The sequence below is a fragment of the Labrys sp. HAY1-8F genome (assembly GCF_056754975.1).
Genome location: NZ_JBPGWZ010000001.1, coordinates 973,762 through 1,089,104 on the forward strand (window position 1 = coordinate 973,762; position 115,343 = coordinate 1,089,104).

Consider the following 115,343-nt stretch of genomic DNA (forward strand, 5'->3'; position numbering starts at 1 on the left):
TCCTTGATGAGATTGTTGAAGCCGGGCGTACCCTTGGCGTTCTGGAGGCGGTTGATGACAGCATAGCCGCCATTGTCGCAGACGATCAGAATGATCTTGTGGCCGCTCAGGACGGTCGAATAGACGTCCGAGTTCATCATCATGTAGGTGCCGTCGCCGATCATGACGATGGGCGTGCGTGTCGGATCGGCCATTGCGGCGCCCCAGCCCGCGGCGATCTCGTAGCCCATGCAGGAAAAGCCGAATTCGCAATCGAAGGTATTGGGATCCTTGACGCGCCAGTTCTTCATGACTTCGCCGGGCAATCCGCCGGCAGCGGTGATGAGCAGGTCCCTTGCGCCGGCCTTGGCATTCACCACGCCCACGACCTGGGCATAGGTCGGGATAGGATCATTGGTGGGTTTCTGGAAGCCGTCGAGCATGTCGTTCCATGTGGCGAATTCGGACACGCCCTTTGCCGTCCAGGCCTCCGGCGCCTTCCAGTCATCGAGCGCAGCTTCCAGTTCCTCGACGGTTTCGAGGGCGTCGCCCACCACCGCCAATGCGCGATGCTTGGTGGCATCCCAGCGCGCCGCGTTGATGGAGATGAACTTCGCCGCCGGGGAGAAGGCGGTCCACGAGCCGGTGGTGAAATCCATCAGCCGCGTGCCGACGGCGACGATGACATCGGCCTCACTGGCAAGCGCATTGGCGGATGTCGAGCCGACAATGCCGAGCGGCCCGACATGGGCGGGATGGTCATGCGTCACCGCCCCCTTGCCGGCAATGGTCTCGGCCAATGGAATGCCGCGCTTCTGCGCGAAATCAGCCAGGGCCTTTTCCGCGCCCGAATAGCGAACCCCACCACCGGAAATGATCAGGGGGCGCTTGGCCTGTCGCAGCATATTGACCGCCTCGCCGAGACGATCGCGATCGGGCCGGGCCCTCGGTATCCGGTGCATGACCGGCTCGAAGAACGCTTCCGGATAATCCCACGCCATCTCCTGCACGTCCTGCGGAAGCGCGATGAAAGCGGGCCCGCAATCGGCCGGATCCAGGAGCACGCCGACCGCCTGCGGCAGCGAGGAGATGATCTGCTCGGGATGCACGATGCGATCCCAATAGCGCGTCACCGCCTTGAAGGCGTCGTTGACGTTGATGGTCGGATCGCCGAAATGCTCCACCTGCTGCATGACCGGATCAGGTCGCCTGTTGATGAAGGTATCCCCTGAGAGCAGCAGCACGGGCAGGCGATTGGAATGGGCAACGCCGGCGGCCGTGACCATGTTCAGGGCGCCGGGCCCGATCGAGGTCGCCGCAACCATGATCTGGCGCCGGCGCTTGGCCTTGGCAAAGCCGATGGCGGCGAGCGCCATCGACTGCTCGTTCTGGCCTCGCCAGGTCGGCAGCGTGTCCTTGACGGCTTCCAGCGCCTCCGAAAGACAAGTGACGTTTCCATGCCCGAAGATAGCGAAAACGCCGGGAAAAAGAGGCACCTTCGCGCCATCCACGACTGTGAACTGGTTGCACAGGTAGCGCACCAGGGCCTGGGCCATGGTGAGACGAATGGTGGCGGACATCGTGTTCCTCCCTCGAAATTGCGATTTTTATACTGCTTACGAAATGATTATTGACAAAGCAAGATAATTGCAATCACCATTGCATCATTAGTCGAACAAGACGCAAAAGGCCGGTCTCTCACGGGCCAGCCCCGGTCCCGTGGCGGGCCGTGAGATGATCGAGACAGCCAGTCGTCAGAATTGGTCGGAGGAAACGATGCCGCATATACTCGTCGCGGGCAAACTGCATCCGAGCGGGATCACCCTTTTGCGGTCTGCAGCCGGCGTGACGTTCGACTATGTGGAAGAGGTCTCGGAGGCCAGCTATGCCCCTCTCATCTCGGCTGCGGACGGGTTGATCATTCGCACGCAGCCTCTCTCGGCCGCCACGGTCGCACATGCCGCCAGGCTCAGGATCGTTTCCCGGCACGGCGTCGGCTACGACGCCGTCGATCTGGCGTCATTGAACAGCAAGGGCATCGCTCTTTCGATCGTCGGCGACGTGAATTCGATATCGGTGGCCGAACACGCGATGATGTTGATGCTTGCTTGCGCCAAGCAGTTGCTGCGGGCGGATCGTTCCGTGCGGGAGGCCGGCTGGGCCTGGCGCAACCGGCTCGAGGCCACTGAACTTTTCGGCAAACGTCTCCTCATCATGGGGTTTGGCCGCACGGGGCGGCAACTTGCCAAGCTTGCCGCCGTCTTCGGCATGGAAGTGCGGGCATTCGACCCCTATCTCCAAAGTCTGGGCTGGCCTAAAGGCGCGGTTGCCTGCGTGAGCGACCTGAGGGCGGGGCTGGCTTGGGCTGACGCCATATCCGTGCACGTACCGAGAGGAGAACGCCCGGCAATCGGCGCGGACGAACTGGCGCTCATGAAACCGTCGGCAATCCTGGTCAACACGGCGCGAGGCGGCGTCGTCGACGAGGCTGCGCTGCTCGACGCGCTTCGCACGGGAAGGATCTCGGCCGCGGGTCTCGATGTCTTCGACGATGAGCCTCCCCTCGCCGATCATCCTCTGTTTGGGCTCGATCAGGTGATCCTGACACCGCATATCGCCGGCCTAACGGCCGAATGCGCCGAGCGGATGGCCATCTCATCGGTCCAGAATGTGCTGGATTTCTTTTCCGGCGCGATCGATCCCGCACTCGTCGTCAACAGAGAACATCTCAATGCCAGCTCATAAAAGGCAGCTCAGGATCGGCCTCATCGGCACGGGCTTCATGGGCAAAACCCACGTGTTCGGATTTACCGCCGCGCAGCGCGTCTTCGACCTTCCCTATGAACTCGTGCTGCATACTGTGGCGGATCGCACCGACGATCTGGCTGCCGAAGCAGCGCGGACGCTCGGCTTTGCGAAGTCATCCAGCAACTGGAGATCCCTCGTCGCCGATCCCGACATCGACGTGGTCGACATCACCGCCCCCAACGCTCTGCACAAGGAAATGGCGCTTGCCGCGCTGGCGGCCGGCAAGCACGTCTATTGCGAAAAACCTCTCGCGACCACCGCCGTGGATACGGCCCAAATGGCGCAAGCCGCGCAAGAGGCCGGCGTCTGTACCCAGGTCGGCTTCAATTATCTGTGCAACCCTCTGTTTTCACTCGCCCACGATATGATCCGCGGTGGCGAACTCGGCGAGATCCGCAGCTATCGGGGTATTCACGCCGAGGACTATATGGCCGATGCCGAAAGCCCCTTCACGTTCCGGCATGATCCGGCCGGCGGCGGGGCATTGGCGGATCTGGGCAGCCATGCCTTGGCGACGGCGGAGTTCCTCCTCGGGCCGATCGAACGCGTCCAGGGCGACAGCGCCACCGTGATCGCCAGCCGGCCTGATGGCAAGGGCGGGCGACGGCAGGTTGAGGTCGACGATTTAAGCAGAGCCTTCCTTCGGTTCGCCAATGGGGCTTCCGGCAGCCTGGAGGCAAGCTGGATCGCCACGGGCCGCAAGATGCAGCACGATTTCGAGGTCTATGGCACCAAGGGAGCGCTGGTGTTCACGCAAGAGCGCTTCAACGAGCTGAATTTCTACGATGCCGCAGACAAGCAGGGTCGGCGGGGTTTTCGCCGCATAGAGGCGGGCCCCGACCACACTCCTTACGGGTTGTTCTGCGTTGCCCCTGGCCATCAATTGGGCTTCAACGACCTCAAGGCCATCGAGATCGCCGGCTTCGTCAACGCCATCGCCGGCAGGCATCCCGAACCCTTTGGCTTCAGGTCGGGCCAGCGCATTCAGCAACTCGTGGAAGCAATCCAGAGGTCTGCCACCGAAGGCCGGTGGGTCGATACCGGCCCATGATCTTCGACGGAAAATGATCTTGGACGGAAAATGAACTTGGACGGAAAATGAACTCCGGCGGCAGTTCGAAGCCATATCGAGTTGACGGCAAAGCAAAAAACCCGACGCCAACAAGCGCCGGGTGAGATGGTCGTTAGGAGTATCATCCACGTGTACAGGACGCGGAGTTACGCCGGTCAGCGTATCGCGAATATCGGGCCGAACAACATATACGAAGGTTTACGGCTCTCCAGCCCATGAACCTCGCAGCTGTGCAAATATGTTTTGGCCGCGCTCTGTGATCACTCCCGGTCGGGAGATAGGACGCGATCTTTGATCGACCCTCACGGTAGCGTTATGGCTTGGTCCCATTCGCTTCCAGCAACATAGATCCCGGCGAGTTCCTCCATAGCCGCTTGGTCGGCGAGGTCGAAGCGCCCCGCGACCGGGCTGTCGAGATCCAGCACCCCCAAGATCCGGTCCCCCCGCATGAGGGGCACGACGAGTTCGGATCGGGAAGCCTCGTCGCAAGCGATGTGCCCCGCAAAAGCGTGCACATCCTCGACCAGAACCGATAGGCCGCGTTCGACGGCACTTCCGCAGACGCCGCGCCCGACGGCGATGCGCACACAGGCAGGCTTACCCTGGAATGGACCGACCACCAGCTCCCTTTCGGAGCGCAGGAAATAAAAGCCGGCCCAGTTGAGCTGAGGCACCATCTGAAAGATCAGGGCCGAGGTGTTGGCGGCATTTGCAATCGCGTCGCGCTCTCCATGCAGAAGGGCACGGAGCTGCGCGGCGAGATCATGATAGAAGTCCGACTTGTTGTCGCCTTGAATAGCCGTTGCCTGAAAGCTCATATCGATCGTTTCCCATATGTGCTAGTGAATCTGCCGGCCTGAGAGCGTGCGCCCCTACGGCCGAGCGAGGCCCGACCGACTTCTGATCACCGATACCGCAACAAAGGCAGGACGCCAGCGCCAAGCCTGCAAACGAGGTGATTCAAATAATTAATTGACAAAATCTATAGATTATAAATTCTTAATGACGCAACAAAGGGATCGAAATGTCTGGCTTGAAGATTGTCGGAATATCCGGAAGCGTGAGGCGGCCGTCCCGGACGACTGCCCTCGTCCAGAACATCCTGGACGGACTGGGGGATCTCGGTGCCGTTACCCTGCTGGAACTTGTCGACGAAGCACCGCATCTGTTCTCTTCGTTGACGGCTGCAACCCTCTCGGATCGTGCCGCCACGGTTGTCCAACGCGTAGAAAATGCAGACCTGCTGGTGGTCGGCTCGCCCGTCTATCGCGCTTCCTACACCGGCGCCCTCAAGCATCTTTTCGATCTCGTCGATTATCGGGCCCTGCGCGGCACGCCGGTCGTCCTCACCGCCACCGGCGGTACTCCTTTGCACGGCCTGATGACCGAGCACCAACTTCGACCGCTATTCGGCTTTTTCGGTGCCCGCACGATCTCGACCGCCGTCTACGCACTCGATGCCGACTTCGATGACTACGAGCTTACCAGCCAGGCCGTGCAGGAGCGGATCGATCGGGCTGTGGTCGAAGCCCGGCAACAACTCACCCTACCCGCGCCCGCCTCGCGCCCTGCCCCGATCCGTCTTTCGGTCAATGCCTGAACCTCTCCGCCCCTCCCAGATCCAGGATAAGCCAATGTCGTCCAACCCTTTGCCACGCGAGCGTGAACCACTGAAATTTGCCTATTGGGTTCCCAATGTGTCTGGCGGACTCGTGATCAGCAATATCGAGCAGCGCACGAGCTGGGACATCGATTACAATCGCAAGCTTGCCCAGATCGCCGAAAACAACGGCTTCGACTACGCGCTCAGCCAGATTCGCTTCACGGCGGGCTACGGCGCCGACAACCAGCACGAGCCCGTGACCTTCAGCCAGGCCCTGATCGCCTCGACCGAGCGCCTGAAGGTGATTGTAGCTCTCCTGCCGGGGCCGTGGAATCCGGCCGTCGCCGCCAAGCAGATTGCGACGATCAACAATATCTATGGCGGCCGCGTCGCGGTGAACGTGGTGAGCGGCTGGTTCCGAGGCGAGTTCACGGCCATAGGCGAACCCTGGCTTGACCATGACGAACGCTATCGCCGTTCGGAAGAATTCATCCGCGCCTTGCGCGGAATCTGGACCCAGGAGAACTTCACTTTCCGGGGCGATTTCTACCGTTTCACCGACTACAATCTCAAGCCCAAGCCGATCGATCCCCAGCCGGAAATCTTCCAGGGCGGCTCCTCGCGGGCGGCTCGTGATATGGCGGCCAGGGTCTCCGACTGGTATTTTACCAACGGCAACACGCCCGCCGAAATCAAGAAGCAGGTTGACGACATTCGCGCCAAGGCGGCCGCGAATGGCCATTCCGTCAAGGTCGGCGTCAACGCCTTCGCCATTGCCAGACAGACGGAGGAGGAAGCCAAATCCGTCCTGGCCGAAATCATCGCCAAGGCCAATCCTGATGCCGTGCACGGCTTCGCCCATGAGGTGAAAAACGCCGGCAAGGCCTCGCCCGAAGGCGAAGGCAATTGGGCCAAGTCCTCCTTCGAGGACCTCGTGCAGTATAATGACGGCTTCCGTTCCAATCTGATCGGCACGCCGCAACAGATCGCCGAGCGCGTCATCGCCCTCAAGGATGCGGGCGCTGACCTTATTCTCCTGGGCTTCCTGCACTTCCAGGAAGAGGTGGAATATTTCGGCAGGCACATCATCCCGCTGGTGCGTGAGCTGGAAGCCGAGCGGTCGCTGGCTGTCGCGGCCGAATAGTTCATCAGCCCGCGGCTGGCAGCCTCTCCTTCGGCGGCGTCACGACGCTCGCGCAGGTAAGCCTGCTTGTCCGCCCCCCTGAGATATTTGCCATCATCGGGCTTAACGGCGCAGGCAGGAATTCGCACATCAACGTCATCTATAGGCGGGACAGCAGCCGTAGACGTGACCTTGCGCCTGCACATTACGAAACTTGAAGATAGGAAGCCTATCCTCGACATCTGCCGCTACCTGTTCCATCGGCGGGACAATGCCTCCCAATCCTGAGAGCAGAAGAACGAAATGCTTGCCGGGATGCATCTCAGAAGAACCATGAGCAGCGCTTCCCCTCCAGCCCCGTTTTCGATGCCTCGTTGCAATTCCAGTATCCTCGTCTGATCGCAAAACGCTTCAGGCTCGATTTGCCGTGGAGCGATTGACGGGCCATTCTCCGACATCCCGTTGGACATCCGAGGTCTCCCCTTCATGCCGATCCTGATTCTCCGCCTCGTCACCGCATGGGCCAGCGTCGCCGCTTTCCATTTCCTGGCGGACCCGCTTTTGGGTCACCTCGACACGCCACTTGTCGCAGTGGCGGTCTTCCTGTGGCTCCTGGCTGTGATCATGTGGACCGCCTTCGGCGTCGTGCACGAGGCGGAGGTGCTGGCACATCGTCTCGGCGAGCCCTACGGCACATTGATCCTAACGCTCGCGATCGTCATCATCGAGGTCGCGCTGATCTCCGCCGTGATGCTGGGCGCCAAAGGAGCCCCGACCCTCGGGCGCGACACGATGTTCGCGGTGCTGATGATCGTTCTCAACGGGGTAGTCGGGCTTGGTCTTCTACTCGGGGGCATGAAGCATTTCGCCCAGCGCTACAATCTGAAGGGCGCGGCATCCTATCTTGCGATCATCATTCCGCTGGCCGTCATCCCCCTGATCTTGCCGAATTTCACCACCTCCGTCAGCGACGGCTCCCTGACGCGCTTCCAGGCGATCAGTTTCTCGATCTTCACGCTCATGCTCTATGGCGCCTTCCTGGTGCTTCAGACCGGCCGCCACGCCGAGTTCTACCGCGAGCCGTCTGCGGAAACCGCTCCAGTACAAGAGGAGGACACGGGGATCGAGGAGGCAGCCGACGACGGCCCGATCGTGCCCCATCTTCTCCTGCTTTTGCTGAACATCCTGCCGATCGTTCTGCTGGCGAAAAGCCTGGCAAAAGTGCTCGACTTCGGCATCGCCCGCCTGGGCGCCCCGACAGCGCTCGGCGGCATTCTGATCGCCATGATCGTGTTTACACCCGAATGCATCACGGCTTTGCGGGCCATTACGGCCAATCAGCTACAGCGGGCCATCAATCTATGTCTCGGTGCGGCGGCCTCGACTCTGGGCCTCACCGTGCCGGCCATCCTCGTGATCGGTCTCCTGACCGGACAGAATGTGGTGCTCGGGCTTTCAGCGACCAACATGATATTGCTGGCGATGACGCTGGTGCTTTCGACGCTCACCTTCACAGGCACCAGAACGACGATGCTTGAGGGCGCGGTGCATCTTGGCGTGTTCTTCGTCTTCCTGGTTCTGGTCTTCAGCCCGTAAGAGGCATGGCCCGCCTGTCTCTTGCACAAGCCGACCCGCCAACGGCCAGGCGATGGCGAGCATATCTGCAGTCGTGGCGGAAGCGCTCCTCTTCTGTCATGACGAAATAAGGCCTCCAGGCGCCTGTCCATCTCACGGATGATAGCTTCTCCCCTGTCCGGCTCTCCGACGAGCCTGGCGACCTGGCGGATCTGTCCGCGCACGCCCTCGAGACCCTGCAGGACATCGGACTCAGCGACATTCATGCCCACACGATGCAGCAGCAGAAGTTCATCCGTACACGTGTTGATGGAGACGACGCGTTTGGGTGGTGGAGACGCAGACACCGGAGTCTCGGCGCTGGCTTGTCCGATACCAGACATCGCGAGGACCAGGCAGGCCACCAGAAGGTGGGCGCTGCTCTGGTCGAGACCCCGAGATCGGGGCATCAAAACGCCCGCACCCGAACACCGCCATAGACCCCGAGGCCCGGCTGAAGAAAACCAATTGGTTCCTGATAGCGACGGTCGAACAGGTTATCGACGCGCGTGTAGAGATTGATCTTGTCGTTCAGATCATAGTCGGCGGCGAGGTTCACCGTCGTGTAGCTGGGAGTTCGCATGCGTCGGATCGAGAAATCACGGTTACCATCGACCCAGGAACCGACGAAGAGCAACGTGGCGGAGAGGTGGAGCTGGTCGATCGGCGACCAGTTCGCCTGCAGGCTGACCTTGTGCCGCGGTCGCCTCAGCAATTCCTGGTTCTCGTCCTCGTCCTTGGCGATGGTGAAGGTGTAGTCCGCCCTCAGATCGAGCTGATCGTTCACCTTCCAGGCGATGAAGGACTCGTTGCCATGCGTTTCGGCCCTGCCGATGTTGATATTGGTGGTGAAATCGGCATTGGCCATGATGAGGTTCTTGATCTTGTTGTAAAAATACATCGATCCAACCCGAACCTCGCCATCGAACAAGGGCTGTTCGAAACCGACATCATAGCCGGTGCTCTCTTCCGGCTTGAGGTCGGGATTGGCGTAGAAACCAAAGGCTGGAAAACTCTGATAGAGCTGGCTCAAGGTCGGTGCCTTGAAGCCCGTGCCGACGCTGGCCTTCAGTTGGGTTCCGGTCTGATCGAAGGTGTAGGTCGGGGCGATGCGATAGGTGAAGTGACCGCCGAAACTATCGTAATGGTCATAGCGAATGTTGGACGCCACGGTGAAGCCCTTGAAGAGGTTTGCTTCCACCTGGGCATAGGCTGCGTTGTCGACATCCGAAGCCTTGAGATTTCCCAGATCCAGGCTGAAGCGCTCGTGCTCGACGCCGAGCAGCACCTTGTAATTGTCGCTGAGGGCAATCTCCTGCCTCAGGTCAAACTTCAGCCGTTCGCCGGTTGCCGCGCTCGGCGCCGTGAAGGTCACCGGCGGATAGACGTTCCGGCTCCATAGATTGCTGTAGGAAACGCCGAATATGGTTCGGTAGCGATTATCGAGCGAATGCCAGATACCCTCGGCACGCGTGAACAATTGATGGTTCGACAGCCAGGTGCGTGAAGGGTTGGGCGCGCAAAAGCACGCTCCATAGCCGTCGCTGGTGAAACCGAGCTTGGAGTTGGTGTAGCGGGCAATGACGTTGACGGAGAAATTATCCGTCAGATCGGCACCGACCCGGCCGGAATAGGTGTAATTGTCATAGTAGTTGGGGCGCGCGACGGTGCCGGATACGAGAAGTTCCCAGGGCGTGACCGGTGTGTCCGTCGAACGAAAATGCTCGATACCGAAGGTGTAGTTGAAAATCGAAGCCGAGCCGCTCACTCCCGCGCGTTGATTGAACGTGCCATGTGATCCGCCTTCGACACTGGCCGTCAGCTTGGGGGCGCCTGAGCCTTTCTTCATGGTGATCGAGATGACGCCTCCGATGGCGTCGGCGCCATAGAGTCCGCCTTGCGGTCCACGCAGAATTTCGATGCGCTCAATGTCACCGGTCAGCAATTGGCCAAGATCGGCGGCAGCATTGGGAACGGCAGGATTGGAAACATCGATGCCGTCGATGAGCACCTTGACATGGTTGGAATTGGTTCCGCGCATGAAGATGGAGGTCTGGGTGCCCGGGCCGCCTGACTGCACGAGATTGAGGCCGGGCACGGCGCTCAGTACGTCGTTGACGGTGCGCCGTTGCTGTTTGGCGATGTCATCTGCCGTGATTACCGTGACCGAACTGCCTATCTGACTGGCAGGTGTCAGCGTCAGCGTGGCAGAATTGACATAGACCGGATCCAGTTCGATCGGCTCGGGCGGTGTTCCCGTACTCTGCGCCAGAGCATGCGTCGCCAGAATGCAGGACGTCCCAACGATGCCGGCTGTCAAAACCGCGCGTTGCAGGCGTGAAATAGTCGAGTCCATGAAGACCTCAAGCAGGATAGCCAATGGCCGTCACTGCGATTGAAGTCCCTCCCGCTGTCCCATAAGGACATGTGGATCGACCACCATTGAGGACCCCCGCCCAATGTTACCGCGCGTGACCATTGTGACGGCAGGTCTCCTGGCTCACGGGTCGTCGTACGCCTCGTCGCCTTCCCGGGCCTGATCCCAGTGGCATGTAACGAAGGACTCACCGCCTACAGTTGCGGGGGCAGCCACGGTTCGAAATGATTTCTCACTTCTCCGCGTTCCCTATTATCCCCGAGGGGAACCGTCGACGTGACGCTAGGGTGACAGGGTCGCAACTGTCAAGCACTGGAAATCCCGTCCTGTGCAATCCTGGACGATTTCAGGGAAAGCTTGTGCTCCATCTACCTGGTTTGGATCGTACTCGCCGGCCCTGCTGGAGCCGGCGAGAATCGGGATCGTCGTTGGACCGAGGTGACGAGCGTCTATGACGCCTTTTTCCTTCTGCCCTTGCTTGGGGCGGGAGGCGGCGGTGGCTCGCTCTTGGCTTTCTGGCGCACTTGGCCAAGGCCGAGTTCCCTTGCGAGGCGAGAGCGATGAGCCGAATAGTTTGGTGCAACCATGGGGTAGTCGCTGGGTAGCCGCCACTTTTCCCGATACTGCACCGGCGTCAGGTCATAGGCTGTTCGCAGATGCCGCGTCAGCGATTTGAATTTGCGACCGTCTTCCAAACAGATCAGATGATCCGGGGTGACGGACTTCCTGATCGGAACGGCAGGCGTCAGCGGTCTGTCTGCTTCAACCGGCTTTGGACTATTCAGACCAGTAAGGCTTCCATGCACCGAACGGATCAGATCCGCGAGGGAAGCTGTGGCGACCTGATTGTTGGCTACATAGGCGGAGACGATGTCGGCGGTCAGGTCGAGCAAACTCGTGTCTTCTTCAAGCATGTTCAATCACTTTCTTGTTGTGTTGATATCGAAGTGAGTGACGTTTTTCTTTATGAGCGCAGCATTGTGGACCCGATCGCTGCGCCATCTTGGATTCTCAGGCAATTGTGGGCCAGTGTAAAGGACGCTCCGTAAACAATCGAAGTCCTCGCCACCACTATTTTGAGTTTTCTCGGATTTTGCTGCCACCAGCGGTTCTCTTTGAACAAATCCAGATAAAGGAGGGTCGTCTGAGAGCATTCGATTTACATCGGCCCGTTCTCGAACGAAGATCAATCTCCTCAAGACAGACAACCTGCCGCGCCCATCCGCCAGGGTTCATGCCAGCAACGTTCCTACCTTTGGAGAAGCCCACGGTCGCAACCTCGCGCAAGAGGCACCCTGGCAGAAACGGCGGCGTTCGTGTGCAATGACTTGCATACACTCCCGAAGCGTGGCGTGGTTGGAGCGAGTGTTATGCATCGGATCATCATGCGGCGGCAGCGCAACCGACGGCTTCACATGCCCGCCGGTCGCTCATTCCCTGGGTTCGACCGGATGTGCTGACGGCTTTCCGCGCGACAGGGGGCGTCACCATTTCTTTCCCACCAGATCCCTCCGCGACATTGTCGAACATCACATGCGCTAGCATCGGTTTGAGTTCTGCGTTCTCATTCCTTCATCTGCCTAGCCAGCGATACATTCATGCCGCCGTATTGCGCCTTCCACTTGTAAAATGCTGGCGTCACCGATCCCATGATTCCGGCAGGGCGCCGAGATGGTGACACAGCGGATACTGTATCGTCGGCGAGCATCTCTGTCGTTGTGGCGCTCCCATACAGAATCTGGCCTACACCGCATCCCTTGTTTCAGACGATATGCATGCTCCATCAAAGCTGGGATCAAAGATCCAGGATAATCCAATCTTGATCCCTATCCTGCATTGCTATTGGCCGCACCTTCCAGCATCGATAAAATTCACCGAATGCTACGCCAATCGACTATATTTCCCGCAACACCTTTCGGCCAATAAAGACCGATGAGAATAGCAACCATCCACGACATTTTTCGTTCCAGCGTGCTCGGCATGCCGGAAGCCGATCCCGTCATTGGCCACTGGTTCTACAATCGGTTCCTTCAGATTTTGCGACCACTTCGCGTCGAGGTCGAGCGTGTCTCGATCCTGGCGGATGGCGGCCCCACCCTGCTCGAGGATCTCGCAGCACGGCATGGTTGGCCGCGGGACAAAAGTGGCTGGGCGCATGTCTTTTCCCACCCTGACGTCAGCAACCTGATCATGCCGACACTTGCCCGGCTTCGAGCCTTTGATCTGGTGCTGGGCTTCGAGATGCCTCCCAATCTCATACGTGGTCTGCATGCACACGGACAAAGACTGATCGATATCTCGATTGATCCCATCCGCTTCTGTGAGGATTTGTTCTTGCGAATGCGCAGCAACGATCCCGTGCTCCAGACGTTGCTTGCCGAACAATCCGTTCCGTCAAAACAGATTGCTGCCGGCGCAGCAGACCTTAGAGCCCGAATTCAGCCGCTCCCTGCCCAGCCGGAGGCAATCGTGTTCGCAGGACAAGTTCCCGATGACAGCAGCCTGATTGCCGGGAGCCGCATTCAAAGCGCAACGCCTTTTGCCCATCGATTGAACGAGATCGCTGCCGGACGCCAAATTCTGCTAAAGCCGCATCCCTATGCTCCTGGCAATCCCGATCTTGCGACGCTGCATCGCGCCTTGCCCAGAAGCCGCTTTACGCGCGACAACATCTACGCCTTGATGACGGCTCCCTGGCTTGGGGCAGTCGTCACTCTTTCATCAAGTGTCGCGACAGAAGCCATGTATTTCGACAAGCCCGCCAGCCGGCTGATCGACCCCGATGTGGAGTTTGTCGAACCCGGCGTGGTTGGCCCGTTTCAGCGCATCGATGGCAGGGCTTCGAGCGCTCCCTTCTGGGGGGACCTGCTCGATCAAGCCGTTCAAACGCCAAGTCTTCCTTCCCCAGGTCTCCCGGTGCGTCGTCTATTCGGGGCGAACTGGGGGCTTCCGCCGCCCGCGACGGCCACTGCCCTCTCGCCGCTCTCGCGAGGCGAAGCAACGACGAATATCCAACCCTATTGCGTGTTCGGCTGGAGCGGAACAGAACCGGATGGCGTCTGGAGCGACGGCATATTGGCTGTTCTTCAGGTACCTGCCTGCAATGACGGGACGGCATCGACACTGGTTCTGACACTCAGCGCCTTTGTACCGGATGCGGATCACCCACAGGAACTGGTTATTTCTTCACAACCCGTCGGCCTCACCGAGAAAATTGTATTGGCAAACGCCGAAACGTGCGAATTGCAGATTGCCCTCCCACCGGCTCCGGCAGGTTCGATACTGGAAATTTCGATCGGCATGGACACCGCGATTAGTCCCAACACGCTCGGCATCAATTCGGACGAACGCCGCCTTGGTATAAAGCTGCATCGAATGGAGCTCATCTAAGACCTGCCGTAACATGCCACTGAGTTGTCAGGCGTCGGCTGCTATTTCAGCCGGTGCCACACCAGACTGGGTATTGGTGTCCCGTCCTTTTCAGGCCGTCGCGGTTAGCGGCCTTACGATCGGCATCGAGAAGCGATGCCGCCGTGGATGCACGCCATGGGCGTTTCCAAAATGACGATCGCAACTACAGCGATAGTCCAACCGGACGATGTTCTGCGCGCGGCAAACGCTAGCGTGGCCAATCAATGCTCTTGGCCCCCTATGTCGGCAGCAGAAACAAGAAGTCCCAATTCGCCAACTCAAGAATAAATACAGCGCTGAAATCCGAACAAGCCTTGTGACTGCAAGCAGCAGACTTGCGGCCGGTGTGGTTTCGTATTGTCAGTGGAGGGAGGAACAATGAAGCGTAAAGCAGCCGCAGTCGCTGTTATCGCCGGAATCACACCAATAAATGCAGCCTTGGCCAGTGATCGGGCAGTCGCGACATTTTCCTCGTGACGCTCCTCAATCCCAAGGCACTCTTGTTCACGCTGTCGATCGTACCGCACCTGCGCGACGGCCAGATATGGGCCGCCCTTCCCTATCTTTGCTGGTTGTCGGTACTCATCCCATCGGCAGGCCTCGTCTGGACCATGATCGGCGCCGGGCTCGCCTCGCGCTTCAGATTCATGGCTTCGTCCCGGCTGTTCGCCCGTATAGGGGCACTGGTGCTCTTGCTCTTTGTCACGTCCCTCTTCGTATCTACGGTGGTCAAAGCCTTCGACCAGTGATCCCGCGCGCGCTCTCGCGCACGTGGGCTCGCTATCCCTGGGACTTATGCCCGAACTTCTGTTCCAGGCTCAGATGCCGCACAGCAAAGTGAGCGCCGCTGCCAGCCCCTCATGCCTGCGATGACTCGTGCCCTCGCAGGTTCGGCAGCAACACCGTGAGAATGCCGAGTGCCGGCAGGAAGGCACAGAGCTGGAACACGAAGTCGATGCCGGTCCGGTCCGCTAACGTGCCGAGTGCGGCTGCCCCGATGCCACCGATCCCGAAAATGAAGCCGAAGAACAGGCCCGATACCATGCCCACACGGCCCGGCATCAGCTCCTGCCCATAGACCACGATCGCCGGGAAGGCTGAGGAGATCACGAAGCCGATGATCACGCTCAGCACGGCGGTTGCGGTCAGGCCGACATGCGGCAGCAGCAGGGTGAATGGCAGCACGCCAAGGATCGAAACCCAGATCACGACTTTGCGCCCGAGCCTGTCACCGATCGGCCCGCCGGCAATGGTACCGGATGCGACGGCCGCGAAGAAGACGAACTGATAGATCTGGGCCGTCTGCGTGGCCAAGCCGAATTTGCCCTTGAGATAGAAGATGTAATAGCTCGTGAAGCTGGCGAGATAGATATATTTTGAAAAAAGCAGCGCGATCAGTACGGCCATCGCCCGCGAAACCTGACCGCGTGTCAGTGTCGGATGATGGTCGGGAGCCTTGTGCGATGCCCGCTTTGCGTGACCGTTGAGCTGATACCAATGCCCCAGCGCCGTCAGGATGATGATGCCGGCAAGAGCGGCGAGCGCGAACCAGGCGAGCCCGGCCTGTCCACGAGGCAGCACGAAGAAGGCGGCCGCCAAGGGACCGAGCGCCGATCCGAAATTGCCGCCGACCTGAAACAGCGATTGCGCCAGACCATGGGCGCCGCCGGACGCCAGGCGAGCAATGCGTGACGATTCCGGATGGAAGATCGAGGAGCCGAGGCCGAGCAACATAGCGCCGATCAGCAGCACGCCATAATTGGGTGCGAAGGCGAGCGTCAGCAAACCCGACATCGATGAAGCCATGCCCACAGGCAGGGAATATGGCATGGGCCGGCGATCGGTATAGTAACCGATGAAGGGCTGAAACAGCGATGCCGTGATCTGGTAGATGAAGGTTAGAAAACCGACCTGTGCGAAGCTGAGTTCGAAATTGCCCTGAAGGATCGGATAGACGGCGGGCAGGAGCGCCTGCAGCATGTCATTCAGCAAATGGCAAAAACTTGCCGCCCCCAAGACGGTGAATACCGTCTTTGTCCTTGTCTGCGTTTGGGGGGATGTATGTTGACGCGGTAGAGTTCGGGTAGACACGGGAAAATCCTCGGAGAAAGCCATCGCCGATCGGAACGGAGAGCTTGTGTTCGGCCGATCGGCAGCGTACCGAGTGGCCATGCGGCCTGCCACCAATGTTGGGCCAAAATCCTACGAGAGTGGGCCAACATGCGGGACATTCATATCGACACCGTCGATCACATCCCCCGGCCGATTATCGCGATCGGCCGAGATTATCCGGATGGCTTCATCGTCCCGCCTCACCATCACCGACGCGGGCAGTTGATCTCCGGCGCGTCCGGCGTCGTCGTGCTTGCGACACCGGACGGTACCTGGGTCATGCCTCCGCAACGCGGAATGTGGATTCCACCCGGCACGACCCATCACGTTCGCATGGTCGGCGTGGTCGGCATGCAAAGCCTGTATCTCGAGCCTGACGCGGTTCCGAGCATGCCTGCCTACTGCCAGGTCGTCGGCATTTCGCCGTTCATGCGAAGCCTGATGACCGAGGCGCTCAGCCTACCACTCGAATACGACCTCGATAGCCGCTCCGGCGCACTGATGGAGTTGATACGCCATGAAATGCAGCAAATGCCGGCCCTGCCGCTTTCGCTGAATTACCCCTCGCACGGCCCGCTGGCTCTCCGCTGCCGACGTTTCGTCGAACGACCGAACATTCACGAGCAAATCGACGACTGGAGCACAGCGCTCGGCATGAGCCGGCGCACGTTCACGCGCGTTTTTCGGCTCGAGACGGGTCTCAGTTTCCTGGCCTGGCGCCAGCAGGCCTGTCTATTATTCGCCATGCCCCGTCTGGCGGCGGGCGAGCCCGTCACGACGGTTGCGATCGACCTGGGCTACGAAAACCCGGCCGCATTCACGATCATGTTCAAGCGCGCCTTCGGCAGTCCGCCCCTGACCTATCTTGGGATGCGTACCAGCCGCGCGAACTGAAAAAAGGCCAAGAAACCCTGATATTGCGAAGGCCTCTTGCGAGCCTTGAATGATGATCTTGGAAAACGGCCTCGCACCCTCGGCCAATTTCTATGCTGCTTCACAGTGCCAGGGACCGGTGAATTTCGAACACCGCAATTCCTCGGGAGGAAGCCTCCGGTCGCTCCCGTATGCCGGGAGCGACCTTTGCCATGTATATTCCGATATCGCCCCGTTGGATCAGACCAGCATGGGCAGGAGCTGGTCGATCGACTTCTTGGCGTCACCGTAGAACATGCGCGTGTTCTCCTTGAAGAACAGCGGGTTCTCGATGCCCGAATAGCCGGTACCCTGGCCGCGCTTGGAGACGAAGACGGTCTTGGCCTTCCACACTTCGAGCACCGGCATGCCGGCGATCGGACTGCCCGGATCCTCCTGGGCCGCCGGATTGACGATGTCGTTGGAGCCGATGACGATGACCACGTCGGTGGAGGGGAAGTCCTCGTTGATCTCGTCCATCTCCAGCACGATATCGTACGGCACCTTGGCCTCGGCGAGCAGCACGTTCATGTGGCCAGGTAGCCGGCCCGCCACCGGATGGATGGCAAAGCGCACGTTCTTGCCGGCGGCGCGCAGCTTGCGCGTCAGCTCGCTGACCGACTGCTGGGCCTGGCTGACCGCCATGCCGTAGCCGGGCACGATGATGACGCTCTCGGCATCGTTGAGCGCTGACGCCACGCCGTCGGCATCGATGGCGACCTGCTCGCCCTCGATCTGCATGGTCGATTGCTGTTGGCCGCCGAAGCCGCCGAGAATGACCGACACGAAGGAGCGATTCATCGCCTTGCACATGATGTAGGACAGGATCGCGCCCGACGAGCCCACCAGCGCGCCGGTGACGATCAGGAGGTCGTTGCCCAGCGTGAAGCCGATCGCCGCCGCCGCCCAGCCCGAATAGGAGTTGAGCATCGACACCACCACCGGCATGTCAGCCCCGCCGATGCCCATGATCAGGTGCCAGCCGATGAAACCGGCAGCGAGCGTAATCAACAAAAGCGCCCACAGCCCGGCGCCCATGCAATATGCGATGCCCAGAACCAGGCAGAGCAGCGCTGCCCCGGCATTGAGGGCATGGCCGCCAGGATATTTCTGGGCCTTGCCGTCGATCTTGCCGGCCAGCTTGCCGAAGGCCACGATCGAGCCGGTGAAGGTGACCGCGCCGATGAAGATGCCGAGGAAGACCTCGACCTTCAGCATGGCGATCTCGGCCGAGGTCTTGTGCGCCAGCACCGCCGCAAAGCCCGTGAAGGTCTCTGTCGTACCGGAGGCATGAGCCGCGACCACATCCTGCAGCGTGATCTCGGCATTGATGCCGATGAACACTGCGGCAAGGCCCACGAAGGAGTGCAAGGCAGCCACCAGCTGCGGCATTTCCGTCATCTGCACGCGATTGGCGACATACCAGCCGGCCAGCGCGCCGAAGGTGATCATCACCACCGTCAGATAGAAATGGCCCGAGCCGGCGCCAAACAGGGTGGCGAGCACCGCCAGCGCCATGCCGATGATGCCGTACCAGACGGCGCGCTTGGCGCTCTCCTGCCCCGACAGGCCGCCGAGCGACAGAATGAAGAGAATGGCGGCAACAACATAGATCGCCGTGGTCAATCCGTATTCCATGGCGATCCCCTTACGACTTCTGGAACATGGCGAGCATGCGCCGGGTGACGAGGAAGCCGCCGACGACGTTGATCGAGGCGATCAGTACCGAAATCGCCGAGAGAAGGATCACCCACCACGATCCGAACCCTATTTGCAGCAGTGCGCCCAGGATGACGATGCCGGAGATCGCGTTGGTGACCGCCATCAGGGGCGTGTGCAGCGAGTGACTGACATTCCAGATCACCTGGAAGCCGATGAAGCAGGCCAGCACGAAGACGATGAAATGGCCGAGGAAGCTGGGCGGCGCATAGAGGCCGACGATCAGCATCAGCACGGCGCCGATGCCGAGCAGGGTGAACTGCGAGCGGGTCTGTGCCCTGAAGTCGGCGCGTTCCTTGGCCCGCTTTTCCTCCAAGGTCAGCTCCTTGGCCTTCTCCTTCGGCTTTTGCGCGGCAATGGCCGCGATCTTGGGCGGCGGCGGCGGGAAGGTGATGGCACCATCCCGCGTGACGGTCGCGCCGCGGATCACGTCATCCTCCATATTGTGGTTGATGATGCCGTCCTTGGCAGGTGTCAGGTCGGCGATGAAGTGGCGGACATTGTTGGCGTAGAGCTCGGAAGCCTGCGCGCCCATGCGGCTGGGGAAGTCGGTATAGCCGACGATGGTGACGCCATTCTCGCTGACGATCTTCTCGTTCGGCACGGTCAGGTCGCAATTGCCGCCGCGTTCGGCGGCAAGGTCCACCACGACCGAGCCGTTCTTCATCGCCGCCACCATGTCGGCGGTCCACAGCTTCGGAGCGTCGCGGCCGGGGATCAGGGCCGTGGTGATGACGACATCGACCTCGGGCGCCTGCGCGCGAAACAGCTCGAGTTGTTTGGCCCGGAATTCGGGCGATGAGGGCGCGGCATAGCCACCCGTCGAAGCGCCATCCTGCTGGTCGGAGAAATCGAGGAAGAGGAACTCGCCACCCATCGACTCAATCTGCTCGGCGACTTCAGGCCGAACGTCGAAGGCGCGCACGATCGCCCCGAGCCCGCGGGCTGCGCCGATCGCGGCAAGGCCTGCGACGCCGGCGCCGATCACCAGTACCTTAGCCGGCGGCACCTTGCCGGCGGCAGTGACCTGCCCGGTGAAGAAGCGCCCGAAATTGTTGGCAGCCTCGATTACCGCCCGATAGCCGGCGATATTGGCCATCGAGGACAAGGCGTCCATCTTCTGGGCGCGCGAGATGCGGGGTACCATGTCCATGGCCACCGCGGTGATGCCCTTGTCCTTCGCGTGCTGGAGCAGTTCCTGGTTCTGGCCTGGGTAGAAGAAGGAAATCAGCGTCTGGTCGCTCTTCATGCGCTCCAGTTCCGCATCGCTGGGCTGGCGTACCTTGGCCACCACGTCGACGGCCTCGACGAGATCGGCGGCAGAATTGGCCACCACGACGCCCGCCTTCACATAGTCGGCATCGCCAAAACCGGAAGCAGTTCCAGCGCCGGCCTCGACAAAGACTTCATGGCCTAGCTTGGCAAGGTGCGCCGCGGACGACGGGGTCACCGCAACCCGCGTCTCACCCGCCCATATTTCTTTCAGTGCGCCTATCTTCATTCCACTCCCCTGCGCCAGCACTCCCACCGGCATCCTTCGATGTTCAGTTTTGATGGATCGCCAATATTTAGCTTCGGCTTATGTCGTGGGGTCAAGTCCATGTCGACGACCCATACACACTTTGACCTTATACCAAGCCCCGGAGATGCTGGCGCATCGGGGGTTTGAACACCTGACGATCTCAGACACCAAATCGACGATTTGGCAAAAATCGTTGGACGGAACCAGGAGTTATTGAAAATGCCTCTTGCTATAAGAGTCTTTTAGAGCACCACCCTCGACAACCGATAGGAGCCGTCGAGAAGGCCGCAAAATTATCGGCATAGGCCTGCATCAGCTCGGCCCTCGGCTTGGCAACGTCCAAGATTGGCGGACTTGGTGGCAATTACGGCGATCGCCTCGCCGCCGGCCAAGCACATCGGCGAGAATCCGCACCCACAGCGCGTTGCGGGCTCCATCCCCGATCACCGCCACTTCGCCAGGAGCGGTTCCGGCTTCGGCAAGGCAGGCCGCGATAGGGAGGGAGAGCCTGCTCGCTCCCAGCCAGCACGATCTCGTATGCGTCGACGACGATGATGCGGTCGTTTCTGGCTTTCATTGTTGAGATCACGCAATGAAGCCGTTTCGTGGGCTCTCCGACCTCACGAGTGAGTATCGATTTCTATGTCCGGGCGTCGCCGGAAGATCGCAGGCGGTCGAGAGCGACGGCTCCGATAATGATCAAGCCCTTAATGATGAACTGCCAGATGTCGAAGACACCGATCAGGGTCAGGCCGTTGGAGAGCACGGCGATGATCAGGGCGCCGACCGCATTTCAAGGAAGGCATGCCTCTGGCCTGCGTTCATCCTGCCCCCAACTCAATGCCGTGATCTCAGCAGTTGCAGCAATGTTGCAGCAGCGCCCTGCTCTGCCAGAGCCCCTAGGGATTTGAGATAGGCCGCAACGAAGGCCGAGCTTCGGCGAAGACCCAGGCTGGCAAAAGCCTCGATGTCGAGCACGGCCAGGGGATCGCCACCCTTCAGCCTCTGCCAATCGGCTGTGCCGATGCGCGGTTCGAAAATCTCGAAGGCAACGCCCTGATCATCCACGCCGCCTAGATAGCGGGCAAAGCAGGCAAGCAGGAAGGCCTCGCGGTCGAGCTCGCCACCGCCGGCAAGCAACTGGCCGATCGTCTTGCCGTGGAAGACCACGATTTTGGAGGCGCCGTCGCCGGCCACCCTGAGGAGCTGGTCCTTGATCGCGGGATTGGCGAAACGTTCGATCACCTTGTCGGTGAAGTCTTTCGTCGAATAGCCGGCGGGCGGTTCGACCAGGCGCCGGACGTCTCGCTCCCAGAAGGCGTGGAGAAGGCGGGGAATGTCAGGGTAGCGCATGCCTTCGTCGACTAGGCGGGCACCCATCAGCAAGGATGGATAGCACATCAGCATATGGGCGGCGTTGGAGAGCCTCCCCTTCACCGCGACATAGGCCGGCACCTCATCGCTGAACACCACCCCGGCCAGTTCGAGCTGCGGCCGCCCGGCGCAGAAACGATCCTCCACCACCCAGCTCGTATAGGGTTCACAGGTGGCGGCGACGAAATCGTCGACGCCGATACCGGTGGTGATGCGTCGGCGCTCGTCTTCCGGCACCTGCGGTGCGATGCGGTCGACCATCGAGTTGGGGAAGGCGCCATTCGCCTCGATCCAATCGGCAAGACCGGGATCGAGAGCGCGGGCAAAACCGATCACGGCCAGACGCGAGGTGTCGCCATTGCGTGGGAGATTGTCGCAGGACATCACCGTGAAGGGCGGCAGCCCGGCCTGGCGCCGGCGCGCCAGCGCAGCCACGATATAGCCGAACACTGTCCGGGGCGGTCCGCCCGCCAGATCGTGGCGGATGTCGGGGGTATCGAGACGGAAAGCGCCGCTGGCTTCGTCGATATTGTAGCCGCCTTCGGTGATGGTGAGCGAGACGATGCGGGTCGCGGAATCAGCGAGGCGGGCGAGCACAGCTTCCGGATCCGCCGGAGCATGCAGATAGTCGATCATCGCCCCGACGACCTGCGTTTGCTTCGGCATCGACGAGGTGAGTTGCGTCACCGTGTAGAGATTGTCCTGCCGGCGATAGGCATCGGCCTTGGTGCGGGCAGCGGCACCATCCGTCAGGCCTACGCCGCAGATCGCCCAATCCTCATGTCCGGGATGATGGAGGCAGGCATCGATGGCGACTGCCTGGTGCACCCGATGGAAATTGCCGACCCCGAAATGCACGATCCCGGCCCGCAGCCGGCTTCGGTCGTAGATCGGCCTGGTCACGGTCGGGCCGAATGAGGCAAGTGTCGAAGTATTGAGCGGGAGCATGGGCCTGTACTTTCAGGATTGAAATGGCCTCCTCGGGCAGGAGGAGGCCATCTTGAGCCAGACGACGGTGTCAGTCGTCGTGCTTGGTATTCCATCCCTTATAGTCGCCGACATTTTCGCGGGTAACCAGGGCGGAGGGAATCAAAATAATGGGCTTCTCGGGCTTCTTGCCGTTGACCAAGTCCATTGCCGTCTGCGCCGAGACCTTGGGAATGGCATAGAAATCCTGGCTGGCCGAGGCCTTGATCATGTCCAGGGCCGGATCCTTCAAGGCAGACTCGATGTCGGGCGAGCCGTCGACGGACGTGATGAAGAACTCGCTGCGACCTGCCTGCTTGGCCGCGAGCGCCGTGCCGATAGCCTGCGGATCGTTGATGGTGAAGATCGCATCGATTTTGGGGAAGCGGGTCAGATAGCCCTGCGCCACCGCCATGCCGCCGTCGCGCGATCCCTTGCCGTCCTGGTCGTCCGACAGGATCTTGATGTCGGGATATTTGGCTAGTACCTGCTTGCAGCCCACCACACGGTCGATCACCGAAGAAACCTGCGGCCCGTTCTGAATGACGACATTGCCGGCACCCTTGAGCTTGTCGGCGATATACTGGCAGGAAACACTGCCAGCCATGATATTGTCGGTCATTACTACGGCATCGGCTCCCTCGGCGGCCGTATCGAAGGCGACGACGGGAATACCGGCCGCCTGCGCCTTCTTGATGGCCGGGGTGATCGCGTTGGGATCGCCGGGATTGAGCAGGATGAAGTCGGCACCGGCAGCGATGAAATTATCGATCTGGTTGACCTGCTTGCCGAGGTCGTAGTCGTAGCCGACGGTGGTCACTTGTGCTTTGGGATAGGCCTTCTTGATGATCTGGGTCGCCGTGTTGGCGATGATCACGAAGCCGGGATTGCCGAGCGATCCCACCGATATACCCACCGATCTGACGTCCTTGGCCGAGGCTGGAGCAACCGCACCCATGGCCAAGGCAACGCCGGTCATTGCAAAGCCGGCGAGATAATTCATGGCTTTCACGTTCCCCCCTAATGAGATCGATCTCATTAGAATTTAGCATTTAACATATACAGACTGTTATCAACTCGACTGCCCTGTCAACCTCTTATGTCGATATCGAGCGGACCCGTGCGCTGCGCTGATCGCGGCACCGTCTGCGCCGAACCATGCTACCGAAATGGGCGGCGGGTAAAAGCCATGAACAAGGTAGATTCTCAGCTGCTCACGGACTTGATCGGCGACGCGGAGAACAACACTGCAAGAGGCCCGCCGGCGACGGCACGATAGTGTGCTCTAAGTAATCGCTACCTGGAATCCGGCAGGTAAGGTCTCTGTCGTGCTGCCGGACGATGGTTTGATCTGACAGAACCGGCTGAGGTGATAGGTTGACGCGTAGCGCTCGAGCAAAACTATTTCAACTCAGAGGAGCGAGCCATCGCAGCCAATCCGATGACGGCAACGGCGGAGAAAGCGGCGGGAAAGAAGAACACATTCGGCAGTCCGACCAAGGCGACTCCAAGCCCACCGGTCGCGCCTCCAAGAGCCGTGCTGAGTGCCGCCGACGCTCCCAACAGATGGTTGGACACCTGCCTCTGCCAGCCGCGCGGAATACCGAATGGACACCTATTGAACGCTCTTGTCCGAGTGATGCACGAGGTCGCCACGATGAACGGGACGGCGATCATGAAGAGCCTGCTCCAAAGCATCAAGGACGAAACTCGCGTGTGCCGTCCGGCTTACTCGCCAACCAACGATGCGACGGGCGAAAGCATCGATGACAACGGCCACGCAGCCGAAGCCCCGCCAGGTGGCGTCATAGGTGAAGTCCGAAACCCACAGCATGTTCGGCGCAGGGGCTTTGAACTGGCGGTTCACACGGTCCGATAGGCTGGGCGCCGTCTTGTCCGGGAACGTCGTACGGACCAGCTTTCCTCGAATGATACCCTGCAGGCTCATCGACCGCATAAGTCTGGCGACGGTGCAACCGGCGACGTCAAAGCCCTCCCGCTTCAGTTGCCGCCAGACCTTACGAACACCATAGACGCGCAAAAGTTCTGCTCAAAGACACGACGTATCTCCATCTTCAGGCTGATATCGCTGCGGGCACGGATCGACAGGCGCTCAACGTCCAGTCGCTTGGCTACGTTCTGATAGTAGGTTGAAGGGGCAATCGGCGGCAGCCTGCAGATCGGCTCGCCCCCGAACACCCACGGTGCTCGTCAATGAACGAGATCATCGCTTGAAGGGCGGTCGAGCTCTGCCTGAGCAAAATATGCTGACGCTTTGCGCAAAATCTCGTTGGCCTGGCGAAGCTCGCGATTTTCCCGCTCAAGAGCCTTCATCTTCTCGGCCACATCGCTCGGCAAGCCTGTTCGTTTGACACTGTCGACCTCGGTCTTCTTCACCCATTCATGCAGCGTGGTGGCGAGCAGCCGATCTTGGCCGCGATAGATGAAACGGCAACCCAACGCGACGGATGTTCTGCTTCGTGATCCAGCACCACGCGGATGGCCCGCTCACGGACTTCAGGTGAAAACTTGTTCGTTGTCTTACTCATAGCGGCTCCACTTTCTCAGAAGTTGAAGCCTCCGCCAAACCCGGCGCGGTTCAGCATCTCCGGCGGGTCTGGCTCGATCGGCGTGGTAGGAACCGGGTACCGGGTTTTCGCGCGGTGAAAGCTCAACTTCGCTGCGATCCTACAGATAAATACCGTCGTCACATGCGAGTGTGGCAACCTCGAACTGGAACCTTGCGAGTGCCATACTGTTCTCACCCTATGAGGATTGGTAGGGGAACGGCGATGACCACGGTTCGATTTCTTCGCGAAGACGAAAGCCCTCCGACGGAAAGCCATTGGGTCCTGATTGAATTGACCGGCCCCGTTTGGGTTGTAAACAGCGCCACATACTCGGAGGATGTTGTTCCCTCCGACCCCATTGGGCCGTTTCATACCCGCGGCGATGCAGTCAAAGCCGCAACGAATTTGGCCCAAGAAGTAGGCATCGACGTCGTTTATGTGCGCGGGCCTCAGTTGGAATTGCCCTTGATGAATGAGCACGGGACAAACAAGAGCAATTAGAATTACTTAGACAAAATAAATATTTATTCATATTAAATCCGACAAATAAGGCTTAAGATCTAAACTTGATGATTGGATTGGATAATATGAAAAATAAAAATGATAAGTCTGCACAAAAAAATCAACCGAAGAACAGCGATTTTGCTGTCGCTTCAAGTTCATATTACAAGAAGCGCTCCAACGTTTCGCAAGAAATACAAAGGCATGACAGCGAAGGCGACCGTGAAGAGACCGCCGGCGGTACAAATACCGACGGGACACCGCCTACGCGAACCAGGCTCCAAAAGACCTCCCCCGGATCTCGACGGGTCCAGCGAGCCCGTCTAATTCGCTCGTCCCCATAAGGTGCAATGCTGTTGGAGCGCAGCAGCGGGCAGCGGACGGAAAACAGAGATTTCAGAGTGAGAAACCAAGACCGGGGCAACACCTGTTTGCTTATGAGGGAATGCTGTCTGCAGAGCTTCAAGGTCCTCCTTGTTTAGCGTACCCTTCACGCCTTGTTATGTTGCTCGTCAGGGGCCACATTCATAATCCGAGGGGGCAGATGAAACCAATCCTCATGACACTCACAAAGACAGGCCGCGACGCAACACCGGTTACTGTGAACGTATCCCAGATTTTGAAAATCGAACCTCTCAAGGAGGGGTCGATGATATATCTGGGTGATCAAACGACAGTATCCGTAGCCATAGGGCATGAAGAACTCATTCAAAGGCTACGGGAAGCCATCGCCCATGCGCCGTAGCGAACTGGCAAGATCCCAGCGTTGATCGGCTAGAAACGAAAAGGAGCTTCCCTGGCTCGAAAGCCGTAGAGACGAGTAATATCGAGTCTCAAACACACTGACCTATCGAAGACTTGGCTTTCCTGGGAGCGCGGACGTCCCTGCAACACTCAAGAGAGTGTCGGACGATCCGCTCTTCGATCCGCGATTGCCGTGTTTCCAAGAGCGGACGAGAACGTCCGCGCTCCCAGGAAGAGTCAAGCTCAACGCGACCTGGGATAAGTTCTGGTCGGCGTGCAAGACGAATGTGATTTTGAAAGATCCTGTCAATAGACTGCAGGGGGTGGTCCGTGGCTGGATGATGACCTTGGTCCCTTTGCTTGGATGTCACCCCAGCCAGCGTTCGCACCATTGTCCAAATGAGAGTGAGACAATCACATTGTCATGATGACAGGTACTGAGGAAGCCAGCGGCGCGGCGGGGAACGGCTGCGACGTGGAGCTCTCACCCGGGCCCTCTCATTTTGCCTGAAGCTGACCCAACTCATTGCCGGCTACCGCAAAACAGGAGAACTGAGATGGAAGAACGACGTGAGCTTTACAGAAGCCCTGGCGATGATGTCTGGTACCTCGGTCGCGATCCTTCGGACGGGATGGCCATCATCATTCATCAAGCGAATGGTCCTTCCGGCTCCGCCATTTCATTTATCGCCTTGCGCGACTTCCTCAGAGCTGGCGCAGACGGTCCAGAGCATAGGGCTTTGCTGCGACTCATAGCGACACTTGTGCAAACGCCTCCCTTTGCCGATCGGGGGAATGCGGAACGGTAGGCAGGGGCCTTTCCGCTCACCGGTAACAGACACACTGAAAGGAAAGAACGATGTCCCAAAACCTCTCCGGCCCGGTGGAGCGCATTTGCCGCCTGATGTGCCGCATGGAGGGACATGAGGAATTGGTAGGGTTTGAGGGCGAGCCCATGTGGCAGTCCTTCCGGGAGGACGTGACGCAGATACTTGCTGAGCTTCGCGACGGGGACACATTGCCGAGTGGATTATCCGTCGTTAAGATCGACAAGTGAACATCTCGTATTTTCTGGAATACGAGATGTTAATTCCGGGAATTTCTGGGATCTTTCCGAAGAAAGTTCTAAAAATATTTATCTGACTTGCCATAATCATATTTAAAGTTTATGATAATTTTCATCGATCTTGTTGCCGATCTTTTTCTGCGCTACTGGCGCCGACGATTTTCCTCTCCAAAAATCGATCAAAACTTACTCGCCGGGGCTTTGCACGGTGGGTTATTTATTATGAACGATTGAAAGGAAATCGTTATGAATACCGGAACCGTAAAGTTCTTCAACACGACCAAGGGCTTTGGCTTCATCCAGCTCGATGCTGGAGGCTCCGATGTGTTCGTTCACATTTCTGCCGTCGAACGGGCGGGAATGCACACCATCGTAGAGGGTCAGAAGCTCTCGTTTGATGTCGTGACGGATCGGCGCAATGGAAAAAGTGCAGCTGAGAACCTTCAGGCTGCGTGAGAATATGGCGCGTCTGGTCTTTGACCACGGATGTACTGGCACTGGCCATTGATGCGCGATGAGAAGGCCGGGTTCGCCCGGCCTTTTTGTTATGGTGATTTACGAGAAGATTGCCGAAATGACGACATTGGATTTCACGACGCCCGCAGCGGTATATGTGCAGATACCCGGAGCCTTTCGTTCAATGCGAGGCAGGGCACCCCAGAAATATCGTCGGTTCGAAAGCCTCGCACTTGCCGTTCAGTTCGCGGTCGAGAAGTCGCTGGCAGAACTGCGAACGCTCATGATCGAAACCGATGATGGCGATTACACCGGCGCCGAGATCCAGTCTCTCTACGACCATAATAATTATCCGCTGCGCAAAGCGGCCGACTGAGACGTTTCCGAACAACAGCTGTTCGAGGAACCTTCCAGATCGGCAGGCCTGTTACAGCGCCCTCCTCCGCCTTGTCCTTCTCCATCCTGCTCCGCAGGCCTCTATGGGTTTTCAGCGGAAAGTCTTTCAGGAACAGTGCGTTCATAGTGGCCTCGAAGCCGGCCTGCACTGCCGGTCTGGCTTTCGGCCGAGCACGTCGATGAACTCAATTGGCCGTGGCTTGGCCGGCACCTGTTCGAAGAGATCGCGCACGTTGCGGCAATGCCGACGAACACTTCCACAAACTCAGAATCGGAGAGGCAGACGAACGGTCATGCCCCATGAAGGACCTTTCCACCGAGACTGATCCGCAGATCGTGCATTCCTCCGTCCAGGGGGACACGGGCATAGCCTTTGACGCATCCGAGAGGTGCCCCGTCGAGGACAGCCGCAACAACAACGTTGCAACCCGTATCGGATGGGCTTTCGACACGGATGGTGTATTGGGTGGCGGCAATCTTGACCGTGGCTTCGAAGCCCGGCCAGGCAGCGGGGATGCAGGGATCGATAACAAGGCAGGCACCCTCGCGGCGAATGCCCAGGATGCTTTCCACGCCCGCGCGATACATCCATGCGGCTGAGCCCGTATACCACGTCCACCCCCCTCGTCCCACATGGGGCGGAACGGAATAGACGTCGGCGGCGATGACATAAGGCTCGACCTTGTAGCGCTCGACCTCCTCAGGCGTTCGGGCGTGGTTGATCGGATTGAGGAGCGAAAACAGATCGGCAGCCGCTGTGCCGTCCCCCTGCTTTGCAAAGGCCATGATAGCCCACATGGCGGCATGGCTGTATTGTCCGCCGTTCTCGCGTAAGCCCGGCGGATAGCCCTTTATGTAGCCGGGATCGCGGGAGGTCGTGTCGAAAGGCGGTGTGAAGAGCAGCGCCAGACCATCCTCCCGGCGGATCAGGTGTCTATTGAGCGCGGCCATCGCCTGCACGGCGCGCGCGGGGTCTGCAGCACCCGACAGCACCGCCCAGGACTGGGCGATGGAATCGATCCGGCATTCCTCGCTCTCCTTCGAGCCGAGCCACGTTCCATCATCGAACGTCGCCCGGCGATACCATTCGCCATCCCAGGCGTCGCGCTCGATCGCGGCTTGGACGGAGGCGGCATGCGCCCGCCAACGTGCGGCACGGGCCGGATCGCGACTGTCGGCAAAAGGAGCAAAAAGCGCGATCGCACGCACCAGCAGCCAGCCGAGCCACACGCTCTCGCCCCGGCCGCCTTCGCCGATCCGGTTCATGCCATCGTTCCAGTCGCCGGTTCCCATCAGCGGCAGGCCGTGCTCGCCCGTAAGTTCGAGGCATTGGTCAAGGCCCCGAGCGCAATGCTCGAACAGCGTCTCCTGCTCGTCGGCGATCGAGGGCTGGAAGAAGGCGTCATGCTCGCCCTCGCCGAGCGGCGGCCCCTCCAGGAATGGCACTGTCTCTTCCAGCACTGCAGCGTCGCCGGAAGCAGCGACATAGGTCGCGGTGGCGAAGGCAAGCCACACACGGTCGTCGGAAATGCGCGTGCGCACGCCCTGGCCCGAATGCGGTAGCCACCAATGCTGTACGTCACCCTCGACGAACTGCCGAGAGGCCGCGCGTAGGAGATGGCGGCGGGTCTCTTCGGGAGCCGCAAAGGATAGCGCCATGCCGTCCTGGAGCTGGTCGCGGAAGCCGTAAGCGCCGCTCGCCTGATAGAAAGCCGAGCGGGCTGTGATACGGCATGCGAGCGCCTGGTAGAGCAGCCAGCCGTTCAGCATCAGGTCCATGGTGCGATCCGGCGTCCTGACCTGGATCGAGCCGAGCAGGGTCTGCCAATGTTCGGTCACCGATGCCAGTACCGCGTCGAGATCGGCGTTGCGATAGCGCATGATCAGTTCGCGCGTGTCTTCCACCGAACTGCACTGGCCGACCAGCCACACGATCTCCACTGTCTCGCCCACGCCGACCTCGATGCTCGTGGCGAGCGCCGCGCAGGGGTCCAGGCCGGCTCCCGCCGCACCCGACAGCGCGTGCTCATCCATGAGTGCGGCCGGCGTGCTAGGCTCCCCGCCACGCCCGAGAAACTCACTACGATCCGTTGTCCACGATGTCTGACGCCCGCCGAGATCGGCGAAGGCGATGCGGCCCGGAAAGGCTGTGTTCCAGGGGTTGCGGGCGAAGATGGCGCCGGTGGCCGCATCGATCTCCGTCACGACGAACGGCGCGGAAGCGCCGCGCGATATGCCCAGCACCCATTCCGCATAGGCCGTAACCGACAATCGGCGCGACCGCTCGCAATTGTTGCGCAATGTCAGGCGGGAGATCTTGACCGGGTCGGAAAGCGGCACGAATTGCAGCAGCGCGAGGGCGATCCCGTTCGTCTCATGTTCAAAGCGGCTGTAGCCGAAGCCATGGCGAGCGACATAGGTATCTCCGTCACGGATGGGCTGCGCCGTCGGGCTCCAGAGATCGCCGGTGACTTCGTCGCGCACATAGATCGCCTCGCCTGAGGGGTCTGCAATCGGATCGTTCGACCACCGCGTCAACTGGTTCTCGCGGCTGTTCTCCGCCCAGCTATAGCCCGCTCCGTCCACCGAGACCTGGAAGCCGAAGCTGGCGTTGGCGATCACATTGATCCAGGGCGCGGGCGTGGTGCGGCCGCCATGGAGGATGGTCACATATTCCTGCCCGTCCCTGTCGAAGCCGCCGAGGCCGTTGAAGAATTCGAGTTCGGGTGCTGCTGGCTGTGACAATCCGAGGGGTATAGTCGCCTTTGTCCGCCGGCCATGGGACGGCACGGCTGCTTGGGGCCAAAAGCGCCCGACCTGATCGGCAATTGGCCCGCGACGGGCGTGGAGTACAACTCGGGCCGCCGCATGCAGCAGGGACCGGGCCTCGGCACTCATGAGATCGGTCCGCAGCACATGAACCGAGCCATTCGCGTGGGCATCGCCCAGCCTTGGCCGGGACTGGCTGCTGCGCACGGCCATTTCAATCGCGATGTGTAGATCCTGCATGTACGAGGCGGCATGCTCGTTGACGATAACGAGATCGACGGCGAGGCGCTTCATGCGCCAATACTCATGGGCACGGAGCAACTGTCCGACCTGGGTGATGTCCGCGATATCGTCGATGCGCAGCACGACGATCGGCAGGTCGCCGGAGATTCCAAGCGGCCACAGTCCAGACTGGGGTCCAGCCCCGCGCAGGATCGCTTCCGACGATGCCCGAAAACGCGGATCGGCGTAGAGGATCGGTGCAGCGAGGCGCTGAAAATCGGCCGCCTCCGCCGCCGCGACGCCGAGATGGCGAAGCTGAACCTGTGCCTGGGTCCACGCCAGTGTCTTTGCGCGATCGAACGAGCTGCGATCGTGATGCAGGTCGACGATGTCCAGAAGCTCGGCCCGCGACGATGCAACCACGGTCCAGAAAGCGACCCGCACCACCTTGCCGGGCGGAACGATCACGCGCTGCCTGAGCGAGAAGATCGGATCGAGAACCGTGCCGACCGTGTTCGAGAGCGGCCGATCCTCCTTGAGAGCCGCCGCGTCGGCGATCGTGCGGCCGCGGCCGAGGAAGCGGGCCCGATCGGTCTCATATTGCGGATCGGCAGCAATCTCACCCTCGACCACCGTGAGATGGGCCGCCCAGAGCCGTGGCTCGTCAGGGGACCTCGGCCGGCGCGTCGCCACGAGTGCGCCAAACTCGGCAAGATGCTCGGTCTGAACGAACATCTTGGAAAAGGCCGGGTGAGCGTTGTCGGCGGCGGGCGTCGCCAGCACCATTTCCGCGTAGGAGGTAAGCTCGATCTCACGCGGGCGGCGACCATTGTTGGTCAGGCCTATGCGACGGACTTCGCCATCGTCCTCGGAAGAGACCAGGACGTCCATCGTCGTGGTCAGACTGCCGTCGCGATGGATGAAGTGGGCGTAGTCCTCGCCGAAGATGACTTCTCCGTTTCCGGAACTGTCCCCTATCGGCTGTGCGCCCCCGGTCCAGACCTTTCCGGTCTGGACGTCTTTGAGGAAAATGAACGACCCCCAGTCGTCGCGGGTCGCATCCTCCCGCCATCGCGTCACGGCCATGTCGCGCCAGCGGCTGTAGCCGGCGCCGGTGGTGGTCAGCATCACCGCATAGCGACCGTTCGAGAGCAGATGCGTCATCGGCGGGCCTGCAGCCGAGGCGGCAAGCCGCCGCGCCGAGGCAACTTCGTCGATGGCTGCGACAGGCGGCGCATTCACCTCCTCAGCCCGGGCTTGCGCTATGGCGATCTCGTCCGGGATACGTTCCTGCAACAGGAGTTCGCTGGCCTTTATCATCGGTTCGCGATGGAACCGGGCGCGCATCCGTCCCTCCTGGAGGGTGTTGGCGATGGCGACGATCGTCATGCCCTGATGGTGGGCCATGAAAGCGCGCACGATGGCGACTTTCTCTTCCGCCGGCAGACGGGAGCGGGTGAAGTCGAGCGCTTCATAGAAGCCGTGGCGGCCACGGGCGCCCATCGCAGCGAGCCGGCTATAGTTCGCGCGCGCCGCCTGGGGGTCGATCATAGTCGCCAGTCCCGTCGCGTAGGGCGCGATCACGGCCTGTCCCGCGAGGCCGCGCTTGAGACCCAGGCCCGGCACGCCGAAGTTTGAATACTGGTAGGTGAACTCGAAGTCGCGGGCGTTGTAGGCCGATTCCGATATGCCCCACGGGATGCCGAGGGAGCGCGCATACGCCTGCTGGTACCCTACCACCAGGCGGCTCGTCTGCTCGAGCAGGCTGCCGGCCGGCGCACGCACCACCAGCGACGGCATTAAATATTCGAACATTGATCCGGACCAGGAGATCAATGCCGAACCGCTTCCCACCGGAGTCGCGGTTCGGCCCAGCCGGAACCAGTGCCGTGTGGGAACATCACCCTTGGCGATCGCAAACAGGCTGGCAAGCCGCGCCTCCGAGGCGAGCAGGTCGTAACAACTTGGGTCGAGGCCATTGTCGGCAAGCGAATAGCCGATCGACAGCAGTTTCCGGTCGGGATCGAGAAGGAACGCGAAATCCATCGCGAGCGCCATTTCACGCGCCGTGTCGGCGATCGCTTGCAGGCGCTCCTCGAGGAGGTTCGGCACATCGGCAATCCCGAGACGATCACGGCTCCACTCGATCACGCCTTGCCTCATCGCCTCGATCCAGAACAACAGGTCTGGCGGCCCGCCTTCTCCATTGTCCTTCATCAAAGACATAGCCGTGCGGGCCGAATCGGTGGCCTTTTCGACCAGCCTGTTGAGTGGCGCAGCGATGGACTCGATCGCCCTCGGACTGTTGAGCAGGGCCTCGATCTCATCGAGAATGACGGTGAGTGGTTGCCCGGGCCCTCCTCCTCCGGCGGGCAGGGCGTCGGCCGCCTCGCGCGCCAGGGTGAAGGCGTCCAGCATGCCGGCCCTCACATCCGGCGCCTGTGCGGCGCCCACCCATTCCTCGCAGGCGTTGGCAAGCGCGATCAGGTGACCCGCGAGGTTTCCGCTATCGACCGACGAGACATAGGCCGGCTCGAGAATGCGCAGATTCTGCGTATCATACCAGTTGAAGAAGTGCCCCTTGAACAAGGCGAGCTTGCGCATGGTGTCGAGTGTGGCTTCCAACCGCTCGACGGTTTGCGTAAGCCCGGCCCAGCCGAAATCGCGGGCGGCAACCGCGGAAAGCAGATAGAGCCCGATATTGGTGGGTGACGTACGCCGCGCGAGTACCGGCTTCGGCTCTTCCTGAAAATTATCGGGCGGCAGCATGTTGTCGGACGGTGTGACGAAGGTCTCGAAATAGCGCCAGGTGCGACGCGCAGTGAGGCGCAGATCGGCCGCCTCCGCCTGCGACATGGTAAGCCGGCGCGAGATCGGCGGCGCGCGGCTGATGCGGAACGCAAGTGCCGGCGCTCCGGCCCAGAGCAATGCGAAAGGCAGGACGAGCAGCCAGGAGGCCGGAGCGAGCGTGACGGCGAGTGCCGCCAGAACCAGGCCAAGCGCCACACCGCCCGCCATCCGGCGATAGAAGCCACCCACGCTCAGGCGCGGTGCTGCAGCCGATCTTGCCGCCGTCGTCCACTCCAGAAGATGCTTATGCGTGACGAACAGCCTCGCAAGGGTTCTTGCGATCGCGTCTCCCGTCCGCCAAGCCTGATCGGGCAGGAAGGCGATCGAAAAGAACGCTTGGGCAGCCGCGAGGCGCAGGCCACGATCGAGCATGCCGAGATGATTGCGCAAATGCAGTCCCGAGCGGCGCGGCCATATGGAGAAAGCGCCCGGCAGGAAGGCCGGGATCGCAACGGCCGCGAACACGACCGCAAGTCCGACCGCTGCCGCAGGGATTGGGAACAGCCACGACAGAGCAAAGGCCATCAGCGTGAAGGGCGCCAGCAGCGACCGCCTCAGATTGTCCAGCATCTTCCAGCGCCCCAGGGGCGGCATCGCCCGGTCCCCGGTCGAGGAGCCGAACACCCAGGGCAGAAGCTGCCAGTCGCCCCGGATCCATCGGTGCTGGCGTCTTGCGGCGACGTCGTATCGCGGCGGGACCTCCTCGACGACCTCGATGTCGGAGGCAAGACCGGCGCGAGCGAAAACGCCCTCAAAGAGATCATGGCTCAGCAGCGTGCTGTCCGGCACGCGTCCGGCGAGAGCGGCCTCGAAAGCATCGACGTCGTAAATACCCTTGCCGGTATAGGTGCCCTCGCCGAACAGATCCTGGTAGACGTCCGAGATCGCCGCCGCGTACGGATCGATGCCGGCCGGGCCCGACGACACCCTTTGATAGATGGAGCCCTCATGGTCGAGCGGCAATGCCGGCGTGACACGCGGCTGGAGTATCGCGTAGCCGCTCACGACTCGTCGTTCGCCGTCGTCGAATCTGGGTCTGTTGAGGGGATGGGCGATCTTGCCGACCAAACGGCGCGCGGCATCGCGCGGCAATCTGGTATCGGCATCGAGGGTAATGACGAAGCGCACGCCGTCCGGCACCTGGGGGGGGCGCCCTTCCACGGCCACGAAGCTGGTGTCGGAGGCCCCGCGAAGCAGCCTGTTGAGCTCGTGCAATTTGCCTCGCTTGCGCTCCCATCCCATCCATGTGCTCTCGCCTTCATTGAAGAGGCGGCGACGATGGAGAAGAAGGAACCGGTCGCCTCCCGGTCCCGGACCATAGCGTCGATTGAGTTGCGCGATCGCCTGCGCCGTCACGGCGATGAGTCCCACATCGCTCTCGACGGTCTGCCGATCCGCGTCGAGGCCGTCCGTGAGGAGGGCGAAAGTCAGGTCACCGCCTGAGCCCGCCAGATGATGCACTTCCAGCCGCTCGACTTGTTCCAGGAGATCGGCCTCGCTGGTCAGCAGCGTCGGCACGGCGACGAGTGTTCGCAGCGATTGCGGCACGCCATCGGCGAGTTCGAGGCCCGGCAACGCTGTCGCGCCGAAACACCAGGCAACCACTCGGTTGACCATCGCGATCGCGGCCTCCGTCGCCGGCACGAACCCCACCAAGACGAACAGGGCAAGCCAGCCGGCATCAAGGCCGTAGAGGCCAAGCGCCCATGACGCCAGGGCGAGCAGCACGGCGGTAACGGAAAAGATGGCACCCGCATATCCGCTGATGCCCAGGCGCAGGCCGAAGCGGCTTATCCGCGTTCGTGGAGGCGGCTTGAAGTCGATCGCCCGTTCCAGCGCGCGCCGGCCGTCCCCGATCAGATGGTAGCCGGGATCAGCGAGCCGCCAGCGTTCCTCGGGCTCGACCATGCCCGCGGCTGCCCGCCGCGCTGTCTCCAGCACCTGCCCGGTGATCTCGAGTTCCGTCAATGACGAGCCGCGAGCAAGCTCCTCGATTGCACTCCGGTAGAGATTGCGCGTCGGGAAATCCATCGCGGCGAAATCGCTTCCCGAGCCAAGACGCTCGTCGACGAGACTCACGGTCTCGAACAGGTCCGCCCAATCGATGTCGGAGATCAGCCTCATGCTGGTGATGACATTGCGCACGGTGACGTTGGATGCTCCCAGCCTTTGCTGGGCATGCTGCACCACATCCTCGATCGAGGTGCCCTGCAGGCGGAGCCGCTCCGTGAACCATCCAAGCGCGGGGGTCGTCCTGGGATCCTGATCCCGCAGCCGCTTGGCGAGTTGCGCGGCAAAGATGTCCGACAGGGGCACGAAGGGGCCCATCAGGACATCGAGCTCGGAAGCCGCCTGCCCTATTGCAGGAAGCTTTTCGACCAGGGCGTCGGCGTCCGCCCGCTCCTCGCGTCCGGCAATGATCTGGTCGGCGAGCCGGCGCAGATTCTCTACGAGGACAATGCGCAGCGTGATCGCGACGGCCCACAATTCACCGATCGTCAACGGCTGGACCTGCTGGTAGGCGCGGATGAACCGGCGCAATAGCTCGGGATCGAAATAGCTGTCGGTATGCGCTATGAAGGCCCAGGCTAGCCCGAACACCCGCGGATAGCCCGCGAAAGGCCCGCTCGCCAGCTTCGGCAGTTGCCGATAATAGCCAGGCGGCAGGTCATCCCGGATCTCGCGGATCTGCTCCTCGACTAGATGATAATTGTCGAGAAGCCATTCCGCCGCGGGAACAATACCAAGGCCGCTTTCCACATCCGCGGCGCTTGCCCGGTACGCCTTGAGCAGTGCAGTGGCATTGTCGTTCAATCGTGTCTGTAGAGGCAGAACGGCGGGCGGGCGCCTCGTGACCGTTTGCGCAGCAGCGAGGCTTTGCGCATGCTGCTCGAGCCGCTCGACGCCGAACAGCTCCTCGCGCACCGGTGCGATGGCGCTCCATGGGTGTGGTGGCGCGCGAAGCCCGAACATCCGATGCAACAAAGCGTTCATTCCCTATCCAGTCGCGCTGTCAGCGCCGGCTTCAGCGCATATGAATGGCGAGCTCCATGGCAGCACGCGTATGCACCTCCAAAATCGGTCTCATCCAAAATGACATGCGAGCAAACGCCCGCTAGTCCATCCGTGGCTAGCGCCTGCTATTGTTTCCGTTCAGTTTAGACGATCAATCGCGAATATTTTCGGGACTTTATATCAATATATTGACGGCATTTTTGGAAATATGTTCGATTCTGAATTGAATCGAACGGCGAACTAGCGATAAATTATAAAAATAAAACTACAAAATATCGCCATTTTAGGTTTTATGATCGAGTTTATGGATCAAATTCACATCGAGACTCGCAATTAATTTTTCCGATCCGATGCCCGTGTCCTGAATTTTTCTCTTCGGGCTACCCGAACGAAGAATTATTTGCCCAGCAATGCTCGTAACGCGATCCCTTGTGGGCTCTCACCATCGCGCAGAATGAAGTCGTCAACATCGATCTCGACTGCTTTCCCGCCCGAAGACCGGTTCGGTTCATGCCTGACCAAAGATCGGCCGGATTCGATGTCGTGGACCAGAACCCAGCGATCCCCGTTTGAACTGCTGTAGATCGGCTTCACATCTGTAACCATCATGGATTTCCTTCGTCGTTTTAGATTTCGATAGGGGGGTTCCACGTCACCGGAGAACCTTGCGGTGCAGACGGATTATTCACGTACCGGCGCAAGCCGATAGCCGAGCAGGCCGTGCATGCGCCGGACGAGGTCACCCGCGGGATATGGCTTCGGCAGAAAATCCGTATCGATCTCGCCCGACTCCGCTTGGGCATCCGGCCAGGCGGACCGGACCAGGATCTTCATCGACGGATGGTGATTTACCGCGTAGCGAACAAGAGCCAGCCCACCAGGAGCATGCTCCGCGTCAATGTCACCAATCATCGCATCGAAGTCGCTGCGACTCCGCAAAATGCTCATAGCCTCGCTGGCACTTTCACTTTCGACAATATCGTAGCCTTCATCCAGCAGTTCGTTGGCACTGCTCACACGCGAAGCGAGTTCGTGCTCCACGAGTAGAACCAAGGGAGATGAGGCCAATTGCAAAGGCCTGTCCGAATGCCGACGGCGATGATTCACCGCGGCGATGGTGGTGCTGGTGGGCATATCAAAGCCTGTCGATACGAGGGCCGGGATGGGCCTGTTGCGTGGCGACGGCAGGTAATTTGCCCTGGCTGGTCCCCGCTGCAAAAACCGGTGGCGCAGCACGTGAAGCCCGATTGACCTCACATATGGTGGCACCTCTGGCCACGGAGGCCAGAAAATGCAGCAGTGAAACCTTACACGGATCCACCTCAATATCAAGGTATTTTTCATGAATTTAAAATAAACAAAATAATATATCCTCCCCCCCTTTTAATTTTTGTAATCATAACTACCTAAGTGAAAACGTAAATTGCCTATTTCAAATGTCAATTGGTATGATTATTGCGTTCATTTACGAATATAATTTTGAAATATGATGTAACATAACTAGCGAAACCATCGCACCATTTTGGATTTTAAAGATCGCAGGGCTTTGTGTTTCTGCGCAAGAAATTCAAAATGCGGCTGACAAAGGGCGACAGGAATGGCCAAGGGACAAAAACGCGGCAATCGGGAAACTCGCAAGCCAAAGGCTGCCAAGCCGGCAGCCCCCGCTGCCGCAACTTCATTACTGACGCGAGGAACGCTGACGCCGGTCAGCACTATTCTTCCAAAAAAGAAGTGATAGCATAGCCTGGCGTCGTTCTGTGGTGGGCGTCAATGCAGCCCGCTATTCTCGACATTCTACCACAGAGTTCGAGACACCAAAATGGCGGGCTGGTTGATCCACCCGCGCTGAGGGCTGTCTTCAGGTCGGATCGGCTCCCATCACGAGACCTTCGATATCGTGCTTCTGGCTGATCGGCACCAACTCATCCACGACCCGGCAGACGAGATGTTTTCTCGCAATGTCCGGCAACGCGTCATACCAGTCGCGGGTGACCATCATGTCATGCAGTTCGGCATGTCCAGCCCCTGGTGCATCGACGCCGAGGACCATGACGGGCCGCGCGATGGGCGATTGGTGCTCTGTTCCTCGGTGGACCGTCAGGGCCGACCGACAGGAGACATCGCCACGCTGAGGATATTTGCGGGTCGCACGCTCCTGGAAACGGCTCCAGAGCGACTTGTCCGGAAACATCTCGTGCTTCCATTCGCGGCCGTCGTCATATTGCGTTCCGGGCGCCACTTCGAAAGGCCCCATATCCTCGGTGACGTCGACGCCGGTGAGGTTGAAGGCGAGCGAGGTGATTTTTCGATCGCGATAGGTGTCGACAGGCGAGGGAAAGTCGCGGTGCCAGGGCTGGTACTTTGCACCTTGGAACGGCACGTCGAAGCCGACTTCCACGATCTGGTAATCAGGCCCCAGGACATGGGTGCAGACATCCACCACCCATGGGTGGACGATGAGGTCCACAAAACCGCCAAACGCCTGCGGGTGTATCTCGACATACCAGCGGCGCGGACCGCGACCGACGGCGCCGCCGGGCCTTTGAATGGCTGACCAGAACGCCGTCATCATGTCTTCCCACATGTGGTCAGCCCATTCGGGGCTGAAGGCCCCTTTCAGTCCGATAATGCCGTCCTGGGCAAGTTGCGCCACATGGGAGGCGATGTCGTATTTGTACGAGGGCTGCGCGGTCATGGAGCTATCTCCTCCCAATTTTTCCAACACTACCGCTACTAATAATTATTAGTCAATGGTCGAACTTTATTAGTTCATGTACGATCGAGGTCCGAGCGGGGGACACGTGAATAGCCGGAAGACCACCAAGCGCGTGACGATGATGGACGTGGCGAAGGCGGCCGGTTGCTCGCAGGCGACGGTATCCGTCGTTCTGAACAGCGTCACGGACATCAAGATCTCTCCCGAACTGCGGGAGCGGGTGTTGAATGTTGCCAGCTCCCTTGGCTACGGAATGGGAAGTCCGATCCGGCGGGCGGGTCTCGAAGACCTGCGAGGCGGTTGCATCGGCTTCATTGTGGACCAGTTGGCGACAACGCCGGAAGCGGTCAACGCCATTGAGGGCGCCCGGCACGCGTCCTGGGAAAACGACGTGACCATTCTCGTGGCGCAAACCCAAGGCCGGGCGGAACACGAGCGCAAAGCGCTGGCTCGGCTTCTGCAGGCCGGCGCGCAAGGCATTGTTTATATGTCGATCTTCACACGTCGGGTCTCCTTGGATCACGCCTTTGACACTCTTCCCGTCCCCCTGGTCTTGCTCAATTGCTATACCGACGATGACCGCTTTCCAGCGGTGGTCCCCGATGAGATGACGGGCGGGCGAATGGCGACCAGCTCACTGATCAAGAAAGGGCACAGGCGCATCGGCACAATCGTTGGAGAGAGTTTCATGGAGGCGGCTCAGGATCGGCTCGCCGGCTATAGAGAGGCGCTGGCGGAGGCTGGCCTTCCTTACGACGGCCGGCTGGTCGTCGAGGGGAGCTGGACACCGACATCCGGCTTCGAGGCGACGCAGAAACTCCTGTCGCTCGAGGAGCCACCGACTGCCATTTTCTGCCAGAACGACAAAATGGCCATGGGCTGCTTTACTGCGATCGGCGAGGCCGGATTGCGCATTCCGGATGATCTTTCCGTCGTCGGATATGACGATGACGAGCTGTCACGCCACCTGCGGCCCCAGCTGACCACGCTTGAGCTTCCGCATCGTCCGATGGGCGCCTGGGCCATCGGGCAACTCGCAAACAAGACCACATCGTCGCCTAACCGCATTCACAAGGTCGGATGCACTCTGATCGAGCGGGCGTCATCAGGCAGACCAGCAGTTCGCAAGCCATGACATCGCGCCCGGTCAGCCCAGGCGCGACTGGGGCATGTCGGTCTGCATCATGCCGTAGACTTCATCGGTTGATCCACGACATATCCATTGCCTCAGGGAAGCTACGCCCGCATCCTGGACGTTCGGCGACTTTCAGATCGGGCCCAATCCGACCATCCGCGGGCTCATCGAAACCAAGAGCCCCCTACTCTGCCCGTTCAGGCTCAGACAGCAGCCGCAGAGCACGCGCGAGGTCTTTACACCGTGATGCCTACATCAACGCATCAAGCCCGCCGCCCGAAGCGCATCTTCGATGATTGTCCGTACGCCACGCCGGTCTGTCTCCAATCGAGGCACGGATAGACCACCGTCCGACGGGGCTGGAAGTCTCGCCATCGTCTTTTCCGCGACCGGCGACGGCATGCTTGATGGCGGCACTTCTGTTGCAGCCACGATGGGCTTCGATGGGGTCGAATCGCTCGCCTGCGTCGCGTCGATGCCCCAGAAACGCGCGATCTCGCGCGTGGACGAGATGCCAATATCGAGCATGTAGGGTCCGGGAGTGCCCAAGCCATCTCCGACGGGTGTTCCGTGCCCCATTCCCGCGATCATCCTGATCTCGACGACCGCCTCACCGGAAGCATCGCACCAGACCTGTCTTGCATGGGCACCGGTGGTTTCCGAACGTGCCGGGGTATTTTTCAACCTGTGCACGTCCTGCCATTGAAGGGCGATTGCTTCCGCGTTGGAAGGGGCAACCGTGTGGTCGGCCGTGCCTTGCCAGATCGATATCTTCGGCCACGGTCCACGGTGGTCCGAAGCACGATGGAGGAGCCGCTGCAGATCTTGCGCCGTCGGGCCGCCGTGGCCGCGCATGCGATCGAACGCCTCCGGGACCGTCGCCGCGCTGCCATACGGCAACCCTGCGATGATTGCCCCGCCGGCAAAGACCTCCGGATACGTCGCCAGCATGGTCCCCGCCATTGCGCCGCCGGCTGAAAGCCCGGTGACGAAGATGCGCTGTCGATCGATCCCGTGCGTAAGGACCATCGCCTCGATCATCTGCCAAATCGAGAGCGCTTCACCGGAGTTACGCCTGGTGTCTCCAGGCTCAAACCAGTTGAAACAAAGGTTCGGATTGTTGGTACGCTGTTGCTCGGGAAAAAGCAGGGCAAAGCCGGCGTCGTCGGCAAGCCGAGACCATCCGGAATGATGGTCGTATGCGGAGGCATTTTGGGTGCAGCCATGGAGCACGACGACAAGCGGCGCATTCTCTGGCAAGTCGATCGGAAGGTAGAATTTGCCCTTCAGCGCCCCCGAATTGGAGCCAAAGTCCGTCAGAACCTTGAGGCGGTCTTGCTTTCCATGGTCCAGGGCTTGAACGGAGCGTTGCATGTGCAACGCGCTTAGGCGCGCGATCGTATCGGAGATTTTTCGCAATGTGGCTGTCTCTGTTTTGACGCCCGGAATTGAACGGCAACGGGAACAACGCATCTGCAGCAATATCGTTGCTGCACTGCACAAAAAACTGGATTGGAAATCGTCCATGAACACCAGACGAGAGCTGCCTTTGCTAGCCGGGACGGCAATATGCCGACATCGACCTCCATCGACTCGTTCTTGCCATGTTCCTAGCTTGATTAATCCGATATCACTTTCCTAGGTCATTCGAGCAAATATGACGCACCGGCAGCAATAACGGCGTACTGGAAATAATTCCGGCATTATTCATACAGCGCCATAACAACTCCAGCGCATGAATTGTTCGGGTTCGACAGCAGGAGATGGACCATGGACACGTTATCCGTCGCGATGTGGGCTACGAATCTTGAAGTATCGGCTGTTAGCCTGGAGGCCTGGGTCGGGTTCGTTGAAGCGAAGATGATGGAATTCTCGTCGTCCACACCGCAAATCCTCGCTCTGCCTGAATTCGCCTGTATGCAGTGGCTCAGTTTCTCTCCGCCCGGGCTTACGGTGCCAGATCAGTTGCCCTGGCTCGCCGCGCAAGCCGTGGAAGCGCTTGTCATGTTGCGCCCACTTGCAGCGCGCTACAATGTGGCCCTGCTGCCGGGTACAATGCCGCACGCACTCATCGACGAGAAAGGCAGTACGCGCTACGCGAACCGAGCCTGGCTTTTCCTTCCGGACGGGCGCGAGGTTAGCCAGGACAAGCTCTGCCTTACGCCGAGCGAGATGGACCCGCAGGGCTGGCTGCTGTCGCCTGGAACCGACGTCGAGATTATCGAGTGGGCGGGCTTGCGCATTGCGATACTGATCTGCCTCGATGTGGAATTCACGTCGCTGTGGGCCCGCCTCGGCAAACTCGACCTCGATCTGATTCTCATTCCAGCCAAGACGGGACTGATCTCGGGCTATTACCGCGTGTTCAGCTGTGCCTATGCGCGAGCGACCGAACTTCAGACTGTCGTTTGTGTCGTCGGCGCCGTCGGCACGCCAGGCAGCAACCCGGCAACCGACGTCGTCATGGGCGGCGCTTGCGCTTACGTGCCGTGCGACGGGGCACTCGGCTATACCGGCATTGCAGCGGCGCTCGGGCCGCATGCGGCCGCATCGGGCTTGAGCCCCATCCTCATCGCGCATGATTTGCCGGTCGGCTACTGCCGCAAGATGCGCCACGGGGCTGCCGAGGCAGAGGTGTGGCCCAGTTCATGGTCGGCCGACCATGTTATTATCAACGATCCGGCGGCGTCGTAGCTTTCCGATTCGAAGCGGCCGTCATCTTTTGGCTCTGATCAACGAGTCCTGGGCCTTGCCGCTTCTCCTTCTCTCTCAGCTCCTTCCATCAACGGCTTCTGCTATTGGTTGCAGGGTACGGAACCCCTGATTTGAATCTGCGATTGTAAGTGCTTGATTTTATTGATGTGCAATTTTTCGAGCGAAACGAGGTCGCTAAAACATTGTTTAAGCCATTGCCGGACCGGCCCATCGAGCAGGCGATAGCCGAGTCGGGCTGAAAGCCCGTCAGTTCGGCACGCCCGCCTTCGGATCCGGCGGGAAATAGGCGCTCTTCTGCGCACCATGCAGCAGGTCGATCGCCTTGTTGAGCTGGGTATCGTCCTTCTCGTTGGCGGGCACATAGGCCGAGGAGCCGCCTTCCTCCGACTTGTTGTCGGCATCCGGATTGGCCAGATGGCCCTTGAGACCGGATTCGCCCTTGGTCTGGTCACTGCCCTTGAGGTCGTCGGGCACGTTCTCCTGAACCACGATCTCCGGTTCGATGCCCTTGGCCTGGATCGAGCGGCCGGACGGGGTGTAATAGCGCGCCGTGGTCAGGCGCAGCGCGCCATTGTCCTGCAGCGGAATGATGGTCTGCACCGAGCCCTTGCCGAAGGAGCGCGTACCCAGGATGGTGGCGCGCTTGTGGTCCTGCAGGGCGCCGGCGACGATCTCCGATGCCGAAGCCGAGCCGCCATTGACCAGCACCACGATGGGTTTGCCCTTGGTGAGATCGGGGCCGCTCGCCGTGAAGCGTTGCACGTCGTCGGCCTGGCGTCCCCGCGTCGAAACGACCTCTCCTCGCCCCAGAAAGGCGCCGGAAACGGATACGGCCTGGTCGAGCAGGCCGCCCGGATTGTTACGCAGGTCGATGACAAAACCCTTGAGCTTGTCCGGGCCGATTTCCTTGCTCAGCTTGTCGATGCTTCTCTTCAGGCCGTCGAAGGTCTGCTCGGTGAACTGGCTGATGCGGATATAGCCGATATCATTGCCGAGTTTCTCATCTCTCACCGAAGCGACCTTGACGATGTCGCGCACGAGCTTGACGTCGAAGGGAGCTCCCTTGCCCGCCCGCAGGATCTTCAGCGTGATCGGCGTGTTGACGGCGCCGCGCATCTTGTCGACGGCCTGCTGCATGCCCATGCCCTGCACCGCATCACCATCGAGCGCAGTGATCACGTCACCCGCGAGGATTCCAGCTTTGGAGGCGGGCGAGTCATCGATCGGCGATACAACCTTGAGAGCATTGTCCTCCATGGTGACCTCGATGCCGAGGCCACCGAACTCGCCCTTGGTCTGCTCCTGCATGTCCTGGAAGCTCTTGGCATCCATATAGCTCGAATGCGGATCGAGCGAGGTCAGCATGCCGTTGATGGCCGCTTCCACCAGCTTGCCATCCTCGGGCTGCTCGACATAATCCGAACGCACCCGCTCGAACACGTCGCCGAACAGGTTGAGCTGCTTGTAGCTATCCGCCAGGGACGCCTGGGCACGGCCGACAAAGGAAACAGGGGATTGCGTCAGCGCGACCGTGCCGAGAGCGCCAAGGGCTGCTCCCGTCAACATGAGGGCAAGATTACGCATGGGGGAACTCTTCTGTTGGAAGCCAAGCTTGAGTCCAAACGAACTCGGTGCGCCTTCCATCCCCACTTCACTTTGCCCCGGGTAAGCGCCAGCGAAAATGATACCTCGATTATGGCCGCATTTTGTTGCTCGTTCGGCGCCATCCAACCAATGAGCTGCGTCGCAAACGCGTGCTTGGACAAAAAGGCCATCGGATACGGTATTCGGTCAGCGAGGAATTCGAACCGATTGGCGAGCAGTCGTACCGGATCACAGGCATACCTCGCCTGCCGTTTCCGCATCATGTGAACCATTTCGATCCCAGACTGTCGCTGCGCTGGCAGTCGATTTGAGGCTGGGCACGGCTTGGGTCCGCATCGGAGACATGGCGGACTGTGAGGTGGCCGAGCACCAAGGCCTTCCGACCGCGAAGTGGTTTCTCTGAAACGTGTCTGGTGAAAACGCGTTTGCGTTCCATCCGTGAATTTGCGACACAATCCTGTGAGTTCGCGCTATCGTGTTCCCGGTCATCGGGCGCTACGGTCTTATTTGGCTGCTGCATGATCCTCTTGGTTGGCAACGGTCCCATCTCTCCTGACGCAGTGTCCCTTATCGATCAGGCCAACTTCGTTGTCCGGTTCAACGACTGCCGGTCTTATGGCGAGCTACCGGGCCCTACACATGCCGTAGCCGTCTGCAATACCGGCCGATCCGGCCGCTCGTTGGCGACCTCTGCCAAATGGCGATCCCATCTGGCGATCCGCGAGGCCCGCGAATTTTGGTGCGTGCGCAATCCAGCCAAATTTCTCGAATTAAGGGATTCCATCATAGATCAGTGGCCCGGCCTTGCTGACTTTTGCGACGATCACACATCGAGGTTCGCCGCCTATTCCGCCGCCCTTGGCAAGAATTTTGTCGTTTTTGATCACAATATCCATGATGAAGTCGATCACAATCTGGCGGATTTTGGCCCCCCGCGCTATGTGGTACCGAGCAGCGGAATGCTTGCCCTCCACTATGTTCTCCGACGTTTCCCGGACCTTCCTGTCATTCTCGCCGGCTTTACCCACCAAGGGTGGAAGTGGCATCCTTTTTCTGCAGAAAAGACCCTCGTGGACCACTATATCCGTCTTGGTCGGGTAACTCGCCTTTAAGAGAGCCCAGCCCATGAGCGGCTATGTTCCAAGCTCAACTCGTAGCACTCTTCAGAGAGTGGTTCATCGGGGCCATGGCGGCCCGACGGTCAAGCAGCAACCTACGCACGAAATTCCTGACAGTCCTGCTTGTCGATCCCAATGGTCTCACGAGCCGAGTCCGCGTTGCCTACTAAGCACCCATGCGGAAGAATCCTTGCGAGGCCCGCGGCCTTGTCGCCTCCAGCATGACGTAGTCATGCTTAGCCGCCCCGGCGAACCTCATTCTTGAGTATATATTAGGCATAAAAGACAAAAAGTATCGACAGATAGCTTAATTCCAAATTAAAATTACAATGCATAAAGAATTTTTTGGCCAAATAATCCAACATATCAATTTTTATGCCAAGGTAAAATTGTCAAATCTGAATGAAAAATCAAAAATCATATTACAAAATTGGAATGTACCTGCAAAAATATTGCTGGGCCACTGACAACACGATCCGGTCCATGCAACCAGCTCGCATCAAAGAATAAACTATCTCCTGGTGTCAATGCATAATACTTTGTATCATGCCGATATATCATCTCCCCTTCCAGCACATAAACGAGGAAATTTCCCTTCTTTTGCACCAATTCGAAACCAATACCACAATCTTCCAAGAGAATTATAGACGAATTTAATTGAAAATGACTTGAATCATTCTTGATTTCACCAAGTAGATAACTTGCACGCATCTCAAGTAGATTACGATTTACGGGAGAAGTCGCGTGATCTCGCCTTACGAATATGGCGCTTCGATGCTGTTCGGCGCGCCGCATCAGCGTGGAGAGAGAGACGCCAAGAATTCGAGAGAGGGACTGTATAATTGTCAGCGACGCCGTAATGGTGCCATGCTCGATTTTTGACAGTGTCCCCCCCGATATCCGCGCCGCACGAGCCAAGTCCACGGCCGAAATTCCCTCGCGTTCTCTGCAGGCTCGCAGTTCTCGTCCAATTACAACCGGAAGGCGTTCCTTCTTTCTCCTGATTGACAACCGACCCTCCCGATCGAATGGTGCTGCAAATTCATCCATGGAAGAAGCAATTGGCTCAGGCCGATATAGCCTGGGCCTTTGTCACGCCCATGGATGACGGTGATCAGAACTTTGGTAACGGCGACGCGCATGGCTGTCTAAGCCAGACCGCCGAGAAGAACGACGCCGGCAATTGCGATGAGAGCGCCCGTGGAACGAACCATGAGTTCGCCCCGCCCCTCCCGCAGATTGCCGATTGCAAAGCCCGTTCCCACGCCAATTGCATGCAGCAAAGCCGTTCCAAGCACGAAACCCACGCCATAGGTGAAGCCTCCGACATTTTCTGGCATCTCGGCTCCATGCGCATACCCATGAAAGATCGCAAAAAAGCCGACAAGGGCCATCGCCACGGGTATGGCAGCACGCAATCGCAAAGCAACGATCGCGCCCAGCACCACCACGGACAGACCAATGCCCAGTTCAACGAACGGCAAGGTCACGCCAACAAGCCCCAAGGCGCCGCCGAATGCCATGACGCAGACAAAACTCAGGGGTACGAGCCAGATTGCCCGCCCGCCCAATTGGGCAGCAAACAGGCCGACAGTGACCATGGCTAGGACATGATCCGGTCCACTGACAGGATGAAGGAAACCATGCGCGAGCCCGCTGGTCGCTCCAACACCCGTATGGGCATTGGCCGTGGCTGTCATGGCGCCAACAAGGATCGCGGCAAGCAATGGGGCGGTGCAACGGGATTTCATGGGCATGTCTCCTTTATAAAATCAGTCAACGTCCCCGAGGCGTTATTTTCTCCGGGGCATGGGCGAATGGCCGAATACGGCTTGGCAACACAGTGAGAACAGCCGATCGGAGGCCTTACGAGCCGCAATCGCATCTGCGGCAAGGCAGCGAATGCCCCAGCCGGCCGCATTGGGGAGCGCACTCACACCAATGATCGAGCCGCCCTCGACATGCGAGCTCTGCAGGTCGGCTTGGGACGGCAGACGGGAAGAGGGCCCGAGAATGAGATAGCTTGCCATGACCTGCCAGCGGCCCATCGGAGAAGCCCGATCGCGTAGCGCATCGCCGACGAGCTGGAAGCAGTCCCGCACGGCCAGCCTTCCGCCACGATCCCGGATCACCACGTCCGAACTGAGCCGATCGAAACAGCGCCCTTCGGCCCTGGGGTCATGCATGCTGAAAGCATCGCAAAGGAACAGGACTGCGTCATCGGCCAGGCTAGCCTCCAGCCCGGCAGCAAAAAACGCACCAGGAAAGAGCACGAGCGGGTCAGGCGCATAGGCCAGGAAACCGCCGCTCTCGACCCGGATGGCGGTATTCTGACGAGCGGGCTGGCCCTGGCAGTCATGGACGATCGTGGCAGCTTGGGTCGTTATATGGGCGGCGGCACCTGCTGCAACGCGAAATCGGCAGGAGAGCCGCTCCCCTCGATAAAGGCCGCCGGATGACGATTGCTGGTAGAGCGTGAGTAGCGACGGAATGTCTGGATCCAGCCGAAAGGGCCGGGTCAAATGAAAAGGGTAGGAGACAAATTGGCGTGCAAGCGTCGTTCGTGCGCCGTGGCGAACGAAATCCAGTTCGAAGCGGCCGCGGAACTCGGCCATTGTCCGCAGGCCCGGGTCGAGATGCAATGCTTGAGGCTGCCAATGCTGCGTCATCGGAACAACACTTCGGCCAGAATACGATCGACAATTGCATCGATACCCTCGGCTTTGCGGCAATTGGTCAGCACCAGGGGGCGACCACGGCGGGCGGCAGCGGCCTCGCCTGTCATGCGATCGAGATCGACACCGACATAGGGAGCCAGATCGCTCTTGTTGATCACCAGCAGATCACATTTGAGCACGCCCGGGCCATTCTTGCGGGGAATGTCGTCGCCACCGGCGACGTCGATGACGAACATCCACCAATCGACGAGGTCCAGCGAGAAGGTGGAGGCCAGATTGTCGCCGCCGCTCTCGATCAGGATCAGTTCGGCATCGGGAAAGAGCAGCTCCAGCTCGTCGGCAGCGGCAATGTTGAGAGTGGGATCTTCCCGAATGACCGTGTGCGGACACGCCCCGGCCTCGACAGCCGCAACCCTCGCCGGATCGATCAGGCCGGAACGCCGCAGACGCTCGGCATCTTCCGCCGTCACGAGATCGTTGGTGACGACCGCCAGCGAGACACCTCTTGCCGCAAAGGCAGGGATCAGCTGTTCGATAAGCGCCGTCTTGCCCGACCCGACCGGCCCGCCAATGCCAACCCGGGCAGCACCCACGCGGGTCGACGGCCGATCCTTCAATAGATATGTCGCGTCCATGGCGTCACCTCAGCATATAGCGTTGTGCCAGCGGCAGCTCCCGCGCCGGCTCACATGTGGCAAGCTCGCCATCGACAAAGACATCGAAGGTCTGGGGATCGACACGTATCTGGGGGCAGACGTCGTTATGGAGCATGTCCTTCTTGGACAGCTGCCTCGATCCCCGGGAGGGCAACAGCGCCTTCTTCAAATCGAGCGTGGAGGCCAGCCCACGGTCGATTGCGGCCGGATTGACGAAACAGGCCGACAAGGCCTGTTTGGCCCGTCCGAACGCTCCCCATTGCGGACGCAACAAGAGAGGTTCGCAGGTCATCAGCGAGGCTGCGCTGTCCCCCATCGCGCCCCAGGCTATGAAACCGCCCTTGATGACCAGTTCGGGCTTGATGCCAAAGAAGGCCGGGCGCCAAATCACGATATCCGCGATCTTGCCGTCCTCGAGCGAACCGACATGGTCTGCGATGCCAAAGGTGCGTGCCGCATTGATGGTGTATTTCGCGACGTAGCGTTTGATCCGCTCATTGTCGCCAAGACGCGTCTTCTCCTCGGGCAGGCGCCCTCTTTGCTGCTTCATCTTGTCGGCGAGCTGCCAGGTCCTGCAGATGACCTCGTTGATGCGGCCCATGCCCTGGCTGTCGGATCCCAGCATCGATATCGCGCCGATATCGTGCAGGACGTCTTCGGCGGCGATCGTCTGCGCCCGGATGCGGCTTTCCGCGAAGGCCACGTCCTCGGGTATGGACGGGTTGAGATGATGGCACACCATCGTCATATCGAGATGTTCGTCGAAGGTGTTGACCGTGTAGGGATTGGTGGGATTGGTGGAAGATGGAAGGCACCATGGCACACCGGCGACGCGGATGATGTCGGGCGCATGACCGCCTCCCGCACCTTCGGTGTGGTACATGTGGATGGTGCGCTCTTTGATGGCTGCCAGGGTATCTTCCAGGAAGCCGGACTCGTTCAGCGTGTCGGTATGAATTTGGACAGGAAAGTCCATATCGTCGGCGACCGACAGGCAGGTATCGATGGAGGCGGGCATCGTGCCCCAATCCTCATGCAATTTGAGGCCGAGACATCCCGTTTCGATCTGCTCGATCAGCGAGGCGGGCTTGTGCGAATTGCCACGGCCGAGGAAACCGAAATTGATCGGCCATTGTTCTGCGGCCTGCAGCATCTTGCCGACATTGAAGGCGCCGCCGCAATCGATGCCGACGGTGATGGGCCCGAGCGAACCGCCCAGCATCGTGGTGATGCCCGAGGCGATTGCGTGTTCGCAAAGCTGGGCGCTGTCGAAATGAACATGGACATCGAGCGCCCCGGCCGTGGCAATGAGGCCCTCGCAATCGCGCACCGTCGTCGCCGCCGAAACGATCAGACGAGGATCGACATTGTCCATGATCGCTGGATTACCGGCCTTGCCGATGCCGACAATGCGCCCTTCCTTGATGCCGAGATCGCCCTTGACGATCCCGAGCACGGCATCGATCACGGTGACGTTGCACAAGAGAAAGTCCAGCGCCCCTTCGGCGCTGGTCACACCCGCGGCAAGACCCGCACCATCGCGCAATGTCTTTCCCCCACCGTGGAGACATTCGTCGCCATAGGTGGCGTAGTCCTTCTCGACCACGGCGATGAGCGAGGTGTCACCCAACCGGAAACCGTCGCCCAGGGTTGGTCCATACATCGCGGCATAATCGCGCCGGGAGAGAGAGGCCATATCTGTCTTCTCCTTTTCAAGCGCCACGAAAGCCAGCGCCGCGGGCGCGTTCCAGGGCAGCCTCTTTGACTTTGGGATCCCGGGCCGAGCCATTGGACAACGCGTTCAGCCCGGAGAGCGTCTGGCTGCCGCCAAAGGTGGTGAGTTCCACTTCCCTTTCCTGTCCAGGTTCAAAGCGCACCGCCGTACCGGCCGCGATGTCGAGGCGCATGCCGAAGGCGGCGGCGCGGTCGAATTCCAGTGCCCGGTTGACCTCGAAGAAATGGTAATGGGAGCCGATCTGCACGGGACGGTCACCCGTGTTGACCACCCGAAGCGACCGCTTTTCCCGGCCGGCATTGAGCTCGATTTCGCCTTCTTCGCTGACGATTTCTCCCGGCTCAAACGTGTCGTGAGGACCGTCGGGCGCGGGGCGCAGGGGGTCGTGAACCGTGACGAGCTTGGTGCCATCCTTGAAGGTCGCCTCCACCTGCAACATGGGGAGCATCGCGGCTACGCCTGACATGACATCGTCCTGCGTGAGAATTTGCGACCCCAACGCCATCATTTCCGCCACAGAGCGCCCCTCGCGCGCCCCCTCGAGGATCTCGTCGGAAATCAGGGCCACGGCTTCCGGATAATTGAGCCTGAGACCTTTGGCGCGTCGTTTGCGGGCGAGTTCTGCGGCCGTGAAGATGGTGAGGCGTTCCAATTCAGTGGGTGTCAGCAACATGAATGCGCTCCCTCTTTAGTCGGGCTAATTGGAGAACAGCCGCTGACCGCCATCGCGTTGAAAGGCGACGGCGATTTCAGTCAGCGGATTGAATGAACGGATCGGCTCGTTGGCAGCCACCGGTTCCCGGCAAATGGCAGCAATGACCGGCAGGGCCGAGGTGAGGATGGCCTGCGCCTCGATGGCGCCGATCAGGCCCAATCTGATCGTGGCGGTGCTAAGCGATGCGGCAGCCTGATAGCCGCTCATCGTTGCAGCCGCGGTTTCGTCGAGCCCGATCGCCCCCCAGAGCAGGCCCTGCACGACCGCCAGATGCCCGCAGGCGGAACCGTCACGCACCAAGGTTCGATAGTCCGACGCTCTGGACGTGGCGATACGCGCGTGGGTCGTCAGCAGCGCCATGCCGTTGCGACGCGAACCGATCCTGAGGCCTTCCACGAAGGTCGACGCCTCGACTTCGAGATCCAATTCGGTAACGCTCGACAATTCGCCTGCACAACGATGGGCCCTGATCAAGGCGACGCGATCGGCGCCGGCCCAGCGATGGCGGAGCTGGGTAAGCACGAACTCGGCCAGGTCCCAACCGCCCAGCATCTCTCTCAAAAGGGCGGAGGCTTCCAGTCCCTGTGAGAAGGCAAAGCCCCCCGACGGGAACTGGCTGTCGGCGTGCTGCAGAGCCACCAGCAATTGCTCCGGATCGGCCGTGTTCATTGCTGCTCTTCAGCCGCGAGAACACGCCCGCTCCTAACCAGCGGTTCTATGCGCGCGATATAATCGGCGGCCGGGCCATCCAGCGACACCAGCAGGTCCCTGCCCTCGAAACGCACGCGCCAATGCAGATTGCCGGCATGATATCCAAGTTCCAGCGCCTCTTCGGCAGCACGCGGTGAGAGCCTGAGCCAGCGCTGTTCGCCGGCTTTGACGACGATGGCTCTCTTCGCTTCCATGAGCAGCACGGCCCCGTCGAACAGCTTCTGGTCGCGCGGAAGCGCGATAGCGAGTTCTTCACCACGTTCGGTCCGGGCGAGCAGGCGTCGACGATCGAGATCCCCGACCGCGATCTTGACCACTTCCAGATCACCGTGATGTTCGAGATGATGAAGATGCTCATGCAGGCCGGGATCCGTGCTGGCGCCGACAAGGCTCTCGATGCGAAGCATGCTGGGTTCCTCCCATTGTCTGGTTGCAGCGCCTGTCCTTGCGGTGCGCTACAGGCTCATGTGTCGATGGACGACTTCTTGGGTGAGTTCGCTGGTCGGTCCGGCCGCCGCGACACGCCCCTTTTCGAGGATGGCGAAGCGGTGGGCCGCCGTTCGAGCAAAGCGGATCTTCTGTTCGACCAGGATGATCGTCAGGCCATGATCGCGGTTGAGGGCGATGATCGCTCTCTCGATGTCCTCGACGATGTTGGGCTGAATGCCCTCGGTGGGCTCGTCGAGGACCAGGAGACTTGGATCGGTGGCGAGAGCGCGAGCGATAGCCAGCTGCTGCTGCTGGCCACCCGACAAATTGGTTCCGCGACGGCCGAGATGGTCCTTCAGGAATGGAAAGAGGCTCCACACCAGCGGCGGCACCTCGACCTTGCCGTCGGTACGTGCATTGCAACCCAGAAGGATGTTGTCGAGAACGCTCATGCCGGGAACGATTTCCCGCCCTTGCGGCACGTAGCCAATTCCGCGCCGGGCGCGATCATGGGTCAGAGACTGGCTGATTTCGCTGCCCTGAAATTGGATGCTGCCCGTGGTGCGTACCCCGATTCCAAGAAGACTGCGCAGCAATGTGGTCTTGCCGACACCGTTCCTCCCCAGGAGGCAGAAGGTCTCGCCCTTGCGGATCTCCAGGTCGAGATCGTGGATGATGTGGCTCGTGCCGTAGAAGGCATTGACGTGGCTGATCTTAAGCATGGCTGAGCGTCGCCGAACCGAGATAGGCTTCAATGACAGCGGGATTTTTTTCGATGTCGTCCGCCGTTCCCTCCGCCAGGACCGCGCCTTGATGGAGAACGGTAATGGTGCGGCAGATCCTGCGAACGAACGCCATGTCGTGCTCGATGACGAGCACGGTGTGTTCACCGGCCAGCGACAGCAGGAGTTCGGCCGTCTTGTCGGTTTCGGCGGCAGTCATTCCCGCCGCTGGCTCGTCGAGAAGAATGACCTTGGGATCCTGGCTGAGGACCATGGCGAGTTCCAGCCATTGAAGTTGTCCGTGGGACAATTCCCCAGCCCGGCGCATCATGAAGGAGGTCAGCCCCGTTCGGTCGGCGACCGCCAACTCCCTGTCGGTCGGCCGGCGTGAGAAGCGCCGAAACAAATTGTCGCGAACCTTGACGTACCGGTTGCTTGCTATTTGCAGGTTCTCGAGCACCGTCATTTCCTTGAAGACGGTTGGTGTCTGGAATTTCCGCCCGACACCACTGCGCGCAATCGCGGCCTCACCAATGCCGGTGATGTTGCGGTCGTTCAGCCAGATCTCTCCTTCGGACGGCAATACCTTTCCGCACAACAGATCGAGCAGCGTCGACTTGCCAGCACCGTTTGCGCCAATAATGACCCTGAGTTCACCGTCTTCGATGGACAGGTCGACATTGCTCACTGCCGGAAAGTCATCGAAGCGGACGGTGAGCTGGCGAGTCATGAGAATAGGCGGTTTGGTAGCCTTCGATTGCGCGGCCGCTATTCTGGTCACCGCGTTCATGGGTAGGCCTCCCGCCCGGAGGCACGCTTGCGAGGTGAACGTTCGAGCCACGCCTTGATGACGCCCGCAATACCGTTGGGCATCACCAGCACCACGAAAACGAACAATCCGCCCAGGATGATCGGCCAAACCGGCTGAAACACCGCATTCTCGCTGGCGTAGGACCCGACGAAGTTCACCAGCAAGGCGCCGATGCAGGCCCCGAGCAGCGACGCCCGTCCGCCCGTTGCTGCCCAGATCACCATCGAGATGCTGAAGGAGGTCGCCATCAGGGAGGGCGAAGCGAACTCCGCCGTGAGCGTAAACAACATGCCGGCCAGCCCCGCAATGATGGCCGAGAGGCAGAACACGAACAATTTGTAGCTCTCGACGTCATAGCCCAGATAGCGGGCACGCGCCTCGTCCTCGCGGATGGCCTTGAGAATCTGTCCGATCCTGGCGGAAAGAAGCAGGCGCAGCCCGAGCACGACCAGGAACAGCACACCGGCGACGGCATAGTAGACACTGGGTCCGTAGGGATCGAATTCAAAGCCGGCAATCGTCAAGGGCGCAAAATTGGCCAGGCCATTGAAGCCGCCCGTCAAGGGCTGATTGTTGATTACCAGCAACTGTCCGATCAGGGCAAACGCCAAGGTGATGATGCTGACATAGACGCCCGTCGTCCGTCGCTTGAACATGACATAGCCAAGCCCCGCAGCCAGGGCGCACGGCACCAGCAATCCTGCCATCACCCCGATCGCGAGCCATCTGAACGGGATCCAGAGAAAAGAGCCGGGAGTCACGCAGCACAGGTCGCGCACGGCATCTGGCTGCATATTGAGCAACATGAGCTCCGGCACCGGGTTGTTTTCCGGCGCGGCCAGCGTGAGCGACATTGCCAGCATATAGGCGCCCATCCCGAAGAAGAGGCCCTGGCCCAGACTGAGTATTCCCGTGTACCCCCAAGCCAGGCTTATACCGACGGCGCAGATTGCGTACACGAGATAGGTTGCAACCCGGTTGGTCCAAAAGCTGCTGAGCAGGAACGGGAGGGCGAATACCACCGCGAAGAACACTATGTAGGCGGCAATGGAAATATTTCGGTATGTCATGCGCTCATCCATGATCGTTGGGGTCAGCGGCTCTTGGTCACGAACAGACCTTGAGGCTTGAACAGCAGGATGAGGATGACCACGACAAACAGGACGGTACGGCCATACACATCATTGAGCCAGGTGGCGACGAAGCTCTGGACCTCGCCAAGCATTCCGGCGGCAGCAAAGGTGCCCAGCAACTGACCCACCCCTCCGGCAACCACTACGAGAAAAGCATCGACGACATAGGAGGTTCCCATATCCGGGGACACCGTCTTGAACCCGGAAACCAGGACGCCCGCTATCCCGGCAAGTCCGCAGCCATAGGCGAAGGCGAGTGCATTGACCCGCTTGTCGTTGACACCGCAGGCAGCTGCCGTGTTCCTTGCGACCGACACGGCCCTTAGCTGGCTACCGAAGCGTGTTCGGTAGAGGAGACACCAGGTCAGGGCTCCCAGAAGCGCAGCGACACCAAAAACGAAGGCCCGATAGACCGGTATGTTTGCGCCGAGCAAATGCCATGTCTGCTGCAATTCGGCGGGAACCGGAACATTCTGCAGATCGGACCCAAGTCCATCGATGGTGACCCCGAACAGGGCCAGCCCGAAATGGATGCGGATGAGCTGCTGGAGAATGAGCGCAATACCCCAGGTCGCCAGCAAAGTGTCGAGCAGGCGCCCGTAGAGGTGGCTGACGACCGTGCGCTCGATGACGAGCCCGAAAATCGCCGTGACGATGAATGCCAGAGGCAGGCACAGGTAAATGTTCAAGCCCAGATGCCGGGTTGCCAGCACGGTGACATAGGCCCCGATCATCACCATCTCGCCATGGGCGAGATTGATGACTTTCATGGTCCCGTAGATGATCGCAAGGCCAAGCGCGACCATGAACAGGATGGAGCCGATGCTCAGTCCGATGACGAAGGTTTCCATCTCAAACCCGATCGCAGGTTGCCGGCAGCCAGTGCAGGTTCTGCACCGGCCTGGCTTCCGACCAATGATGCGTTAGAGCGATGCGCCGCTTATGGTGCAGATACGCTTTTCCGCGCTTTCCCCGACGCTGGAATAGGGTAGAGGCAGTAGCGGTTCGGGATATTGATCGACGATGTCGAGCAGGCCATCGGCCCTCGTCTTGCCGATCCGCGGCGTCAGGTAGCTATGAAGGCTTTGCGGGTCGATCGTGACCTTGCCCTGCGGTGCCTCGAAGGACATGCCGCCGATGCTCGAAGTCACGCCCTTGGCTGTGAATTCGCCGGCCTTTTCCGCCGCCATCGCCCACATGTGAACGCCGATATAGACAGCCTCCATCGCCGCATGGGTTACCGCGTCAGCGCCGGCATAGGCTTTGAAAGCCTTCACGAATGCCTGGTTCTGCGGTGTTTCGACAGTCTGGAAATAGGGCAGGGAAACGTAGCTGCCGAGGGCATATTCAGGCCCCATTGCCTTGATTTCGACTTCGGTCGTCGTCGACGAACACAAAGGCAGCTTATCGAAGCTGTAGCCCTGATTGCGCAGCTCGCGATAGAAGGCAACGATCGAATCTCCGACGACATTGGAGAAGATCACATCAGCCCCGCTGGCCCCGATCTTGGACACCATCGACGCCCATTCGGTGTGACCGAGCGGGAGATATTCATCGCCGACCACTTCCATGCCGATCGTCTGGCAAATCGTTTTCGAAGTCTTGGCCATGCCTCGGGGAAAGGCATAGTCGGAGCCGACAATGAATAGTTTGCTGCGCCCCAGTTTCTTCTTCAGCCACGGCAGAGAATTCTCGAGTTGCTGATTTGGGACAGCCGATCCGGCATAGAGTACGTTCTTGGAGCACTCTTCCCCTTCATACCAGGTCGGCCACACCAGCAGGCCCTTGCGACGCTCGACCACGGGTAGCACCGCCTTGCGGCTGGCGGTGGTGTAGCAACCGAATATGACGGGTACCTGGTCTTCCATCACCAGCTTGCGCGCCTTTTCGCTATAGGTGCGAGGTTCGGAAGCTGGATCTTCGATGACCGGACGCAATTGCTTACCGAGCACGCCTCCTTTGGCATTGATCTCGGCGATTGCCATCTGGGCGCATTGATTCATCGATTTCTCGACGATCGCCGTCGTGCCCGTGAGCGAATACATGATGCCAACCGGCACCTCTCCGGCTGCCCAGGCCCGATCGCCCAGCCGCAGAAGGGCTGGCGCGGCCAGTCCCATAGCTGCCAATCCGCCCACCTTGAGAAAGGTGCGCCTTGTCTTGTCGTTCATTACCCCTCCTCTGCGCCTCGATGTGCGCGTCCTTGTCTTCGTGCCGCCCCTCGCGGCCGTGCAGGATCATTCGGAAGTCATGCGGGCGCCTGAGCGCACCGCGGTCGTCGCGGACGAAAGCTCCGGATTCGGAGAAAGACCGCGATCGAAAAACGATGAAATGAGCTCCTCTTTTCGGTCGAACTCGACCGCGCAAGCGGGCACGAGCCCAGGCACCGTGCTTGGACAAAAGTATTTCGGATGAGGATATGAAAGCATCGCCTCGCATGCTCCGGCTCGAACATGCTCAGTGTCGCCGATACGGTAGGACAGGGAGGCCAACAGCCTTGTCGGCCTAACCAAAACAAAAAAGCCCGCCACCTCCGAACAGGAGTTTGCGGGCTACCCAGCCAAATGGTGCGGACGACACTGTCCTGCACCAACAATGACGCCGTTTCACCGGACGTCAACTAAGTTTCATACTAGGCATGTCTTTCTTTAAACGTCAAGAGCTCATAGGCATTGATAATTGCAGCAGCTACATCGTCCATCGCCACGCGCTTGCCCATCGCCTGCTTGCGGATGCTCTCATAGGCTTCCGGTTCGCTAAGCCCTTGTGTTTCCATGAGAATAGTCTTCGCTCGCAGGATCCTGTTATTACCGGCCACCTTGCGTTCGAGCTTGCGTATCCTCTTGGCCGCGCTCTGGCGCTCCATCCAGAGAGACCGAGCTATGATCAAATTGGTGAGCAATCCAAAGGGACGAATGGGCCGCTCAATCACCGCCAGCGCACCGCATTCGAGCACCACCTGCAGGGTACTGGGATCCTCGAAGGAGACGACCGCCAGCACGGCAGGATCAGAGGGTTCGACAGGCCTGAAAAGCCGCAGGATCTTATCGCGATTTTCTTGCTCGATGGAGACCAAGACGACGACGGCCGTCGAGCTGATTGCCTGCGGCAACGGCCAGGTGATCTCACAGCTGCATCCGATACGACGCAGGTGTTCGACCAGTGTCACCCCCTGCGCGTCGGGAGGGTGTATGACCTGAACCCGCAGGCCCTTGAGGTCCTTGAGCAAATGGGCTGACATCATCTGCTCCCATCAGGCCTTGCGACGCGTGCCGGTCAGGCTGGTGGCCCAGCCTTCGTGAGCGGCCGTCACGAAATAAGGATCGGGCCTTACACGTGCCTCCGATTCCCAGATGATGTCGAACTTGCCTTGCGGGTTGAGCCTGCCGATGCGCGCCCACAATTCCGTGTGATGGTTGTTGGGATCGATACGAACCCGCCCCTGCGGCGCGTCGAATTCCAGCCCCGCCAGGTTGGGCACGAGAGCATCGGCATTGTCGCTCCCTGCGCGTTCGAGTGCCGCCGCATAGAGATATATCTGAAAATAGGCGGCCTCAGCACTGGCAGTCACCGGTGCCGCCTCGCCGAAACGCTGCTTGAACGCAGTGACGAAGCGTTTTGCGGCAGGTGTATTCAGCGTCTCGAAAAATGAAGCAGCCGTCAGGTGTCCTGCCGCCAACCCCGCCGGCATGAGTGCGACTTCCGCTTCCGTCGTCGCCAAGCTGGCGATGGGCATCGAGCTTGGGTCAAAACCGGCCTCCCGGTAGGCCTGATAGAGGAGCACTGCACCCGTGCCGACAACGTTGGAGACGACAACATCGGGCTTGAGATCTTTTATCCGCTTGATGACCTTGTCGAAATCCTTGCTGACCGCTTCGATCGGGACATAAATCTCGTCGAGTATCGTTCCATTCGCCAAGGTAACAAGGTCGCTTACGACACGATTATACTCATAGGGGAAAACATAATTCGAGCCTATCAGCAGAAATCTCTTGCCGTAATTCTCGATCAGATATTGCGCAAGTTGAAGAGCATTTTGATTTGACGAAGAACCCGTATAAAAGCAGTTTCCAGAATATTCAAAACCCTCATAAAATGTCGGATAAAACAGCAATCCCCTATACGCCTCAACTTCCGGAAGCACAGCCTTTCGGGCAGTCGACATATAGCAGCCAAAAATAACTTTAATTTTATCTTCAGTCAGAAGCCGAATGGAAAGCTCACGATATTTACGAGCAGAACACTCGGGATCATAGAATGTCGGCGTAATTCTTCGCCCGAGCACTCCTCCCGCTGCATTGATCTCCTCGGTAGCGAGGAGAGTCGCATTTGCTTCGGCTATTTCCGCGGCGGCGGTTACGCCGCTCCTGGAAAACAGAACTCCAATTTTCCAATCGTCGTTGGTCACAATTATCACCTGAGGACAGAGCACAGACAGGAAATACGCCTGTCGGGCCGGTCGACACAGGCGAGAACGGGAAACGCCGCTGTTTCTCTAGCCACAGCAGTATACCGACGAGGTTATTCGTGCAATGCGCCACCCCGGTCAGGACCGCAAGGCCTCCGTCAGAGGTGCTTGTATATGGTGGTTCGCGATAATCCGAGCATCTGCGCCGTGCGCGTGACGTTCTGGCAGGCGCGATATGTCGCCCTGATTTCGCGGCAGATCCGGCTGGCCAGGCCGCGATCCCGACAGGCTGGGCAGGTATCGCCCGATCCCGCTGCGGTATCGGCAAGATCGGTCTCGTCGATGAACCCTGCGCGCCGGCGTATGAGCAGGCGCTGCAGCACGCTACGGAGCTCACGGATATTGCCGGGCCATTTACGTTGGGCCAGCCTCGCGATGGCGGCATCGGTAATCGCCACGCCCGGGGCCAGTCCCTGTAAGAGGTGCTGGACCACGAGCGCAAAGTCGCTGCGGGCCGACAGGGGCGGCAGATGCAGGACGAGGCCGTTGAGGCGGTAGAGCAGGTCGGCCCGGAAGGTTCGCTCCGCCACCATCTCCCCCAGATCACGGTTGGTGGCGGATATGATCTGGACGTCGACCTTGTAGACTTTCAGCCCACCGACCGGCCGCACTTCCATGGCATCGAGAAAACGCAGCAAAGCTGTCTGGGCCGAGGGTGGCACATCGGCAACCTCGTCGAGGAACAAGGTGCCTCCATCGGCCTGCCGCGCCAGCCCGATCGATCCCTCCGCTCGGGCGTTGGTGAAGGCGCCCTGCTCATGGCCGAAGATCTCGGCGATGAAGAGTTGTTCGGCCAGCGCGCCGCAATTGACGGCAATGAACTCCCCGCTCCGGCCGCTCACCTCATGGATGTGACGCGCCATCAGTTCCTTGCCGGTGCCCGTCTCGCCGGTGAGATGAATGGGCATGCCCATGGCGACGGCCTGCCCGACATCGGCCATGGCGGCCCTCAGCGTGGGGTCCACACACACAAATCCAGGGGCAGATCCGCCCTTGTCATGGACAGGCACCTGCGGTTCCCGGCGCGGGTTGCGGACCGCGAGCCCGGGAGCGATCTGACGGCAGACCATCAGGACCTGGCTGCCTGCAGCATCCCGGATCGGGATGACGCCTCCCCTCAGGAGGCCATCCAGTGCCTTGGCAAAGGACATTTCGAACAGGGTGTCGAAACTCGTGCCCGCTCCGATCGGCAAGCCGGAGAGCAAGGCGGAGCCGGGACGGTTCAGCGCCGTGACGACACCATCGCGCGAAAGGGCCAGCAGCCCCGCAGACAGCGTATCGAGATATTCGGCACGCGGATGGAAGGCCAGGATGAATCTGTCGGCGCATTCCTGGAAGATCAACCCATTCTCGATCTGGGCCGCGGCCATACGCACCAGCGCGTGCGTATGCTGCTGCCGCGCCTCGTTGGCGCAGGAGGCATCGAGCAAACCCAGGACCTGCCCATGCGAATCCAGGATGGGTGCCGCCATGCAGCTCAGATGGGCATGGCAGATGAAGTAGTGCTCCCGGCCGAAAACACCGACCGGCTGGCTGCTGTCACTGGCCAGCCCGAGGGCATTGGTGCCCCGTCGCGCTTCGTCCCACAGGCTGCCGGGAATGATGGAGCGCCCCGCAGTGCTCTCCGTGAAGGCCTGATCGCTGATGGTGTCGAGCACCATGCCGCTCGCATCCGCCAAGGCGATCATCAGATTGGATCCGGCGATCTGGGCATAGAGCACCTGCATCTCGGCAAGGGCCAGCCGGCGCAGGCCCTCCATTTTCTGGCGCCGGCGCGTCACCGTCGCAAATGGCACCACCTCGCCGCGAGGCTGGAGGCGCGGGTCGAGGCCCAGGTCCCGGCAACGCTGCCAGCTTTCGGCGATCGGCGCCGGCAAGGTGCCACCGGGCAGGCGATCGCCGCGTTCGAGGGCATTTCGCGCCCGATCCATCCCCGACAAGATCTGCATGATCAACTCCTTGGCTTCGACCTTCTGTCCGGCCCCGCCAATGTCACGGAAAACTGTCCGCGAATTGGACACTCAGTTCGCGCGACTGTTCAGACCAGCGACATCCCGGGATTCATGAATTCATCCATCTCATTGATATTGCTTGTATATTCATCGCGGCACGAGGATTGCTGTTTCCCTTGCGAAGCACGGACAAGACCGGGCTCGCGGAGGAAATGACAATGAAGGCGCAAGTACTCACCCGTTACGACGACGAGCTGAAGGCCGGCCAATGGGTCGATCTTCAGGAGGTTCCCGACCCCAGGATCGAGAAGTCGAACGACGTCATCGTGCGGATCGGTGGAGCGGGCGTGTGCCGCACCGATCTCCACATCATCGAGGGCGTCTGGCGTCCGCATATGGATCCCAACGGCGACCAGCTGCTGCCGCTGATCATGGGGCATGAAAATGCCGGCTGGGTGGAAGCGATCGGCAAGGAGGTCGAGGGCATCAAGGTCGGGGATCCCGTCATCGTGCACCCCAAGATCTCGGGCGGCACCTGCCTGGCTTGCCGGCGCGGCATGGACATGCATGGTCCGGGTCGCTTCCCGGGCCTGGACTGCAACGGCGGCTACGCAGAGTTTCTTTGCACCTCCGAGCGCAACATCGTCCCGCTTCCCAAGACGCTCGCCCCCAAGGAAGTCGCTCCCTATGCCGATGCGGGCCTCACCGCCTATCGTGCTGCCAAGAAGGCGACGCGCCATCTCCTGCCGGGCGAAAGCTGCGTGGTGATCGGCGCCGGCGGCCTCGGCCATATCGGCATCCAATGCCTCAAGGCCATGTGCGCCGCCGATGTGATCGTGGTTGACAAGTCCGACGCCTCCCTGGCCCTGGCGGGCAAGATCGGAGCCGACAAACTGGTGAAGGCAGACGGGAACGAAGTGGAGGCCGTGCTCGCACTGACCGGCGGTGCCGGCGCCGAAGCCGTGATCGACTTCGTCGGCGAGAAGGGCACCACGGCCAAGGGCCTCGCCATGACCCGATCGGCCGGCAGCTATTATGTCGTGGGCTATGGCGAGGACATCAGGGTCCCCACCGTCGACATGGTCATCACGGAAAAGAACATCATCGGCAATCTGGTCGGCACCTGGGCCGAGCTCGTCGAACTGATGGCCCTGGCCGACCGTGGCCTGGTCGAACTGACCACTGTGGAATATCGGTTGGCCGACGCCAACAAGGCTCTCCAGGATCTCAACGCCGGTAGGATCCATGGTCGCGCCGTCCTCATTCCATGACGAGAAAAGCCCTGGCCTCCCCTTGATCGGCGGGGGCCGGCCCCTCCCATGGCCGCGCCCGGACAACCGGGACGGCGGGAGGGCGACGGCAAGGCTGAAAGGGCGAGCCATGTGCAAGGTCCTCACGAGCCAGAGCCCGCTCCATTTTCGCAAGGCGAGCCGGTCGATGCGGATCGCCGGGCATTCGACGACGGTGAGGCTGGAGGAGGCGTTCTGGCAGGTCCTAGACGAAATGGCGCTCCGGGAGGGGCTCTCGACCTCCAGGCTGATTTCGGTGCTTTACGAGGAAGCACTCGAGCGCCATGGCGCCGCTCCCAATTTCGCCTCGCTCCTGCGTACCGTCTGCCTGCTCTACCGGGGGATGATCCCGCCGGAGGGCTGACAATTCGAGGCAGGCCGGGTCGCTCCGGCCTCCTCTCCCCCACCTCGGCTCTCCACCTCAGCTCGCTTGGGCGACCTTGGCGATCCGATCCTCGGCGATCCATCGCGCCGTCAGGATCAGCGCTCCCATGGCAAAGTCCTTGTCATGGGTGTCGATCATCTCGCGGGCGAGATTTTCCAGCTTTTGGAAGAACAGGTCCTTGCTGTCTTCCTCGCGGGTCGGCTCTGTCGGCATGTCGTCCTCCTGTTGATCGGCGCTTTGCTGCACCTATTTGAAGAGCTGGGGCGGAAAGGTGAGGAGAGCGGCCTGGCCCTCGGCATCGCCGACGGCGAGATGACGCCCGTCCGCCGACCAGGCCAGCGCGGTAACTTTGCCGCCGAACGGTCGCACGAACAGTTCGTCGCGCCCACCGAGCCGCGCCACCACGATCCGGCCATCGGCATAGCCGGCGGCCACCAGATCGCGCGTGGGATGGGCGGCAACCGCCTCGACCAGGATCAGGCCGGTATGACCGGTCAGCAAGGCTTGGCTGGCAGCCTCGGTATTCGTCCCCCAGGCTGCAATACGATAGGCACCCGATGCCACCAGCTGGCCTCCAATGCCCCAGGCCAGTCCCCGCACCAGCGCGGGAAAGTCGAGGATGGTGTCGGTGCGTCCAAGCGAAACATCGACGATGCTGAGGCCGCCAATCTCCAGGCCACAGGCAATGCGGTCGGCCTGCCGGTTCCAGGAAAGGCTTGATGATAGCGAGGGCAGTGTCACCACGCGTTGAACCGACACGCCCCCGTCCAACGCCATGATGACGAGGCTGTCTTCACTCAGTCCCGCCAGATATCGGCCGTCAGGTGAGAATTTGAGCGATGTCGGAATGGGCACGGGGCGCGAACGGCCAATGACGTTTGCCGCCTGGTCCAGGAGGCAAAGCTCTTCGCCGTCCGACAAGGCAGTCAAACCCGATTGCGCCGCATGGTCGAGAGCCAGGACGGGCCGGCCAAGGCCAAGAAAATCCTCGCTCGACTCTCCCTGCGCCGAAACCCGCCTCACCACGCCACCACCCGTCCGGACAAGGAAGCCTCCTTCATGAAAGGGCATGACAAAAGGGGCATCCTCCTCTTGAACCGCGACTGCGGTCAGGGGCGCCGGCGGCTTGGTGCGCGGCAGGATCCTCATCTGTCCGAGGTCGCCGCTGACCCGGATACGGCTTTCCGGTCCCTCCGCTTCCGCGACGGGCGCCAGAGCGATGGTTCCGTCGACAGCTGCAAAGGCAACGCAACCTCCCTGCCGATCGAAGCTCGCGCTTGCGACGGGTGCCGGCCGCTGCCAGCAGCGGCCCAGCAGATCGAACAGAGTCGGGTTCTGTCTGCTTTGCTGGTTCATGATGTCCTCCCCTCTCGCGCCATCGCCTGCCGGAGCAGAAGATCGAGATCCTCGATCTCCTGTTCGGCCTTTGCGATACGCTCGGCACATTCGCCCTGCCGCCCGGCGGCCGCGTCGGCACTCTCGCGTGTCGTTCGCAGATCGCGTTGCAATTCCCGCGCCAACTCTCCCTCCACCGACGCCTGCTTCAATGCCAGCTCAAGGCGCAGCATCTCCATGTCGAGGCCCGCAAGGAACTGGGTCAGCTTCAGGGCTTGCGCGTTGAGAGCGGACAGACCGGCAACCAGTTCGAGCCGGCGGCCCAGCAGATCCTGCGGATTGGGTACTCGCTGGGTCATTGCCGTCCCTTCTCCTCGACCGCTCCAGGCCTTTCCCAGCCGGACAACAGGTTCGGCAGCTCTGGCAATTGGGCTTTGAACTGGCGTTGAGCCGTCTCCACATGGCTCCTGAGCTGGTCCCAGATGTCGACGCGCAGCAAGGAGGTGGTATCGCCGGTCAGGCGTTCAATGTCCTCCACCCGAAACTGCCGGGACAGGGAAACCCCCGAAAAGACGAAATCGCGCAGCGTGATGGCATGCCGTTCGACGAAAGCATGAAGCAAGGGATGGGTCTCTTCCGTGATCCCCGCCAGCATCAGCTCGGCGATCATGAAGTCGTGGAAATGGCGCTGCAGCCGCAGCTGGCTTTCGCCCAGAAAACGCATGGAGAAGATCAGGTCGCGCGGCATCAGCCGGAGCAGATCCATGATCACGTCGCTGTCGTCGGGCCCATCGAAAGCCGATGGCGATCGAGGATTGTCGGAAGAGGACATCGGTATGGCCCTACATCGGTAAGCTGTCACAATGCCAACAGGATAACCCATCAAACTAAGTTGTCCATAATATCCGTTACAGAGAAACATAATAAATAAACCGGATTCATGAATATATAGATAGTTTTACATATGTAAATTACACCTGTAACATTATGTTACACTCGCGACATTCCCGAGAATGACCGATCCATTCAGGGCGCCTGAAGCTGCACAATTTAGAGCTTGTCGCGAGTTGGCACGGTCCTTGCTTTACCATTTCACATAAGAAGCCCATCGCGTTTCGGCGCGATGCCAAAAGAACGAAGGAATGGGGAACCCAAGGTCGGAATGCACGTGGCGCAGCATGCCTTACGTATGCACGCGCCAGGCTTTCAGCACCGCTCCAGATACCTTTGCCGTGATCCACTCGAGCGGCCGGATGGAGGCATGCCTGCTTCCAGGCGGACCGCCCGCACTCATCGGCGGCGATACCTGCCGCTCCCCGCCCGGACCATGGGGGTTCGTGGCGCAATCTGGTGGAGGCTCATGGCTATGACGTCTTTGACGCTCAACAAGATAACCTCGCAGCGCGGCATCTCCGTCGGCGAGGCGACCAAGAAGATATCCGATCTCGGCTGGAACCCGACCTATGTCCAGGAAGCGATGACCTTCCCGACGGACTACAAGATCAGCAAGGCGCCGCGCGATCCGATGAAGCAGGTGCTGCGTTCCTATTTCCCGATGCAGGAGGAAAAGGACAACCGCGTCTATGGCGCGCTTGACGCCGCCTTGCGCGGCGACATGTTCCGCAATGTCGAGCCGCGCTGGGTGGAGTGGATGAAGCTCTTCCTCGCCATCATTCCCTTCCCGGAAATCTCGGCCGCCCGCTCGATGGCGATGGTGGCAAGGCTGGCACCCGGCGAAGACCTGCGCACCGGCTTCACCATGCAGATGGTCGACGAGTTCCGCCATTCCACCATTCAGATGAATCTGAAGAAGTGGTACATGGAGAACTATATTGATCCAGCCGGCTTCGACATTACCGAAGAGGCCTTCGGCAAATGCTATGCCACCACGATCGGCCGCCAGTTCGGTGAAGGTTTCATCACCGGCGATACCATGACCGCGGCCTGCATGTATCTGACCGTCGTCGCCGAGACGGCCTTCACCAACACGCTGTTCGTCGCCATGCCTTCGGAGGCCGCACGCAATGGTGACTATGCTCTGCCGACAGTGTTCCTTTCGGTGCAGTCGGACGAGAGCCGCCATATCGGCAACGGCCACTCCCTCCTGATGGCCGCTCTCAAGGAGCCGGAAAACCACCTCCTGCTCGAGCGCGACCTGCGTTACGCCTTCTGGCAGAACCACGCCATCGTCGACGCCGCCATCGGCACTTTCATCGAATATGGCACCACCAACCGCGACAAGAACAAGGAATCCTACGCGGAGATGTGGCACCGCTGGATCTTCGAGGACTACTACCGCACCTACATGCTGCCGCTGGAAAAATACGGCATCAAGATCCATCACGACGACGTTCAGGAAGCCTGGAAGCGCATCACCGAGAAATTCTACGTCCACAAGGTGGCCCAGTTCTTCACCGTGGGCTGGCCGCTCAACTTCTGGCGTATCGAAGCCCAGACGGACAAGGACTTCGAGTGGTTCGAGCATAAATATCCGGGCTGGTATGCTCAGTTCGGCGAATTCTGGAAGTGGCACGACAAGCTCAGCCACAGAGGCGAGAAGATCCTCACCTTCAACGAGGAGGTGGGCTACGTCTATCCGCATCGCTGCTGGAGCTGCCTGGTCCCCTGTCTGATCCGCGAGGACATGGTCGTCGACGAAATCGACGGCAAGCTGCACACCTTCGCCCATGAACTCGACCGTTGGACGGCAGTGGAGGCCTTCTCCGACGAGTACCAGGGACGTCCGACCCCGGCGATGGGCCGCTTCAGCGGCAAGCGCGAATGGGAGACGCTGTATCATGGCTGGGATCTCGCCGAGGCGATGAAGGATCTCAACTTTGTGCGCTCGGATGGCGAAACCCTGATCCCGCAGCCGCATCTGCGCTTCGATCCCAAGGAGATGTGGACCCTCGACGATGTCAGGGGCCACACCATCCTGTCGCCGCTGACGCTGCTGCGTGAGATGTCTCCCGCCGATCGCGAGAAACATCTGGCCGAGTATCGCGCCGGCTTCACCATCAACCCCTGTCACTGAACCCGCCAATCCGCGGATACCGCCCAGCGGTCTCCGCGACCGGACGGATCACGCCCCCTCTCGTCGCCGGGAGGGGGCACGGGACAGTCTTGGAGAAAGGACCGATGAGCGTGGCCCATACCGTGCGCCTGGAACCCGTCGGCGTCGAATTCGAAGTTGAGAACGGCGAAACCGTGCTGAACGCAGCCTTTCGTCAAGGCATCGCGCTGCCGCACGGCTGCAAGGAAGGGCAATGCTCGGCCTGCAAATGCGTCCTGCTCGACGGCGAAGTCGACATGCTGAAATACTCGACCTTCGCGTTGAACGACATGGAGAAGGACAGCGGCCACGTCCTCCTATGCCGGACGATCGCCTATTCGGACATGGAGGTGGAACTCCTCAACTATGACGAGGAGGTGCTGGCGAAGTCGATCGCGGTAAAGACCTATCGCGGCCAGATCACGCGTATCGAGCGGCTGACCCACGACATCCGTGGCATCGAGATCAGTCTCAATTCGCCGATGAAGTTCTGGGCCGGCCAATATGTCGACATCACGGTCACCACGCAAAAGGGGGAGACGCTTACGCGCTCGTTCTCCATGGCAAATACGCCGGACCAAACCCAGGCCCTCTCCTTCATCATCAAGAAATACCCCGAGGGAAAATTCTCAGGCGAACTCGACGCCGGAGGAATCCAGGTCGGAGCCGAGGTCTCCATCGTCGGGCCTTATGGAACCTGCTTCCGACGAGAAGAGCGCGAGGGACCCCTGATCCTGGTCGGTGCCGGGTCGGGCATGTCGCCGGTCTGGTCGATCCTCAACGATCACCTGGCCAGCGGCGAACAAAGGCCGGTCTATTTCTTCTACGGGGCCCGCACGCAAGACGACCTGTTCCATCTCGACCGGATCTCGGCCTTGGTCGAGCGTTACCCGGAGGTACAGTTCATCCCCGTGCTCTCCCATGCCGGCGAGGACGGTGCGTGGCTGGGCGAACGCGGCTTCGTCCATGAGAGCGTGGGCGCCAAGCTCAGGGAACTCGCCATCGATGGGCAGGGCGACGTCTATGCCTGTGGCCCACCCCCCATGATCGATGCGCTGCAGCCCGTCCTGTTCATGAACGGCTTCGAGGTCGAGCACATCTTCTTCGACAAATTCACCACCTCGTCGGGCGCAACCTCGTCCGGCCACTAAGGACCGCCCTCACCTCGGGCGGATCGTCGAAACACACCACAACCAGGGAGTGAATACCATGCCTGCCATTTCGAGTTCTGTCGGATCCGGCGCAGCCGGTGCAGCGATCTTCGCCGACTCCGACAGCCGCAAATACCGCTATTTCGATCCCAGGGGGCAGCGCGCCACCCATTACGAGGATGTCACCGTTGATGTGCAGCCCGATCCCGAGCGCTATCTGATCCAGAACTGGATCATCAATTTCGCCGACGGCAAAGGCGCCTACGTCAAGGGCAACACCCTGGCCCAGAGCTCGAACTGGCACGCTTTCCGGGCGCCCGACCAGGAATGGGAGCGCACCCATTACCAGCGCCAGTCCAAGATCGAGACGATGGTGCAGAGCGTGATCGCCAATGGCCGCAAATCCGGCGCGCCCAAGAGCTTCGACAAGGCCTGGATCAGCATCCTGCAGCACCATCTCGGGGCCTGGAAGCATGCCGAATTCGGACTGGGCACCTCGCTGATGCAGGCCCAGCGTTACGGCTACACCCAGATGATCAACAACGCCACGCTGACCAACTCTTCCTACAAGCTGCGCCTGGCCCAGGACATCACGCTCTATCTGGCCGAGATCGGCATGGATATTCCCGGCTGGAACGACGAACTGGGCAAGAAGACTTGGCTGGAAGACGGCGTCTGGCAGGGCGCCCGGGAAGCCGTCGAGACCATCATGGGATCGGAGGACTATCTGGAGCAGTATTTCGCCATCAACATCGTCTTCGAGCCCCTGGTCGGCGAACTCTTCCGTTCCGGCTTCCTGATGCAGGTGGCAGCCGCCAACCACGATTTCATCACTCCGCCGGTGATCTCGGCGGCCGAAGCCGACTATGAGCGCAACCTCGCCAATGCCATCGACCTGATCTACCTGCTGGCGCATGACGAAAAGCATGCTCAGGGCAACCGCCAGCTGTTCAAGGCCTGGCTGAAGAAGCACCGCGCGCTCGCAGACAAGGCAGCGCTGGGGCTGCAGCCGATCTGGTCGATGGCGCATTCCAAGCCGGTCTCGTTCGAGGATGTTCGCGCCGTCTCGCAGGAGCGGATCGGCCAGATCCTGCGCGAACTCGGCCTCGACGACTGACCGGCCGGCAACCATCACAGGGAGAAACGACCATGTCCACGGCAGCACGCGATTCCTCGCACGCCAATATCTTCAAGTCGATGAAGGACATCACCTTCGAGCAGACCATCTCGCATCAGTGCGGGGTCACCATGAACGACTCGGTTGAGGCGCGCGCCATCGCAGAATTCATGGGCAAGAAGGATGGTGTGACTGTCACCTATCAACCCGCGCTGATCCGCATCGACGGCAACGGCAAGCTCATCTTCATGATGGACGAGATCAGCGAGTATCTCGGCCGCGAGATGACTGCGGAGATTTTCGAAGTCAATACCTCCACCCATTATGGCCGCATGGTCAGGGTCGACGACAATACAGTGATCCTGTTCGGCGATATGGACGAGGTCTTCGAATACATCTGAGCACGACGGCAGATCTCGGGCGATGCGCCCTGAAGCGTTTTGCGATTTGGCGGTCACGCCAAGAATCGCAAAGACGCGTCGAACCAAAGAGTTAGAGCAAATAAGCGTTCACGCTTGAACGCGCTTTGCTCTAGGGCGCATCGCCCCTCCCCCGCCCATGCACAGCCGAAAATGAGTAACCGATCATGCCAAGCAAAATGAAGGCCGCGATCTTTGTCGAGAAGGGGCGCATCGTTCTCGATGACAAGCCGATCCCCGAGATCGGTCCCGCCGACGCCCTGATACGTGTCACGACGACGACGATCTGCGGGACGGATGTCCATATCCTGAAGGGAGAATATCCTGTCGCCAAGGGCCTGACCATCGGTCATGAGCCCGTGGGTATCATCGAAAAACTCGGTTCCTCGGTACGCGGTTTCAAGGAAGGCCAGCGCGTCGTCGCAGGCGCCATCACCCCCTCGGGCTGGAGCCATGCCTGCCTATGCGGCTGTGGTTCGCAGGACGGAGCCGGCACCAAACATGGCTGGAAGGCCATCGGCGGCTGGAAGTTCGGCAACACTATCGACGGCTGCCAGGCCGAGTTCGTCTGCGTGCCCGATGCCATGGCCAATCTCGCCCCCATTCCGGACGAGGTCAGCGACGAACAGGTGCTGATGTGCCCGGACATCATGTCGACCGGCTTTGCCGGCGCCGAAACCGGCGGTATCCGGATCGGCGACATCGTTGCCGTTTTCGCGCAGGGACCGATCGGCCTGTGCGCCACGGCCGGCGCCAAGCTGATGGGGGCGACCACCATCATCGCCGTCGACACGGTGCCCGCTCGCCTTGCCATGGCCAAGCGCCTGGGCGCCGACATCGTGGTGGACTTCAAGAAGGAAGATCCCGTCGAGGCCATCATGCGTCTGACCGATGGCCGCGGCGTCGACGTGGCGATCGAGGCGCTGGGCACGCAGGCAACCTTCGAGGCGGCCCTGCGTGTCCTCAGACCCGGTGGCGTGCTGTCGAGCCTGGGCGTCTATTCGTCGGATCTCAAGATCCCGCTCGATGCTTTCGCAGCCGGCCTCGGCGAGAAATCGATCCGCACCTCGCTCTGCCCGGGCGGCAAGGAGCGCATGCGCCGCATGCTCGACGTCATCGGCTCAGGTCGGGTGGATCTGGGCGGGCTGGTCACGCACCGCTTCAAGCTCGACCAGATCGAAGAGGCCTACGACCTCTTCGCCAATCAGCGCGACGGCGTGCTGAAGGTCGCCATCACGACCTGAGAGGTACCCGCCACGAAGGCAGCAGTGGGAGAGACAACCATGCTCGATGCTTCACACGCATCCTGTGTCGAGGCCGACATCCCGACCGTGAGAATCGGCCGGTGGGGGCATGAGCCCGGCGCCAGCCCAGAAGATGCGGAAACGGCGGCGCGCGATGACCATGCCTGCAACGGCGCTACGCCCGAGGGGTGTGCGGGATGCCCGCTGCGCACCGCCCGGATGGCCCGCTTGTCTCCCGGCCATACGCCTGGCGGAGCTGCAGCGCGCCCGACCTCGCTCCGAGAAATCTCCCAATAGTCAAATTAAATCAAAACTTTAGATCTAAATACCAACGGAGGAAGCCATGTATATCACGCCCGAAGGCAAGGAAATTTTCGTCGTTGATGGCCACACCCATTTCTGGGACGGCAGCCCTGAAAACCAGCGCAACATTCACGGCAAGCAGTTCGTGGAGTGCTTCTATGCCTATCACACGGCGCTCAGCCCCAAGGAACAGCTGTGGCCCAAGGACAAGTTCGAGAAATACAGCGCCGACGATCTCTATCGCGATCTGTTCGTCGACGGTCCTGATGATGTCGCCATCGTGCAGTCGACCTATCTGAAGGATTTCTACAAACAGGGTTTCAATACCCTCGAACGCAATGCCGAGATGGCCAAGCGCTATCCCGAGCGCTTCATCGTCAACGGCTCCTTCGATCCGCGCGATGGCGAGGCGGCGCTCGAATACATCCACTTCATGAAGGAGACCTACGACATCAAGGGCGTGAAGATGTACACGGCCGAGTGGCATGGGGATTCCCGCGGGTGGAAACTGACCGACCCCAACGCCTATCGCTGCTTCGAGCTTTGCGAGAAACTCGGCATCCGCAACGTCCATGTCCACAAGGGCCCGACGATCATCCCACTCAGCAAGGACGCCTTCAATGTCAGCGACGTTGATGACGCGGCCACCGACTTCCAGAACCTGAACTGGATCGTGGAACATTGCGGCCTGCCTCGCCTGGACGATTTCTGCTGGATCGCCGTGCAGGAGACCAATGTCTATGGCGGCCTTGCCGTCGCCCTGCCCTTCATCCATTCGCGTCCGCGCTACTTCGCCGAAGTGATCGCCGAGCTCCTGTTCTGGCTCGGCCCGGACAAGATCCTGTTCGGCTCCGACTATGCGATCTGGACGCCGCGCTGGCTGGTCGAGAAATTCTGGGCTTTCGAACTGCCCGAGGACATCAAGCGCGAGCGTGGGGTCGATCTCACACCCGAAATCAAGGAAAAGATCCTGGGCCTCAACGCGGCGCGGCTCTACGACATCGACATCGCGACCAAGAAGGCGGCCCTGGCCAAGGCGCCGCTGTCGATCGCGGCGGAGTGAAGCGCATGATGAGCGCTGCGCTCCGTGGTCGCCGCCAGGCCGAACTTTGGCGGCGGCTGTCCGAGGTCAACGATCCCGAACTCGACGAGCCCGTCACCAATATGGGCTTCGTCGAGCGTGCCGAGATCCTGGACGATGCCTGCGTGGACGTCGAGTTCAGGCTGCCAACCTATTGGTGTTCGCCCAACTTCGCCTTCTTGATGCTCGACGGCGTGCGCGAGGCGATCGAGGCACTGTCCTGGAAGCCGGCCTATCGGATCCGGCTGCAGGATCACATGTTCGCCGATGAGGTCAATCGGGGTATCGCGGTGGGCAAGAGCTTCGGGCAGGTCTTCGGGGAGATGACGGGTGATCTCGACCTTGAGGCCCTTCGCGAGACGTTCCGTGCGAAGGCCTATAAGCGGCGGCAGGAAGCCGTGCTGCTGGGTCTGCGCCAGGCCGGCGTCAGCGACGACGCCATCCTTGCCATGGATCTTGCAGCCCTGGACGCCGCCCAGCCGATGGGGCCGGAAGCGGCGGCCCAGAAGCCGCGCTATCGCCAGGCCCTGCTCGAGCGCCATCCCCAAATCGGCCGGGGAAACGGCGTGTTCCTGACCTGGGAGGGCATCCCCCTCACCGCCGCAACGCTGGCTTCCTATCTGGGAGACCTGCGCAGCCTGCGGATCAACATGGAGTTCAACGGCGCCCTGTGCCGTGGGCTCAAGCAGACCCGGTACAAGCAGGCCGACTTCGCGGACGGCGAACCCACACTGGTCGACTTCATCCTCGATCGCGTGCCGCCTGCGGCGAGGGAAGCGCCAGCCAACAGCTGAATCGACGCCTCGTCGCCCGAGGTCAACAACAACCACCCGCGAGGGTGGAAGGAGGGGCCATGCCCAAATTGATGCTTCACAATTCGCACGCCCGCCGGGCGCTCGCCCGCGGCGTTCACCAACTCGCAGCAGCCGTGGAGCCGACTCTCGGTCCCAAGGGCATGAATGCCATGATCGACCGGCCGATCGGCACGCCAATGGTGACGCGCGACGGCGTCTCCATCGCCTCGGAGATCGAATTGCACGATCGCTTCGAGAATATGGGCGCGCAGGTGGTGCGCGAGGTCTCGATGCAGACCAACGAGATCGCCGGTGATGGCACCACCACCGCCATCGTCCTGGCCAATGCCCTGGTCCAGAAAGGCGTGGAAGCCAACGAGCAAGGTGCCAAGGCCGTCGACCTCGTCAAGGGCATCGATCTTGCCGTCGACGCCGTGGTGTCGTCGCTGAAATCCAGCGCGCGCCCGGCTCGCGAAAACGGCGCCCTGGCGGCCGTCGCCAATATCGCAGCCACCGACGCCAGGCTCGGCGCCCTGGTGGCCGAGGCCTTCGAGAAGGTCGGTGCCGATGGCATCATCACCACCGATTTCAGCATCACCACCGAGACCACGCTCGACGTCGTCGAGGGCATGTCCTTCGACCGCGGCTATATCTCCCATCACATGGTCACCGATGTGGAGAAGATGCAGGCGGTGCTGGAGCGCCCGCTTATCCTGTTGACCGACCTGAAGATCAAGGACCCTACTTCACTCGACGCAGTGCGGGCGATCGCCGACAAGGCCGGCAGGCCGCTGCTGATCGTGGCCGAGGAAGTCTCGCCCGAGGTGGTCGTAACACTGCTCGGGCGCAACGGCGCCGGCAAATATCTCATCGTGCATCCGCCCGAATACGGTCATTGGCGCAAGGCGCTGCTGGAGGACCTGGCCATCATCACCGGTGGGCGCGTCGTTGCCCGTGACCTGGGCGGTAGGCTCGAACAGATCGAAGCAGCCGATCTGGGCGGCGCCGAAAGGGTGCGCACGAGCGCGACCCACACGGCGATCATCCATGGCGCCGGCGACAAGGCGGCGATCGCCGCACGCCGCACCCAGGTCCAACATCAGTTCGAGAACGCGCCGCCCAATATCGAGCAGGACAAATTGCGCGAACGCCTCGCCAAGCTCTCCGGCGGCACGGCGGTGCTCCATGCCGGCGGGGTCACGCCCGTCGAGCAGAAGCGCACCATCCAATTGATCGAAGACTCGCTCTCGGCCGTGCGGGCTGCGCTCGATGAAGGGGTGGTCGCCGGCGGGGGCGCCGCCCTCGCCCAGATCGGGCCGGTGCTCGATCCCCTGCTTGCCCGGCTCGACGGGGATGTCGCGGCGGGCGTTCGCCTGGTGAAATCGGTGCTGACGCGTCCGCTCTGGCGTATCGTCGCCAATGCTGGCGGCGATCCCGAGGCGGTGGTGGCGAAGGTGTCGAGCGTCAATGGCGGCTTCGGCTACAACGCCGCGCTCGGCGAATACCAGAACATGTACGAGGCGGGCATCATCGATCCCGTTCGCGTCACCTGCGCCGCGCTGAGCAATGCGGCCTCGGTCGCCAAGCTGATTCTCACCACAGAGACCCTGGTCGGCGATCTCGCCGAGGACGAGGATCCCACCGCGGGCCCGGCCCTCGGCGGCGGCGCCGAAAAACTCGGACGCGCCTGAGCGGCGCTGCTGCCAGGCCGAACCATACAAGGGCCTTTCACATCGAGACCCCGGACAAGGCGACGCGCCTTGTCCGGGCAGGCCGAGTACGGCCTTGCGCCGGCTCGCCCCATTCGAGCGATGCAAATACGGAGACGATCATGGACGGAAGCGATACGCCGACCCCCGGCAAGTGCCCGGTTGCGCATGGGGCGCGTCCCGGCTTTGAGGTTCGCTCGAACCGAGACTGGTGGCCGAACCAGCTGAACCTGAAGATCCTGCACCAGCATTCTGCCCTGTCCAATCCGATGGGCAAGGCGTTCGACTATGCTGAAGAGTTCAAGAAGCTCGACCTTGCCGCGCTGAAGCAGGACCTGTTCGCGCTGATGACGGATTCGCAGGACTGGTGGCCGGCCGATTTCGGCCATTATGGTCCGCTGTTCATCCGCATGGCCTGGCACAGTGCCGGCACCTACCGCACCGGCGACGGGCGCGGCGGGGCCTCCTCGGGCACGCAGCGCTTCGCCCCCCTCAATTCGTGGCCCGACAACGTCAATCTCGACAAGGCCCGCCGCCTGCTCTGGCCGATCAAGCGCAAATACGGCAACCAGATCTCCTGGGCCGATCTGATGGTCCTGACCGGCAATTGCGCCCTGGAATCGATGGGCTTCAAGACCTTCGGCTTTGCCGGCGGCCGCGAGGATGTGTGGGAGCCCGAAGAGGACATCTACTGGGGCACCGAGAACGTCTGGCTCGACGACAAGCGCTACACCGGCGACCGCAATCTGGAGAACCCGCTCGCCGCCGTGCAGATGGGCCTGATCTACGTCAATCCGGAAGGGCCGAACGGCAATCCCGATCCTCTGGCGGCGGCGCGCGACATCCGCGAGACCTTCGCCCGCATGGCGATGAACGACGAGGAGACGGTGGCGCTGATCGCGGGCGGCCATACCTTCGGCAAGACCCATGGTGCCGGCGATGCGGCCAATGTCGGTCCCGAGCCCGAGGCGGCCGGCATCGAGCTGCAGGGCCTGGGCTGGCACAACAAGTTCGGCACGGGCAAGGGGGGCGATGCCATCGGCTCGGGCCTTGAGGTGACCTGGACCTCGACGCCGACCAAATGGAGCAACAACTTCTTCTGGAACCTGTTCGGCTATGACTGGGAGCTGACCAAGAGCCCGGCGGGTGCCCATCAGTGGCAGCCCAAGCACGGGGCGGGTGCCGGCTCGGTGCCGGATGCGCATGACCGCTCCAGGCGCCATGCCCCCTCCATGCTGACCACCGACCTGGCGCTGCGTGTCGACCCGGCCTATGAGAAGATCTCCCGGCATTTCTTCGAGAACCCGGAGGCCTTCGCCGACGCCTTTGCCCGGGCCTGGTTCAAGCTGACCCATCGCGACATGGGCCCGCGCGCCCGCTATCTCGGCCCGGAGGTTCCGGCCGAGGAGCTGATCTGGCAGGATCCGCTGCCGGCTGTCGACCATGCCCTGATCGACGAGAAGGACGCGGCCGATCTCAAGGCCAGGATCCTGGCTTCGGGCCTGTCGATTTCCGAACTCACCGCCACGGCCTGGGCCTCGGCCTCGACCTTCCGCGGCTCCGACAAGCGCGGCGGCGCCAATGGCGCGCGCATCCGTCTCGCCCCGCAGAAGGACTGGGAGGCCAACCAGCCGGCGCACCTGGCCAAGGTGCTCGCCACGCTGGAGGAGATCCAGCAGGGCTTCAATGCGGCGCAGGCCGGCGGCAAGAAGGTCTCGCTCGCCGACCTGATCGTGCTGGGCGGCAATGCCGCGGTCGAGCAGGCGGCCAAGCAGGCCGGCCATGAGGTGACGGTGCCCTTTGCACCGGGCCGCACCGATGCGAGCCAGGAGCAGACCGATGTGGAATCCTTCGCCGTGCTCGAGCCGGTGGCGGATGGCTTCCGCAACTATCTGAAGACGGACTACAGCGTTCCGGCCGAAGGGCTGCTGGTCGACAAGGCCCAGCTCTTGGGCCTGACGGCGCCGGAGCTGACGGTGCTGGTCGGGGGCCTGCGCGTGCTCGACGCCAATGCCGGCGCTAGCAAGCATGGCGTGCTGACCGACCGGCCAGGGGCGCTGACCACCGACTTCTTCGTCAACCTGCTCGACATGGGCACGGCCTGGAAGGCGACCTCGCCGGCCGAGGACGTGTTCGAGGGCCGCGACCGCGCCACGGGCGAGGTGAAGTGGACCGGCACCCGCGCCGACCTGGTGTTCGGCTCCAACTCCCAGTTGCGGGCGCTCGCGGAGGTCTATGCCAGCCAGGATGCCAACGCCAAGTTCGTCACCGACTTCGCCGCCGCCTGGACAAAGGTCATGAACGCGGATCGCTTCGATCTGGCGTGATCCAGATCGGGGGACCGCGCGTGGAAACGCCTGTAGCGTCCCCCCAGGCGCTAACTTCAGCAAGTAAGAGGCAACAATACCCCCCTGCAGGGAGAGGGTAAAGAACCAGCGCCTCGCAGGCTTATCTGCGCCTATGGTGCCGCCCCCTGCTCGCAGGCGGCACAGTTCAGACAAAACCGCGGCGGATGCCGTATTGATCGAGCTTGCGGTAAAGCGTGGGACGGGAGACGCCGAGCCTGCGGGCTGCCCGGCTCAGATTGCCGTCCTCGGCAGCCAGGACCTGGCGGATCGCCTGTCGTTCGGCTTCTTCCAGCGTTCCCGAAACCACCGGCAACGATGAGGCCTGGGCGTGGCCATCGCTGCATGTGGAGCGGATGATCTCCGCCGGCAGGTTGGAAAGGCCGACATTGCCGCCATTGCTGAGCACATGCAGCTTCTCGACCAGATTGCGCAGCTCACGCACATTGCCCGGCCAGCGATAGGCCATGAGGTGATCCAGTACCTGCGGCGTAAACACCAACGGCTCCATCTGCATGCGGGCAGCAATCTTCTGGTTGAAGTGGTCGAGCAGCAACAATATGTCCTCCCCGCGCTCGCGCAGCGGCGGTACGCGGATCGACACCGTGCTGATGCGGTAGAAGAGATCCTTGCGAAAACGCCCCGCCTCCACCTCCTGCTTGAGCTCGCGATTGGTCGAGGCCACCAATCGGACATCGATCGGCCGGCGCCGGCTGTCGCCGATGCGCGTCACCACGCGGTCTTCGAGCACACGCAACAGGAAAGGCTGGATATCCAGCGGCATTTCCCCGATTTCGTCGAGGCTGAGCACGCCGCCATTCGCAAGCTCGAACACACCCGGCTTGCCCTCGCGGCTGGCGCCGGTGAAGGCGCCGGGAGCATGCCCGAACAGCTCGCTGCCGAACAGTTCGCGCGTGATCGCCCCGCAATTGACCGCAACGAACGGAGCGTTCGCCCCCGATGGGCTGCCTTGCTGAACGAGCCTGGCAAACAGCTCCTTGCCGACGCCGGTCTCCCCTTCGATCAGCAAAGAGGTGACGTCACTGGATTGGGACACCCGACAGGCAATGTCGACGGCTGCCCGCAAGGCCGGGCTGTCGCCGACGATGGCGGCTCTCGCCTCGTTGAGGCGCGTGGATGCCGGATTGACGGCCGACACCAGGCTCGGCGCCGAAACGGGCGGAAACACCAGCGCCGCACCGCGTAGATCTCCATCCAGCTCGAGCCGATTGACATGACAGGTCTGGAATTCCTGCGGCAGTTGGCTGACCATCCTCTCCAGGCTGTCGGCAGCCGTCAATTCGACAAGTCTCCTGGCCTGGGCTCCCGAGAAGGAAGCGAGGAAGCCGCCCTCGATCGGCCTGGGCAGATTGGCCTTGTAGATCACCCGGCCATGGCGGTCGACAATCATCAATCCGTCGGAACGGCGATAGCGCGGCGCCGAGGTGATGAAGGCTTCGAGCAGGCGCGTGCGCTCCTCGCTCTGCTGGTCGGCCAAGGCCTTTTCGATTTCTCGCGCGGCCGCTGCGACCAGGGCGGTGTTGTGGGGCCTGAAGATATCGGGATGGCCGGACAGATCGACCACGCCGATGATGCGCCCGTCGAAGGGATCGCGCACCGGTGCACCGGCACAGGTCCACGCCTTGATGCCCGCGCAGAAATGCTCGGCCGCATGCACGAAGACGGGTTCACCAGCCCAGAGCGCCGTACCGATGCCGTTGGTGCCCACGACATCCTCGGTCCATTTGCCACCAATCGCCAAATGGATGTCCATGCCATCGCGCAAAGTGCGCTCGTCGCCGACGGTGTCGATGAGGGTGCCCTCGCCGTCAGCGAGAACCAGCATGGCGCCGGTGCCTTCAAGCAACCGGCCGATCGTGAAGAAGGATCGGCGCGCCGCTTCCAGGAGTTCCCGATTGAGATAGGCCAAATGCTCGACCTCATCGCGCCCTCCCCTCAGGGGAGCCTCATTCTGTTGAGCGTCGATGCCTCCCGTCGCGCAACGATGCCAGGAGTCGTGAATGAGGGAACGGACCGGCGAACGCGCACGATCCTGATCCGAGGCACCGGAGAGCAGGTTCTCCCAGGCTCGCATGGTCCGTCGTTCGTCATAGTCGAGGTTCACCACGGACAGGTTTTGTGCCTGCCGACCGGGTTGGGCAACGCTGGTGCGGATGTCGTCCAGATCGATATCGCGTGTCATGCGTGCTTCACATTGCTTTCTCGAGTAGCACCTCTAGTTCATGTGAGTTCCAATCGGACGGTGCCCTTCTTGCGAAGTTCGAAGGACGCCACCATGCCGTGGCCAAACGAACATCAAGAGCACGCTGTCTCCGCCCTATCAGGCAGACAAGGCAAGAGCGAGGCTCCGGAGCTCATTCGAGCTCCAGCCGGTGGCCGATTTCGGCAACAAGCCAGTCTTCGGAATGATTGCCGGACAATATCCGGTTGTCGAGATCGGCAATGAGGACGGCGATCTGCTCCTCGAGAGGCGCAAAAAAACCATTCTCGCTGGTCGCCAGCACGAAGATCTCGTTCCCGTCACGCGCCGTGATCTGGCCGAGATGATGGAGCTGGCGGCTGGTGTTTTCATCCACGATGATGACACGGCCATTGAGACTGACCCGCACCCGCGCGAGGGCCTCCTGGGCAGCAGCAGTCCCGCTCATATCGTGGAAGATGAGCCCTCTCGGCTGAGGTTTCGGCTTGGCTGCCCTGCCCGCGGAGTAAGCACCGCCGCTGAACTGATCGGCAAGACGCGTGATGGTAGCCCGATTTTCCGAAAGAAGCCTGCGAAACGCGGCATCCTCCCGGCGCGGACCATCCCGCTTGGAAATGATCTCGACCACGAATCCCTCCCAGATTTCATTGGCCAGAACGGCAGCATTTCATGCTCTGAAACGAGCATATTCTTTTTCCGGCCGCCCCACCAGCGTCACCTTATAGGCCAGGCCTTCGCATCACGGGTAGTAGAGGAGTACGACATTGGAGGTTCCAGCCGCAGCGTGTGCCGGACCATCAAGGCGAGCCGAAACGCGATTATCGCAACCGCGACTGCTCACGAAACTGACGTGGTGTAAGGCCAGAAATTCGGCGGAAGGCGCGGCTGAAGTGTGCGGGATCCGTATAACCGGAAGAAAATGAAACATCGATGATCTTGGATTCAGTGTCGCGCAAAAGCTTACTGGCGTTCTCGTATCTGACGGCGTCGAGTATATCCGAATATGCAAGTCCGAGATGAGAGAGCTTACGTTGAAAGGTTCGCGCGCTGACGCCTGCCATCTCCGCAACGTCAGCCAGAGCCGGAATTCCCTCGTCGAGATAGGCGGGCAACATCAGCTTGAGGAGTTCGACGATATCATAGGCAGCAGGACCGTCCTCGTTATCGTCCGGCGGAAGACCTAATTCGGTCGGACGCCGGGAAAGACTGAGATACGAGATCGGCAGGCTGATCCAGGCGGCAGGCTGGCCTGACAGAAAGCGCACATTTGGCCAGAAAGCCTGTGTCGCCGGCCCCGGCGTGTAGCGCGCTTCGAAGGCGATCGTTGCCGGCATCCAGTCGAGCCCCGCGAATTGCCGGACGATATGTATGGCGAAAATATTCTGGATCCACTGTGCGTGCTCCAGATGCAAGAATCCATTCGTCCTGGCGAGCCTGCTGCAAATCCGCACGTGATCGTCATCATGCTCGAGCCACATACTCAGAACCGTATCCTCTCGCGACGCCCATCTGCAAGCGTGCCGCAGCGCCACAAGCAGCGTGGGGGAGTGAGCGATCAGGGTCCGGGTTTTTCCCCTCATGTGGGAGTAGCTGATCCGCTGCGTGGCCAGAAAGCCTAAATCTTCGATACCCTGGCTTCTTTGCGCGGTTTCCGCAAAACGGAGTGTCGGGAGCAACGGGATATAGAGATCGCTCTTGTCCTCCAGAGACGACGGCAGTCGGAATTTTTCTAGAAGCGAACTGGTCGGTGCACCAATATCGTCAAGAATTCCGATGAAGGGCAGAAGAAACTGGCAGCGCGTCAAAGGGATGTTCGCCATCGGATCTCGCCGCAATGGTAGATTGATACTTCTAATTAGGCAGAGTTTCGTGAGATTCGCTATCGGCGCGAACAAAGAATATCCCCTAGAGCAAAACGCGTTTCGACGCGTCTTTACGAATCCTGGCGCTTGCTTCCAATCGCAAAACGCTTTGGCGATTGGCGCGAAATGGCAAGACCAGCGATCGGCCAATGTCCGAAATGACCTGAACAAGGTCCATCTGTCGGTCCGGAACGTCGGCCATGCCGCCCTTCGTGCGGCGGTCCCTGCTCTCGGGAGCGTATCGACGACGGTGAAATGCCAAGGGAAAACAGTGCGCTATCTCGCTATCGGGGTGATTACGGCATCTTTGGCAACGCCAGCTTGGGCATCCGATTTCTCACAGCCTCCCTCGCTGCACCAGCCCCTCATCGCATCGGGCCCGAGCTTTTTCATCACCAGCTATATCTGGGCGACCGCGATCGACGGAAAGAGTGCAACATTCCCCCCGCTTCCTGCCGCCGCCATCAATTTGAGCTTTCGCGATGTGCTCAAAGAGCTCAACGGCGCGATGATGGCCTCCCTGGAGATGCGTATCGGCCGCTGGGGTTTTCTGGTCGATGGGCAATTTTCCCAGGTCACCTCTGCGGGCGCGCTGCCAGGCCCCTTCTTTTCCTCGGTGAAGCTGCGTTCCCAAACCACGACCGTACAGGGCTCCATTCTTCATCGGGTCTATGACGGCTCGACCGTTTCACTGGATGTGGGCGGCGGCGTGCGGTTCTGGAACCTGAACAACAAGCTGGAGATCCTGCCGGGCCTGGCCAATCTTCGTATCGATCATCGCGACTCCGAGATGTGGGCAGACCCCATCGTCGGTGCCCGGCTCGGGATCAAGCTCAGCGGCCCGTGGAGCTTGACGGCGGCAGGCGATATCGGCGGTTTCGATATCGGCGCCAAGTTCACCTGGCAGGCGTTGGGCAGCGTCAACTACGCCTGGAGCGAGAGCTTGACGTTGAAAGCGGGCTATCGAGCGATCCATGTCGATTATCGCAATGGCGGCTTTTCGTACAATGTGACACAGCACGGTCCGGCCTTGGCGGTAACATACCGATTTTGACTGATCAGTCTATTATATCGACGATGTTAAAGGAATGGAAATGTTTATGACTGGGAATGCGGTTCGGGCGGCAAGTGTTTCCGCGCTTGCGCTGCTCGCGCTCTGCGGGCAGGCCTTCGCGCAATCAAGCGAGGCCCAGCCCAATGTCACCGATCCGCATTTCAAGATCGCGCCGGGCTATCTGAAAAAATCCGACCTGCCCAACAGCCTGCTCCTTCTGGGGCCGCCACCCGAGAAGGATTCGGCAGCGCTGGCCAGGGACGAAGAGGCGCGCAAAGCGACGATCCCCATGCGAGACACCGCGCGCTGGAAGCTCGCCTATACCGACGCCGATCTCGTTTTCCCGCAGGCGGCCGACAATTTTTCCTGCGCGATGGGTATCAAGATCGATGAGAAACAAACCCCGCGGCTCTATGCGATGATGCAGAAGGTGTTGTCCGATCTCGGACTATCGACCTATGGCGTGAAGAACAAATACAATCGCGTCCGCCCCTTCGTCGTTCACAACGAGGCGACATGCAGGGCGGATCAGGAAGCTATTCTGCGCACAGACGGCTCCTATCCGTCAGGTCATACGGCGGCCGGGTGGGGCTGGGCCCTCATCTTCGCGCAGATCAATCCCGAACGTTCCAACGAGTTGCTCAAGCGCGGCATCGCCTTCGGACAGAGCCGCGTGATCTGCGACGCTCACTGGCAGAGCGACGTCGATGCGGGGCGCATCATGGGTGCGGCGACCGTTGCGCGGTTGCAGACCAATGCAGCCTTCCTGGCCGACCTCAAGGCGGCAAAAGCGGAAGTGGAAGCGGCGAAGGCCAAGCACGCTGTTCCGACAGCGGACTGTGCGGCCGAGGCTACGGCCTTGTCCGAATAGTAAGCCGATTCCGGCCGGGTGAGCCGTACTCCTTCGCGTCCGTTCGACACCGAACGTCATGGGCTCGCAAGAAGAGCGAGCTCCAGCTGGCGGAAAACCACACGAATGACGGCTTTATCGCAAACTCATCGTCAATGGTTGCTGGTGCATGAGGGGCATCCGATTTCAGGGGCGCCCTTCATTGTTCTCAGGGTGTTACTCTGATCGCTCGGTGATCCTGCTGTGCGTTGGACCATCGCCGAATCAAGCGGCGTTTCCGACCCGCACTCGGATGTAGGTCCCCCCATGCGCGGAGACGATCCGCTCCAGCATCGAGATGGTTCACATGATGCGCAAACGACAGGCGAGGCAATGCTTATCCGGCGCCGTCATTGGCCGGGCAATTGGAGACTTTGGCGGCTTGAGCCGGTGCTAGCTGGCCTTGTCGTGACTGCATATCGCCGCTGCGACAAAGCCAACCGCCTTCTCCTTTCTCGAAGAATAATCCCTTGAGGGCTCAGTTTAACGGGCTCGCCTCCGGAACCTTCCACTTCCCGCTGACAATGGATTGCTCCGGACGATAAAGCCGCGTGGTGTAGTTCCAACCCTCGACGATCGGCAGGCAGTTCGGGATTTTGCCGTCACAGCCGCCGAACTGGATTGTCGTCGATCCGTCCGCATTCTTCTTGGCGGTAATGCTATTGACCGAATAGGCGTTGTAGACGTTCTTCTCGAAGAAGCCCTTTGGGTTGTAGACGCTGACCGACCAGAAATCCTTCACCGGCACATTCGCCGGCACGCTGAGGGTGTGGACTGTTTGGCCATCGTTTTTCGCGGGAGTGAAGCTCACATAGATGGCGTCCCTGTCCGGAATACCGCCCCATCCGGCGGCTGTGCCAATCAGGTGCTGGATCGGATCGACACTGCCGCGAGCTCCAAAGGCGCCCCGAAAAGACGTCTGATATTTTGCCAAGGCAAGCAGTGCATTGCGAATATCCGTGAGATTGCCTTCGTCCCAGTTCGGAAGATCGAGCCTGCCTGCCTCGTTCTGGCTGACCTTGATCGCATCCTGAAGCCTGTGGACCTCGTCGAGATCCTTCGGATCGTTGGGATCGACCAGAGTCCGGACAGCCACGAAGGCATATCGGGTGCCAACCGATTTCTGCGTCAGCGTCACTGGCTTCGTGCCGTAGGCGACGATCGGCAGGTAGTGGTCCTGGTCGACCACCATCATCGACATATAGCGCTTGCCCGCGTCAGGCAGCGAGAGTGTTACCGGGCCGCCGGCGAGATCAAACACCGCAAACGAATAGAGCGTGTCGCGGTTCATGCGAATGACCGTTTGATTGTCGATCGACGCGGGCTCTCGGGAGTGCTGAAACTTGCCCAGCCCGCCTATGACCTTTGCATTCATCGCGAGGTAATGGTCGGTCTCAGCGCGGAGGAAATTGTCCATGGTGACCGGCATTGTACTGCTTGCCGTCTGGGCAAATGCTCCACTGGTCAGCGCAACTGAAGCAAAGGCGAGACCGATCCCAACCAGGCGGAACATAAACAAACCTCTTCATTCAAGACCGCGCAGAGTAACGATGTGGTGCCATTCCACAGGGCGCGGCGCGGGGCATCTCAAACGCTGTCCAACCCATCAAGGCCTGATCAGCAGACGAACTTTGTTCGGCCCTTTTCGAGCATAGGCAGACCACCCGTCTTGCCATTTCGCGCCAACCGCCATCCGGCGACTGCTTTTCTTCCATGAAGCGCCCGAGATGGGTTCCTCCCTACCGCCGCTCACCAAAACCTCAGAGAAATGGCGGGGCTCTTGCCGGTCAAGCCCCGAGCATCCGCAAGGGCATAATCGTCTGCGGCACAGGCAGGCTAAGCGCAAGTGAGACCGGCAGCAGGATCAGAAGCTTGTTCTTGAGCGAGTATGTGAAGATACGCGGCGAATGGATGGACACCGGGCCGTCGCCGCGTTGGAGACGGCTGTCGGGGGCAGCACAAAAGTCGGGGTCGTCCCGCGTGTGAGGCATGCGGATCAGGCGGTCGCCGTCTTCTCCAGCAGATGGAGCAGGTCCGGGTGATGTTTGGCAGCAACGTCCGGATGAGAGCGCAGGCGGCTCTTAAGATGGTTGATGCCCACCTCCCGGAAGATCGGATTGAGCGGATCGACCGTCACGCCGCGTTCGCTGCTTCGAAGCGCGTCCGGCAGCGGGATCACCGGTATCCGGGCGTGATAGCGGGCACCGAGGAAGAAGGCGACCGAAAAGCGTTCCGTGCCGCTCGGCGGTGTAACGACATCATGAACGTCGGCGCGCACGAAGCCGTTCGTCGCCATTTCCAGAAGTTCACCGCTGTTGATGACGAAGGTACCGGGTACGGGCGGTGCATCGATCCAGGCGCCTTCTTCCGTGCGGATCCGCAGGCCCGGCGTCGTATCCTGCAGCAGGACGGTGACGAGGCCGCCATCCTTGTGCGCGCCGACCCCCTGGTCGCTGCCGGCAGCCTCGCGACCCGGGTAACGGATGATCTTGAGAAGCTGCGACGGCGAGGGCTCGTAGATCTCGGCAAAGGCGTTTTCAGCCTGGCCGAGCGCAAGCGCCATCGCCTTCAGCACATCGATGCCGATGCGCGTGACTTCTGCTTGATAGCGCAACAGCAGCGGCTTCAGCTCCGGCTGGGCTTCCGGCCACTGGTTCGGGCCATAAAGCCTGTTCCACGGCGTGTCGGGACCCGCTTCGACAGGTTCGCCTTCGGTGTTGATGTCGAGCTGTTCGCGCCAATCCTGCTCGCCTCGCGTGCGCTCGTAGCCCGCTCGGTTATAGCCGCGAAAATGCGGCGACCTCACCATCTCGATCTTCAGCTTCTCGTCGTCAGGCAGTGCGAAGAAACGCTTTGAGGCAGCCAGCACATCGTCGATCAGGCTCTGGGGCACGCCATGACCGGTCATGTAGAAGAAGCCGTGCTCATGCAGAACGCCTGTCAATTCCTTGATGAAGGCATCTCGTTCGGGCGGAGCGCCGTGGAAGCGTGAGAAATCGACTGTCGGCAGATGGGCCGCAGGGGCGCGGGTCGTCATGTCACAACTCCTAGAAGACAGGTCTGGCTCAAACTGCAAGCGGGGACCAACGCAAGCAAGGGGCATGACGATTGGTCGAAATGGAAGCCTTTGAACACGATGTGATGTCCAGAAAACAGAGCAAGCCTCTTCTCAGATGCCCCCTATCGAAAGGTTTGCGACGCAATCGCTTGGCTAATCACGCCACCTGCGCGACGAAAGGGCCTGCCTTCCGCGCGCTGCACCGGCACCGCTGTCACAGGTTTCTCAGCTGCGCGCAGAGGTGCAAGGGCTTCATCGGCAACCGCGTCGTCGGTGATGATTTCGTCGATCTCCGAAACCTCGCAAAGGGTACAAAAGCTCGGCGAGGTAAATTTGGAGCTGTCGACGAGCAGGATCTTGCGTCCCGCCGATGCAATCATGGCGCGCTTCAGCGAGGCCACTTCCAGCGACGCCTCGGTCAGGAGGGTGCCGGTAACAGCCGAAGCCCCCATTAAACAAAGATCGGCATGCAACGTGCGAATGAAGCTCTCTCCAGGTTCTCCAGCAAGATGCCTATAACCGGCCCGGATGCTTCCGCCGGGCATGATCGTCCGCCAGGACCTGATGTCGGCGGCGAAATCTGCGATTTCGAGGCTGTTCGTCACGATCGTCAGGGGAAGATCTCGCTCGGCCGCAGCCCGCACAGCCTCCATGACGGTCGAGGAACTGTCCAAAATGACGCTGTGCCCAGCGCTCAGTCGTGATGCAGCCTCCCGTCCGATCGCCAACTTCTCAGCGCGCTGCAGTTGAGCGTTGAGCGAATTCTCGCGCTCAAAGGTCGCTCGTGCAGGCTGAACCAGATGTGCACCGCCATGGGTTCTCTCAAGATAGCCCTTTTCCATCAGGTATTCGAGATCGCGCCGCGCGGTGGATTGAGACCCGCCTGTCGCATCAGCCAGCTCTTGGACGCTGGCTGCGCCATTCGCCCGCAGATGCTCCAGGATGATCGCCCTGCGCTTCGCGGGAACCATGTCTACTCGTTTGGTCGCCGATTCCATGGCCCTACCTTGGTTGTCCCTGCCGCTTCCCCACAAGCATACAGGCCTGCGCGCTTCCCGCTGCCACTAACAGATCGTGTACCCGCAATCCACGACCAGACCAGATCCGATCATTGCGCCTAATCCTTCAATTTCTACCATTATCGATCAAGTAAGCAATCGAAGTCTTGCTGATGACGACACCATCGCTGCCGGAACCGTGACGATCTGCATCACTCACATTGATTTTCATGCTCCTCTCTCGTCATTTGATCATGGCCTCCGGAGATGGGGAGAAAATATGAAACCAAAAACGGAGATGGCACCGATGCCCGACCCAGCCCCGAAGGAGGATAGATCACCGGCCAATTCACTCGACTTTGACATAAATAGCCAAAAATATCGAAGATATCGCGGTGCGTCGAGAGCTTGGGCATGGAGGCTCTCCCAACTTGACTGCGCTAATTAGATAGATATTGACAGAGTTTGGAATTTTGCTTTTATGGCAAGCGAACCAAAGCGGTGCCGTCAACGAGGATCACCCGGTGTCAGCCAGACTTGATCAGAAACCGGCACATAGTCGCACTGGCTGCGATGAGCACTCTGAGTTCATTTTCAGCGCCAACGCGGATAGCGATGTCGGGGCCGATCTAACTGACGCTGGCTTCGACTGGCCCTCCAAGCCGCTACCCCGACGCAATCGTCTGAGGCTCATCAAACAGGCCATAGAGATCGATCGGCGAGACATCGTCGACATCACGCCGGTCTCTCAGCCGCAACGTCTTCGCTGCCTCGTTTCAATGCGCACATAGCGAGGAAGGACCACGAGCAGTTACGGCACCGTGCGCGCGCCTAAACATAAAAATATCCATGAGGAGGAAACGTTATGCGACGCAGAGCCTTTCTTGGCACAAGCTTGCTTGTGTTCGCCTTGTCGACCGTGTCGGCATTCGCGCAGCAAAAGGAAGTCACGGTGTGGTCCTGGTTCATCCAGAGCACCATGCAAAAGTCCATCGATGCCTTCGAAAAGGCGCATCCGGATATCAAGGTAACCTATACCTACTATAATTACTCGCCAGAATACATCACAGCGCTTAAAGCGGCTGCCGCCTCGAACAGTCTACCCGATGTCATCGGCCTGCAGCCGGGCTCCCTGACCCAACAATATCGTGACAATCTGGTTCCGATCGACCAGCTCGCCGCGAAGACGTGGGGCGACGGCTGGAAAGACAAGATTTTCGCCGTCAACCGCAAGCAGATGCAGATGGGAAACCCGGCCGGAGATAACAATAATTATATTGTTCCGCAGGAATCGCAGGTTCTTTGCATTTGGTATAACAGAAAACTCTTTGAAAAATTGAATATCGCCGTACCCAAGACATATGCCGATTTGAAGGTGGCTTCCAAGGCTCTCACCGATGGTGGCTATATTCCGATGTTCCAAGGGGCCGCTGACGGCTGGCAGAACGAGAACGTATTTCTGATGCTCGCCAACCAATTCTCGCCAGGAATCGTCGACAAGGCTCAGGCTGGCCAGATCCCCTGGTCGACCCCCGAACTGATCTCTGCAATGAAGGCCTGGAAGGGCTTGTTCGACGACGGGATCTTCCAGCAGGGCGCCCTGGGCGCGCATGCCTATCCCACCGGCGCTCAATTGTTCGCGCAGGGTCGCGTAGGCATGATGGCACTGGGCTCGTGGTGGATGCAGGAAAGTAAATTTCCACCGCCGCTTTCCGAATTCGTCCAGAACATGGATGGCTTCGACTATTTCTATCTTCCGCCTGTCAGAGACGGCGGATCCGCAAGCCCGCCGGTGGGCGGCATCGACATCGGCTATGGCCTGACGAAGAACGGCGCGAAGAATCCCGAGGCCTGGACCTTCCTCTCCGAGTTGACCAACGGCGTCGGCTTGCAGGCGGCGTTGAACGACCTCAACGATCTGCCGGCTTTCGAGGGGCATGAGCCCAAGGGCGACATCACCGATCACGTCAAGCAAATGTCGGCTCGGTTCATGGCCGACCTGCCAAAGGCCGAGAACCAGCGATTTGCCTCGCCCGCCGTTGCCGAGGCGTTGGACAACGCGCTCGCTGGCGTCGCAGATGGCAGTGTTCAGCCAGAGGCGGCATTGGCCTCCGTACAAGCTGCGACGGACAAAGCTCTCGGCAAGTGACCATCAAGCTGAACAGCCCAGGGGTCGGGTGCGGCGCGCCCGGTCCTTCCCGGAGATGAAAACATGGCAGCAAGAACCGGGATGACGGGACATGCGATCGCGACGACGAAGCCCTCCTCTTCAACGAAATTGCTGCGCCTCTACAGCTTCGTGGTCCCGGCGGTAGCGCTGTTCGTCGTCTTCATCGCTTATCCCATTCTCTGGGTTCTGGGCCAAAGTGTTTATGTCAAGGATGCGGCTGGCGCAGTCTCGTTGAGCGCATTGGCGAACTACATCGCCGTATTCCGCGACCCGACATTCTGGTTGGTCGTCCGCAACATGACGCTTTGGGCGATGATCACCATCCCGGTACAGATGTTGATTGGCGGCCTGCTCGCCTATTTCATCGAACGGCATACACATCGTCTGCGCGGCTTTTTCCGCACGATGTTCTTCCTGCCGGTGGTAACATCAGTTTCCGTCCTCAGCCTCGTATGGGTCCAGATCTACGCGCCTTACTATGGCATCGCCCAGGAATATCTGAGGCATGTCGGGATCACGATGTCGACCTCGCCCATCGGCGATGCCAAGACGGCAATATATGCCCTCATCATCGTGAATATCTGGCAGTGGACCGGGTTTTCGATGCTGATGTACATCGCGGGCATTGCGAACATGCCGAGCGAGATACTCGATGCGGCCCGTATCGATGGCGCTACTGGCTGGCGCCTGGCTGTGAATGTCGTGATACCGATGCTTGCCCCGGCGACCAAGTCGCTGTTGTTGCTCGGCATCATCGGTACGCTGCAGACCTTTCCGATCGTCCATCTGATGACCGGCGGCGGGCCCAACCATGCCAGCGAGGTATTCGGCACCTACATTTTCAAACAGAGCTTCATCCTCAACGATGGCGGAGGCGGAGCGGCACTCTCGGTTATCGTCTTGCTGCTCGCCCTGGCGCTTTCGCTGGTCCAGATCGTTCTACTCGGCACCCGCCTCGCGCCTGCCTCGAAGGAGCGACCGTGACAAGCCTCACCCGAAGCCAGATCCACTCTTTTGCCGTTCACTTCGTGCTGTTCATCGTGCTGGCGCTTTGGATGGTGCCGCAGATCTATATGCTCTCGATCGGGCTGCGGACCCCGGCACAGGCCTTCGACGCTTCTCTTGTCACCTGGCCCGTCACCTTCGACAATTTCGTGACGGTAATAAGGGACAATCCTCTCAGCAGGATCTTCTTGAACAGCCTTATCGTCACGGTTGCGACTGTGGCGATCGTCGTCGCGGTTTCCTCGCTCTTTGCTTTCGCCTGTGCTGTACTGCGCCTGAGGGGAACACTCTTTATCTATACCGCCCTTTTGACCACGCTGATGGTGCCGCTCGCCTCGCTGGTGCTCCCGCTTGCGATCCTTCTCAAGAATTTCGGCTGGATCAACACCTATATCGGGCTGATCATGCCCTATGCCGCGCTTGGCGTGCCCTTCGCCATGGTGATCCTCAAGGCTTTCATGGAGGACTCTCCGCAGGAGCTCTTCGAAGCAGCACGTGTTGACGGGTGCACCCCCTGGCAGACCTATTGGCACGTGGCGCTGCCATTGGTGCGACCGGCCCTGGTCTTCGTGACGATCTGGCAATTCATCGTGACCTGGAACGAATTCTTCCTGGCGCTGATCGTATTGACCAAGGCCGAGATGAAAACGCTTACCATCGTTCCGATGCAATATTCCGGCCTCTACATGGCCAATCCAGGCGCTTTGTTCGCGATCCTGACTCTGATCGCACTTCCCCTGATCCTCCTCTATGTGCTGGTGCAGCGAGCCTTCGTTCGAGGTCTGCTGGCTGGTGCGGTGAAAGGCTGAGATATGGCCACGCTGTCGATCGACAACATCACCAAGCGGTACGGAAGCTACTCGGTCATACCGGAACTCTCGCTGACCATACCCGATGGAGAGTTTTGCGTGCTCGTTGGGCCCTCGGGCTGCGGGAAGTCCACCCTGTTGCGGATCATCGCCGGGCTCGAGCCGATTTCATCGGGCCGTATCCTCATCGACGGTGCCGATATGAGTGCGGCCGAGCCGACGGAGCGCGGCGTGGCGATGGTCTTCCAATCCTATGCACTCTACCCGCACATGGATGTCAGGCGGAACATAGGCTTTGGGTTGGAAATAGCCCGCACACCGCGTAGCGAGATCTCGGACCGGGTTGGCAAGGTGGCGGACAAACTGCGCCTGTCCAGCTATCTTCGTCGCAGGCCTCGGGAGCTTTCCGGCGGGCAACGCCAGCGCGTTGCGATTGGGCGAGCGATTACACGCAAGCCCAGGCTTTTCCTTCTGGATGAGCCCCTGTCGAACCTCGATGCGGCTTTGCGTGTCGGCATGCGGCTCGAGATCGCCCGTCTCAAGGCCGAACTTGCATCGACCATGATTTACGTCACCCATGACCAGGTCGAGGCCATGACGCTGGCCGACCGCATCGTGGTGATGAATGCCGGCCGCATCGAGCAGGTCGGCCCGCCGCTGGAGCTCTATGAAAGGCCGGCCAACCTCTTCGTTGCCGGCTTCATCGGCTCACCGGCCATGAACCTCCTGAAAGGCAGAGCCGAAGCCCTTGCCGACGGGCAAATATCCATTGCGCTGGAGATCGGGGCCCATGTGCCCGTTCCCCCGATCGCAGGTTTGAAGCCTGGCGATCTGGTGACTTTGGGCATCAGGCCGGAGCACGTGTCCTACTCCCTTGACGGGGGGGCCGCTGATTATATCGGTCAAGCCCACATGGTCGAGATGTTGGGCAGCGACACCTTTATTCATCTGCGTTGCAACGACGAAGCCCTGGTTATCCGCGACAGTGCGGGCCGCCGCGCCCGAGCGGGGGATAGGATTGCTTTGTCCTTCCCTGCGGAGGCCTGCCACTTGTTCAACGCCGCTGGCCTGCGCGTGTCACAGGCAAACTGACGAACCGGCTTCGTGCCGCCGCCGAGGCAGCGCAAATGCCTCGGGCACCACAAAAACTTGCAAAGGAGACGACAAATGACCGACTTCAACGGGCGCACTATCTTGGTCACGGGTGGTAGCGGCGGGATCGGGGGAGCCACCGTGCGCCATCTCGTCAAGGCCAATGCCAAGGTCATCGCGAGCGGACGTTCGCAAAGCGCGCTGGACGCGATTGCGAAGGAAACAGGCTGCCGCACCCTGGCGTTCGATCTTGCATCGGAGCAAGAGATCCGCGGCGCCCTGGAAGGGCTCGATCTATGGGGGGTCGTCAATTGCGGCGGCTTTGGCGGAGAGATCGCCACCCCGATGGATACCGATATCGCGATCTTCGACAAGGTGATCAGCATCAATGCCCGCGGTGCACTGATCGTCACCAAATACGCCACCCAGTCGATGGTTCGGCTTGGCGAGGGCGGCGCCATCGTCAACGTTTCCAGTCAGGCTGCCCTGGTGGCTCTCGACGGTCACATCTCCTATGGGTCGTCCAAAGCCGCACTCGACAACATCACGCGTGTCTCGGCACTTGAGCTCGGCAAATACAACATTCGCGTCAACAGCGTGAACCCAACGGTGGTCATGACGCCGATATCATCCGGACATTGGAGCCAGCCCCACGTTGCCGAGCCTTTCTTGAAGAACATGCCACTAGGCCGTTGGGCAACGGAGGACGAAATTGCCGCTCCCATCGTGTTCCTGCTGAGCGATGCGGCATCGATGATCACCGGTGTCTCCCTTCCAATCGATGGCGGCTATAGCTGCAGATAGGGAAAAGGCACCATCACGGAGGCGTCCGGGCTGGGTTAAGGGCGGGGACAACATCCATTGCCTACGCCCGCCCTCGCATCCTGCCCAGGGTCGTTCGGCATGCCATCTGCGGGTACCTTCGCTTCTCCTGGAGCTACCGCGATATTGAGGACCTTCTGGCGGAGCGAGAGATCGACATCTCCGACAAAACTATCCGTCGTCGGGTCGCCGAGTTCGGGCCGCGGTTTGCGAAGGGGCTGCGGCGTAGGCGACCCCGCCCAACCGGTGGTTGGCATCTGGACTTGCTGGCGCAATTTTCATGCCCGGCCTCCGTTTCCTTGTCCCCATCTGCTGATGAGGCGCCTGGCGCTGCAGGGCCCGCGAGCAACCGGTTTGAGGTCAGAGGCTGATATTATGGCGGTGCAACGCAGCGGTGGCTGCGCTCAGGCGACGCCTGCGCAATTCACGAAACGAAATGAGTTTTCCCTGGTTTTCGTCCCACAAAGCCAGGCCGGCACAGTGCAGGCTTTGGACCAGCGTAAGCCTGCCGACGGTTGCCAATGCCGGATGATCGATCAAAACCTGCGGAAGGCGGTAAAACGGAACACGACTACATAAATGATGTACGTGATGCACACCTATATTACCAGTGAACCACGCCAAGGGAGGTGGAAGTTCATAATAGGAACTTCCATGAAGCGCTGCCTCCTGCACATTCCAGTCACCGTCATGTGCCCATTGCGTATCCTCGAATTGGTGCTGCACATAGAAGAACCAGACCCCGATCGAGGCGGCGATCAACATCACCGGGCCTTCCACGAGAAGAAATGACTTGATCCCCACAAGCCATAGCATCGTAACGACCAGCGTTGCGATTGCCGCATTTGTTCCCATCGTACTGAACCAGGGCTGCCATCCGGCACGCATGAAACCGAATGGCAGGCGCTGATGCAGCAAAAACAGATAGGCCGGCATGAAGCCAAACAAGACGATCGGATTTCGATACAAGCGATAGCCGAGCTTGCTGTAAGGGTTCAGGGCAAGATATTCGGTGGTTGTGAGGGTGAAGATATCTCCCACGCCTCGATGCTCGAGATTGCCCACGGCTGCGTGATGCGTCGCGTGGGCCCTGCGCCAAAAGCCATAAGGGGTCAGTGTCACCACACCGATCACCCGGCCGATCCAGTCATTTGTCGCGCGTCGGCGAAAGAACGCTCCATGTCCGCAATCATGTTGGATCATGAAGAGGCGTACGAGGAATCCGGCAGTCGGTATAGCCAGAAGAAGACACAGCCAATAGCCGATGCCGAGCGCTAGCCACATGAGCCCCCACAGGCCGATGAACGGAATGACCGTGACCAACACCTCGAAGACACTGCGTGAGGTTGCCGGCTCACGATATCGGCTCAGGATGAAATTCCAGGATCGCGGAGCCTGGGTGAGGGCATCGATGTCTTTGTCGTCCAACATCCGAATTCTCAAATAAATAGACGGTGGACACTTCACGCGACGGCCACAGCCGTTCGCTGCATCTGCGTTCCACGCGGGCAATCCGAACCTCAGTTGTAGCTGGCAGCCATCCGACAGAGTAGCCTCGGAAACTACTCAGGGCGTAGGAAAGCGGCCTCACCTACCGAACTCCAGTCCCTATGAACTCCTATCCTCGGATCAATTTAGTTCCGACTGCGGGAATAGCCCCTTTGTGAGAAATGCGATTTCGGTACGATTGCGGGCCTTGATCTTTTGCATGATATTGCGGACATGCACCTTGACCGTGCACTCGCCCACATTGAGACTGTACGCAATTCGCTTGTTTGCCTCTCCCTGGCGCAACAGGCGAATGACGTCGAGCTGCCTATCGGTGAAGAGATTCTGGTCCTGATCGTCGCGCACCCTCGGATCTGAAACCGACGCAGCAGCAGACCGGAACGCCGTAAGGCTACCGGCCGGAACAAAGATTCCCCCTGCGCGTACCAGACGAATGGCTGCGATAGCCACGTCGAGATTTGCGCTCATGGATATATAGCCTTTTGCCCCCTGTTCCAGCGCTTCAACAATTTCAAGCGCTTCCTCCCTGTCGGACACGACAATGACTTGTGCTGCAAAGGCAGCTCGAATGACAAAGGCCACATTGCGGCGAATCGCAACTCTGGTCGGCTCAAGCCCCGTGGCACATAGGAGAACAATCCCGACCGGAACGTTGGGAGCTATCCCATGCCAATGCTCCACATCCCGATAGCTAGTAAGCATCAAGTCGGTATCGCCAACTGAGAGGCAATGCGCTAAACAATCGCGGAAAAGGGTATTCCCATCGATGACGGCAACACTGGTTTTGGGATGGTTTTTCGACACAGAATCCAAGCTCTGATCCTGAGACGAGTCGGAAACCGAATTGCCATCGTCTCGGATTTCCTGAGAAGATACTGTTTTATCGAAATGTTTATCTATCATCGGCGAAGTATTCATAGCCTCCGTCTCCGTCGGACTTCTCGTGAATGCCTAGCTCGAACTCTCACACGGGCCAGCAATCACAGCAGGCGACCTACCGGTCCTGCTATCCTATGCGTCAGCCTTTACGAGGCGGTAGGCTCGGAAACTACTCAAATCCGCGTCTCCAAGCCGGCCCTATGCTTTGACGGATTCAGGGCCGGGCGCACCCTGGAAGGGCTTGAGAATACATGCCTTTTACCTTGCTTCCTGGACGCAATATCAACACAGGTGCATCATTTGAATGCGAAGGGAGCTTTCCCGGCGCGCGGGCCTTCTCAGCAGGATCCACGATTGATCATATCTGGGATCTCTCCAAAACTGAGCACTTCGTAGCCTTGCCTACTGTTTCTCCAGCCTGGCCTGCGACGCGCGATTATTCCGCCACGACGTGCCAAATGCCGCCCTTACCGTCGCCGGCTTTATCGCCCGCTTTCTTGTCTTCCTTATAGAAATACAAAGGCTTGCCGTCATACGACCATTGCATTTGGCCGTCCTTGCGCTTGGCCAAGGTCCAATCTTTCGTCATCTTCTCGCTCGTTTTACCCAAATAGGGCGGCCAGTTCTTGGCACAATCGTCATAACAGCTCGAGACTCCTGCCTTGTCTTTATCAAAGACATAGAGCGTCATGTCATTTTTGGCCTTGAGCATGCCCGCGTGAGCGGCAGGTACGAGTAGGGCCAGTGCACCGCACAAGACGGCAGCGCCCGTCAGATGGATCTTCATGACGATAATCCCATGCACCGCGTTGCCCGCGGTGTGAAGGCGTGCAGGCGCCCATTTGTTCTTCGACGGGACGAGCCTGCAATTATGCAGCGTATGTCGCCGGCAGGAGCAATTACAGGCTCGGAATCTACTCAGGTCCGGCTCTAAGCCGCCGTTGCGACAACCGACGTCACTATTGGGATTTCATGATAGGATGACGTGCCACCGGATTTGTGGAGGATCTCACGAAAGCAAGAGCATCATGCCGACACAAGACCTACCCCGGGACCAGCGGGCAGTTCGCCAATCCAGGCGGCACTCTCTGCCAAAGCGAGGTCCTCCGAGCGGGGACAACGACTTTCTGGTTGTCGGGATCGGTGCCTCGGCTGGTGGGCTGGATGCTGCAGCCGCTCTCATGAAGGCCCTGCCTGCGCATAATGGCATGGCCTTCATCTTGATACAGCATCTCGATCCCACGCATCACAGCATGATGGCGGACCTGCTGGCGGGCCACACCTCCATGGTCGTCGGACAGGCTGAGGACGGCATGCGGCTTGAGCCCGATCACCTCTATGTCATTCCGCCCGGCACCTACCTCTCGGTCACCAACGGCGCTCTTCGCCTTTCGGAACCCCAGGCCCGCCACGGCGCGCGCCTGCCCTTCGACTTTCTGCTGCATTCCCTGGCAGAGGGATATGGCGATCGCGCCGTCTGCGTGATCCTGTCGGGAACCGGAGCCGACGGCAGCCTCGGGCTGAAGGCCGTGAAGCACGAAGGCGGTCTCGTCATCGCCCAGGATCCGAATGAGGCCGGTTATGACGGTATGCCGCGCAATGCAATCCTGACAGATTCGGTGGACCTCGTGCTCCCTGTTGCCGAGATGCCCGACGCGCTGGCCCGATATGATCGGCGTATGGCCCTTCCAGGCACAAAAAGCAATTTGGGCCTGGAGGGCTCACCCAAAAAGGGGCTATCCCAAATCCTCGAACTTCTTCGCACCAGGACCGCCCACGATTTCAGGCTCTACAAATCGGGAACGCTGCAGCGCCGGATCCAACGGCGCATGGTAATGGCTGCGATCGAGCCCGAAGGCATGGAGCGCTATCTCGATCTGCTGAACAACGATGCGGGCGAACTGGATCTGCTTGCCAAGGATCTTCTCATCAACGTCACCAGCTTCTTTCGCGACCGACAAGTATTCGATTTTCTGGCTAAGAAGATCATTCCGAACCTCGTCCGCAACCATCCACCCGATCGGCCGCTACGGATCTGGATCGCCGGCTGCAGCAGCGGCGAGGAGACTTATTCCTTGGCGATGCTCTTTCGCGAAGAAATCGCGGCTGCAACGCCCAACCTCAAATTGCAGGTCTTCGCCTCCGACGTAGACCCGGACGCCGTCGCGAGCGCACGCGAAGGCCTTTACCCAACGACGATCGACACGGATGTTTCACCGAAACGGCTGGCGCGCTTTTTTGTGAAGGAAGAGCAAGGCTACAGGGTTTTGCCCGAGTTGCGCGCAATGGTGGTCTTCACGGTGCAGGATGTTCTGGCCGATCCCCCCTTTTCCCGCCTCGACCTGGTCTCATGCCGCAATCTTCTGATCTATTTGCTTCCGGAAGCGCAGAAAAAAGTTACTGCGCTCTTCCATTTCGCGCTGCGGGAGGGCGGGTTTCTCCTTCTCGGCAATTCGGAGACCATGCTCAACGCCGCCGATCGTTTCGAGGTGATCTCCAAGCCCGAGCGCATCTATCGCCGTATCGGCCGCACTCGGCCGGGAGACCTCGACTTTGCGCTGAACGCCGGTGATGGCTTGCGGGTACCAGCCCGCACGGGACAAAACAGCTTACCTTCGCGACAAGCCGCCCTTGCCGACCTTTGCCGGCGTATGGTGCTGGAGACCTACACGCCAGCGGCGATCCTGATCAATCGGGAGCATGAGTGCCTCTATTATATGGGGCAGACCGATCGCTATCTGCATGTGCCGGCGGGGTCCCCAACCAGCGACCTGCTGGCCATGGCTCGGCAGAACATACGCATCAAACTTCGATCGGCCATCCAGCGCGCCAGCCAGGAAAACGTACGGACTGTCGTCGCCGGTGTCCGTTCGAACCGCGACGATGGGGGATCGTTCCGTATCGTCGTGCAACCGGTTCAGAGCGGGGGTGAGGATCTCTTGCTGATCTGCTTTATCGACGAACCGGCTTCTGCCCGAAGGCAAAGGCGCGGGGATGCATCCCATGACGCGCCTCGGATCGCCGAACTCGAAGAAGAGCTGGAAGCGACCAGGACTGAGCTGACCGACGCCATCCGCAGTCTGGAGACGTCGAGCGAAGAACAAAGGATCATCAACGAAGAAGCCCTCTCCGTTAACGAGGAATATCAATCGACCAACGAAGAGCTGCTAACGTCGAAGGAGGAACTGCAGTCGCTCAACGAGGAGCTGACCGCCCTCAACAGCCAGCTTCAGGAAACACTGGAACGCCAGCGCACGACCTACAACGATTTACAGAATGTCCTCTACAGCACCGATGTTGCGACACTCTTTCTCGACACCAATCTCAACATCCGCTTCTTCACGCCGGCAACCAAAGCGCTCTTCAGTGTCATTCCGACCGATGTCGGCCGGCCGCTCGCCGATTTGAGTTCGCTTGCCGCCGATGGGGCGCTTCTTGCGGATGCACGAACGGTACTGGACACCCTTCATCCCATTGAGCAGGAAATCAAAACGCGCAATGGCAGCTGGTACCTCCGGCGTATCTTGCCCTATCGCACCCAGGACAATGGTGTCGAGGGCGTGGTCATCACCTTTGCCGACATTACCGAACGCCGGCACGTGACGGACGCGCTGGAAACGGCCAGGCGGGAGGCACAGCGCGCCACTATCGCCAAGTCACGCTTTCTGGCCGCCGCAAGCCACGACCTCCGCCAGCCACTCCAGGCGCTCAGCCTGATGAGGAGCATTCTGGAAAAAAGCATCAGGGAGGACAGGAAGGAAGAAGCGCTGGTGCTGGCCGCGCGGCTCGATGACACGACCATTGCGATGTCGGGCATGCTGAATTCGCTACTCGACATCAATCAGCTCGAAGCAGGCACCGTTCATGCTGAGATGATCAGCTTTCCGGTCGCCGATCTGCTTGAGCGCTTGAAGGACGAATTCACCTATCATGCGCAAGCACAAAACCTCGTCCTGCGTATCATTCCCTGTGGCCTCTCCATCCGTAGCGACCCACGTCTGCTCGAACAGATGATCCGCAACCTGCTGTCGAACGCCTTGAAATATACCAGGCGTGGCAGGGTGTTGCTCGGCTGCCGCCGACATCGGGACAAGCTGAGCATCGAGATCTGGGATACCGGCGTCGGAATTCCCAACGAAGAACTGCAGGCGATATTCGACGAGTATCATCAGCTCGACAATGCCGCACGCGAGCGCAACCGCGGCCTGGGGCTGGGCCTGTCTGTCGTTCGACATCTGGGCGAACTGCTCGATCATCGGGTGCATGTGCGTTCGCGTCCGGGCAAAGGCTCCGTCTTCGCCGTTGACGTCATGCTCCGGGCAAAGCCAGTAGCGCGCCCGGTTCAAGACCCGCAGCCACCCCAAGCCGAAAGCAAGGTCGCGGCTCCCCATTGCACGGGCGCCATTCTGATCATCGAAGACGATCCTGAGATACGCGATCTCCTGAACCTTCTTCTCGCGGGTGAAGGCCACCAAACGGCAACGGCGGCGGACGGGCTCGAGGCCCTCGGCCTGATCGCACGAGAAAGGATCCGGCCGGACCTCGTCCTAGCGGATTACAACCTGCCGAATGATTTGGACGGGCTCGGGGTTACGGCGAAGCTGCGGACTCAGCTTCATCGGAATATCCCGGCCATTATCCTGACCGGTGACATATCCACAGCAACACTGCGCGATATTGCCAGCCATGATTGTTTCCAACTCAATAAACCGGTGCGGCCAAAGGAACTGGTGCAGGCTGTCCAACATCTTCTTCATGCATCGCGGGCATTGACGTCCAACCCTTCACGCGCGCCCGACAACGCTGAGGCGGCCAGAACTGTTGGTCCGGTCATCTTTGTCGTCGACGACGACAGCTATATCCGCGACGCAATCTGCAAGATGCTTGAGGAAGACGGCTATGTCGTGGAGGCATTCGCGACGGGCGAGGCATTTCTGGAGATTTACCATCCGGGCCGCGAAGCCTGCCTTCTAGTCGATGCGTATCTCCCTGGCATGAGCGGGCTCGAATTGTTACGGCATCTGAATCATGCAATCCATCGGCTGCCGGCCATCATGATCACTGGCAACAGCGATGTGCGCATGGCTGTTCAGGCCATGAAGGCCGGCGCCTTGGATTTCATCGAAAAACCGTTCGGCCCCAGCGAACTGCTCACTAGTGTCAAACGGGCTCTTGAACGATCGCGCGATGCCAGCACCTTGTCCGCCTGGCGGGAAGGCGCGGCAGCCCATATCGCCACACTGACCAAACGGCAGCGACAGATCATGGATCTGGTTCTCTCCGGCCAACCCAGCAAGAACATTGCGGCAGACCTCGGCATCAGTCAGCGCACCGTCGAGAACCATCGCGCCTCAATCATGAGGAAGACGGGTTCGAAGTCGCTTCCGGCGCTGGCCCGATTGGCGCTCGCGGCCGCCTCCACGGACTCCTAGGAGGCTTATCCGTTGGCATATGTCGTGCGGCAACTCTTCCCTACTACTGTTCGCAGCTTGTCTGCCGATCGTCTACCCCCTGAGCAGCGCCCTCTCAGACTTGGGCTTTCCTGCCGATGTATTCGTGAGATATCATTCTCATCCTGGCCGATTGCATGTTCGGCACCGAGGCAGGTTGGTTGCGGCAGATAATACCCAGCATTAAAAATACTGACACATTGAGAACATGGGGGGAAACACTCGACGAGGGCGGCGGCTTTACCTCACGAAGCGACAATTGTCCGTTTTGCTCGGACCGGAGAAGCACCTTGTGCTTGGCAAAAGCGTCAAGGCTTGACGTCTGCCGATACGGCCGATCGCACAAGCATATTGATCATGGCATCGGAAATACGACATGGGAGGCTGTCGCCTCGTCTACATAGCCACTCATCTGCCACAACCTCTGCAGTCTCCTTGATAAGGCAGCCTCCAATGAAAAGAATAGCCTCTCTAGTTCGCTTGATCGGAGCAACTACGAGGCGCCCAGTTTCAGGATCAAAGGTTTCATAGCTAAATATTTTTGTCATTATTTCCCCTCATCAAGAGGATATAGAAATCTGTTGTCGAGCGAGATCTGCGACCCGAGACCCGAACTGGTGGATGAGAGGCTCTAAGCTCGCCTAGCGCCGCTTATTTTGTCTCGCAATCGCGCGCGCGACCGTAAGCCTTAGCCTTCCGCGGATCGGCGAATGGCCCAGGGCGGTTCCCTGCCGCTGGCGGACGGCCTTGTCGCAGCCAGGAGTCACGAGCGCCCCAATAACCGGGACATACGTCTAATATTGAAAGCCAATACAAAAGCGGCCGACTGCCTGTTAAACCCTGCCGACACCACCAAGGCCACCAAACAGCCAAAGCAGCACGAGCACCAGAACGACCAAGCCGAGCATACCTCCCAGACCAGCACCACCATAGCGACCGTGGGCATAATAACCACCCCCGCCACCCAACAGGAGCACCACAACGATTATAACAATAAGCGTGCTCATTTTTTATTTACCTTCCCAAAAGATATTATAATCCCTTGTGTATACGCTTTTATTTTTAGCACCGACGCGGATACTCAACAAAATATCCAAAGTATTTCCTGCTTCGCCAAAAACCTACGGCACATTCCAGTGTAGCCAGAAAACAAGCGAGCCGGGAGACTCGGAAATTACTCAAACGCTTGCTGCAATACGCTCTTCACGGTGCCTCTTGGCCGCGACGCGTTACGATGGTTCGCTCCATGGGCGCCCGTACCCAAAAAGTGTCTTGCCTTGTGTCAGAAGTCGCAACGGTCAATCGTACCATCCCGAGCCTGGTCTCTGGCGAAAGTTGAATGCGAAGACGTCAACGAGTTGGGACCGAACCCGCTCGCACTCACATGTAGGTGCTGGCTTGCACTTGGACAGTTCGCGCCATATTAGCCGCATGTTTGGGGGTAGCATCGCGCAATTTGCGGATTGGAAGCGGCTAGGAGAGCTTGCGGTTGCGACGACCGGTCCAACAGTCATGCCAACAATGCGCATGTGGCCTCCTTCCATCGCGGGGGCGATGATGCTGGCTCTCATCCTTCCGCTGGGCGGATGGCGCTCTCATGTAGAACACCGCTTACCGGAAAGTTTGCAACACAACCCTTGAAAGGCGGTGGCGAAGATCTTGCTCGCCACCGCCAACCGGTCGGCGCTCAGTTCAGATATTCGACCTTCAGATGCTGGATCGTGCCATTGAAGGCGAAGGGCTTGCGATCGAAATACGCAAGCGAGACCGGGGAATAGCTGTCTCGGCCGACGTCAAAGGCATCATTGGCAGTAAAGGTACCCGCTGCCGAGCGTGGGACATGGCCCTTGCTGACTTCTTTGCCGTCAACGCGGATGACGATGTCGAGAGGCGCGGGGCGAGCGCCACTGGCCTTGCGCGTTGTTTCGACCTCAATCTTAACCCTCCCGGTCGGCAGCGGGGCTGACGTCTCCAGCCGGGTCCGTTCGATCTCGAACAGATTGTACTCGTAGTAGAGCTTCCCGTCCTCGACCCACAGGGCGATACCGCCCGAGACGGCCCCAAGTGCGTAAAGCACGCCCTTCGAGTCGGGCTGCAAATCCGCATCGATGGTGACAAGGTTGCTGCGCGATCCGAGCTTCGGCGCGGTGAACTCGGGAACGCCAACGACTTCCTGCGTATAGTTGAACGTCTTGGCGGGATTGGATGGCTGGTCTTCCGGATGGAAGATCGCGGACCATAGCGCACCGCCCACCGGATAGACCTTATTATCTTTCGCGCTTACCTCGAAAGCCTTCTTCAGCTCGTCGAGTTTGCCGGGATTGGCGGCGGCGACGTCCTTGGCCTGCGAGAAGTCCTTCTTGAGATCATAGAGTTCCCAGACATCGTTCTTCGGCGACCATTTCATGATCGAGGGATCGACGCCCGCTTGCCAGGGCACCCTCGGCCCGAATGCCGACGCGATCCATCCGTCCTTGTAGTAGGCGCGACTGCCCATGACCTCGAAATACTGCTCCTTCTTGTGGTCCGATGCCGTCGGGGACATGAAGGAATAGACCATGCTGGTGCCGTCGAGCTGATCTTGGCTGACTCCATCGACGAGCTTCGGCGGTGTGATGTGCAGGATCTCGTAGATCGTCGGCACGATATCGTTGACGTGATGGAATTGCGGACGCGGCGTCTTGTCCGCCTTGATCCTGCTTGGCCACGACACCGCGAGCGGCGTACGCGTTCCACCAAAATGCGCGGCAATCAGCTTTGTCGACTGATATGGCGTGGAGCCAGCCCAAGCCCAGCCGGCATGGTACATGTTGTCCACCTTGGGTGACCCGAGCACGTCCAGCCCGCCGAGTTCGTTCATGGTGCGAATATGATCCTTGATCTCGGACGGAATGCCGTTCTGCGCCAGGAACTCGCTGATCGTGCCGTTCTGGCCTTCCGCACTCGAGCCGTTATCGCCCCAGATGTAGAAGACGAGCGTGTTGTCGCGGATGCCGAGCTCGTCCAGAGCATCGATCAACCGGCCGGCCTGCGCATCGGCATGTTCGGTGTATCCGGCGAACACTTCCATGAGCCGGCGCTGGAACGGCTTTTCGTCCTCGGGAATGTCGGCCCATGCGGCAAGCGTCTTCGGCCGCGGCGTCAGTTCGGTGTCTTTCGGGATCCAGCCGAGTTCTTTCTGTCGGGCGAAGACGCGCTCGCGCGTGACGTCCCAGCCTTCGTCGAACTTGCCCTTATATTTGTCCGCCCATTCCTTGAAGATGTGATGCGGACCATGGGAGGCGCCGGGGGCCCAATACATGAAGAAGGGCCGATCCGGCGTCAGCGCGTGGACCTGCTTCATCCAGGAGACGGCCTTGTCGGTCATATCTTCGGTGAAGTGATATTCTGTCTTCGCTTCGGACGGATTCACCCGGACCGTGTTTTCGACGACCGCAGGCTCCCATTGCGAGGATTCTCCAGCAAGGAAACCGTAGAAGTAGTCGAAGCCGATCCCCTGGCCGGCGGGCCAATTCGTATAGGGGCCAACGGCCGTTGTCTCGTTGGCCGGCGTGTTGTGCCACTTTCCGAAGGCGCTCGTCGCGTAGCCGTAATAGCCGAGGACCTTCGCCGCAGTCGCGGATGTGCGCGGGATCCGGCCGGAATAGCCGTCCCAGTCGTTCGCCAGTTCGGTGATCTGGCCGGAGCCGACGCGATGGTGATTGCGCCCGGTCAGCAGGGCCGCGCGGGTGGGTGAGCACATCGCAGCATTATGGAAGCGGTTATAGGTGACCCCGTCCCCGGCGACGCGGCTCAATGTAGGCGTATTGATCACGCCGCCGAATGTGCTCGGCAATGCTGGACCGACGTCGTCGAGCATGATCACGACGATGTTGGGCGCATTGGCGGGAAGATGCGACTTCACCGGCAGGGGGCTGTAGGTCGATTCCGCGATCGTTGGCCCGGCCTTGCTCCCCGAGGGCGTTGACGGAAACGGCAGCGATTCCTGGGCCATCACGGGCGATCCCAACATCAGGAGCGTCGTGCCTGCGCCCAACCAGCGCGCTCTGAATTTGTGACTAGGGGGCCGTTTCATTCAATTCTCCGTTCCGGACAACACATCTGAACCCGACATGGCTTGTCGATGTATCGATCGCCTCGGCATGTCGGGCTGCAGGTCGATAGCGGCGGCAGTAGTTCGGAGCGCACAGGTGCGATCCGCCCTTCAAAACCTTCCGCGGGATTTTTATGTGGGGGAGACACGGATCATAGCTGGCGGACTCGAGCCCTCCGCGAGGGTTTCTGGGTATGCAGCAGGCTTTCGTCGCGTCTGCCTCGTGCTTTGGGGCGAACCAATCGGACGTCCACTCCCAGACGTTTCCGATCATGTCGTAGAGACCATATCCGTTGGGCGGAAAGGCCCTTACGGGCGACGTGCGGGAGTATCCGTCGAGATTGCGATTGACCTTCGGAAAAGATCCTTGCCAGGTATTGGCCATATGCCGACCATCGGGTGTCAGTTGCGAGCCCCAGGCATATTCGGCCTGTTCGAGACCCCCTCGGGCGGCAAATTCCCACTCGGCTTCCGTGGGGAGATCCTTGCCCTTCCATCGCGCATAGGCCAGTGCGTCGTGGTGGGTAACGTGGACAACGGGATGATCATCCAGCCCCGCAATGCTGCTGCGCGGTCCATAGGGTTGGCGCCAGTTGGCGCCCTTCAGGAAAGACCACCATTGCGACCAGTCTCGGAGATCGACGCGCCCGGCCGGCTCCAGGAAGACGAGCGACCCCGCATACAGCAGCTCCGGCAAGATGCCGGGATAGTCCCGAGGGTCGGGCGCGAATTCGGCAAATGTGCGATGCCCAGTCGCGGCTACGAACTCCGCAAACTGTGCGTTGGTGACAGGGGTCTCATCGATGAAGAAGTCCTCGACGCTGACACGATGAGCCGGCTTCTCTTCGGGGTAGTGATGATCCGAGCCCATCCAGAAGATTCCAGCTCTCACGAAGATCATGCCATCGCGCGCATGCTCCGATGACCCATCCTCCCGAACCACCTCTGCCTGCATAGCCAGCCTTCCCGTCACCCTGCACCCGATCGCGAGCTCTCTCATGAAGCGCCAGACGCCGAAGCGCAGCGCCAGCGCAAGGACAGACACCAGCTGCTCGTCGGGCGACCGGAAATCGGGCGCCGGACCGCCCCGCACACGCAAGCCGACATCAAGCCGATGGCGAGATCGCGCGCCGTTGCGAGCATTTCGTGCATAGGTAGGCCGCCCGTCTTGCCATATCGCGCCAATCGCGTCCCGCTATGCTCCGTCATCGAACGCGACCGGGTCGATCCTGCTCGGCCTTATAGCGGCAATCGCCTGCGGTACCTGCGTAGGCTTCGTCAACGGTTTCATCATTGCGAAATTCCACATCAATGCGCTCATCACGACACTGGCCACGATGCAGATCGTGCGTGGCCTTGCCCTGATTGCTTCCGACAGGCGCGCTGTCGGCATCAGCTGTCGGTGACTAATACAGGCAGGATCGACCTGCCGTTCGGCATCGGCTTTCATCCCTTCTTTCCGCTGACACCGCAGACAACCCTTCTTGCACCGGCCACCGCATGGTGGACGGAACGAGATGCGCATCTACCCGGCTCCAGAGGCGCCCTTGTCAGCGACGTCGATTTCTCTACCGCACGCCGACTGCCCGATCGCCGGCTGAACAACTGCTTCGAAGGTTGGAATGGCAGCGCACGCATCGTATGGCCCGAGCGTCACTTCGGCGTCGATATCGCTGCCGATAGCATGCTCGATCGCTACATGCTCTTTGCGCCCAACGGCAAGCGCGACTTCTTCTGCCTGGAGCCGATGAGCCACAGTCCCGATGCGCTGCAGCATTTCGAGACCGAGCCGATGGGATTGGCGTTGCTATCTCCCGGCGACAGCCTCCGCGCGGGATTTGCAATGACCGTCTTCGATTGGAGTGAAGCCCATGGCTGAGCGCTTGGCCGGCAAACATATCCTTGTGACCGGTAGCGCCCAGGGTATCGGGCTGGCAATCGCCCAGGCATGTCTCGCCGAGGGAGCAAAGCTGTTCCTGGTCGACCGGGACAGCGGACTATTGAACGCGGCCGTCGCCAGTCTCTCGGCCCCGCAGGGCCAGGTTGGACATATGTCGGCTGATATTCGCGACGAAAGTGCACCGCGGTGGCGATCCGAGCCGATGGTCGACGGCATGGGACCAACGCAGCGCTGGCGACCAGAATTGAAATTCGCGTTGAAGGTCTCGCCGGCGTTCCAGACCGTGGCGAGGCTCCAGCCTCTCGGCGCCGTATTTCACCAACTATCGCGACACACAATGAAAGCGTGAGACTTACTTCGTCGTGACGGCTGATGCGACATGCGCAAACTCACGCGCTATGCCCCAAAAAGCTCGAATGGCCTTTGCCTCGCTTCGCTCGCTCAGGCAGACCAGCGCTTCTTCCATCAGCATCGGAGGGCCGGAGATCGGGATCCTCGTAAGCCGGCTATCATTGCCGAACTCGGCTTGAGAGACAAAGCCGAGGCCGGCGCCCGAGGCCACGATCTCGCGAACTGCTTCCCGCCCCTCTGCCTCGATTGCATATTTTAGCTTTATACCGGCATCAGCCGCCCCATCCTCCAGGCGCTTGCGTGTCTTGGAGCCGCGCTCGCGGATGACAAGCGGCAACGCGGCCAGATCGGCAAGGGAAAGCCTCTTGCGCCCGCCAAGGTCGAAGTCGGTTGCAGCGAAAGCGACAATCGGCGTGGCGTGGAGCGTGATGATCTCGAAGTCGCGGCCCGCCGGGGCTTCCCCCACAACGCCGATATCCGCATCATAATTGAACAGGCTTTTGATGACCGTTTCCGTATTGCCCGCACGGACGGTGACATGAACCCCCTGATAGCGGCGGCGGAACTCGCCCATGATGTGCAACACGTGGTGGGCAGCGTCGGCGACGATGCGCAGCGAACCGGTCCGGAGCGAACGGGACTCCGACAGGAGTTCGAGCGCCTGGTTCTCCATTTCGAACATGCGCCGGGTGATGGTTAGAAGTCGCTCTCCCGCCTCCGTCAGTACGACCTGCTTGCGCTGGCGATTGAACAGGAGCGTGTCGTATTCCTCCTCCAGCTTGCGAACCTGGTCGGAGATCGCCGGTTGGGTCAGCAGCAATTCGCTGGCCGCCCGGGAAAAACCGCCCGAAATCGCCACATAATGAAAGGCACGAAGCTGAACATAGCGCATTGACGATCATCCCCAGGGCACGCCGCGTTCGACATATAATCACAGCTTATACACGGATACAAAATAACGATTTTTAGAATAGATTATGCCGGTCCTATATGGTCGCCACCAAACGGCACCAGACGAGGATTGGCCCATGCACGATAGTGCGTCGACGCAAGCTTTTGCCCCTCCCCTGCTCGGAGAGCCCTATCTTCTGACACCGGGCCCGTTGACCACCGCCGCCGAGGTAAAGCAGGCGATGCTGCGCGACTGGGGCTCCTGGGATGCCGATTTTCGCGCCATGACCGTCGAGCTTCGGCAAGGCCTGCTTGCGCTGACCGGAGACAGCAAGGGCGATTATGATTGCGTGCCCATGCAGGGCTCGGGATCGTTCTGCGTCGAGGCGATGCTGGGATCCTTCGTCCCCAAGGACGGCAAGGTTCTCGTCCTCGCCAATGGCGCCTATGGTCTGCGGGCCGCCGAGACCATGCGCTATATCGGCCGCGCCTACACCCTCATCGACAAGGGCGACTACCTGCCCCCGCGTGGCGACGAGGTCGCGGCCGCGCTCGATGCGGATCCAGCAATCACTCATGTCCTCGCCATCCATTGCGAAACCAGCTCCGGCATCCTCAACCCGGTGGCCGAGATCGCCGCGGCCGTGGAGAACAAGGGACGCAAGCTCCTCGTCGATTCCATGAGCGCCTTCGGCGCCATCCGGCTCGACGTCAACGAGATCGCCTTCGAGGCCATGGTGTCTTCCGCCAACAAATGCATCGAGGGCGTGCCGGGCTTCGGCTTCGTGATTGCCCGCAAGGACGCGCTGAAGGCGGCACAAGGTAACAGCCATTCGCTCAGCCTCGACGTCCATGCACAATGGGCCACGATGGAAAAGACCGGGCAGTGGCGCTACACCCCGCCCACGCATGTGGTGGCGGCCTTCCTCCAGGCCCTGCGCATGCATGCCGCCGAAGGCGGCGTGGCAGGGAGGGGCGCGCGCTATACCCGCAATCGCGATGTGATGGTGGCGGGAATGCGCGAGCTCGGCTTCGAGACGCTGCTGTCCGACACCTGGCTCTCGCCCATCATCGTGACCTTCTTCTGCCCGGCCGATCCGAGCTTCGTTTTCAGCCGCTTCTACGAACAGATGAAACAAAAGGGGTTCATCATCTATCCCGGCAAGCTGACGGTGGTCGACTCCTTCCGCGTCGGCTGCATCGGACGGATGGATGAGCATGTCATGCGCAACGTGGTCGAAGCCGCCCGCCAGTCTCTTGCCGAGATGAAGGTCGTTTCCGCCGCCCCGCCCGCCGACGCCATTGCCGAACGCGCAAAGCTCGCCGCCTGAGGCGGCCCGTATTGAAGGATCGATCCTCGATGAACCAATTGTCCCCCGTCTCGGTCTCCGCCAACGAGCGCAATTATGCCTGGCCGCGCGTGCCGGCGATCGCCATCTGTCTCGACGGCTGCGAGCCTGATTATCTCGACGAAGCCATCAAGGCCGGCCTGATGCCGGCCCTCGAACGCATCCTGCAGAAGGGAACGGCCAGCACCGCGCACAGCGTCATCCCCAGCTTCACCAACCCCAACAATCTGTCGATCGTCACCGGGCGCCCGCCCGCCGTACACGGTATCTGCGGCAACTACCTCTACAACCCCAAAACGGGCGAGGAGGTGATGATGAACGATCCCAAATTCCTGCGCGCGCCGACGGTGTTCAAGGCGTTCTACGATGCAGGAGCCAAGGTCGCCATCGTCACCGCCAAGGACAAGCTGCGCGCCCTCCTGGGCCATGGCCTGTCCTATGATGACGGGCGCGCCGTCTGCTTCTCGTCGGAAAAGGCCAACACCACCACCAAGGCCGCCAATGGCATCGATGACGCATCCAAATGGCTGGGGCGTCCAGTGCCGGAGGTCTATTCGGCGGAACTGTCCGAATTCGTGTTCGCCGCCGGCGTCAAGCTGCTGCGCGAATTCCGACCCGACATCATGTATCTGACGACGACGGACTACATTCAGCACAAATATGCCCCCGGCGTGTCCCAGGCGAACGCCTTCTACGCCATGTTCGACAAATATCTCGCCGAGCTCGATGCTCTGGGCGCCGCCATCGTGATCACGGCCGATCACGGCATGAAGCCAAAGCATCACGCGGACGGTTCCCCCAACGTGGTCTATGTCCAGGACCTGCTGGATGAATGGCTCGGCAAGGATGCTGCCCGCGTCATCCTGCCGATCACCGACCCCTATGTCGTGCACCATGGCGCGCTGGGCTCGTTTGCCACGGCCTATCTGCCCAAGGGCGCCGACCGCGAGTCCATCATCGCGAGGCTGCGCGATATCGAGGACATGACGCTGGTTCTCGGACGCGAAGAGGGATGCCGGCGCTTCGAACTGCCTGAAGACCGCATCGGCGACATCGTCATGGTCTCGGGTGAGAACAAGACGATCGGCACGTCCGAGCATCGGCACGACCTTGCCGCACTCGACGAGCCGCTGCGCTCGCATGGCGGTCTTACCGAGCAGGCCGTGCCCTTCATTGTGAACCGCCCCCTGCCCGACTTGCCGCAAGCGCCGGCGTTGCGCAATTTCGACGCCTTCTACTACGCCACCCTGGCAGCGGCTCAGTCAAAATGAACACGCCCGAGAAAACCATCAAGGTCCGCCATGAACCGATGCGGATCGCCGGCAGACTGGTCGAGGCCGAGGCGACCGTCGAGGTCCGCTATCCCTATACTGATACGGTGATCGGCACCGTGCCGGCAGGGCGGGCCGAACATGCCCGGCAGGCCTTCGAGATCGCCGCCGGCTATCAGTCCAAGCTCACGCGCTACGACCGCCAGAAGATCCTGTTGAAGACGGCCGAGTTGCTCAACGCACGCAGGGACGAGATTTCCGATCTGGTCACCAGCGAACTCGGCATCTCCAAGCAGGACTCGCTCTATGAAGTCGGTCGTGCCTTCGACGTCTTCACGCTCGCCGGCCAGATGTGCATTCACGACGATGGCCAGATCTTCTCCTGCGATCTCACCCCTCACGGCAAGCAGAGGCGGATCTTCACCCAGCGCGAGCCCCTCACGGCGATTTCGGCGATCACGCCCTTCAACCATCCGCTCAACATGGTCGCACACAAGGTGGCGCCGGCGATCGCCACCAATAATTGCGTGGTCGTGAAGCCGACGGAACTCACGCCGATGACGGCGCTGATCCTGGCCGACATTCTCTACGAGGCCGGCCTGCCGCCACAGATGCTCTCGGTGGTGACCGGGTGGCCTGCGGAGATCGGTGATGAAATGATCACCAATCCCCATATCGATCTGATCACCTTCACCGGCGGCGTGCCCGTCGGCAAGATGATCGCCTACAAGGCCGGCTACAAGCGCCAGGTCCTGGAGCTCGGCGGCAACGACCCTCTGATCATCCTCAACGATCTCGATGACGCCGACCTCGCCAGGGCGGCGGACCTCGCTGTCGCCGGCGCGACCAAAAATTCCGGCCAGCGCTGTACCGCCGTCAAGCGCATCCTCGTGCAGGAAAAGGTTGCCGACCGTTTCGTGCCCCTGGTGCTCGAACGGGCCAAGGCCATCCGCTTCGGTGACCCGTTCGACCCGGCGACCCAACTCGGTACGGTGGTGCATGAGAAGGCGGCAGCCCTGTTCGAAAGGCGGGTCCACATGGCGGCGGAAGCCGGCGCCCAGATCCTCTACGATCCCGGTCGCCAGGGCGCGCTGCTGCCGCCGATCGTCGTCGACAAGGTGCCGCATGAGAGTGAGCTCGTCATGGAGGAAACCTTCGGCCCGATCGTGCCGATCATCCGCGCCCCGGATGACGACGAAGCCCTGATCGCGCTTTCGAACTCGACGGCCTTCGGCCTTTCCTCGGGCGTATGCACCAACGACTTCAGGCGCATGCAGGCCTTCATCACCGGCCTCAGGGTCGGCACCGTCAATATCTGGGAAGTGCCGGGCTATCGCATCGAGATGAGCCCCTTCGGCGGCATCAAGGATTCGGGCAACGGCTACAAGGAAGGCGTCATCGAGGCGATGAAGTCCTTCACGAACGTCAAGACTTTCTCGTTGCCGTGGTAGCGCCTCATGCCTGAGACCTTTGATCTTGCCGTCGTCGGGGCCGGCATTGTCGGCCTTGGCCATGCGCTGGCTGCGGCCCGACGCGGGCTGAGAGTCGTGGTTGTCGATCGCGATAGCGCCGCCAATGGTGCCTCCATTCGCAATTTCGGCTTGGTCGTCGTCAGCGGCCAGACGCCGGGCCTTTCCTATCGGCGCGCGCAGCGCAGCCGCGAGGTCTGGCTTGCATCGGCAGCCGAGGCGAAGATCGGCATTCTCCATCGCGGCATGGTGATCGCCGCCCAGCGTCCCGAGGCGCTGGGCGCCATAGAGGCATTCTGCGCCACTCCGGAAGGCGCATCATGCCAGGTCTTGACTGCAGCCGAACTTGCGGAGCGCGAGCCTTCCCTGGCCGGTTCCGCTGCAATCGGCGGCTTTTTCAGCCCGCATGAATTGCGGGTCGAATCCTTCCTCGCTCTGCCCCGCCTCGTCGAGTGGCTCCGGGCGCATCACGGCGTCACCTTCCGCTTCGGCACGGCGGTATGGGGAGTCGAGCCCGGGCGGCTTCTCACCAGCACCGGGGATGTCACGGCCTCACGCATTGCAGTCTGCCCGGGCGATGATCTCGCCACCCTCTTTGGCGAGACGATCGCAGAGCACAGGGTTCGGCGCTGCAAGCTGCAGATGCTGCGCCTGGCCGATCCCGGCTTCAGGCTCAACTCGGCGCTGATGTCCGATCTCAGCCTCCTGCGCTACGGCGCCTTTGCCGCACTGCCGGAAACGGCTGCACTACGCCGACGGCTCGAAAACGAGCGGACAGCCGCCCTGGAGAATGGCGTCCATCTCATTGTCACTCAGTCGGCCGATGGCTCTCTGGTCGTGGGCGATTCACACCATTATGGCGCGACGCCGGATCCCTTCGCCTCCACCGAGGTCGACGGCCTGATCCTGGCAGAATATGCGGCCCTGTTCCGTGCGTCCCCCCTCGCGTCATCGCCCATTGGGTCGGCACCTACGCATCCTCGTCGAAGGACGAGGCACTTCGGCTGGCGCTCGGCGAAGGCGTCAGGCTGGTGATCGTGACCAGCGGCACCGGCGCAAGCACGGGTTTTGCTCTCGGCGAGGAAACGATCACCGAGCTTTTTGGTGGCTAAAGAGGGGGAGCGGGCGCGGCCCGGCTGTGGAGCACCATGAACCTGATCCATACCGAGGGCGAATCCAATACCGCCCAGGCGCGGCGTGACTGGAACGCCAGGCAGCATCACGCCTCCTCGGCCGCACTGCTGCAGCGCGATGCCGATGTCTTCCTGCATCAGAGCCTTTCCAGCCCCTGCGTGTCGACCATCGCCAAGGCCGAAGGCATCTGGATCGAAGACCTCGCCGGCCGGCGTTACATGGATTTCCACGGCAACAGCGTCCACCACATCGGCTATGGGCATCCGCGCCTCAAGGAAGCCATCCGGGCGCAGATGGATACTCTGCCCTTCGCCCCGCGCCGCTTTACCTGCGAGACGGCTGTCGAACTGGCCGAGACGC

General features: G+C 60.4%; 89 protein-coding genes, 4 pseudogenes, 1 riboswitch and 1 other annotated feature (2 of these 95 only partly in view). Of the genes and pseudogenes, 43 read left to right on the plus strand and 50 right to left on the minus strand.

Going from position 1 to position 115,343, the window contains the following annotated elements:
• Positions 1–1,559, minus strand: partial view of a 3D-(3,5/4)-trihydroxycyclohexane-1,2-dione acylhydrolase (decyclizing) gene (iolD, locus tag ACR9ZN_RS04465; protein ID WP_454817541.1) — the 5' portion only. It extends 286 nt beyond the left edge of the window; only the first 1,559 of its 1,845 coding nucleotides appear in the window; it begins with the start codon at positions 1,557–1,559; its stop codon lies beyond the left edge, outside the window.
• A gap of 196 nt (positions 1,560–1,755) precedes the next feature.
• Here iolD and ACR9ZN_RS04470 point away from each other — a divergent pair, with 196 nt between their 5' ends.
• Together ACR9ZN_RS04470 and ACR9ZN_RS04475 are read left to right on the plus strand one after the other, a co-directional pair.
• The gene (locus tag ACR9ZN_RS04470) at positions 1,756–2,724 is read left to right on the plus strand and encodes a hydroxyacid dehydrogenase (protein WP_481271477.1); all 969 of its coding nucleotides are present in this window, start codon (positions 1,756–1,758) and stop codon (positions 2,722–2,724) included.
• Positions 2,711–3,838, plus strand: a complete 1,128-nt coding sequence (locus tag ACR9ZN_RS04475; protein ID WP_481271478.1) for a Gfo/Idh/MocA family protein — start codon at positions 2,711–2,713, stop codon at positions 3,836–3,838. Before ACR9ZN_RS04470 ends, ACR9ZN_RS04475 begins: the two co-directional genes overlap by 14 nt.
• Before the next feature lie 323 nt (positions 3,839–4,161).
• Here ACR9ZN_RS04475 and ACR9ZN_RS04480 read toward each other — a convergent pair whose 3' ends face one another.
• Positions 4,162–4,677, minus strand: a complete 516-nt coding sequence (locus tag ACR9ZN_RS04480) for a GAF domain-containing protein (RefSeq protein ID WP_441770549.1) — start codon at positions 4,675–4,677, stop codon at positions 4,162–4,164.
• A 215-nt stretch (positions 4,678–4,892) separates the two neighbouring features.
• On the opposite strand from ACR9ZN_RS04480, the gene msuE reads away from it, so the two are divergent.
• The 3 genes from msuE to ACR9ZN_RS04495 all read left to right on the plus strand — a co-directional run bounded on the left by msuE (position 4,893) and on the right by ACR9ZN_RS04495 (position 8,181).
• Positions 4,893–5,459: an FMN reductase gene (gene msuE, locus ACR9ZN_RS04485; protein WP_454817535.1), complete on the plus strand. Its 567-nt coding sequence runs from the start codon at positions 4,893–4,895 to the stop codon at positions 5,457–5,459.
• A gap of 34 nt (positions 5,460–5,493) precedes the next feature.
• On the plus strand, positions 5,494–6,606 hold the full coding sequence (gene sfnG, locus ACR9ZN_RS04490; RefSeq protein WP_434960514.1) for a dimethylsulfone monooxygenase SfnG: 1,113 nt from the start codon (positions 5,494–5,496) through the stop codon (positions 6,604–6,606).
• Positions 6,607–7,071: 465 nt separating this feature from the next.
• Positions 7,072–8,181 (plus strand): calcium:cation antiporter, encoded by a 1,110-nt coding sequence (locus ACR9ZN_RS04495; RefSeq protein ID WP_481271479.1) that lies wholly within the window; start codon positions 7,072–7,074, stop codon positions 8,179–8,181.
• A gap of 427 nt (positions 8,182–8,608) precedes the next feature.
• On the opposite strand, the gene ACR9ZN_RS04500 is transcribed toward ACR9ZN_RS04495, so the two are convergent.
• Both ACR9ZN_RS04500 and ACR9ZN_RS04505 read right to left on the minus strand, forming a co-directional pair.
• Complete coding sequence (locus ACR9ZN_RS04500) at positions 8,609–10,555, minus strand: TonB-dependent receptor plug domain-containing protein (protein ID WP_481271480.1); 1,947 nt, start codon at positions 10,553–10,555, stop codon at positions 8,609–8,611.
• A gap of 112 nt (positions 10,556–10,667) precedes the next feature.
• Positions 10,668–10,864, minus strand: a riboswitch (cobalamin riboswitch).
• Between the two features lie 161 nt (positions 10,865–11,025).
• The gene (locus ACR9ZN_RS04505; protein ID WP_434961343.1) at positions 11,026–11,490 is read right to left on the minus strand and encodes a Ros/MucR family transcriptional regulator; all 465 of its coding nucleotides are present in this window, start codon (positions 11,488–11,490) and stop codon (positions 11,026–11,028) included.
• 1,018 nt (positions 11,491–12,508) lie between these two features.
• On the opposite strand from ACR9ZN_RS04505, the gene ACR9ZN_RS04510 reads away from it, so the two are divergent.
• A complete protein-coding gene (locus ACR9ZN_RS04510; RefSeq protein WP_481271481.1) occupies positions 12,509–13,966 on the plus strand; it encodes a hypothetical protein in 1,458 nt (485 codons plus the stop codon).
• 494 nt (positions 13,967–14,460) lie between these two features.
• Entirely contained in the window at positions 14,461–14,736 is a 276-nt protein-coding gene (locus ACR9ZN_RS04515; RefSeq protein WP_481271482.1) for a hypothetical protein, read from the plus strand.
• Between the two features lie 109 nt (positions 14,737–14,845).
• Here the strand turns inward: ACR9ZN_RS04515 and ACR9ZN_RS04520 are convergent, their stop codons facing one another.
• Positions 14,846–16,102 (minus strand): MFS transporter, encoded by a 1,257-nt coding sequence (locus tag ACR9ZN_RS04520; protein ID WP_481271483.1) that lies wholly within the window; start codon positions 16,100–16,102, stop codon positions 14,846–14,848.
• Between the two features lie 105 nt (positions 16,103–16,207).
• Here ACR9ZN_RS04520 and ACR9ZN_RS04525 point away from each other — a divergent pair, with 105 nt between their 5' ends.
• Positions 16,208–16,993, plus strand: a complete 786-nt coding sequence (locus ACR9ZN_RS04525; protein ID WP_481271484.1) for an AraC family transcriptional regulator — start codon at positions 16,208–16,210, stop codon at positions 16,991–16,993.
• 219 nt (positions 16,994–17,212) lie between these two features.
• Here the strand turns inward: ACR9ZN_RS04525 and ACR9ZN_RS04530 are convergent, their stop codons facing one another.
• From ACR9ZN_RS04530 to ACR9ZN_RS04555, 6 genes and pseudogenes are all read right to left on the minus strand, one after another.
• Positions 17,213–18,649 carry an NAD(P)(+) transhydrogenase (Re/Si-specific) subunit beta gene (locus tag ACR9ZN_RS04530; protein WP_481271485.1) on the minus strand — a complete coding sequence of 479 codons (1,437 nt, stop codon included), beginning with the start codon at positions 18,647–18,649 and terminating at the stop codon, positions 17,213–17,215.
• Between the two features lie 10 nt (positions 18,650–18,659).
• The gene (locus tag ACR9ZN_RS04535; RefSeq protein WP_454817517.1) at positions 18,660–20,231 is read right to left on the minus strand and encodes a Re/Si-specific NAD(P)(+) transhydrogenase subunit alpha; all 1,572 of its coding nucleotides are present in this window, start codon (positions 20,229–20,231) and stop codon (positions 18,660–18,662) included.
• A 661-nt stretch (positions 20,232–20,892) separates the two neighbouring features.
• Positions 20,893–21,039 (minus strand): annotated as a pseudogene (locus ACR9ZN_RS04540) (ribose ABC transporter permease); the annotation flags it as partial.
• Positions 21,040–21,089: 50 nt separating this feature from the next.
• Positions 21,090–22,574, minus strand: a complete 1,485-nt coding sequence (locus ACR9ZN_RS04545; protein ID WP_481271486.1) for a mannitol dehydrogenase family protein — start codon at positions 22,572–22,574, stop codon at positions 21,090–21,092.
• Between the two features lie 70 nt (positions 22,575–22,644).
• Positions 22,645–23,595 carry an ABC transporter substrate-binding protein gene (locus tag ACR9ZN_RS04550; RefSeq protein WP_441770823.1) on the minus strand — a complete coding sequence of 317 codons (951 nt, stop codon included), beginning with the start codon at positions 23,593–23,595 and terminating at the stop codon, positions 22,645–22,647.
• Between the two features lie 546 nt (positions 23,596–24,141).
• Positions 24,142–25,141: pseudogene (locus tag ACR9ZN_RS04555) on the minus strand (IS3 family transposase); the annotation flags it as partial.
• Positions 24,747–24,861: a sequence feature (AL1L pseudoknot), on the minus strand. Its footprint overlaps the pseudogene before it by 115 nt.
• A gap of 243 nt (positions 25,142–25,384) precedes the next feature.
• On the opposite strand from ACR9ZN_RS04555, the gene ACR9ZN_RS04560 reads away from it, so the two are divergent.
• The 4 genes from ACR9ZN_RS04560 to ACR9ZN_RS04575 all read left to right on the plus strand — a co-directional run bounded on the left by ACR9ZN_RS04560 (position 25,385) and on the right by ACR9ZN_RS04575 (position 28,305).
• Positions 25,385–25,663, plus strand: coding sequence for a hypothetical protein (locus ACR9ZN_RS04560; RefSeq protein ID WP_454817513.1), 279 nt, complete (start codon positions 25,385–25,387; stop codon positions 25,661–25,663).
• A gap of 1,603 nt (positions 25,664–27,266) precedes the next feature.
• Positions 27,267–27,464 (plus strand): hypothetical protein, encoded by a 198-nt coding sequence (locus tag ACR9ZN_RS04565; RefSeq protein WP_481271487.1) that lies wholly within the window; start codon positions 27,267–27,269, stop codon positions 27,462–27,464.
• A gap of 255 nt (positions 27,465–27,719) precedes the next feature.
• Positions 27,720–27,929 carry a cold-shock protein gene (locus ACR9ZN_RS04570; protein ID WP_434960445.1) on the plus strand — a complete coding sequence of 70 codons (210 nt, stop codon included), beginning with the start codon at positions 27,720–27,722 and terminating at the stop codon, positions 27,927–27,929.
• Between the two features lie 58 nt (positions 27,930–27,987).
• Positions 27,988–28,305 carry a hypothetical protein gene (locus ACR9ZN_RS04575; protein ID WP_481271488.1) on the plus strand — a complete coding sequence of 106 codons (318 nt, stop codon included), beginning with the start codon at positions 27,988–27,990 and terminating at the stop codon, positions 28,303–28,305.
• A 311-nt stretch (positions 28,306–28,616) separates the two neighbouring features.
• Here ACR9ZN_RS04575 and ACR9ZN_RS04580 read toward each other — a convergent pair whose 3' ends face one another.
• The 4 genes from ACR9ZN_RS04580 to ACR9ZN_RS04595 all read right to left on the minus strand — a co-directional run bounded on the left by ACR9ZN_RS04580 (position 28,617) and on the right by ACR9ZN_RS04595 (position 39,879).
• Positions 28,617–37,160 carry a GH36-type glycosyl hydrolase domain-containing protein gene (locus tag ACR9ZN_RS04580; protein WP_481271489.1) on the minus strand — a complete coding sequence of 2,848 codons (8,544 nt, stop codon included), beginning with the start codon at positions 37,158–37,160 and terminating at the stop codon, positions 28,617–28,619.
• 417 nt (positions 37,161–37,577) lie between these two features.
• On the minus strand, positions 37,578–37,790 hold the full coding sequence (locus ACR9ZN_RS04585) for a hypothetical protein (protein ID WP_481271490.1): 213 nt from the start codon (positions 37,788–37,790) through the stop codon (positions 37,578–37,580).
• Positions 37,791–37,862: 72 nt separating this feature from the next.
• Positions 37,863–38,315 carry a DNA-binding transcriptional response regulator gene (locus tag ACR9ZN_RS04590; RefSeq protein WP_434960442.1) on the minus strand — a complete coding sequence of 151 codons (453 nt, stop codon included), beginning with the start codon at positions 38,313–38,315 and terminating at the stop codon, positions 37,863–37,865.
• A 727-nt stretch (positions 38,316–39,042) separates the two neighbouring features.
• The gene (locus tag ACR9ZN_RS04595; protein ID WP_481271491.1) at positions 39,043–39,879 is read right to left on the minus strand and encodes a phytanoyl-CoA dioxygenase family protein; all 837 of its coding nucleotides are present in this window, start codon (positions 39,877–39,879) and stop codon (positions 39,043–39,045) included.
• Between the two features lie 106 nt (positions 39,880–39,985).
• Between ACR9ZN_RS04595 and ACR9ZN_RS04600 the strand changes: the two genes are divergently transcribed.
• Positions 39,986–41,035 (plus strand): LacI family DNA-binding transcriptional regulator, encoded by a 1,050-nt coding sequence (locus ACR9ZN_RS04600; protein ID WP_454817504.1) that lies wholly within the window; start codon positions 39,986–39,988, stop codon positions 41,033–41,035.
• Between the two features lie 255 nt (positions 41,036–41,290).
• Here the strand turns inward: ACR9ZN_RS04600 and ACR9ZN_RS04605 are convergent, their stop codons facing one another.
• Positions 41,291–42,454 carry an extracellular catalytic domain type 1 short-chain-length polyhydroxyalkanoate depolymerase gene (locus tag ACR9ZN_RS04605; protein WP_481271951.1) on the minus strand — a complete coding sequence of 388 codons (1,164 nt, stop codon included), beginning with the start codon at positions 42,452–42,454 and terminating at the stop codon, positions 41,291–41,293.
• Between the two features lie 351 nt (positions 42,455–42,805).
• Here ACR9ZN_RS04605 and ACR9ZN_RS04610 point away from each other — a divergent pair, with 351 nt between their 5' ends.
• A complete protein-coding gene (locus ACR9ZN_RS04610; RefSeq protein ID WP_441770536.1) occupies positions 42,806–43,729 on the plus strand; it encodes a nitrilase-related carbon-nitrogen hydrolase in 924 nt (307 codons plus the stop codon).
• Between the two features lie 267 nt (positions 43,730–43,996).
• Here the strand turns inward: ACR9ZN_RS04610 and ACR9ZN_RS04615 are convergent, their stop codons facing one another.
• Together ACR9ZN_RS04615 and ACR9ZN_RS04620 are read right to left on the minus strand one after the other, a co-directional pair.
• On the minus strand, positions 43,997–45,334 hold the full coding sequence (locus ACR9ZN_RS04615) for a S41 family peptidase (RefSeq protein WP_454817502.1): 1,338 nt from the start codon (positions 45,332–45,334) through the stop codon (positions 43,997–43,999).
• 209 nt (positions 45,335–45,543) lie between these two features.
• A pseudogene (locus ACR9ZN_RS04620) lies at positions 45,544–45,636 on the minus strand (IS6 family transposase); the annotation flags it as partial.
• A 237-nt stretch (positions 45,637–45,873) separates the two neighbouring features.
• Between ACR9ZN_RS04620 and ACR9ZN_RS04625 the strand changes: the two are divergent.
• The gene (locus ACR9ZN_RS04625; RefSeq protein ID WP_454817500.1) at positions 45,874–46,467 is read left to right on the plus strand and encodes a Urease operon accessory protein; all 594 of its coding nucleotides are present in this window, start codon (positions 45,874–45,876) and stop codon (positions 46,465–46,467) included.
• A gap of 423 nt (positions 46,468–46,890) precedes the next feature.
• Here ACR9ZN_RS04625 and ACR9ZN_RS04630 read toward each other — a convergent pair whose 3' ends face one another.
• From ACR9ZN_RS04630 to ACR9ZN_RS04705, 16 genes are all read right to left on the minus strand, one after another.
• On the minus strand, positions 46,891–47,523 hold the full coding sequence (locus tag ACR9ZN_RS04630) for a helix-turn-helix domain-containing protein (RefSeq protein WP_454817498.1): 633 nt from the start codon (positions 47,521–47,523) through the stop codon (positions 46,891–46,893).
• Positions 47,524–47,621: 98 nt separating this feature from the next.
• On the minus strand, positions 47,622–48,224 hold the full coding sequence (locus ACR9ZN_RS04635) for a HupE/UreJ family protein (RefSeq protein ID WP_454817496.1): 603 nt from the start codon (positions 48,222–48,224) through the stop codon (positions 47,622–47,624).
• 42 nt (positions 48,225–48,266) lie between these two features.
• Positions 48,267–49,088: an urease accessory protein UreD gene (locus tag ACR9ZN_RS04640; RefSeq protein ID WP_481271492.1), complete on the minus strand. Its 822-nt coding sequence runs from the start codon at positions 49,086–49,088 to the stop codon at positions 48,267–48,269.
• A 50-nt stretch (positions 49,089–49,138) separates the two neighbouring features.
• Positions 49,139–49,786: an urease accessory protein UreG gene (gene ureG / locus ACR9ZN_RS04645; RefSeq protein ID WP_434960433.1), complete on the minus strand. Its 648-nt coding sequence runs from the start codon at positions 49,784–49,786 to the stop codon at positions 49,139–49,141.
• A 4-nt stretch (positions 49,787–49,790) separates the two neighbouring features.
• Positions 49,791–51,503 (minus strand): urease subunit alpha, encoded by a 1,713-nt coding sequence (gene ureC, locus ACR9ZN_RS04650; protein ID WP_434960432.1) that lies wholly within the window; start codon positions 51,501–51,503, stop codon positions 49,791–49,793.
• 16 nt (positions 51,504–51,519) lie between these two features.
• Complete coding sequence (locus ACR9ZN_RS04655) at positions 51,520–52,215, minus strand: urease subunit gamma (RefSeq protein WP_434960431.1); 696 nt, start codon at positions 52,213–52,215, stop codon at positions 51,520–51,522.
• Positions 52,216–52,239: 24 nt separating this feature from the next.
• Entirely contained in the window at positions 52,240–52,926 is a 687-nt protein-coding gene (locus tag ACR9ZN_RS04660) for an urease accessory protein UreF (RefSeq protein ID WP_454817489.1), read from the minus strand.
• Positions 52,923–53,375, minus strand: a complete 453-nt coding sequence (gene ureE, locus ACR9ZN_RS04665; protein ID WP_454817487.1) for an urease accessory protein UreE — start codon at positions 53,373–53,375, stop codon at positions 52,923–52,925. Before ureE ends, ACR9ZN_RS04660 begins: the two co-directional genes overlap by 4 nt.
• Before the next feature lie 48 nt (positions 53,376–53,423).
• Positions 53,424–54,119, minus strand: a complete 696-nt coding sequence (urtE, locus tag ACR9ZN_RS04670) for an urea ABC transporter ATP-binding subunit UrtE (RefSeq protein ID WP_441773601.1) — start codon at positions 54,117–54,119, stop codon at positions 53,424–53,426.
• Complete coding sequence (urtD, locus tag ACR9ZN_RS04675; RefSeq protein WP_434961340.1) at positions 54,112–54,849, minus strand: urea ABC transporter ATP-binding protein UrtD; 738 nt, start codon at positions 54,847–54,849, stop codon at positions 54,112–54,114. The genes urtE and urtD overlap by 8 nt, the downstream gene beginning before the upstream one ends.
• Positions 54,850–54,905: 56 nt before the next feature.
• Positions 54,906–56,000 carry an urea ABC transporter permease subunit UrtC gene (gene urtC, locus ACR9ZN_RS04680; RefSeq protein WP_481271493.1) on the minus strand — a complete coding sequence of 365 codons (1,095 nt, stop codon included), beginning with the start codon at positions 55,998–56,000 and terminating at the stop codon, positions 54,906–54,908.
• 23 nt (positions 56,001–56,023) lie between these two features.
• On the minus strand, positions 56,024–56,914 hold the full coding sequence (gene urtB, locus ACR9ZN_RS04685; protein ID WP_149250165.1) for an urea ABC transporter permease subunit UrtB: 891 nt from the start codon (positions 56,912–56,914) through the stop codon (positions 56,024–56,026).
• Between the two features lie 72 nt (positions 56,915–56,986).
• Entirely contained in the window at positions 56,987–58,234 is a 1,248-nt protein-coding gene (locus ACR9ZN_RS04690) for a transporter substrate-binding domain-containing protein (protein WP_481271494.1), read from the minus strand.
• Between the two features lie 461 nt (positions 58,235–58,695).
• Positions 58,696–59,304, minus strand: a complete 609-nt coding sequence (locus ACR9ZN_RS04695) for an ANTAR domain-containing response regulator (protein WP_434961339.1) — start codon at positions 59,302–59,304, stop codon at positions 58,696–58,698.
• A 12-nt stretch (positions 59,305–59,316) separates the two neighbouring features.
• Positions 59,317–60,474 carry a transporter substrate-binding domain-containing protein gene (locus ACR9ZN_RS04700; protein WP_454819292.1) on the minus strand — a complete coding sequence of 386 codons (1,158 nt, stop codon included), beginning with the start codon at positions 60,472–60,474 and terminating at the stop codon, positions 59,317–59,319.
• A gap of 155 nt (positions 60,475–60,629) precedes the next feature.
• Positions 60,630–62,480, minus strand: a complete 1,851-nt coding sequence (locus ACR9ZN_RS04705; protein WP_481271495.1) for a sigma-54-dependent Fis family transcriptional regulator — start codon at positions 62,478–62,480, stop codon at positions 60,630–60,632.
• A gap of 221 nt (positions 62,481–62,701) precedes the next feature.
• Here ACR9ZN_RS04705 and ACR9ZN_RS04710 point away from each other — a divergent pair, with 221 nt between their 5' ends.
• On the plus strand, positions 62,702–63,754 hold the full coding sequence (locus tag ACR9ZN_RS04710; protein ID WP_187829371.1) for an NAD(P)-dependent alcohol dehydrogenase: 1,053 nt from the start codon (positions 62,702–62,704) through the stop codon (positions 63,752–63,754).
• A gap of 109 nt (positions 63,755–63,863) precedes the next feature.
• Positions 63,864–64,136 (plus strand): ribbon-helix-helix domain-containing protein, encoded by a 273-nt coding sequence (locus ACR9ZN_RS04715; RefSeq protein ID WP_105865575.1) that lies wholly within the window; start codon positions 63,864–63,866, stop codon positions 64,134–64,136.
• A 57-nt stretch (positions 64,137–64,193) separates the two neighbouring features.
• Here ACR9ZN_RS04715 and ACR9ZN_RS04720 read toward each other — a convergent pair whose 3' ends face one another.
• From ACR9ZN_RS04720 to ACR9ZN_RS04735, 4 genes are read right to left on the minus strand one after another with little or no spacing between them, the layout of a single operon-like run.
• Positions 64,194–64,370 (minus strand): hypothetical protein, encoded by a 177-nt coding sequence (locus tag ACR9ZN_RS04720; RefSeq protein WP_434960422.1) that lies wholly within the window; start codon positions 64,368–64,370, stop codon positions 64,194–64,196.
• A gap of 33 nt (positions 64,371–64,403) precedes the next feature.
• Positions 64,404–65,513 carry a WD40 repeat domain-containing protein gene (locus ACR9ZN_RS04725; protein ID WP_481271496.1) on the minus strand — a complete coding sequence of 370 codons (1,110 nt, stop codon included), beginning with the start codon at positions 65,511–65,513 and terminating at the stop codon, positions 64,404–64,406.
• Positions 65,510–65,851, minus strand: a complete 342-nt coding sequence (locus ACR9ZN_RS04730; RefSeq protein WP_481271497.1) for a hypothetical protein — start codon at positions 65,849–65,851, stop codon at positions 65,510–65,512. Before ACR9ZN_RS04730 ends, ACR9ZN_RS04725 begins: the two co-directional genes overlap by 4 nt.
• A complete protein-coding gene (locus tag ACR9ZN_RS04735; RefSeq protein ID WP_454817469.1) occupies positions 65,848–66,324 on the minus strand; it encodes a hypothetical protein in 477 nt (158 codons plus the stop codon). The genes ACR9ZN_RS04730 and ACR9ZN_RS04735 overlap by 4 nt, the downstream gene beginning before the upstream one ends.
• 528 nt (positions 66,325–66,852) lie before the next feature.
• Between ACR9ZN_RS04735 and ACR9ZN_RS04740 the strand changes: the two genes are divergently transcribed.
• The 9 genes from ACR9ZN_RS04740 to katG all read left to right on the plus strand — a co-directional run bounded on the left by ACR9ZN_RS04740 (position 66,853) and on the right by katG (position 78,689).
• Positions 66,853–68,526, plus strand: coding sequence for an aromatic/alkene/methane monooxygenase hydroxylase/oxygenase subunit alpha (locus ACR9ZN_RS04740; RefSeq protein WP_441773592.1), 1,674 nt, complete (start codon positions 66,853–66,855; stop codon positions 68,524–68,526).
• Positions 68,527–68,630: 104 nt separating this feature from the next.
• Positions 68,631–69,695: an NADH:ubiquinone reductase (Na(+)-transporting) subunit F gene (locus tag ACR9ZN_RS04745; protein ID WP_434960417.1), complete on the plus strand. Its 1,065-nt coding sequence runs from the start codon at positions 68,631–68,633 to the stop codon at positions 69,693–69,695.
• 58 nt (positions 69,696–69,753) lie between these two features.
• Complete coding sequence (locus tag ACR9ZN_RS04750; RefSeq protein ID WP_454817467.1) at positions 69,754–70,812, plus strand: aromatic/alkene monooxygenase hydroxylase subunit beta; 1,059 nt, start codon at positions 69,754–69,756, stop codon at positions 70,810–70,812.
• A gap of 32 nt (positions 70,813–70,844) precedes the next feature.
• Positions 70,845–71,213, plus strand: a complete 369-nt coding sequence (locus ACR9ZN_RS04755; RefSeq protein WP_434960415.1) for an MmoB/DmpM family protein — start codon at positions 70,845–70,847, stop codon at positions 71,211–71,213.
• Between the two features lie 185 nt (positions 71,214–71,398).
• Positions 71,399–72,475, plus strand: a complete 1,077-nt coding sequence (locus tag ACR9ZN_RS04760) for an NAD(P)-dependent alcohol dehydrogenase (RefSeq protein WP_454817465.1) — start codon at positions 71,399–71,401, stop codon at positions 72,473–72,475.
• A gap of 343 nt (positions 72,476–72,818) precedes the next feature.
• Entirely contained in the window at positions 72,819–73,841 is a 1,023-nt protein-coding gene (locus tag ACR9ZN_RS04765) for an amidohydrolase family protein (RefSeq protein ID WP_454817463.1), read from the plus strand.
• 5 nt (positions 73,842–73,846) lie between these two features.
• The gene (locus ACR9ZN_RS04770) at positions 73,847–74,653 is read left to right on the plus strand and encodes an iron-sulfur cluster assembly protein (RefSeq protein WP_481271498.1); all 807 of its coding nucleotides are present in this window, start codon (positions 73,847–73,849) and stop codon (positions 74,651–74,653) included.
• A 59-nt stretch (positions 74,654–74,712) separates the two neighbouring features.
• Positions 74,713–76,344, plus strand: coding sequence for a molecular chaperone GroEL (gene groEL / locus ACR9ZN_RS04775; RefSeq protein WP_434960411.1), 1,632 nt, complete (start codon positions 74,713–74,715; stop codon positions 76,342–76,344).
• Positions 76,345–76,484: 140 nt separating this feature from the next.
• Positions 76,485–78,689 carry a catalase/peroxidase HPI gene (gene katG, locus ACR9ZN_RS04780; protein ID WP_481271499.1) on the plus strand — a complete coding sequence of 735 codons (2,205 nt, stop codon included), beginning with the start codon at positions 76,485–76,487 and terminating at the stop codon, positions 78,687–78,689.
• A gap of 166 nt (positions 78,690–78,855) precedes the next feature.
• Here the strand turns inward: katG and ACR9ZN_RS04785 are convergent, their stop codons facing one another.
• The 3 genes from ACR9ZN_RS04785 to ACR9ZN_RS04795 all read right to left on the minus strand — a co-directional run bounded on the left by ACR9ZN_RS04785 (position 78,856) and on the right by ACR9ZN_RS04795 (position 82,748).
• Positions 78,856–80,910, minus strand: coding sequence for a sigma-54-dependent Fis family transcriptional regulator (locus ACR9ZN_RS04785; RefSeq protein ID WP_481271500.1), 2,055 nt, complete (start codon positions 80,908–80,910; stop codon positions 78,856–78,858).
• A 172-nt stretch (positions 80,911–81,082) separates the two neighbouring features.
• The gene (locus ACR9ZN_RS04790) at positions 81,083–81,556 is read right to left on the minus strand and encodes a hypothetical protein (RefSeq protein ID WP_481271501.1); all 474 of its coding nucleotides are present in this window, start codon (positions 81,554–81,556) and stop codon (positions 81,083–81,085) included.
• A gap of 190 nt (positions 81,557–81,746) precedes the next feature.
• Positions 81,747–82,748, minus strand: a complete 1,002-nt coding sequence (locus ACR9ZN_RS04795) for a helix-turn-helix transcriptional regulator (RefSeq protein WP_441773584.1) — start codon at positions 82,746–82,748, stop codon at positions 81,747–81,749.
• 49 nt (positions 82,749–82,797) lie between these two features.
• Here ACR9ZN_RS04795 and ACR9ZN_RS04800 point away from each other — a divergent pair, with 49 nt between their 5' ends.
• Positions 82,798–83,844, plus strand: coding sequence for a hypothetical protein (locus tag ACR9ZN_RS04800; RefSeq protein ID WP_481271502.1), 1,047 nt, complete (start codon positions 82,798–82,800; stop codon positions 83,842–83,844).
• Positions 83,845–83,890: 46 nt separating this feature from the next.
• Positions 83,891–84,715 (plus strand): acid phosphatase, encoded by an 825-nt coding sequence (locus tag ACR9ZN_RS04805; protein ID WP_481271503.1) that lies wholly within the window; start codon positions 83,891–83,893, stop codon positions 84,713–84,715.
• A gap of 496 nt (positions 84,716–85,211) precedes the next feature.
• Here the strand turns inward: ACR9ZN_RS04805 and ACR9ZN_RS04810 are convergent, their stop codons facing one another.
• The 3 genes from ACR9ZN_RS04810 to ACR9ZN_RS04820 all read right to left on the minus strand — a co-directional run bounded on the left by ACR9ZN_RS04810 (position 85,212) and on the right by ACR9ZN_RS04820 (position 88,789).
• On the minus strand, positions 85,212–86,246 hold the full coding sequence (locus tag ACR9ZN_RS04810; RefSeq protein WP_481271504.1) for a DUF1254 domain-containing protein: 1,035 nt from the start codon (positions 86,244–86,246) through the stop codon (positions 85,212–85,214).
• 483 nt (positions 86,247–86,729) lie between these two features.
• Positions 86,730–87,770, minus strand: a complete 1,041-nt coding sequence (locus ACR9ZN_RS04815; RefSeq protein WP_454817446.1) for an isopenicillin N synthase family dioxygenase — start codon at positions 87,768–87,770, stop codon at positions 86,730–86,732.
• A gap of 143 nt (positions 87,771–87,913) precedes the next feature.
• Positions 87,914–88,789: a DeoR/GlpR family DNA-binding transcription regulator gene (locus ACR9ZN_RS04820; protein WP_454817444.1), complete on the minus strand. Its 876-nt coding sequence runs from the start codon at positions 88,787–88,789 to the stop codon at positions 87,914–87,916.
• An 865-nt stretch (positions 88,790–89,654) separates the two neighbouring features.
• On the opposite strand from ACR9ZN_RS04820, the gene ACR9ZN_RS04825 reads away from it, so the two are divergent.
• The 5 genes from ACR9ZN_RS04825 to ACR9ZN_RS04845 all read left to right on the plus strand — a co-directional run bounded on the left by ACR9ZN_RS04825 (position 89,655) and on the right by ACR9ZN_RS04845 (position 94,669).
• A complete protein-coding gene (locus tag ACR9ZN_RS04825; RefSeq protein WP_441773578.1) occupies positions 89,655–90,938 on the plus strand; it encodes an ABC transporter substrate-binding protein in 1,284 nt (427 codons plus the stop codon).
• 63 nt (positions 90,939–91,001) lie between these two features.
• Positions 91,002–91,943, plus strand: coding sequence for a carbohydrate ABC transporter permease (locus tag ACR9ZN_RS04830; RefSeq protein WP_481271505.1), 942 nt, complete (start codon positions 91,002–91,004; stop codon positions 91,941–91,943).
• Entirely contained in the window at positions 91,940–92,773 is an 834-nt protein-coding gene (locus ACR9ZN_RS04835) for a carbohydrate ABC transporter permease (protein WP_441773576.1), read from the plus strand. The genes ACR9ZN_RS04830 and ACR9ZN_RS04835 overlap by 4 nt, the downstream gene beginning before the upstream one ends.
• A 3-nt stretch (positions 92,774–92,776) precedes the next feature.
• The gene (locus tag ACR9ZN_RS04840) at positions 92,777–93,865 is read left to right on the plus strand and encodes an ABC transporter ATP-binding protein (protein ID WP_434960398.1); all 1,089 of its coding nucleotides are present in this window, start codon (positions 92,777–92,779) and stop codon (positions 93,863–93,865) included.
• Positions 93,866–93,940: 75 nt separating this feature from the next.
• A complete protein-coding gene (locus ACR9ZN_RS04845; RefSeq protein ID WP_454817440.1) occupies positions 93,941–94,669 on the plus strand; it encodes an SDR family oxidoreductase in 729 nt (242 codons plus the stop codon).
• Positions 94,670–95,047: 378 nt separating this feature from the next.
• Here the strand turns inward: ACR9ZN_RS04845 and ACR9ZN_RS04850 are convergent, their stop codons facing one another.
• The 3 genes from ACR9ZN_RS04850 to ACR9ZN_RS04860 all read right to left on the minus strand — a co-directional run bounded on the left by ACR9ZN_RS04850 (position 95,048) and on the right by ACR9ZN_RS04860 (position 97,862).
• Positions 95,048–96,118 carry a fatty acid desaturase gene (locus tag ACR9ZN_RS04850; protein WP_454817438.1) on the minus strand — a complete coding sequence of 357 codons (1,071 nt, stop codon included), beginning with the start codon at positions 96,116–96,118 and terminating at the stop codon, positions 95,048–95,050.
• Between the two features lie 198 nt (positions 96,119–96,316).
• Positions 96,317–97,114, minus strand: coding sequence for a LuxR C-terminal-related transcriptional regulator (locus ACR9ZN_RS04855; RefSeq protein ID WP_454817436.1), 798 nt, complete (start codon positions 97,112–97,114; stop codon positions 96,317–96,319).
• A gap of 397 nt (positions 97,115–97,511) precedes the next feature.
• Complete coding sequence (locus ACR9ZN_RS04860) at positions 97,512–97,862, minus strand: COG4315 family predicted lipoprotein (protein ID WP_454817434.1); 351 nt, start codon at positions 97,860–97,862, stop codon at positions 97,512–97,514.
• Positions 97,863–98,103: 241 nt separating this feature from the next.
• Here ACR9ZN_RS04860 and ACR9ZN_RS04865 point away from each other — a divergent pair, with 241 nt between their 5' ends.
• On the plus strand, positions 98,104–102,507 hold the full coding sequence (locus ACR9ZN_RS04865) for a chemotaxis protein CheB (RefSeq protein ID WP_481271506.1): 4,404 nt from the start codon (positions 98,104–98,106) through the stop codon (positions 102,505–102,507).
• A 728-nt stretch (positions 102,508–103,235) separates the two neighbouring features.
• Positions 103,236–103,667: a hypothetical protein gene (locus ACR9ZN_RS04870; RefSeq protein ID WP_481271507.1), complete on the plus strand. Its 432-nt coding sequence runs from the start codon at positions 103,236–103,238 to the stop codon at positions 103,665–103,667.
• Positions 103,668–104,212: 545 nt separating this feature from the next.
• Here ACR9ZN_RS04870 and ACR9ZN_RS04875 read toward each other — a convergent pair.
• Both ACR9ZN_RS04875 and ACR9ZN_RS04880 read right to left on the minus strand, forming a co-directional pair.
• Positions 104,213–106,600, minus strand: a complete 2,388-nt coding sequence (locus ACR9ZN_RS04875) for an arylsulfatase (protein WP_481271508.1) — start codon at positions 106,598–106,600, stop codon at positions 104,213–104,215.
• Positions 106,584–107,519 carry a formylglycine-generating enzyme family protein gene (locus tag ACR9ZN_RS04880; RefSeq protein ID WP_481271952.1) on the minus strand — a complete coding sequence of 312 codons (936 nt, stop codon included), beginning with the start codon at positions 107,517–107,519 and terminating at the stop codon, positions 106,584–106,586. The genes ACR9ZN_RS04875 and ACR9ZN_RS04880 overlap by 17 nt, the downstream gene beginning before the upstream one ends.
• Before the next feature lie 304 nt (positions 107,520–107,823).
• Here ACR9ZN_RS04880 and ACR9ZN_RS04885 point away from each other — a divergent pair.
• From ACR9ZN_RS04885 to ACR9ZN_RS04895, 3 genes and pseudogenes are all read left to right on the plus strand, one after another.
• Positions 107,824–108,015, plus strand: a pseudogene (locus tag ACR9ZN_RS04885) (ABC transporter permease subunit); the annotation flags it as partial.
• Positions 108,016–108,020: 5 nt separating this feature from the next.
• Entirely contained in the window at positions 108,021–108,497 is a 477-nt protein-coding gene (locus tag ACR9ZN_RS04890) for an aldose epimerase family protein (protein WP_481271953.1), read from the plus strand.
• The gene (locus tag ACR9ZN_RS04895; protein WP_454817424.1) at positions 108,490–108,867 is read left to right on the plus strand and encodes an SDR family NAD(P)-dependent oxidoreductase; all 378 of its coding nucleotides are present in this window, start codon (positions 108,490–108,492) and stop codon (positions 108,865–108,867) included. The genes ACR9ZN_RS04890 and ACR9ZN_RS04895 overlap by 8 nt, the downstream gene beginning before the upstream one ends.
• Positions 108,868–108,870: 3 nt before the next feature.
• Here the strand turns inward: ACR9ZN_RS04895 and ACR9ZN_RS04900 are convergent, their stop codons facing one another.
• Complete coding sequence (locus ACR9ZN_RS04900) at positions 108,871–109,761, minus strand: LysR substrate-binding domain-containing protein (protein ID WP_434960391.1); 891 nt, start codon at positions 109,759–109,761, stop codon at positions 108,871–108,873.
• 136 nt (positions 109,762–109,897) lie between these two features.
• On the opposite strand from ACR9ZN_RS04900, the gene ACR9ZN_RS04905 reads away from it, so the two are divergent.
• The 5 genes from ACR9ZN_RS04905 to pbfA form a co-directional block, all read left to right on the plus strand.
• On the plus strand, positions 109,898–111,091 hold the full coding sequence (locus ACR9ZN_RS04905) for a 2-aminoethylphosphonate--pyruvate transaminase (RefSeq protein ID WP_454817422.1): 1,194 nt from the start codon (positions 109,898–109,900) through the stop codon (positions 111,089–111,091).
• A 29-nt stretch (positions 111,092–111,120) separates the two neighbouring features.
• Positions 111,121–112,380, plus strand: a complete 1,260-nt coding sequence (gene phnA / locus ACR9ZN_RS04910) for a phosphonoacetate hydrolase (protein ID WP_454817420.1) — start codon at positions 111,121–111,123, stop codon at positions 112,378–112,380.
• A complete protein-coding gene (gene phnY, locus ACR9ZN_RS04915) occupies positions 112,377–113,831 on the plus strand; it encodes a phosphonoacetaldehyde dehydrogenase (RefSeq protein WP_481271509.1) in 1,455 nt (484 codons plus the stop codon). The genes phnA and phnY overlap by 4 nt, the downstream gene beginning before the upstream one ends.
• Positions 113,832–113,837: 6 nt before the next feature.
• Positions 113,838–114,884 (plus strand): TIGR03364 family FAD-dependent oxidoreductase, encoded by a 1,047-nt coding sequence (locus ACR9ZN_RS04920; protein WP_481271510.1) that lies wholly within the window; start codon positions 113,838–113,840, stop codon positions 114,882–114,884.
• 113 nt (positions 114,885–114,997) lie between these two features.
• Positions 114,998–115,343: the beginning of a (R)-1-hydroxy-2-aminoethylphosphonate ammonia-lyase gene (pbfA, locus tag ACR9ZN_RS04925; protein ID WP_481271511.1), read on the plus strand. 1,001 nt of this gene lie beyond the right edge of the window; 346 of the gene's 1,347 nt are visible here — the first part of the coding sequence; the start codon lies at positions 114,998–115,000; its stop codon lies off the right edge, out of view.

Coding starts and splice junctions, on each gene's coding strand:
- ureC (WP_434960432.1), bottom strand. CDS start 51,503: ATGGCCTCTCTCTCCCGGCGCGATTATGCCGCGATGTATGGACCAACC.
- ACR9ZN_RS04830 (WP_481271505.1), top strand. CDS start 91,002: ATGGCAGCAAGAACCGGGATGACGGGACATGCGATCGCGACGACGAAG.
- ACR9ZN_RS04860 (WP_454817434.1), bottom strand. CDS start 97,862: ATGAAGATCCATCTGACGGGCGCTGCCGTCTTGTGCGGTGCACTGGCC.
- ACR9ZN_RS04725 (WP_481271496.1), bottom strand. CDS start 65,513: ATGAACCAGCAAAGCAGACAGAACCCGACTCTGTTCGATCTGCTGGGC.
- ACR9ZN_RS04920 (WP_481271510.1), top strand. CDS start 113,838: ATGCCTGAGACCTTTGATCTTGCCGTCGTCGGGGCCGGCATTGTCGGC.
- ACR9ZN_RS04475 (WP_481271478.1), top strand. CDS start 2,711: ATGCCAGCTCATAAAAGGCAGCTCAGGATCGGCCTCATCGGCACGGGC.
- ACR9ZN_RS04660 (WP_454817489.1), bottom strand. CDS start 52,926: ATGAACACGGCCGATCCGGAGCAATTGCTGGTGGCTCTGCAGCACGCC.
- ACR9ZN_RS04795 (WP_441773584.1), bottom strand. CDS start 82,748: ATGGCGAACATCCCTTTGACGCGCTGCCAGTTTCTTCTGCCCTTCATC.
- phnY (WP_481271509.1), top strand. CDS start 112,377: ATGAACACGCCCGAGAAAACCATCAAGGTCCGCCATGAACCGATGCGG.
- ACR9ZN_RS04530 (WP_481271485.1), bottom strand. CDS start 18,649: ATGGAATACGGATTGACCACGGCGATCTATGTTGTTGCCGCCATTCTC.
- ACR9ZN_RS04510 (WP_481271481.1), top strand. CDS start 12,509: ATGAGAATAGCAACCATCCACGACATTTTTCGTTCCAGCGTGCTCGGC.
- ACR9ZN_RS04630 (WP_454817498.1), bottom strand. CDS start 47,523: ATGGATGAATTTGCAGCACCATTCGATCGGGAGGGTCGGTTGTCAATC.
- ACR9ZN_RS04480 (WP_441770549.1), bottom strand. CDS start 4,677: ATGAGCTTTCAGGCAACGGCTATTCAAGGCGACAACAAGTCGGACTTC.
- ACR9ZN_RS04805 (WP_481271503.1), top strand. CDS start 83,891: ATGACTGGGAATGCGGTTCGGGCGGCAAGTGTTTCCGCGCTTGCGCTG.
- urtB (WP_149250165.1), bottom strand. CDS start 56,914: ATGGAAACCTTCGTCATCGGACTGAGCATCGGCTCCATCCTGTTCATG.
- phnA (WP_454817420.1), top strand. CDS start 111,121: ATGAACCAATTGTCCCCCGTCTCGGTCTCCGCCAACGAGCGCAATTAT.
- ACR9ZN_RS04870 (WP_481271507.1), top strand. CDS start 103,236: ATGGCCCAGGGCGGTTCCCTGCCGCTGGCGGACGGCCTTGTCGCAGCC.
- ACR9ZN_RS04715 (WP_105865575.1), top strand. CDS start 63,864: ATGTGCAAGGTCCTCACGAGCCAGAGCCCGCTCCATTTTCGCAAGGCG.
- urtD (WP_434961340.1), bottom strand. CDS start 54,849: ATGACTCGCCAGCTCACCGTCCGCTTCGATGACTTTCCGGCAGTGAGC.
- ACR9ZN_RS04470 (WP_481271477.1), top strand. CDS start 1,756: ATGCCGCATATACTCGTCGCGGGCAAACTGCATCCGAGCGGGATCACC.
- ureE (WP_454817487.1), bottom strand. CDS start 53,375: ATGCTTCGCATCGAGAGCCTTGTCGGCGCCAGCACGGATCCCGGCCTG.
- ACR9ZN_RS04570 (WP_434960445.1), top strand. CDS start 27,720: ATGAATACCGGAACCGTAAAGTTCTTCAACACGACCAAGGGCTTTGGC.
- ACR9ZN_RS04880 (WP_481271952.1), bottom strand. CDS start 107,519: ATGATCTTCGTGAGAGCTGGAATCTTCTGGATGGGCTCGGATCATCAC.
- urtE (WP_441773601.1), bottom strand. CDS start 54,119: ATGCTTAAGATCAGCCACGTCAATGCCTTCTACGGCACGAGCCACATC.
- ACR9ZN_RS04720 (WP_434960422.1), bottom strand. CDS start 64,370: ATGCCGACAGAGCCGACCCGCGAGGAAGACAGCAAGGACCTGTTCTTC.
- ACR9ZN_RS04865 (WP_481271506.1), top strand. CDS start 98,104: ATGCCGACACAAGACCTACCCCGGGACCAGCGGGCAGTTCGCCAATCC.
- ACR9ZN_RS04695 (WP_434961339.1), bottom strand. CDS start 59,304: ATGTCAGCCCATTTGCTCAAGGACCTCAAGGGCCTGCGGGTTCAGGTC.
- ACR9ZN_RS04705 (WP_481271495.1), bottom strand. CDS start 62,480: ATGCAGATCTTGTCGGGGATGGATCGGGCGCGAAATGCCCTCGAACGC.
- ACR9ZN_RS04615 (WP_454817502.1), bottom strand. CDS start 45,334: ATGCGTAATCTTGCCCTCATGTTGACGGGAGCAGCCCTTGGCGCTCTC.
- ACR9ZN_RS04755 (WP_434960415.1), top strand. CDS start 70,845: ATGTCCACGGCAGCACGCGATTCCTCGCACGCCAATATCTTCAAGTCG.
- ACR9ZN_RS04850 (WP_454817438.1), bottom strand. CDS start 96,118: ATGTTGGACGACAAAGACATCGATGCCCTCACCCAGGCTCCGCGATCC.
- ACR9ZN_RS04760 (WP_454817465.1), top strand. CDS start 71,399: ATGCCAAGCAAAATGAAGGCCGCGATCTTTGTCGAGAAGGGGCGCATC.
- ACR9ZN_RS04625 (WP_454817500.1), top strand. CDS start 45,874: ATGATCCTCTTGGTTGGCAACGGTCCCATCTCTCCTGACGCAGTGTCC.
- ACR9ZN_RS04525 (WP_481271484.1), top strand. CDS start 16,208: ATGCGGGACATTCATATCGACACCGTCGATCACATCCCCCGGCCGATT.
- ACR9ZN_RS04585 (WP_481271490.1), bottom strand. CDS start 37,790: ATGATGGTTACAGATGTGAAGCCGATCTACAGCAGTTCAAACGGGGAT.
- ACR9ZN_RS04560 (WP_454817513.1), top strand. CDS start 25,385: ATGACCACGGTTCGATTTCTTCGCGAAGACGAAAGCCCTCCGACGGAA.
- ACR9ZN_RS04785 (WP_481271500.1), bottom strand. CDS start 80,910: ATGACACGCGATATCGATCTGGACGACATCCGCACCAGCGTTGCCCAA.
- sfnG (WP_434960514.1), top strand. CDS start 5,494: ATGTCGTCCAACCCTTTGCCACGCGAGCGTGAACCACTGAAATTTGCC.
- ACR9ZN_RS04730 (WP_481271497.1), bottom strand. CDS start 65,851: ATGACCCAGCGAGTACCCAATCCGCAGGATCTGCTGGGCCGCCGGCTC.
- ACR9ZN_RS04905 (WP_454817422.1), top strand. CDS start 109,898: ATGCACGATAGTGCGTCGACGCAAGCTTTTGCCCCTCCCCTGCTCGGA.
- ACR9ZN_RS04825 (WP_441773578.1), top strand. CDS start 89,655: ATGCGACGCAGAGCCTTTCTTGGCACAAGCTTGCTTGTGTTCGCCTTG.
- ACR9ZN_RS04900 (WP_434960391.1), bottom strand. CDS start 109,761: ATGCGCTATGTTCAGCTTCGTGCCTTTCATTATGTGGCGATTTCGGGC.
- ACR9ZN_RS04505 (WP_434961343.1), bottom strand. CDS start 11,490: ATGCTTGAAGAAGACACGAGTTTGCTCGACCTGACCGCCGACATCGTC.
- ureG (WP_434960433.1), bottom strand. CDS start 49,786: ATGGACGCGACATATCTATTGAAGGATCGGCCGTCGACCCGCGTGGGT.
- katG (WP_481271499.1), top strand. CDS start 76,485: ATGGACGGAAGCGATACGCCGACCCCCGGCAAGTGCCCGGTTGCGCAT.
- ACR9ZN_RS04640 (WP_481271492.1), bottom strand. CDS start 49,088: ATGGCCGAGTTCCGCGGCCGCTTCGAACTGGATTTCGTTCGCCACGGC.
- ACR9ZN_RS04740 (WP_441773592.1), top strand. CDS start 66,853: ATGGCTATGACGTCTTTGACGCTCAACAAGATAACCTCGCAGCGCGGC.
- ACR9ZN_RS04520 (WP_481271483.1), bottom strand. CDS start 16,102: ATGGCTTTCTCCGAGGATTTTCCCGTGTCTACCCGAACTCTACCGCGT.
- ACR9ZN_RS04810 (WP_481271504.1), bottom strand. CDS start 86,246: ATGTTCCGCCTGGTTGGGATCGGTCTCGCCTTTGCTTCAGTTGCGCTG.
- ACR9ZN_RS04895 (WP_454817424.1), top strand. CDS start 108,490: ATGGCTGAGCGCTTGGCCGGCAAACATATCCTTGTGACCGGTAGCGCC.
- ACR9ZN_RS04575 (WP_481271488.1), top strand. CDS start 27,988: ATGAGAAGGCCGGGTTCGCCCGGCCTTTTTGTTATGGTGATTTACGAG.
- ACR9ZN_RS04845 (WP_454817440.1), top strand. CDS start 93,941: ATGACCGACTTCAACGGGCGCACTATCTTGGTCACGGGTGGTAGCGGC.
- ACR9ZN_RS04535 (WP_454817517.1), bottom strand. CDS start 20,231: ATGAAGATAGGCGCACTGAAAGAAATATGGGCGGGTGAGACGCGGGTT.
- ACR9ZN_RS04655 (WP_434960431.1), bottom strand. CDS start 52,215: ATGTTGCTGACACCCACTGAATTGGAACGCCTCACCATCTTCACGGCC.
- ACR9ZN_RS04495 (WP_481271479.1), top strand. CDS start 7,072: ATGCCGATCCTGATTCTCCGCCTCGTCACCGCATGGGCCAGCGTCGCC.
- ACR9ZN_RS04690 (WP_481271494.1), bottom strand. CDS start 58,234: ATGAACGACAAGACAAGGCGCACCTTTCTCAAGGTGGGCGGATTGGCA.
- ACR9ZN_RS04565 (WP_481271487.1), top strand. CDS start 27,267: ATGTCCCAAAACCTCTCCGGCCCGGTGGAGCGCATTTGCCGCCTGATG.
- groEL (WP_434960411.1), top strand. CDS start 74,713: ATGCCCAAATTGATGCTTCACAATTCGCACGCCCGCCGGGCGCTCGCC.
- ACR9ZN_RS04875 (WP_481271508.1), bottom strand. CDS start 106,600: ATGAAACGGCCCCCTAGTCACAAATTCAGAGCGCGCTGGTTGGGCGCA.
- ACR9ZN_RS04750 (WP_454817467.1), top strand. CDS start 69,754: ATGCCTGCCATTTCGAGTTCTGTCGGATCCGGCGCAGCCGGTGCAGCG.
- ACR9ZN_RS04550 (WP_441770823.1), bottom strand. CDS start 23,595: ATGAATTATCTCGCCGGCTTTGCAATGACCGGCGTTGCCTTGGCCATG.
- ACR9ZN_RS04745 (WP_434960417.1), top strand. CDS start 68,631: ATGAGCGTGGCCCATACCGTGCGCCTGGAACCCGTCGGCGTCGAATTC.
- ACR9ZN_RS04590 (WP_434960442.1), bottom strand. CDS start 38,315: ATGCCCACCAGCACCACCATCGCCGCGGTGAATCATCGCCGTCGGCAT.
- ACR9ZN_RS04840 (WP_434960398.1), top strand. CDS start 92,777: ATGGCCACGCTGTCGATCGACAACATCACCAAGCGGTACGGAAGCTAC.
- ACR9ZN_RS04545 (WP_481271486.1), bottom strand. CDS start 22,574: ATGCTCCCGCTCAATACTTCGACACTTGCCTCATTCGGCCCGACCGTG.
- ACR9ZN_RS04735 (WP_454817469.1), bottom strand. CDS start 66,324: ATGTCCTCTTCCGACAATCCTCGATCGCCATCGGCTTTCGATGGGCCC.
- ACR9ZN_RS04580 (WP_481271489.1), bottom strand. CDS start 37,160: ATGAACGCTTTGTTGCATCGGATGTTCGGGCTTCGCGCGCCACCACAC.
- ACR9ZN_RS04820 (WP_454817444.1), bottom strand. CDS start 88,789: ATGGAATCGGCGACCAAACGAGTAGACATGGTTCCCGCGAAGCGCAGG.
- ACR9ZN_RS04635 (WP_454817496.1), bottom strand. CDS start 48,224: ATGAAATCCCGTTGCACCGCCCCATTGCTTGCCGCGATCCTTGTTGGC.
- ACR9ZN_RS04610 (WP_441770536.1), top strand. CDS start 42,806: ATGGACACGTTATCCGTCGCGATGTGGGCTACGAATCTTGAAGTATCG.
- ACR9ZN_RS04500 (WP_481271480.1), bottom strand. CDS start 10,555: ATGGACTCGACTATTTCACGCCTGCAACGCGCGGTTTTGACAGCCGGC.
- ACR9ZN_RS04855 (WP_454817436.1), bottom strand. CDS start 97,114: ATGAATACTTCGCCGATGATAGATAAACATTTCGATAAAACAGTATCT.
- ACR9ZN_RS04765 (WP_454817463.1), top strand. CDS start 72,819: ATGTATATCACGCCCGAAGGCAAGGAAATTTTCGTCGTTGATGGCCAC.
- ACR9ZN_RS04710 (WP_187829371.1), top strand. CDS start 62,702: ATGAAGGCGCAAGTACTCACCCGTTACGACGACGAGCTGAAGGCCGGC.
- ACR9ZN_RS04770 (WP_481271498.1), top strand. CDS start 73,847: ATGATGAGCGCTGCGCTCCGTGGTCGCCGCCAGGCCGAACTTTGGCGG.
- ACR9ZN_RS04595 (WP_481271491.1), bottom strand. CDS start 39,879: ATGACCGCGCAGCCCTCGTACAAATACGACATCGCCTCCCATGTGGCG.
- ACR9ZN_RS04815 (WP_454817446.1), bottom strand. CDS start 87,770: ATGACGACCCGCGCCCCTGCGGCCCATCTGCCGACAGTCGATTTCTCA.
- urtC (WP_481271493.1), bottom strand. CDS start 56,000: ATGACATACCGAAATATTTCCATTGCCGCCTACATAGTGTTCTTCGCG.